Origin of the sequence: Thermonema sp. (assembly GCF_026003375.1) — a bacterium.
In the GTDB taxonomy this organism is placed as follows: Bacteria; Bacteroidota; Bacteroidia; order Cytophagales; family Thermonemataceae; genus Thermonema; species Thermonema rossianum.
In genome coordinates this window covers 344817-460159 of sequence record NZ_BPHD01000001.1, presented here as the reverse complement: position 1 = coordinate 460159, position 115343 = coordinate 344817, and the positions used below count along the sequence as shown (strand labels likewise).

95 protein-coding genes, 4 tRNA genes and 2 pseudogenes (2 of these 101 cut by a window edge) are annotated in these 115343 nt (G+C 46.3%); 56 read left to right on the top strand and 45 right to left on the bottom strand.

Going from position 1 to position 115343, the window contains the following annotated elements:
* The 8 genes from ftsH to QVE43_RS02025 form a co-directional block, all read left to right on the top strand.
* Nucleotides 1-544, top strand: the 3' portion of a protein-coding gene (ftsH, locus tag QVE43_RS02060; RefSeq protein WP_288004061.1) for an ATP-dependent zinc metalloprotease FtsH. The gene continues 1526 nt to the left of window position 1, outside the view; the window shows 544 of its 2070 coding nt (coding positions 1527-2070); its start codon lies beyond the left edge, outside the window; it ends in the stop codon at nt 542-544.
* Nucleotides 545-556: 12 nt separating this feature from the next.
* Nucleotides 557-1189, top strand: coding sequence for an LUD domain-containing protein (locus tag QVE43_RS02055; protein ID WP_288004060.1), 633 nt, complete (start codon nt 557-559; stop codon nt 1187-1189).
* Nucleotides 1186-1971 (top strand): UDP-2,3-diacylglucosamine diphosphatase, encoded by a 786-nt coding sequence (locus QVE43_RS02050; RefSeq protein ID WP_051633091.1) that lies wholly within the window; start codon nt 1186-1188, stop codon nt 1969-1971. Before QVE43_RS02055 ends, QVE43_RS02050 begins: the two co-directional genes overlap by 4 nt.
* Nucleotides 1949-2761 carry a hypothetical protein gene (locus tag QVE43_RS02045; protein WP_288004059.1) on the top strand — a complete coding sequence of 271 codons (813 nt, stop codon included), beginning with the start codon at nt 1949-1951 and terminating at the stop codon, nt 2759-2761. Before QVE43_RS02050 ends, QVE43_RS02045 begins: the two co-directional genes overlap by 23 nt.
* Nucleotides 2762-2816: 55 nt before the next feature.
* Nucleotides 2817-3215, top strand: coding sequence for a T9SS type A sorting domain-containing protein (locus QVE43_RS02040; RefSeq protein ID WP_038029410.1), 399 nt, complete (start codon nt 2817-2819; stop codon nt 3213-3215).
* 7 nt (nt 3216-3222) lie between these two features.
* Entirely contained in the window at nt 3223-3798 is a 576-nt protein-coding gene (locus QVE43_RS02035) for a sugar transferase (RefSeq protein ID WP_288004058.1), read from the top strand.
* Nucleotides 3785-4915 carry an aminotransferase class I/II-fold pyridoxal phosphate-dependent enzyme gene (locus QVE43_RS02030; protein WP_288004057.1) on the top strand — a complete coding sequence of 377 codons (1131 nt, stop codon included), beginning with the start codon at nt 3785-3787 and terminating at the stop codon, nt 4913-4915. Before QVE43_RS02035 ends, QVE43_RS02030 begins: the two co-directional genes overlap by 14 nt.
* Nucleotides 4916-4979: 64 nt before the next feature.
* Nucleotides 4980-5852 (top strand): nucleoside phosphorylase, encoded by an 873-nt coding sequence (locus QVE43_RS02025; RefSeq protein WP_288004056.1) that lies wholly within the window; start codon nt 4980-4982, stop codon nt 5850-5852.
* A 147-nt stretch (nt 5853-5999) separates the two neighbouring features.
* Here the strand turns inward: QVE43_RS02025 and QVE43_RS02020 are convergent, their stop codons facing one another.
* Nucleotides 6000-9305, bottom strand: coding sequence for a carboxypeptidase regulatory-like domain-containing protein (locus QVE43_RS02020; protein WP_288004055.1), 3306 nt, complete (start codon nt 9303-9305; stop codon nt 6000-6002).
* A gap of 214 nt (nt 9306-9519) precedes the next feature.
* Between QVE43_RS02020 and QVE43_RS02015 the strand changes: the two genes are divergently transcribed.
* The 10 genes from QVE43_RS02015 to QVE43_RS01970 all read left to right on the top strand — a co-directional run bounded on the left by QVE43_RS02015 (nt 9520) and on the right by QVE43_RS01970 (nt 27736).
* Nucleotides 9520-11298: an endonuclease gene (locus tag QVE43_RS02015; protein ID WP_288004054.1), complete on the top strand. Its 1779-nt coding sequence runs from the start codon at nt 9520-9522 to the stop codon at nt 11296-11298.
* A 20-nt stretch (nt 11299-11318) separates the two neighbouring features.
* Nucleotides 11319-14897 (top strand): T9SS-dependent choice-of-anchor J family protein, encoded by a 3579-nt coding sequence (locus QVE43_RS02010; RefSeq protein WP_288004053.1) that lies wholly within the window; start codon nt 11319-11321, stop codon nt 14895-14897.
* Between the two features lie 74 nt (nt 14898-14971).
* Entirely contained in the window at nt 14972-17287 is a 2316-nt protein-coding gene (locus QVE43_RS02005) for a phospholipase D-like domain-containing protein (RefSeq protein ID WP_288004052.1), read from the top strand.
* Nucleotides 17288-17304: 17 nt separating this feature from the next.
* Nucleotides 17305-17733, top strand: coding sequence for a hypothetical protein (locus QVE43_RS02000; protein ID WP_288004051.1), 429 nt, complete (start codon nt 17305-17307; stop codon nt 17731-17733).
* 90 nt (nt 17734-17823) lie between these two features.
* Nucleotides 17824-18234, top strand: coding sequence for a hypothetical protein (locus QVE43_RS01995; protein WP_288004050.1), 411 nt, complete (start codon nt 17824-17826; stop codon nt 18232-18234).
* A gap of 562 nt (nt 18235-18796) precedes the next feature.
* Nucleotides 18797-21370 carry a TonB-dependent receptor gene (locus QVE43_RS01990; RefSeq protein WP_288004049.1) on the top strand — a complete coding sequence of 858 codons (2574 nt, stop codon included), beginning with the start codon at nt 18797-18799 and terminating at the stop codon, nt 21368-21370.
* 93 nt (nt 21371-21463) lie between these two features.
* A complete protein-coding gene (locus QVE43_RS01985) occupies nt 21464-21895 on the top strand; it encodes a DUF2147 domain-containing protein (RefSeq protein WP_038029853.1) in 432 nt (143 codons plus the stop codon).
* Nucleotides 21896-22058: 163 nt separating this feature from the next.
* On the top strand, nt 22059-23018 hold the full coding sequence (locus QVE43_RS01980) for a tryptophan 2,3-dioxygenase family protein (RefSeq protein WP_288004048.1): 960 nt from the start codon (nt 22059-22061) through the stop codon (nt 23016-23018).
* Nucleotides 23019-23030: 12 nt separating this feature from the next.
* Entirely contained in the window at nt 23031-24323 is a 1293-nt protein-coding gene (locus tag QVE43_RS01975; RefSeq protein ID WP_288004047.1) for a methylmalonyl-CoA mutase family protein, read from the top strand.
* A gap of 599 nt (nt 24324-24922) precedes the next feature.
* On the top strand, nt 24923-27736 hold the full coding sequence (locus tag QVE43_RS01970) for a M43 family zinc metalloprotease (RefSeq protein ID WP_288004046.1): 2814 nt from the start codon (nt 24923-24925) through the stop codon (nt 27734-27736).
* Nucleotides 27737-27813: 77 nt separating this feature from the next.
* Here the strand turns inward: QVE43_RS01970 and QVE43_RS01965 are convergent, their stop codons facing one another.
* Complete coding sequence (locus tag QVE43_RS01965) at nt 27814-31143, bottom strand: AAA domain-containing protein (RefSeq protein ID WP_288004045.1); 3330 nt, start codon at nt 31141-31143, stop codon at nt 27814-27816.
* Between the two features lie 62 nt (nt 31144-31205).
* Between QVE43_RS01965 and QVE43_RS01960 the strand changes: the two genes are divergently transcribed.
* Complete coding sequence (locus QVE43_RS01960; RefSeq protein WP_288004044.1) at nt 31206-31409, top strand: hypothetical protein; 204 nt, start codon at nt 31206-31208, stop codon at nt 31407-31409.
* A gap of 45 nt (nt 31410-31454) precedes the next feature.
* Here QVE43_RS01960 and QVE43_RS01955 read toward each other — a convergent pair.
* Nucleotides 31455-31535, bottom strand: a pseudogene (locus QVE43_RS01955) (30S ribosomal protein THX); the annotation flags it as partial.
* Nucleotides 31536-31703: 168 nt separating this feature from the next.
* On the opposite strand from QVE43_RS01955, the gene QVE43_RS01950 reads away from it, so the two are divergent.
* From QVE43_RS01950 to QVE43_RS01935, 4 genes are all read left to right on the top strand, one after another.
* Nucleotides 31704-32549, top strand: a complete 846-nt coding sequence (locus QVE43_RS01950; protein ID WP_288004043.1) for a hydroxymethylglutaryl-CoA lyase — start codon at nt 31704-31706, stop codon at nt 32547-32549.
* Nucleotides 32550-32585: 36 nt separating this feature from the next.
* Nucleotides 32586-33329 carry a (Fe-S)-binding protein gene (locus tag QVE43_RS01945; RefSeq protein ID WP_288004042.1) on the top strand — a complete coding sequence of 248 codons (744 nt, stop codon included), beginning with the start codon at nt 32586-32588 and terminating at the stop codon, nt 33327-33329.
* A gap of 79 nt (nt 33330-33408) precedes the next feature.
* Nucleotides 33409-33990, top strand: a complete 582-nt coding sequence (locus QVE43_RS01940) for a SiaB family protein kinase (RefSeq protein WP_288004041.1) — start codon at nt 33409-33411, stop codon at nt 33988-33990.
* A 14-nt stretch (nt 33991-34004) separates the two neighbouring features.
* Nucleotides 34005-34394 (top strand): DUF1987 domain-containing protein, encoded by a 390-nt coding sequence (locus QVE43_RS01935; protein ID WP_038029838.1) that lies wholly within the window; start codon nt 34005-34007, stop codon nt 34392-34394.
* On the opposite strand, the gene QVE43_RS01930 is transcribed toward QVE43_RS01935, so the two are convergent.
* From QVE43_RS01930 to QVE43_RS01900, 7 genes are all read right to left on the bottom strand, one after another.
* Nucleotides 34391-35188 (bottom strand): DnaJ domain-containing protein, encoded by a 798-nt coding sequence (locus QVE43_RS01930; protein WP_288004040.1) that lies wholly within the window; start codon nt 35186-35188, stop codon nt 34391-34393. The genes QVE43_RS01935 and QVE43_RS01930 overlap by 4 nt on opposite strands.
* A gap of 98 nt (nt 35189-35286) precedes the next feature.
* The gene (locus QVE43_RS01925) at nt 35287-36348 is read right to left on the bottom strand and encodes an alkaline phosphatase (RefSeq protein WP_288004039.1); all 1062 of its coding nucleotides are present in this window, start codon (nt 36346-36348) and stop codon (nt 35287-35289) included.
* A 43-nt stretch (nt 36349-36391) separates the two neighbouring features.
* Entirely contained in the window at nt 36392-37537 is a 1146-nt protein-coding gene (dprA, locus tag QVE43_RS01920) for a DNA-processing protein DprA (protein ID WP_288004038.1), read from the bottom strand.
* Entirely contained in the window at nt 37524-37895 is a 372-nt protein-coding gene (locus QVE43_RS01915) for a MerR family transcriptional regulator (RefSeq protein ID WP_051633117.1), read from the bottom strand. The genes dprA and QVE43_RS01915 overlap by 14 nt, the downstream gene beginning before the upstream one ends.
* Nucleotides 37896-38040: 145 nt before the next feature.
* Nucleotides 38041-39210 carry a hypothetical protein gene (locus QVE43_RS01910; RefSeq protein ID WP_288004037.1) on the bottom strand — a complete coding sequence of 390 codons (1170 nt, stop codon included), beginning with the start codon at nt 39208-39210 and terminating at the stop codon, nt 38041-38043.
* Nucleotides 39207-40547, bottom strand: a complete 1341-nt coding sequence (locus QVE43_RS01905; RefSeq protein WP_288004036.1) for an APC family permease — start codon at nt 40545-40547, stop codon at nt 39207-39209. Before QVE43_RS01905 ends, QVE43_RS01910 begins: the two co-directional genes overlap by 4 nt.
* Before the next feature lie 11 nt (nt 40548-40558).
* Entirely contained in the window at nt 40559-41536 is a 978-nt protein-coding gene (locus QVE43_RS01900; protein WP_288004035.1) for a peptidoglycan DD-metalloendopeptidase family protein, read from the bottom strand.
* Nucleotides 41537-41738: 202 nt separating this feature from the next.
* Between QVE43_RS01900 and alaS the strand changes: the two genes are divergently transcribed.
* Genes alaS through QVE43_RS01885 form a run of 3 tightly spaced genes read left to right on the top strand, consistent with a single transcriptional unit; the run spans nt 41739 to nt 47044 of the window.
* Complete coding sequence (gene alaS / locus QVE43_RS01895) at nt 41739-44375, top strand: alanine--tRNA ligase (RefSeq protein WP_288004801.1); 2637 nt, start codon at nt 41739-41741, stop codon at nt 44373-44375.
* An 18-nt stretch (nt 44376-44393) separates the two neighbouring features.
* Nucleotides 44394-45860: an Asp-tRNA(Asn)/Glu-tRNA(Gln) amidotransferase subunit GatB gene (gatB, locus tag QVE43_RS01890; RefSeq protein ID WP_374758336.1), complete on the top strand. Its 1467-nt coding sequence runs from the start codon at nt 44394-44396 to the stop codon at nt 45858-45860.
* Nucleotides 45861-45880: 20 nt separating this feature from the next.
* Nucleotides 45881-47044, top strand: a complete 1164-nt coding sequence (locus QVE43_RS01885; protein WP_288004034.1) for a peroxiredoxin — start codon at nt 45881-45883, stop codon at nt 47042-47044.
* A 138-nt stretch (nt 47045-47182) separates the two neighbouring features.
* On the opposite strand, the gene QVE43_RS01880 is transcribed toward QVE43_RS01885, so the two are convergent.
* Genes QVE43_RS01880 through QVE43_RS01870 form a run of 3 tightly spaced genes read right to left on the bottom strand, consistent with a single transcriptional unit; the run spans nt 47183 to nt 48717 of the window.
* Entirely contained in the window at nt 47183-47509 is a 327-nt protein-coding gene (locus QVE43_RS01880) for a hypothetical protein (RefSeq protein WP_288004033.1), read from the bottom strand.
* Between the two features lies 1 nt (nt 47510).
* Nucleotides 47511-48050, bottom strand: coding sequence for an acyl-CoA thioesterase (locus QVE43_RS01875; protein WP_038029817.1), 540 nt, complete (start codon nt 48048-48050; stop codon nt 47511-47513).
* 7 nt (nt 48051-48057) lie between these two features.
* Complete coding sequence (locus tag QVE43_RS01870; RefSeq protein WP_288004032.1) at nt 48058-48717, bottom strand: protein-L-isoaspartate(D-aspartate) O-methyltransferase; 660 nt, start codon at nt 48715-48717, stop codon at nt 48058-48060.
* Nucleotides 48718-48804: 87 nt separating this feature from the next.
* Between QVE43_RS01870 and QVE43_RS01865 the strand changes: the two genes are divergently transcribed.
* Nucleotides 48805-49392: a riboflavin synthase gene (locus tag QVE43_RS01865; protein WP_288004031.1), complete on the top strand. Its 588-nt coding sequence runs from the start codon at nt 48805-48807 to the stop codon at nt 49390-49392.
* A 28-nt stretch (nt 49393-49420) separates the two neighbouring features.
* Here the strand turns inward: QVE43_RS01865 and hemF are convergent, their stop codons facing one another.
* Nucleotides 49421-50332, bottom strand: coding sequence for an oxygen-dependent coproporphyrinogen oxidase (gene hemF / locus QVE43_RS01860; protein ID WP_288004030.1), 912 nt, complete (start codon nt 50330-50332; stop codon nt 49421-49423).
* A 33-nt stretch (nt 50333-50365) separates the two neighbouring features.
* Nucleotides 50366-52855 carry a BamA/TamA family outer membrane protein gene (locus QVE43_RS01855; protein ID WP_288004029.1) on the bottom strand — a complete coding sequence of 830 codons (2490 nt, stop codon included), beginning with the start codon at nt 52853-52855 and terminating at the stop codon, nt 50366-50368.
* 30 nt (nt 52856-52885) lie between these two features.
* On the opposite strand from QVE43_RS01855, the gene QVE43_RS01850 reads away from it, so the two are divergent.
* A complete protein-coding gene (locus QVE43_RS01850; protein ID WP_288004028.1) occupies nt 52886-53656 on the top strand; it encodes an RNA methyltransferase in 771 nt (256 codons plus the stop codon).
* On the opposite strand, the gene QVE43_RS01845 is transcribed toward QVE43_RS01850, so the two are convergent.
* The 6 genes from QVE43_RS01845 to QVE43_RS01820 form a co-directional block, all read right to left on the bottom strand.
* The gene (locus QVE43_RS01845) at nt 53637-54425 is read right to left on the bottom strand and encodes a queuosine precursor transporter (RefSeq protein ID WP_038029804.1); all 789 of its coding nucleotides are present in this window, start codon (nt 54423-54425) and stop codon (nt 53637-53639) included. The genes QVE43_RS01850 and QVE43_RS01845 overlap by 20 nt on opposite strands.
* A complete protein-coding gene (locus QVE43_RS01840) occupies nt 54418-55359 on the bottom strand; it encodes a ribonuclease Z (RefSeq protein ID WP_288004027.1) in 942 nt (313 codons plus the stop codon). Before QVE43_RS01840 ends, QVE43_RS01845 begins: the two co-directional genes overlap by 8 nt.
* Nucleotides 55359-55751 carry an STAS domain-containing protein gene (locus tag QVE43_RS01835; protein WP_038029801.1) on the bottom strand — a complete coding sequence of 131 codons (393 nt, stop codon included), beginning with the start codon at nt 55749-55751 and terminating at the stop codon, nt 55359-55361. The genes QVE43_RS01840 and QVE43_RS01835 overlap by 1 nt, the downstream gene beginning before the upstream one ends.
* Before the next feature lie 14 nt (nt 55752-55765).
* On the bottom strand, nt 55766-56731 hold the full coding sequence (locus QVE43_RS01830; protein WP_288004026.1) for a phosphoribosylaminoimidazolesuccinocarboxamide synthase: 966 nt from the start codon (nt 56729-56731) through the stop codon (nt 55766-55768).
* 68 nt (nt 56732-56799) lie between these two features.
* Nucleotides 56800-58158, bottom strand: coding sequence for a toxin-antitoxin system YwqK family antitoxin (locus tag QVE43_RS01825; RefSeq protein ID WP_288004025.1), 1359 nt, complete (start codon nt 58156-58158; stop codon nt 56800-56802).
* Between the two features lie 37 nt (nt 58159-58195).
* Nucleotides 58196-58591 carry a helix-turn-helix domain-containing protein gene (locus QVE43_RS01820; RefSeq protein ID WP_288004024.1) on the bottom strand — a complete coding sequence of 132 codons (396 nt, stop codon included), beginning with the start codon at nt 58589-58591 and terminating at the stop codon, nt 58196-58198.
* Between the two features lie 204 nt (nt 58592-58795).
* On the opposite strand from QVE43_RS01820, the gene QVE43_RS01815 reads away from it, so the two are divergent.
* Nucleotides 58796-59683: a 3-hydroxybutyryl-CoA dehydrogenase gene (locus QVE43_RS01815; protein ID WP_038029927.1), complete on the top strand. Its 888-nt coding sequence runs from the start codon at nt 58796-58798 to the stop codon at nt 59681-59683.
* A 98-nt stretch (nt 59684-59781) separates the two neighbouring features.
* Here the strand turns inward: QVE43_RS01815 and QVE43_RS01810 are convergent, their stop codons facing one another.
* Both QVE43_RS01810 and QVE43_RS01805 read right to left on the bottom strand, forming a co-directional pair.
* The gene (locus QVE43_RS01810) at nt 59782-60873 is read right to left on the bottom strand and encodes a flagellar motor protein MotB (RefSeq protein ID WP_288004023.1); all 1092 of its coding nucleotides are present in this window, start codon (nt 60871-60873) and stop codon (nt 59782-59784) included.
* Nucleotides 60874-61059: 186 nt separating this feature from the next.
* Nucleotides 61060-61878, bottom strand: a complete 819-nt coding sequence (locus tag QVE43_RS01805) for a 2,3,4,5-tetrahydropyridine-2,6-dicarboxylate N-succinyltransferase (protein ID WP_288004022.1) — start codon at nt 61876-61878, stop codon at nt 61060-61062.
* A 470-nt stretch (nt 61879-62348) separates the two neighbouring features.
* On the opposite strand from QVE43_RS01805, the gene QVE43_RS01800 reads away from it, so the two are divergent.
* From QVE43_RS01800 to QVE43_RS01760, 9 genes are all read left to right on the top strand, one after another.
* On the top strand, nt 62349-63017 hold the full coding sequence (locus QVE43_RS01800) for a metal-dependent transcriptional regulator (RefSeq protein ID WP_288004021.1): 669 nt from the start codon (nt 62349-62351) through the stop codon (nt 63015-63017).
* The gene (locus tag QVE43_RS01795; protein WP_288004020.1) at nt 63001-63936 is read left to right on the top strand and encodes a metal ABC transporter solute-binding protein, Zn/Mn family; all 936 of its coding nucleotides are present in this window, start codon (nt 63001-63003) and stop codon (nt 63934-63936) included. Before QVE43_RS01800 ends, QVE43_RS01795 begins: the two co-directional genes overlap by 17 nt.
* Nucleotides 63937-63939: 3 nt before the next feature.
* Nucleotides 63940-64710 (top strand): metal ABC transporter ATP-binding protein, encoded by a 771-nt coding sequence (locus QVE43_RS01790; RefSeq protein ID WP_038029782.1) that lies wholly within the window; start codon nt 63940-63942, stop codon nt 64708-64710.
* The gene (locus tag QVE43_RS01785; RefSeq protein ID WP_288004019.1) at nt 64707-65963 is read left to right on the top strand and encodes a metal ABC transporter permease; all 1257 of its coding nucleotides are present in this window, start codon (nt 64707-64709) and stop codon (nt 65961-65963) included. Before QVE43_RS01790 ends, QVE43_RS01785 begins: the two co-directional genes overlap by 4 nt.
* Nucleotides 65960-66832 (top strand): metal ABC transporter permease, encoded by an 873-nt coding sequence (locus QVE43_RS01780; RefSeq protein WP_288004018.1) that lies wholly within the window; start codon nt 65960-65962, stop codon nt 66830-66832. The genes QVE43_RS01785 and QVE43_RS01780 overlap by 4 nt, the downstream gene beginning before the upstream one ends.
* On the top strand, nt 66816-68210 hold the full coding sequence (gene mnmE, locus QVE43_RS01775) for a tRNA uridine-5-carboxymethylaminomethyl(34) synthesis GTPase MnmE (protein WP_288004017.1): 1395 nt from the start codon (nt 66816-66818) through the stop codon (nt 68208-68210). The genes QVE43_RS01780 and mnmE overlap by 17 nt, the downstream gene beginning before the upstream one ends.
* Nucleotides 68211-68282: 72 nt before the next feature.
* Entirely contained in the window at nt 68283-68900 is a 618-nt protein-coding gene (locus tag QVE43_RS01770; protein ID WP_288004016.1) for a helix-turn-helix domain-containing protein, read from the top strand.
* Entirely contained in the window at nt 68882-69583 is a 702-nt protein-coding gene (locus QVE43_RS01765; RefSeq protein ID WP_288004015.1) for a DUF3307 domain-containing protein, read from the top strand. The genes QVE43_RS01770 and QVE43_RS01765 overlap by 19 nt, the downstream gene beginning before the upstream one ends.
* 147 nt (nt 69584-69730) lie before the next feature.
* Nucleotides 69731-71023, top strand: a complete 1293-nt coding sequence (locus QVE43_RS01760; RefSeq protein WP_038029773.1) for a citrate synthase — start codon at nt 69731-69733, stop codon at nt 71021-71023.
* Between the two features lie 118 nt (nt 71024-71141).
* On the opposite strand, the gene QVE43_RS01755 is transcribed toward QVE43_RS01760, so the two are convergent.
* The 3 genes from QVE43_RS01755 to QVE43_RS01745 form a co-directional block, all read right to left on the bottom strand.
* Nucleotides 71142-71215, bottom strand: a tRNA-Arg gene (locus tag QVE43_RS01755).
* A gap of 29 nt (nt 71216-71244) precedes the next feature.
* Nucleotides 71245-71319 (bottom strand) — tRNA-Pro (locus QVE43_RS01750).
* A gap of 9 nt (nt 71320-71328) precedes the next feature.
* Nucleotides 71329-71418, bottom strand: a tRNA-Ser gene (locus QVE43_RS01745).
* A gap of 178 nt (nt 71419-71596) precedes the next feature.
* Here QVE43_RS01745 and QVE43_RS01740 point away from each other — a divergent pair.
* The 3 genes from QVE43_RS01740 to QVE43_RS01730 are packed head-to-tail and all read left to right on the top strand — an operon-like array spanning nt 71597 to nt 74343.
* Nucleotides 71597-72568: a VWA domain-containing protein gene (locus QVE43_RS01740; protein ID WP_288004014.1), complete on the top strand. Its 972-nt coding sequence runs from the start codon at nt 71597-71599 to the stop codon at nt 72566-72568.
* A complete protein-coding gene (locus QVE43_RS01735; RefSeq protein ID WP_288004013.1) occupies nt 72565-73131 on the top strand; it encodes a hypothetical protein in 567 nt (188 codons plus the stop codon). The genes QVE43_RS01740 and QVE43_RS01735 overlap by 4 nt, the downstream gene beginning before the upstream one ends.
* 33 nt (nt 73132-73164) lie before the next feature.
* Nucleotides 73165-74343, top strand: coding sequence for an acetyl-CoA C-acyltransferase (locus QVE43_RS01730; protein ID WP_288004012.1), 1179 nt, complete (start codon nt 73165-73167; stop codon nt 74341-74343).
* Nucleotides 74344-74420: 77 nt separating this feature from the next.
* On the opposite strand, the gene QVE43_RS01725 is transcribed toward QVE43_RS01730, so the two are convergent.
* The 4 genes and pseudogenes from QVE43_RS01725 to QVE43_RS01710 all read right to left on the bottom strand — a co-directional run bounded on the left by QVE43_RS01725 (nt 74421) and on the right by QVE43_RS01710 (nt 79348).
* On the bottom strand, nt 74421-75476 hold the full coding sequence (locus QVE43_RS01725; protein WP_288004011.1) for a lipopolysaccharide assembly protein LapB: 1056 nt from the start codon (nt 75474-75476) through the stop codon (nt 74421-74423).
* Nucleotides 75477-75500: 24 nt separating this feature from the next.
* Nucleotides 75501-78006: pseudogene (gyrA, locus tag QVE43_RS01720) on the bottom strand (DNA gyrase subunit A).
* Nucleotides 78007-78114: 108 nt separating this feature from the next.
* The gene (locus tag QVE43_RS01715; protein ID WP_288004010.1) at nt 78115-78375 is read right to left on the bottom strand and encodes a hypothetical protein; all 261 of its coding nucleotides are present in this window, start codon (nt 78373-78375) and stop codon (nt 78115-78117) included.
* 148 nt (nt 78376-78523) lie between these two features.
* Nucleotides 78524-79348 (bottom strand): mechanosensitive ion channel family protein, encoded by an 825-nt coding sequence (locus tag QVE43_RS01710; RefSeq protein WP_288004009.1) that lies wholly within the window; start codon nt 79346-79348, stop codon nt 78524-78526.
* A gap of 89 nt (nt 79349-79437) precedes the next feature.
* Between QVE43_RS01710 and QVE43_RS01705 the strand changes: the two genes are divergently transcribed.
* Nucleotides 79438-80142: a hypothetical protein gene (locus QVE43_RS01705; RefSeq protein WP_288004008.1), complete on the top strand. Its 705-nt coding sequence runs from the start codon at nt 79438-79440 to the stop codon at nt 80140-80142.
* 72 nt (nt 80143-80214) lie between these two features.
* Here QVE43_RS01705 and QVE43_RS01700 read toward each other — a convergent pair whose 3' ends face one another.
* Nucleotides 80215-82101: a DUF349 domain-containing protein gene (locus QVE43_RS01700; protein ID WP_288004007.1), complete on the bottom strand. Its 1887-nt coding sequence runs from the start codon at nt 82099-82101 to the stop codon at nt 80215-80217.
* Between the two features lie 77 nt (nt 82102-82178).
* Between QVE43_RS01700 and pdxH the strand changes: the two genes are divergently transcribed.
* Together pdxH and QVE43_RS01690 are read left to right on the top strand one after the other, a co-directional pair.
* The gene (gene pdxH / locus QVE43_RS01695; protein WP_288004006.1) at nt 82179-82823 is read left to right on the top strand and encodes a pyridoxamine 5'-phosphate oxidase; all 645 of its coding nucleotides are present in this window, start codon (nt 82179-82181) and stop codon (nt 82821-82823) included.
* 91 nt (nt 82824-82914) lie between these two features.
* Nucleotides 82915-84114, top strand: a complete 1200-nt coding sequence (locus QVE43_RS01690; protein ID WP_288004005.1) for an aspartate aminotransferase family protein — start codon at nt 82915-82917, stop codon at nt 84112-84114.
* Between the two features lie 36 nt (nt 84115-84150).
* Here QVE43_RS01690 and QVE43_RS01685 read toward each other — a convergent pair whose 3' ends face one another.
* Nucleotides 84151-85170 carry a DDE-type integrase/transposase/recombinase gene (locus QVE43_RS01685; RefSeq protein WP_288004004.1) on the bottom strand — a complete coding sequence of 340 codons (1020 nt, stop codon included), beginning with the start codon at nt 85168-85170 and terminating at the stop codon, nt 84151-84153.
* A 199-nt stretch (nt 85171-85369) separates the two neighbouring features.
* Between QVE43_RS01685 and QVE43_RS01680 the strand changes: the two genes are divergently transcribed.
* A complete protein-coding gene (locus tag QVE43_RS01680) occupies nt 85370-86461 on the top strand; it encodes a calcium/sodium antiporter (protein WP_288004003.1) in 1092 nt (363 codons plus the stop codon).
* Between the two features lie 54 nt (nt 86462-86515).
* A tRNA-Arg gene (locus QVE43_RS01675) sits at nt 86516-86587 on the top strand.
* A gap of 83 nt (nt 86588-86670) precedes the next feature.
* Here the strand turns inward: QVE43_RS01675 and QVE43_RS01670 are convergent.
* The 7 genes from QVE43_RS01670 to QVE43_RS01640 all read right to left on the bottom strand — a co-directional run bounded on the left by QVE43_RS01670 (nt 86671) and on the right by QVE43_RS01640 (nt 93132).
* Nucleotides 86671-87342 carry a sulfite exporter TauE/SafE family protein gene (locus QVE43_RS01670; RefSeq protein ID WP_288004002.1) on the bottom strand — a complete coding sequence of 224 codons (672 nt, stop codon included), beginning with the start codon at nt 87340-87342 and terminating at the stop codon, nt 86671-86673.
* A 4-nt stretch (nt 87343-87346) separates the two neighbouring features.
* Nucleotides 87347-87784 carry a FixH family protein gene (locus QVE43_RS01665; protein ID WP_288004001.1) on the bottom strand — a complete coding sequence of 146 codons (438 nt, stop codon included), beginning with the start codon at nt 87782-87784 and terminating at the stop codon, nt 87347-87349.
* Between the two features lie 25 nt (nt 87785-87809).
* Nucleotides 87810-89234, bottom strand: a complete 1425-nt coding sequence (gene ccoG, locus QVE43_RS01660) for a cytochrome c oxidase accessory protein CcoG (RefSeq protein ID WP_288004000.1) — start codon at nt 89232-89234, stop codon at nt 87810-87812.
* A gap of 69 nt (nt 89235-89303) precedes the next feature.
* Nucleotides 89304-90074, bottom strand: a complete 771-nt coding sequence (locus QVE43_RS01655) for a cbb3-type cytochrome c oxidase N-terminal domain-containing protein (protein WP_288003999.1) — start codon at nt 90072-90074, stop codon at nt 89304-89306.
* A 37-nt stretch (nt 90075-90111) separates the two neighbouring features.
* The gene (locus QVE43_RS01650) at nt 90112-90282 is read right to left on the bottom strand and encodes a cytochrome C oxidase Cbb3 (protein WP_071837441.1); all 171 of its coding nucleotides are present in this window, start codon (nt 90280-90282) and stop codon (nt 90112-90114) included.
* 42 nt (nt 90283-90324) lie between these two features.
* Entirely contained in the window at nt 90325-92466 is a 2142-nt protein-coding gene (gene ccoN, locus QVE43_RS01645) for a cytochrome-c oxidase, cbb3-type subunit I (RefSeq protein ID WP_288003998.1), read from the bottom strand.
* A gap of 165 nt (nt 92467-92631) precedes the next feature.
* On the bottom strand, nt 92632-93132 hold the full coding sequence (locus QVE43_RS01640; RefSeq protein WP_288003997.1) for a hypothetical protein: 501 nt from the start codon (nt 93130-93132) through the stop codon (nt 92632-92634).
* A gap of 167 nt (nt 93133-93299) precedes the next feature.
* Between QVE43_RS01640 and QVE43_RS01635 the strand changes: the two genes are divergently transcribed.
* Nucleotides 93300-94202 carry a histone deacetylase gene (locus tag QVE43_RS01635; protein ID WP_038029738.1) on the top strand — a complete coding sequence of 301 codons (903 nt, stop codon included), beginning with the start codon at nt 93300-93302 and terminating at the stop codon, nt 94200-94202.
* Nucleotides 94203-94262: 60 nt separating this feature from the next.
* Here QVE43_RS01635 and QVE43_RS01630 read toward each other — a convergent pair whose 3' ends face one another.
* Both QVE43_RS01630 and QVE43_RS01625 read right to left on the bottom strand, forming a co-directional pair.
* Entirely contained in the window at nt 94263-95708 is a 1446-nt protein-coding gene (locus QVE43_RS01630) for an RtcB family protein (protein ID WP_288003996.1), read from the bottom strand.
* A 536-nt stretch (nt 95709-96244) separates the two neighbouring features.
* Nucleotides 96245-98680 (bottom strand): TonB-dependent receptor, encoded by a 2436-nt coding sequence (locus QVE43_RS01625; RefSeq protein WP_288003995.1) that lies wholly within the window; start codon nt 98678-98680, stop codon nt 96245-96247.
* Between the two features lie 133 nt (nt 98681-98813).
* Here QVE43_RS01625 and QVE43_RS01620 point away from each other — a divergent pair, with 133 nt between their 5' ends.
* Both QVE43_RS01620 and QVE43_RS01615 read left to right on the top strand, forming a co-directional pair.
* Nucleotides 98814-101519 carry a two-component regulator propeller domain-containing protein gene (locus QVE43_RS01620; protein ID WP_288003994.1) on the top strand — a complete coding sequence of 902 codons (2706 nt, stop codon included), beginning with the start codon at nt 98814-98816 and terminating at the stop codon, nt 101517-101519.
* A gap of 2 nt (nt 101520-101521) precedes the next feature.
* Nucleotides 101522-101953, top strand: coding sequence for a hypothetical protein (locus tag QVE43_RS01615; RefSeq protein WP_288003993.1), 432 nt, complete (start codon nt 101522-101524; stop codon nt 101951-101953).
* A gap of 206 nt (nt 101954-102159) precedes the next feature.
* On the opposite strand, the gene lipA is transcribed toward QVE43_RS01615, so the two are convergent.
* Complete coding sequence (gene lipA, locus QVE43_RS01610) at nt 102160-103032, bottom strand: lipoyl synthase (RefSeq protein WP_038029732.1); 873 nt, start codon at nt 103030-103032, stop codon at nt 102160-102162.
* 71 nt (nt 103033-103103) lie between these two features.
* Entirely contained in the window at nt 103104-103859 is a 756-nt protein-coding gene (locus QVE43_RS01605; RefSeq protein ID WP_051633109.1) for a hypothetical protein, read from the bottom strand.
* A 170-nt stretch (nt 103860-104029) separates the two neighbouring features.
* Between QVE43_RS01605 and thrC the strand changes: the two genes are divergently transcribed.
* The gene (gene thrC, locus QVE43_RS01600) at nt 104030-105157 is read left to right on the top strand and encodes a threonine synthase (RefSeq protein ID WP_288003992.1); all 1128 of its coding nucleotides are present in this window, start codon (nt 104030-104032) and stop codon (nt 105155-105157) included.
* Here thrC and QVE43_RS01595 read toward each other — a convergent pair.
* Nucleotides 105147-105986 carry an SDR family oxidoreductase gene (locus tag QVE43_RS01595; RefSeq protein ID WP_288003991.1) on the bottom strand — a complete coding sequence of 280 codons (840 nt, stop codon included), beginning with the start codon at nt 105984-105986 and terminating at the stop codon, nt 105147-105149. The genes thrC and QVE43_RS01595 overlap by 11 nt on opposite strands.
* 127 nt (nt 105987-106113) lie before the next feature.
* On the opposite strand from QVE43_RS01595, the gene QVE43_RS01590 reads away from it, so the two are divergent.
* From QVE43_RS01590 to QVE43_RS01565, 6 genes are all read left to right on the top strand, one after another.
* Nucleotides 106114-106803: an NUDIX hydrolase gene (locus QVE43_RS01590; RefSeq protein ID WP_288003990.1), complete on the top strand. Its 690-nt coding sequence runs from the start codon at nt 106114-106116 to the stop codon at nt 106801-106803.
* Between the two features lie 5 nt (nt 106804-106808).
* Nucleotides 106809-107126 carry a hypothetical protein gene (locus QVE43_RS01585; protein WP_288003989.1) on the top strand — a complete coding sequence of 106 codons (318 nt, stop codon included), beginning with the start codon at nt 106809-106811 and terminating at the stop codon, nt 107124-107126.
* A 151-nt stretch (nt 107127-107277) separates the two neighbouring features.
* Nucleotides 107278-108537: a Glu/Leu/Phe/Val dehydrogenase dimerization domain-containing protein gene (locus tag QVE43_RS01580; RefSeq protein ID WP_288003988.1), complete on the top strand. Its 1260-nt coding sequence runs from the start codon at nt 107278-107280 to the stop codon at nt 108535-108537.
* 203 nt (nt 108538-108740) lie between these two features.
* Nucleotides 108741-109340: a ClpP family protease gene (locus tag QVE43_RS01575; protein WP_038029722.1), complete on the top strand. Its 600-nt coding sequence runs from the start codon at nt 108741-108743 to the stop codon at nt 109338-109340.
* Nucleotides 109334-111559 (top strand): polyphosphate kinase 1, encoded by a 2226-nt coding sequence (ppk1, locus tag QVE43_RS01570; RefSeq protein WP_288003987.1) that lies wholly within the window; start codon nt 109334-109336, stop codon nt 111557-111559. Before QVE43_RS01575 ends, ppk1 begins: the two co-directional genes overlap by 7 nt.
* A 25-nt stretch (nt 111560-111584) precedes the next feature.
* Nucleotides 111585-112253 carry a hypothetical protein gene (locus QVE43_RS01565; protein ID WP_288003986.1) on the top strand — a complete coding sequence of 223 codons (669 nt, stop codon included), beginning with the start codon at nt 111585-111587 and terminating at the stop codon, nt 112251-112253.
* A 54-nt stretch (nt 112254-112307) separates the two neighbouring features.
* On the opposite strand, the gene QVE43_RS01560 is transcribed toward QVE43_RS01565, so the two are convergent.
* Nucleotides 112308-115343, bottom strand: the 3' portion of a protein-coding gene (locus tag QVE43_RS01560; RefSeq protein WP_288003985.1) for a gliding motility-associated C-terminal domain-containing protein. It continues 246 nt past the right edge of the window; 3036 of the gene's 3282 nt are visible here — the last part of the coding sequence; its start codon lies beyond the right edge, outside the window; the stop codon is at nt 112308-112310.

The window sequence follows — 115343 nt, the reverse complement described above, 5'->3', positions numbered from 1 at the left end:
GTGTATGGCTTTGGGGGGGCGTGCCGCCGAAGAAATAGTCTTTGGTAAGATATCGACCGGCGCTCTGAGCGACTTGGAGCGCGTGACCAAGATGGCTTATGGCATGGTGACCATCTACGGGATGAACCCCATCTTGGGACACATCTCTTATTACGACTCGAAGCCATCCGAGATTATGGCTACCAAGCCCTATTCGGAGGCCACGGCACAACTCATAGACCAAGAGGTGCAAAAGATAGTAAGAGAAGCTTACGAGCGGGTGAAAAACTTGCTGCAAGAGCGGAGAAAAGAACTGGAAACGGTAGCCAAGGAGTTGCTCAAGCGCGAGATATTGTTCCAGACCGACCTGGAAGAGCTGATAGGCAAGCGTCCTTTCAATAAACCGACGACTTATCAAAGCTATCTGGAACAAGGCAAGGAAAAAGAAGAGAGTGCCACGCCTGAGGCGCAACAAGATGCCCTCAACGGCAACCAAAAAGAAGATATAGCGACCACAGAGCACAGCTCTTCATCCATAGACAAAAAAGATGAATCATCTTCATAAGCGAAGCATGGCATGCGAGACAAAATCTTAGCGAAGATACGCCAAGCTTTAAAACAGCCCGCAGAGAAGTCCACACGCAAACCGGACTTCTCTGCGTCTGTTTATCATCCCGGCGAAGAAAACGACTTGGCGGTGCTGTTTGCACAAAATTTGGTAAAAGCAGGGGCTAAGTTCAGCTTTTGTATCGATGAAAAAGAGTTTATCAGGGAGTTAAGCCCCTTATTGGAAAAATACTTTGCGGGGGAAGTGTGTGTGGAAGACATACACCTGCAGGAAGTATTGAAGGTGGCAGACTTGCCCTTCAGTAGTGGGCGCCGTGCCCTCATGGATGCCAAAGTGGGCATCACTACCTGCGAGGCTTTGGTGGCCCGCACCGGCAGCGTGCTGGTGTCTTCCCGGCAAGCAGGCGGGCGGGCACTCTCTGTGTTCCCCGAGGTGCACATAGTGGTGGCTTTTACCTCGCAGCTGGTGTATGATTTGGAAGATGCCTTTGCACTCATGCGCAACCGTTACAATCAGCAGCTGCCTTCCATGCTTTCTTTGATTACCGGACCCAGCCGCACGGCCGACATAGAAAAAACCTTGGTGCTGGGGGCGCATGGTCCCATGGCTTTGTATGTCTTCTTGATTGAAAGTCCTGTATGAATACGCAACTGATGCTCGAGCCCGGGAAAAAAGCTTTTTTTGTTTCTGACTTTCATTTGGGAGCCCCTTCCTATGCCGAAAGCCGGAAACGGGAGCAGTGCATCGTGCAATGGCTCGATGAAGTAGTGGCACCCGAAGCACACTACCTTTTTTTGCTTGGCGACCTTTTCGATTTCTGGTTCGAGTACCGGCGGGCAGTGCCCAAAGGCTTTGTCCGTTTGTTGGGCAAACTGGCCGAGCTGAGTGACAGCGGCGTAGAGCTTTGGTTTTTTCCCGGCAATCACGATATGTGGGTAGATGATTATTTTCGCCTGGAATTGGGAATGCATATCCGCCGCCGCCCCCTTTCCTTGCAAATAGCCGGCAAACGTTTCTATATTGCCCATGGCGACGGCTTGGGACCCGGCGATAAAACCTACAAAAAGCTGAAAAAAATATTCGAAAGCCGTTGGGGGCGTTGGCTTTTCCGCCAAATACACCCGGACACGGGCATCGCGCTGGCTTACTATTTCTCTTCGCGTAGCCGGGCACGGCATGCAGCCGAAGACAAACGCTTTCTGGGAGAAGATGAGTGGTTGTGGCAATATGCGCAATCCATAGAGCAGCATACACACCACGACTATTACCTTTTTGGGCACCGCCACTTGCCCCTCGACCTGCCGGTAGGCAACCAAGGAGCGCGTTATGTAAACACAGGCGAGTGGTTGAGCGATTACACCTTTGCGGTTTTTGATGGCGATACTTTAAGTTTACAAACCTATGAGCCCGCGCCGGTTTTATAACTTGCTTTGGCTTTGTTGCCTGCTTGCCTGCCGGGCAGCTGCGCAAGATACCTTGGTGCGCACCGGCAAACTGCCTTTTGCTTCTTTGAGTGCATGGGGGGAAACACGCCCGGGGCAGTTGCTTCTGGTTGACGAACGAGCCAACTTATACCTGTATGACCTGCAGGGGCAGCGCTTGGATGAACAGAGCCTGCCGGTGCGTCTTGCCGTGAATGAGGTGCACAGCAGGGGAGGCGTGCAAACCTTGCTCTTTTCGCTCGATACCCAACAGTTGTTTTTTATCGACCGTTTTTTGCGCCTTACGCGCCAATTGCAAATTCCTTTTACCTTTGGCAACATCACTGCTTTGGCTTGGGCACCCGACGGAAGCGTGCGCCTGTGGGATAGCCAAAGCCGCCGGCTTTTGGCATGGGATATGAGCGCCCCGGAGCCGCAAGAGCTGTATCGTGCCCAAGAAGAGTTTCCGGCGGTGACACACATGCGTTTTGTGCAAAATTATCTCTTGCTTACCGACGAAAAAACATATGTCTTATTCTTTGATTTACTTGGAAATTATATAGACAAAATTTATTTTCGTGAATCAATAGACCGCGTGCTCTTGTGGCAGGAAGGATATTGTTTGCAAGAGGGAAATCGCTTGCGGGGGTGGCGGCTGCCCGACCGGCAGGCGGTCTTCGACGTGCGCTTCCATGAAAATGAAAAAGGCAGGATTGGAAAAATATTGTGCCTTTACCCTGCGTTCTTATCATGGAATGGAACCCACTTGCAATTTTGGCAGTTAAAAAAATAAATGTGGCAAGAAATTTGATATACTAAAAAAATAGAAAAGGAGGTAAACGTCGCTTATGGGAAAATTTTCTACATATCTTTTATTGGTGATTGGCTTGGCCGGCGTAGCACAGGGGGGAGCCATTGTGCGCAAGCATATCGAGCATTTACCTCCGACTTTAACCAACATATGGGTGGAAGAAAGCCCGGAAGAAGCCATCGACATATTCAACCCTATAGACTTCGAAGTACAGGCTATCGGCAACCGCCGTTTTATCGTGCGTTTTTATAACGACACGGACGGCGTGTTTTTGCGCGTGTATGATGTGATTGGCAACTTGGTGTATCAAGAGCGCGTAACCAAAAAAGGCAATTACGTCAAAGAGTTTGACATGTCGCATGCGCGTTCCGATGTGTATATTGTCGAGGTGGGCAATACCAAATACAGCACGACGAAGCGTGTGTTTTTGAAGTAACGCGCCTATGGGGCTTTATGCTCGTTGGGTCAAACCTTTCTTTGACTACACCGCAGCTTTGGCATTGGCAATTCTGCTGATGCCCTTATTTTTTTTGCTTACGTTGTGCCTGACCGTCTATTGGCGGGGCAACCCTTTCTTTTGCCAATTGCGGATAGGCAGGAATGAGCGCCCTTTTTATCTTCTCAAGTTCAAAACCATGCGCCCCGCACGAGCGGGTGAAGACCCCCACGATGAGAGCAGGGCAACGGCCGTAGGGCGCCTTTTGCGTGACAGCGGCTTGGATGAGCTGCCGCAGCTGTGGAATATTTTGCGGGGCGACATGTCTTTTGTAGGACCACGTCCCCTGTTGCCCGAGTATTTGCCTCGTTACAGCCCCGCCGAAAGGCAGCGCCATGCTGTCAAGCCCGGCATTACGGGCTGGGCGCAAATACAAGGCGGCAAAGCCCTGGCTTGGAATGAAAAGATGCACTACGACATAGAGTATGTGCAGCGCCAAAGCTTCTGCTTCGATTTGTATATTTTATGGCGGACGCCCTTCTTTGTGTTGCGCCAATGGATGAACCGTCATGAGCACATATGAAATTTATTTGTCGCCTCCGTTCCCTGCCCCCAATACCAAGCGCTATGTGCAAGAAGCCATAGACAGCGGATGGATGGCGCCTGCCGGTCCTTTTCTTAACCGCTTTGAGGCACTCTTGCGTGCTTATCACGGCGTGGCAGCGGTGGCGCTCAACACCGGCACGGCTGCCTTACATTTGGCGTTGAAGGCGGCAGGGGTGCGCGTCGGTGATGCGGTTATTCTGCCTGCTTTCACTTTCGTGGCTACCTACAATGCTGTTCGCTATTTGGGGGCAGAGCCCGTATTGGTCGATAGCGACGCCACCCATTGGCATATGAGCGTGCAGGCTACCGAGCGGGCTATCGTAAGCTTAAAAAAGCAGGGGCGGCGCATAGGGGCACTGTTGCCGGTACACCTTTATGGCGCCATGGCGCCGGTAGATGCTTTGTGTAACCTGGCACAAGCCTATGAGGTGCCGTTGGTAGAAGACGCCGCCGAAGCCTTGGGCGCAAGATGGGGACAACAGCCGGCGGGCACTTTCGGTGTCACGGCAGCCCTTTCTTTCAACGGCAATAAAATCATTACTACTTCGGGCGGCGGCGCTTTTTTGTCGGCAGATGAAGAAGTGGCAAAAAAAGTGCTTTATTGGGCTACACAGGCCAAACAGGCAACAAACGGCGACTGGTGCCACGAAGAAGTGGGCTACAATTACCGTATGAGCAACCTGTTGGCAGCAGTGGGGTGCGCCCAAATGGAATATTTGCCACATTTCATTGAACGCAAGCGCGAAATTGCCGGGCATTACCGCCGTCTGTTGAAGGAAAGCGAGCAAAAAGAGCATATTGTCTGGCAGCCGGTATTGCCCCAAGTGCAGCCTACTTATTGGCTCAACTGCCTGCTGTTTGCCAAGCCTGCCATGCGGGAAGCAGCCATGTGTCGTCTCCGGGAAGCGGGGGTGGAGTGCCGTCGCCTCTGGAATCCCTTACACCGGCAGCCCCTTGCCCGTCAATGTCTGTTTTTTACGGAAGATGACACCGCCACCCACCTCTATGCCCATGGCTTATGCCTGCCTTCGGGGCATGCCTTGACCGAAGCCCAACAAGCGCGCATAGCAGAGCTGATTCAACAAGCTTTATAGCTGCTGCCTGCTTTTGCTCATTGAATGAACTTCTTTTCTTGCGTATCTTGGCAGCAAAAAGCACATGAATATTTCCACTTATCCGGCTTCAGAACTGATAGTCAATCCCGATGGAAGCATTTATCACTTGGGGCTGCGCCCTGAGCAACTGGCCGATACCGTGATTGTGGTAGGCGACCCCGAGCGGGTGCCCATGATTTCCCGCCACTTTGAAAAAATAGAGTACCGCTTACACAAGCGCGAATTTGTGACACATACAGGCAGCTACCGGGGCGTTCGCATGACCGTGATTTCTTCGGGCATGGGCACCGACAATGTCGAGATTCTGATGACTGAACTGGATGCCCTGGCAAATATAGATTTGGAGAAACGGCTGCCTAAGTCAAACCCGCGGCGCCTGCGCATTGTGCGTGTGGGTACTTCGGGAAGCATACAAGCCGGGGTGCCGGTGGGCAGTTTGCTGGCATCGGCAGTGGGCGTGGGTATCGATACGCTCATGTGTTTTTACGACTACGACACCCCAAAAGAACAACAGCTAAAAGCAGCCATGCAGCAGTTGCAGCAACACTTGGCACTGCCTTTTGAGCCTTATGCCGCCCCTGCTTCGCCCGCTTTACTTGAACTTTTTTCCGGCTTGACACAGGGCGTTACGCTTACCTGTCCCGGTTTTTATGCGCCCCAAGGGCGGGAACTGCGTGCGCCGGCGCGCTTGAAAGACTGGGTGCAGCGCCTGCAATCTTTTGAATATGAAGGCTTGCGCCTGACCAACCTCGAAATGGAAACAGCCGGCTATTATGCCATGGCGCAACTGTTGGGGCACGACATGATTTCACTCAATGCCATCTTAGCAGACCGTACAAACGGCATATTCGCAGAAAAGCCCAAAGAAGTGGTGGAGGAGCTGATTGTTTATACGCTCGACAAGCTGGCGAGCTAAATTTTGCCCGGCAGCAGCAAGGCTGAAAGCCTTTTTGTTGAGGGCAATTTCCTGCCTGCCGGTACTCTGTTTATCGAGGCAACTCAAAAAAGAAAAGCGGCTGTCCTTTACGGAACAGCCGCTTGATATTTTTAGCAGAGAGGGGAGTTAGAAGGTGTAGCGAACCCCTACCTGCATACGCCACAGCGAGCTGAAGCTCGAAGTGCCGTATTTGTCAAATTCCAAACGCACTTTGGTTACATTGCCTTGGTCGTCGTATTCCACGGGTACGGCGCGGCTTTGGTTGAAGCGGTAGCGCACGTTGCCGGTGGTGGTGTTATACGAATCGGCAAGCAACACATTGCCACGCCCGAAGCGTATTTGTCCCCATGCCGGGTTCAACAGATTGAATACGTTGAAGATGTCAAGCGTCAGCTGCAGGCGGTGGTTGATGCCCCATGCCTCAGTGTTCAGGTTTTGGGTGATGCGCACATCCAAGCTGTGGTTCCACGGGGCATTGGCGCTGTTGCGCTCGGCAAACTGACCACGACGGTTCTTCAATGAAGGTTCATTTTCTATGAACGCATTGAATGCTTCCCATTGCTCGGCTGCGGTGACCGTATAGCTTACTTCCTGCCCGTTGGCATCGGTAACGGTGGTGGTGTAGTCGGTAAATTCTATTTCGTTGGCATTGCGCGGTATGTAAATCAGCTCGTTGCCAATGACACCGTCGGCGTTGATGTCTTGCAAGCCGCCACTGCCTACGGTGAAAGAGTAGGGGCGTCCCGATTGTGCCGAATAGAACAGGGCGATTTGGGTAGAGGCATGCTTGCTGTAGTTGAAGGTATAGCCGCCGGCAGCAATCAAGCGGTGTTTCAGGTTGTAGTCGCTAAAGCCCAAGGTGGGATTGTTGGGGTCGCCCGAAATGGGGGTGTTGGAGAAGTTCGATTGCGCACGCGAAGCGCCCCCACTGGCGATGGTTTTGGCAATAGAGTAGGTATAAGCCACGTTGGCGAAGTAGTTCTTGCCGTTTTTCTGCAGCTGACCGGTGAGGCTGTATTGATAGCCGCCATCGGTGTTTTCTAGCGAATACACGCCGGTGAATTGATTGGGCGCCACCAATACGGGACCTTGTCCGGGGATGCCGTAAACCGGACGCCCTTCATTGTTGAGTACGCCTTGCTTGCCTGCCAAATTCAGATTGCGCACATACAGGTCGTTCAGCGTTTTGGAGTAGATGAATTCGGCCGTAGCCACAATGCCATAAGGCAGCTCTTGGTCAACGGCGGCATTGAAGCGTGCCACTTGCGGCAGGCGCAAATCGGGGTTGCTGATGTTGATGAGTGAAGTGCCTTGGGTGCCGCCGGCATTGGGTGGCAAATAGTTGGGGTCGGAAATGATGGCATCGCGTTCTTGCGGGCTCAAGCCTTCGAAGATGGTGTTCAAGTCGGCTTGTGCCAGCTGTATGGCACCGAAAGTAACGCCTGTGTTGCTGTATTGGTTCGACAACCACACAAACGGCGGACGCCCGGTGAATATACCCACACCACCGCGCACTTGGGTTTTGCCTTTGCCGGCTACGTCCCAGTTCACGCCGAAGCGCGGCGACCACAAGACGCGGGTTTTAGGCTTTCTGTTGTTGGGAAAACCAAATACTTCTTCGAAGGTGGGGTTGTAGTCTATGTCGTTGACCATGAAGGGAATGTCGGCACGCAAGCCCAGCGTCAGGCGCAGGTTGGCAGTGGGTTCATAGGTGTCTTGAATATACACGGCCGGATTGATAGCCCCCCATTGTGCTCCTTGTTTGGGGTCGCCGGTGCGTGAGTATTCTTTTACGTAGAAAGTAGGAACGCCGGACTCGAGGCTGTAGTCAGGAGCCTGCGGGTCGGTGGGCGCAAATACGCTGTTGAAGCTCCACTCGCCGGTAAATGAAGGAATGAATTTGTTATCGAAGAAATAAATCTCTGTTTTGGTACCGGCAAGGAAGGTGTGTTTGCCACGCACATAGGTGAAGTTGTCGGTGATTTCAATGAGGTCTTGCTTGAGGCTGTTCAAGCCGGCAAAGCGGTCGGTGCCTATGATGACCGTGCCGATGCTGCTGTTGGGTACGCGCAATTGTGGGAACGGACGTGCTTTGTTGTCGCGTACGTCATAGATGTTGTTGTAGCCTATACGGAACTCATTGCTCATGCGGTTGTTGAAGCGGCTTTGCAACTCCAACACGGTGGTGTTGGTATAGTTGGTGATGTCATAGCCCGAGTTCGGGAAAGAGAAGTTGGTGCTGCTGCGGAAAATCTCCTGCGAATAGGCATGGATGAAGTTGTGGCGCAGCGTCAGGCGGTGTTTTTTGTTGAGGATATAATCGAAGCGGATAAACGCCTTGTTGTTGTTCTGTATGTTGTCGTAGGCTTGGGTAGGATCGCCGGGGTCATAGCCAAATTTATTGATTACCAACTGGCGCAATTGGTTCAGCTCGTCGGTGAGTTGCTGCAATTGAGCAGGGTCATTGTTTACGTAGCTGCCCAAGTCGAAGCTGTAGGGCTGGGTGCGGCGTCCTATCTCGCCATTTACGAAGAAAAACAGTTTGTTTTTGATGACCGGACCACCCACACGGAAGCCCATTTGGTTGTAGGTAAACTTGGTAACATCTACTTCATTGTCGCCCACTTTGCGCCCTACCATGTCGCTGTTTTGTCCGTAGAAATAGGCAGAGCCTTCCACTTTGTTGCTGCCGCTGCGGGTGATGGCATTCACACCGCCCCCTACGAAATTGCCTTGGCGCACGTCGAAAGGTGCAATCAACACCTGAATTTCCTGGATGGCATCCAGGCTGATGGGTTGCGAGCCGGTGCGCCCGCCGGGCGTGCCTTGGTCGTTCAAACCGAAGACGTCGTTGTTTACCGCACCGTCAATCATCACGTTGTTGTAGCGGTTGTTTTGCCCGGCAAACGAAAGACCGCCGTTGTCTTGCGGTGCAAACTGAGGCGTCAGGCGCACAAAGTCCTGCAAACCACGCGAAAGCGTAGGCATATTTTCCACCTGCTCGCGGGTGATGTTGGTAGAAGCACCGGTGCGGGAAGCATCGAATACCAGGTCGCGCTCGGCACTGATTTCCACGGCTTCCAGCTGCATGTCTTCGGGCACCAGCTTAATGTTCAACTTCAGGTCTTGCCCCAGCTTCAAATAAATATCTTCGAGGCGTTGTGTCCGGTAGCCGATAAAACTTACCTCCACGCGGTAGGGACCCCCTGCCGGCAGGTTTACCAAGCGAAAGGCACCGTTTTCTTCGGTGACGGCTCCGTATTCGGCGCCGGTGGGCAGGTGCATGGCCAACACCATGGCGCCCGGAAGTGGTTGTTGTTGGTCATCGACCACCACCCCGCTCATCGAAGCAGTGGTTACCTGTGCTTGTGCTGCAATGCCTGCCAGAAGCAAGAGGCACAGCGTGCATAAGTAAGTAAACGTTACTTTCATAAGTATTTGATTTTTAGTTATGGCAATTGAACGAATCTACCAAATAGCTTGCAAAGCTACAATATACTTGCCGTAATGCCAAGCTGCTTTATATTAAAAAACTGTTAAAGAAACGCTTAACACAAAGATAATATGGGCAATCGTTTCCCTTTTGCGGGAATGTCCTTATATTTGTAATCCTTTTCCGATGGTTTTATTACATGCGCATTACTTTATGAAGCACCTTTACCGTTCTTTGTTTCTTGTCATCGCAGCTTGCTTGTGCTCAGGCATCGTTTCTGTGGCACAACCTGCCAACTATTATAGCACGGCAGAAGGAAAAACAGGCTACGATTTGAAAACCGCCCTGCACAACATCATTAAAAACCACAACGTACAGAGCTACGGCTCGTTGTGGACCCACTTTCAAAGCACCGACAAAAAGCCCAATGGCAAAGTGTGGGATATGTACTCCGACGTACCCGGCGGCACGCCTGCCTATGAATACAGCTTCGGCGGCAGCAACCAATGCGGCAATTATTCCAATGAAGGCGACTGCTACAACCGCGAGCACTCTTTCCCCAAAAGCTGGTTCAACGAAGCCTCGCCCATGTACTCCGACCTCTTTCATCTGTACCCCACCGATGGCTATGTAAACAACAGGCGCGGCAATTATCCTTTTGGCGAAGTAGCCAATCCTACTTGGGTGTCCACCAATGGCTCCAAATTGGGTCCGTGCAGCTATCCCGGCTATTCGGGCACTGTGTTCGAACCCATCGATGAATACAAAGGCGACTTTGCCCGCACCTATTTTTATATGGCTACCCGCTATCAAGATGTTATCGCCTCATGGGAGCATTACTCAAGTGAAGGCGATGCCGTTTTGGATGGTTCTTCCGACAAAGTATTTGAAGACTGGGTATTGAACCTGCTGTACAGCTGGCATGTGCAAGACCCCGTTTCGCAGAAAGAAATAGACCGCAACAATGCCGTGTATGCCATACAAGGCAACCGCAACCCCTACATAGACCACCCCGAATGGGTGTCAGCCGTATGGGGGCTTACCCAGCCCACGCGTGTGTATTGGGCAGAAGCGGCAGCCATTGCCTACGAAGGGAGCGGCACGCCGGCTACCTACACCGTGGATGTCTTGCTCAACAACGACCTGGCAAACAGCTGCAGCGTGGACATTCAGACCGCAGGCACCGCCACCCTTGGCATCGATTATACCCTCAGCACCACACAACTCACTTTCTCGGGCAACCAAACAAGCCAAACGCTGACCATTACCCTGCTTGACGATGCCATTACCGAAGTCGATGAGACCATCGTCTTGACCCTGACCAACCCTACCAATGGACTGAACCTGAGCCAGCCGGCTACCTTCACCCTTACGCTCAAAGACGTGACGGCACGCCCCGCGCTTCAGTTTGCCAAAACCGCCGACAGCTTTAAGGAAGGTTTTGACTATCCTTTGCTGCTAAGCCTGAGCGCGCCCCTTACCGAGCCCCGTTCCGTTACGCTTAGCATTGAGGGCAGTGCTGTTTATGGCGAAGACTACGAAACGCTGCCCGCTGCCGATGGCAACAGCTTGACGCTGACCCTGCCCGCAGGGGTGCAGACCTATAGCCTTACCGTGCGGCTGAAAAAAGACAACCTGCCCGACGACGGCGAAACTGTCACTTTCCGCCTGGCGCAGCTGCCCGCTGCCTTGCAGGCCGGCACGCAGACCGCTTCGACGCTTACCATTATTGAAAACAGCGAATACATTACAGGAACCACTACCGGGGCTGCCGGGGTGCGCTTTTATCCCAACCCGGCCGGGCGCTACCTTTATGTAGAAGGGCTGCCCGAAGGCGCAGACCTGCAGCTGATCGATGCCCGCGGGCAGATAGTCGAAAGCTGGCAGCATCATGGCAGCCGCCCGCATGCCCTGAACCGTGCCAAAGGCTTGTATTTTATACGCTATATGCACGAGAGCCGCTTCTATACACAAAAAATCTTTGTTGAGTAATTCACCAAAAAAATGTTCTTATGAAACGACAACTTTTACACTCACTTTGGCTACTGCTCCTTGCCCTGCTGTGGGGAGGGCAAAGCCATGCGCAAAACTTTACCGAGAGTTTTGATAACTGCTCTGCCTTGAACACCTTCACGGTGTATGATGTATTGGGTGCACAGACGTGGCAGTGTACCCCCTTTGGACAAACCGGGGATGCTGCTCAGATGAGTGGTTTCTCGGGAGGCCCCCAAGACAATGAAGACTGGCTGATTTCACCTGCTTTGACTACCGCTAATACATCTACACTTTCATTTGCTTACAGAACGAAGTTTCCCGGACCCGATTTAGTAGTGAAGGTATCTACAAATTATAGTGGAGGGGATCCTTCGTTGGCGACCTGGACAGACTTGGTAACGCTTACATCTGACGAATCTGATACTTGGAAAACCCAAACACCCATTGACATAAGCGCCTACGCCGGCAGCAACACAGTTATTGCCTTTGTATATACCTCTTCTACTTCGGGAGGCTCAGCTCGCTGGACCATCGATGACTTTGTGGTAACAGACGCCAGTGCAACAGTCCCTACACTCACCACTTCGGTGAGCAGCTTGCCTGACTTCGGGCAGGTGCAGAACGGGCAGGTATCAGCATCGCAGAGCTATACGGTATCGGGCAGTGACCTGACAGGAGATGTAACCATTACGGCACCTGCCAACTTCGAGGTGTCTTTGGACAACACGAACTTCAGCAGCAGCATTACTTTGGCTGCCGGTACCGATTTTACTCTTCCCACCTTGAATGCCACCACCATCTACGTGCGCTTTGCGCCTTCGTCGGGCATCGACGGGGTAAAGACCGGCAACATCACGCACAGCAGTCCGGGTGCTGTCACGGTGAATGTGGCAGTGAGCGGCGAAGAGACGGGCAACGCTCCTTCTTTTGTGGAGGATTTCTCGAATTGTAATGCCTTGAACACCTTCACGGTGTATGATGTATTGGGTGCACAGACGTGGCAGTGTACCCCCTTTGGACAAACCGGGGATGCTGCTCAGATGAGTGGTTTCTCGGGAGGCCCCCAAGACAATGAAGACTGGCTGATTTCACCTGCTTTGACTACCGCTAATACATCTACACTTTCATTTGCTTACAGAACGAAGTTTCCCGGACCCGATTTAGTAGTGAAGGTATCTACAAATTATAGTGGAGGGGATCCTTCGTTGGCGACCTGGACAGACTTGGTAACGCTTACATCTGACGAATCTGATACTTGGAAAACCCAAACACCCATTGACATAAGCGCCTACGCCGGCAGCAACACAGTTATTGCCTTTGTATATACCTCTTCTACTTCGGGAGGCTCAGCTCGCTGGAGTATCGATGACTTTGTGGTAACCAACGCTTCTGTGACTCCCCCCACAGCAACCCTGACCACTTCGGTAAGCAGCCTGCCTGATTTTGGTCAGGTGGACAACGGGCAGGTGTCTGCATCGCAGAGCTATACGGTATCGGGCAGTGACCTGACAGGAGATGTAACCATTACGGCACCTGCCAACTTCGAGGTGTCTTTGGACAACACGAACTTCAGCAGCAGCGTTACTTTGGTTGCCGGCACCGATTTTACTCTTCCTATCTTGAATGCCACCACCATCTACGTGCGCTTTGCGCCTTCGTCGGGTACCGACGGGGTAAAGACCGGCAACATCACGCACAGCAGCCCGGGTGCTGCCACGGTGAATGTGGCAGTGAGCGGCGAAGAGACGGGCAACGGTCCTTCGGTGGTGCAGGTAGCCAACCTGGCGGAGCTGCGCAGCAAGCCTGCCGATGGCACTACGGTTTACCAAGTCACCGGCGAGGTGGTGCTGACTTATCAGCAGAGCTTCCGCAACCAAAAATATGTGCAAGACAACACCGCCGGTATTTTGATAGATGATCCGGGCTCACAGCCTAAAATCACCACCACTTACAATGTAGGCGACGGCATCACCGGCTTGACGGGTACATTGAGTGTATTTGGTAATATGCTTCAGTTTGTGCCCACCGCCGACCCCGGGGCGGCTACTTCCACGGGCAATGCCATCGTGCCGGTAGATATTACCATGGATGACTTTATCAATAATTTTGAACAATATGAGGCGCGTGTAGTGCGCATCAACGAAGAGGTAACCTTTACTACTTCGGGTACTTTTGCCAACGGTCAGGTGTATGACTTTACCAACGGCACACTGACCGGTCAGTTCCGTACTACTTTCTACGACATGGATTATATCGGTCAGCCGGTACCTTCCACACCTGTTATCATTACGGGTATTTTGAATGAGCGCAGCAGCGGCAAATACATTACTGCCCGCAACAGTGCCGATTTCGAAATTGTGGCACCTTATGTGTATTATGCAAGCACTGCCGGCACGGTCGTGGAAGGCAAGTCGAAGGTCGTGCGTATCGACTTTTCGGAGCCCGCAGCGAGTGCTTCCACTATCGAAATCACTTTGGGTGGTCCGGCAGCAGAAGGTACCGACTACAGCACTACGCCGGCAGCAGCTTCGGGCGTTGTCACACTTTCGGTCAATGCCGGCGACAGCTATGCCGAATTGACCGTGGATGCCCTCGATAATGCCAACAACGATGGCGATCGCAGTGCCACCTTTACCATCACCGCGGCAAGTGGCGGCTTGAAGCTCGACCCCGACCAATCGGTTGTTTATACCCTCACCATTGCCGACGACGAACTGCAAGTGCGCGAAATAGCCGAGGTGCAAACCCTCGACAACATGGGGGTATCTATCTTTGACGGCGCCACCGTGGAAGTGCGTGGTGTGGTGCATGGCATCAACATCAACCAAGTGTCGGGCACTTCTTTGCAGTTTGCCTTGATCGATACCGACCCCTTGGCCGGTTTGCAAGTATTGTACAACGGTACTGCCGATTTGGGGTATGCCGTAACCGAAGGTGATTCGGTACACGTGCAAGGAGTGGTTGATAATGTCGATGGAATGACCGTCGTGGTGCCTTCTTTCATTCAAAAGGTAGGTACCGGTGCCACTATGAACGCCATTGAGTTGGCGGCCGGCACTTTGCTTGAAGAAAAATATGAGTCGCAGCTGGTACGCTTGAACAAGCTGCAGGTAGTATCGGGTTGGGGTGAAGTAGCCAACGGCAAAGACTACTGGGCAGTGGTAGTAACCGACGGCAACCGCGACTACATCATGCGCATCGATAACGACAGTGACCTGTTCGGTACCGAAGCGCCGGCATATACTTTCTCTCTGACCGGCTTGGTGATGCAAGACGACGCCACCGCGCCTTATGATGAAGGCTATCAAATCATGCCGCGCACAGCTGCCGACCTCGAAGCCGACGCTACCACAGGCGTAGATGCCGCTTTCAGTGCGCAGGTGCGGGTGTATCCGAACCCGGCAGCCGGCAACTGGACCGTGGACAACCTGCGTGGGGCATGGGAGTGGACGCTCTACAACCTGCAAGGCGAGCGTGTGGCAGCAGGCAAAGCCGAAGGTGCTACCCGCATGCAAATGAACTTGCCTGCCGGGGCTTACTTCTTGCAAATACGCCAAAATGAGCGTGTGGCAGTGAAGAAATTATTGGTAGAATAGTCTTATTTTTGCTTACCGGCGGCGTGCGTGGGCGCAGCCGCCGGGTTTTTTACCTAAAACGAACAAAAACAACTATGAAACAAAGACTAACGCTTTCTGTTGCACTGCTGTTGTGGACCTGCCTCAGTTACGCTCAAACCGTAATGAGCATAGCTGATGCACGCCAGCAGTCACTGGGTACGGTCGTGACGGTGGAAGGCATCGTTACCAACGATGACACCTACGACAACCGCAACCGCAACCGTGCCATACAAGATGCTACCGGTGGCATTTGGATTTATGCCCCCGGCGATGCTACCCTGCAAGGACTAAAAGAAGGGGACAAAATACGGATTACCGGCGAACTCAGCGAGTTCCGCACCCTTTTGCAGATCGTGAACCCTACTTCCATAGAAGTGCTTTCATCGGGTGAGCCTGTGCCCGCCCCGGTGGTGCTTACCGTCGATGACCTGAACAATGCCGCCGTGGCTGAGCAGTACGAAGGCATGCTGGTGAAAGTGGAAGACGTTATTATTGATACCGGTGACGATGTGTTTGGCTCCGGCTCTTCGGGGCGCAGCTACGATATCGATGACCCCAACAATCCCGTAGCCGGCAACTGTTTCCCTGTTTCTTCCGATTGTGGTCCCGTTTATCGTATCAACCCGGGCAACAGCTTGGTAGGGGTGGAAATAGCCAGCGGCTTGGTGACCCTTTCCGGTCCCTTGGGTTCTTTCGACGGCGTCTATCAAATCGTACCGCGTGGTATCAAAGATTACGAAGTGGGACTGGCAGTAACCAATTTGCAGCAGACAGATGTGTTTACCACCCGCTTCACACTTACCTGGGAAACCAACATTTCCGCCAAGCATACAGTAAAGTGGGGACACCTGACGCTCAATTCTGTAGTAGGGGGTGAAGCTATTTACGACACTACCTTCATCGGTACCATAGAAGGGAACGATTTCGTAAAACAGCACAGCGTGGAGGTAACCGGCTTGTCACCGGCATCGTTCTATTTCTTCAGCATACTCAACGAAACAGAGGAAGGCAAAAAGGTAACTGTATATGATTTCTTTGCCACGGCTTCCGAGTCTGCCGGCACCATCCGCGTGGTATTCAACAATGCTGTAGATACCCAACTCAGCCGGGGCAGCGAGGCAGAAGTGAACACCAAGATAGATAACCTGATTGCCTCTTATATCGATATGGCGCAGGTGTCGGTAGATGTGGCCATGTACAACGCCAACACGGCCGGTGCTTCCAAAATTATTGACGCTTTGAACCGGGCATACCAGCGGGGTGTGCAGGTGCGTTATATCTATGACCACAGCCGTACCAACTCCGCTTTGAGCAACCTAAATGCCGGCATTCCCCGTTTGGGCGACAACAGCCGCACCGACGGCATCATGCACAACAAGTTTGTTGTGATTGATGCCGACAGCCGCACCAACAGCTACGTCATCACCGGTTCGGGCAACTGGACAGACAACAACCTCTTCGACGATCCCAACCATTTCCTCTTTATTCAAGACCAAACCTTGGCGCGTGTGTATCGTGCCGAGTTCGAAGAGATGTGGGGAAGCAATACCGCTACCCCCGATGCCACCAAGGCACGCTTTGGCTCTCAAAAAATCAAAAACACGCCTTCGCAGGTGATGGTGGGCGGTAAAAAGGTGGAGGTGTATTTTGCACCTACCGACAACACCAAGTCAGCCATTCAGAATGCCATTTACTCTTGCGATAACGACCTGCGCTTTGCCTTGTTGCTGATTACCGACAGCGACTTGGCAGCCGCCATCGACTCTATGCAAAATGTGGGTTGGGATGTAAAAGGTGTGGTGGACGACCGTGACGAAGATACCGGACAGCCGGTAACCGGCAGCCGGGTAAACTGGCTGACTGCCCACAATGTAAACGTACAGCGCTACAGTTTGCTCAATGGCGACCAGCTACACCATAAGTACCTGATTGTAGATGCGGCGCGTCCTTCTTCTGACCCCCTGGTGGTGGCAGGTTCTTATAACTGGAGCACATCGGCCAACACCATCAACGACGAAAACACCTTGATTATCCACGACGCAACCATTACCAACCACTTCTTGCAAGAGTTTGGCGAGCGTTACTTCGAAGTGGCCGGCATCCGTGATACCTACCTGACGCCCATCGAAGAACTGCAAAACCAAGCCGTGGAGGTGTATCCCAATCCGGCAAAGGATTATTTCATGATTCAGAACCTGCGCGCCGGCGCCCGTTTGATGCTTTACGACATGAAAGGGCGTGTGCTGTGGACTACTACCACAACGGCAAACAGCCTGCAGGTCGATGCCGCCTTGCAGGATGGCTTGTATCTGCTGCTCATAGAGCAAAATGGCAAGCAGCTGATTCAGAAAATCATGATTCAACGCTAAGCATAAAATAGAAAGCCATGATGAAAAAGATTTTGTACGTATTTTTGTTGGCAGCCATATCGCTGACTGCCTGCGACAAGCCCGATACCTTGCCTTCGCCCACGCCTAAAGACCTGATTCAAGGCACTTGGTTGCTCTCTTCTGTAAGCATTACCGAAAACGGCCTGCCCGTGGACGATGTGAGTGCTTACAATGGCTTTGTCTTGAAAATTGACGGTTTTAAATATTACGTAAGCAATGGCAATGAGGCCTTCCCCCAGCCGGAAGGTGAGTGGGGATTTGTAGATGAAACTTATAAGCAGGTTCGCCTCGATGATGGTACAATTATTGATATAACTACTTTGAATGCTGATACCTTTAGTTTTACTTTTGAGCGCAAAGGTAGCAGTGCGGCAAGAAACAATATTGTGCCAACCCGGGTGTTTACCTTTACGTTGAAGAAGTAATTAACAAAAAGGCAAACATCCTTTGCTTGGAAAAAAGAGTAAAATAAGTTTAATTGTAGGATAAATTTAAAGTACTAAACTCAATAAGTTATGAAAAAGAACCTTCTCAATCTCTTGGCTTTGACCCTGATTCTTTTCGTTGCTGTTTCTTGTAAAAAAGACAGTGGCGACAGTGGTCCTTCGTTTAAGGCTTATGTAAAGGTATCGGATGTGACTGTGCAGCAAGGTAGCTTGCCTGCTGAGTATGAAGCCATCAAAGGTAAGTCTGCCTCCTTCACCGATACTCAATTTACCATAGGCAATGTATCGGGTACTTATTCTTACACCCCGGGACAAAACAATAACGGAGGGACCGTAACTTTGAGCCCCGACATTTACAGCGGTGGTGACAGCCAATATACCGTTACTTTCAGCAATAACACCATGGTGTGGGTGAAAAACATTGCAGACGCCAGCAAAGGGATTACCAATAATGTAACCATCACCTTTACCACCCAGTGATTGTATTTGCATAGTAAAAACAAAAAGGGCGCTCCCGACCGGAGTGCCTTTTTTGTTTGTTTTTGTTGCATTTTTTCTGCCTGATTGAATAGAGCCGCCCGGTAAAGTGCCGCGGCGCTTGTTCTTTTTTTGCCTTATTTTTTTGCATGCCGAAAGAATCGCAAAAAACAGCATAGCTGGACCGGATAAACTTCGGTATGTCCGCCCAAAGTGCGTTGGTGTGTTTGAAATTGCCGACAGGGGAGTAGTTTTGCTTGTAATGCCTTGGCAGGCTGTTGATTATGTATTGTTTTTGTTTTTTATAACTGATGTGTCACATGTAAGTGAGGGTGTTCATAATGATACATCTTCTTATATGCTTGATTATTAGCCTTTATTTTATTGCCTTGTTATTTTATTTGTTTACTTTTTTTGTCTCCAAAGTCTATTTTGCTTCTTTTTAATACACAGTATTACATTTTTTCATATTGTTTTTGCTTGGTATTTATTATTGTGGTTTGTTTTTAAAGTTTAAATTTATTGGGACAAAAGAATTTTTGTTAACCTCTAAAAAAACAAACCTATGAAACACTTTTTTATCTATTGCATGTTGCTGCTCCTGTCATGGCAAGCTCATGCACAAGTAGAAGTCAAAGGGCGGGTGCTTGACGACGAAGGCAAGCCCCTGCCCGGAACCACAGTCTTGGAAGAAGGTACTTCCAATGGAACCGCCACCGATGCTGACGGGCAATTTACTATGAATGTAAGCAGTTCCCAAGCAGTGCTCTTGTTCGAGTTTGTAGGTTATGAGCCTTTGCGTTACCCTTTAAACGGACGTACGAGCATCGAGGTGCGCTTGAAGCCTTCGGCTCTGAGCCTGCAGGAAGTAGCTATTGTGGGTAGCCGCAGCCTGAACCGTTCGGTTACCGAAACCCCCGTAGCCGTGGATGTGCTCGATGTGCAGAAATTTACCAACGACTACGGACAAGTGGAAATCAATCAGCTGCTTCACTATGTGGCGCCTTCGTTTAATGCCAACCGCCAATCGGGTGCTGACGGCGCCGATCATATCATGCCGGCTACGCTGCGTGGCTTGGGACCCGACCAAACGTTGGTGCTTATTAACGGCAAGCGTCGTCATCAGTCTTCTTTAATCAATATTTTTGGCTCGCGCGGCCGGGGCAATACCGGCACCGACCTGAATGCTATTCCGGCGGCTGCCATTGAGCGTATCGAAATTTTGCGCGATGGCGCCAGTGCCCAGTATGGTTCCGATGCCATTGCCGGGGTGATTAACATCGTTTTGAAGTCGGATGTGGATAAAGGCTCGCTGAACGTAACTACGGGCATGTATAATGCACAACCGCCGGCGCAATATGATGTGAAGACAGATAAGCAGTTTGACGGAGAGACCGTGCAGGTGGCGGCCAACTATGGGGTTGCCTTGGGAGAAAAAGGTTTTATCAATACTACCATTGATTTCTTGAAACAAAATCACACCAACCGGCCGGCTGACCCTGCCAAGTTTGATATTTACCGTCGCCGGTTCGGTAGTGCGGCGGTAGACAACTTCCGTACTTTTGTTAATGCCGAGCTGCCTTTGAACAATACGGCAGCTGTGTATGCCTTCGGCGGGTATAGCCAGCGCTATACGGATGCTTATGCCTGGACACGTGAGGCCAACAGCGAACGTAATGTGCCACAGATTTATCCCAATGGCTTTGACCCTCGTATTACTTCCGACATTCGCGACATATCGTTCTCGGCCGGGGTGCGCAGCAAATTTAAGGGTTGGGATGTGGATTTCAATAATACCTATGGACGTAATTATTTCCACTACATTATCGATGGCACACTGAACGCCTCCTTGGGCGTGAAGTCACCCACCCGTTTCGATGCCGGCGGGCACGCTTTCAGTCAGAATATTACGGGACTGCATTTTACCCGTTATTATAAAAACATCATGCAAGGCTTTAACTTGGCATTTGGTACCGAATACCGCATCGACCGTTACCAAATATTTGCCGGGGAAGAAGCCTCTTGGAAAGATTACGACGACCCGAACGACCCCAACTCCAAACCCGGCGGCTCACAAGGATTTCCCGGCTTCCGCCCCGAAAACGAAGTGGATGAAAGTCGCTATAACCTGGCGTTTTACATAGACGGCGAATTGGATATTACACAAAAGTGGCTGGTGGCTGCCGCTGCCCGCTTCGAAAACTATAGCGACTTCGGCAGCACCTTCACAGCCAAATTGGCTTCGCGCTATGCTTTGAGTAAACAATTGGCTGTACGTGGGTCCGTGAGCACCGGTTTCCGTGCCCCTTCTTTGGCGCAAATATACTATAACACCACCTTTACCGATTTTGTATCGGGGCAGCCGGTAGACAAAATCATTGCCAAAAACAACAGTCCTATTACCCGCACACTCGGTATTCCACAGCTGAAACAAGAAGAATCGCTCAATGCCAGCTTGGGCTTCACCTTCTCTAATGATGTCTTCTCCGCGACAATAGACGGATACATGGTCGATGTGCGCGATCGCATAGTGCTGACCGGTGCTTTTGAAGACACCGACCCCGACATTGGTGCCGACTTGCAAGCTTTGGGGGTAGGCGCTGCGCAGTTCTTTACCAATGCCTTGGACACCCGTACCTTTGGCTTAGATGTTATCCTGGCTTATGTGTTGCGTATGAGTGAAGAGCATAGCTTTACCTTCAGCTTGGCCGGCAACTTCAATACGATGGAATTAGGTGCTGTAAAAACCAGCGCTAAGTTGCGCGGTAAAGAGGATATTTATTTTGGGGAACGTGAAAAACATTTCCTTTTAGCTTCGGCACCGCCCAGCAAAATCACCGCCAGCATAGATTATCAGCGCAACCGCTTCAATGCCAACATAAGAGCAGTACGCTTCGATAAAGTGGTGCTTATCGATTGGTTGGGCACCGAAGACGTTTACAACCCTGTGGTAGTGACCGATGTAACCTTGGGATATGACTTGTATAAAAACATATCCTTAAAGATAGGTGCCAGCAACCTGTTTAATGTGTATCCTACACAACAAGACACTGAAACAGAGACCGGTGGCTTGTGGGATGCCGTGCAACATGGCACCGATGGCGCCTTCTACTTTTCTAAACTGCTTGTTCGGTTCTGAGAAAAAATATTATGCATGCATTGCATTTTTCAGTAGAATGTTCTATTTTATACAAGCATTTATGTGCTAAGTACAAAACAAAAACTTAAAGTTATGCTGAAAAAAACACTCCTCTCACTGTTTGCCGTGCTGTTGACCAGCGGCTTGCTGTTTGCCCAGAAAGACATCACCGGGGTTTGGAAAACCATCGATGATGAAACCGGCAAGCCCAAGTCTCATGTACAGATTTACAAAACGAAAAGTGGCAAGTATGCCGGCAAAGTGGTAAAAATCCTTGACCCCAGCCGTCAAGATGCCGTTTGCGACAAATGTAGCGACTGGCGCAAAGACAAGCCCGTGATGGGCATGGTCATCGTGTTGAACATGGAAAAAGATGGCGATGAGTACACCGGCGGCGAAATCCTCGACCCTAAAAAAGGGAAGGTGTATCGCTGCAAAATGTGGCTGGAAGATGAAAATACGCTGAAAGTACGCGGCTATTTGGGACCGTTCTACCGCACACAAACCTGGTACAGGGTAGAATAGCCAAACGGCATACCACAAAGAAGGCACCTCTGCTGAGGTGCCTTTTGTTTTTTGCCCGTACATACCCATGCCCCGGTATTTTTAGCTTTACTTTATTCAAGCCGCTTTTGTACAATACTTATTTTTGCACTAAAATTGCCAGTATGAAAAACCATCTTTTACCATGACCTATCAAGATTTAGATGAAAAAGTAATGGAGCAGCTCCGTCAGCTGCAACAACGTTATGCTCAAACCGGACAAGACCTGGCTTCTAACCTCGAAGGCTTGCTTTACACAGACTACTTGAAATACTGGGACTACATTGCCCTGGATACTTTGATGACCTTACAGCGTCCGCGCACGACCTTCCCCGATGAAATGATTTTTGTAGTTTATCATCAAATCACCGAGCTTTTCTTTAAACTCATTCAGTGGGAAATAGACCAGCTGCTGGGCGCCACCGCTTCGCTTCCTTTCGCTACCTGGCACGATAAAATGCAACGCATCAACCGCTATATGGATATACTGGTGCGCTCGTCCGATATTATGAGCGATGGAATGGAGTTTGAACAGTTCCGTAAGTTTCGTATGGCTTTGTTGCCGGCAAGTGGCTTCCAGTCGGTACAATTCCGGGAAATAGAGTTGAAAGCTACTTCTTTATGGGTGCTGCTCGACAGAAACGAGCGGCAAGGCAGGGCAAGTACCGAACCGGTGGAAACGCTTTATCCGCTCATCTATTGGAAGCGCGGCGCCATAGAAACGGAAAGTGGCAAAAAAACCATTACTTTACAACACTTCGAAGAGAAATACGATGCGCATTTGATGCAGTTGGCACGCCGGCATGCCGGCAATAACCTGTACACCTTATTCAAGGAGAAAGGGCAGCACCTGACCGGAGAAGAGCGGCAGGCACTGCGTGAAGAATATCGCCGCTTCGATAATCGTTTCAACGTAGGTTGGCGTCTGGCTCATTTGCGGGCAGCAGCCAAGTACTTGATGAAGAAGAAAGGCGAAGCCGTGGCGGCAACCGGTGGCACTAACTGGACGAAATACCTGCCGCCCCGCTTTCAGAAAATCATATTTTTCCCCTCGCTTTGGACAGAGGAGGAAGTTGCCAAATGGGGCACACAACTCATAGATTAAAAAAGCCTGCTTATGAACATGGAAAAAGATATTCAATCGTTGTTGAGTGAGTTTCCCGCCTATAGCAAGAAGGACTGGGTTCAGCTGATTGAAAAAACGCTAAAAGGGGGAAGCTACGAGGATTTGGTAAGTCTTACGGAAGAAGGCATAGCTATAGAACCGGTTTATACACAGGAAGACCTGAATGATGCCACAGTGCAAAAGCGGCATGCTTTATTGCAGCGCCTGGCACCGAAAGGCTGGAAAAACCGGGTTGTGATCTATCCGTCGAAGCAAGCGCCTCAAGAGCCCCTGCATGAAGAAGCAGCGAATTGGGGGGCAGATGAATTCTATTGGGAACAACTGCCCGGTGCTGTCTTGCCGGCTGCCCCCGCTTATGTGATTGATTGGCAGCAAATAGAGCGACCGGCAACAGCTTGCCTCATAGATCCGCTGACCGAGAAAATCATTTCAGAAGGGGCACCCTTAAAGCGGGAAGAGTGGGACCGCTTGGCCGATTTCCTGAAACAACACCCACAGGCAGGCTTGGCGGTACAGGGGCGTAACTTTCAAGAAGCCGGCTTGCCTTTAACCCATACTTTAAGCTATACATTGGCGGCAGCCATTACCTATGGCATAGAGCTGCGGCAACGTGGCATAGATTCTTACGAACGTATGGAGTTGAGCTTCTCGATAGGAAGCCGCTATTTTATGGAGATAGCCAAGCTGCGCAGTGCGCGTTTGTTGTGGTTCCGCCTGGCGCAGCTTATCGAGGCACCCGGGCGGTTGCCGCTGCATGCACGCACGGCGCTCTACAACAAAACTGCCGCCGATGCTTACAATAATTTGTTGCGTGCTACAGTGGAAATGGCCGCAGCAGTGGTGGGGGGCGCCGATGTGCTTACAGCCGATCCTTACGATTATATCAGTGGGCAGCATAGCGCTTTTTCAAGGCGCATTAGCCGCAATATTCCCATCATGTTGAAGGATGAGAGCTACCTGGACAAGGTACAATTGCCGGCATCGGGCAGTTATTTTGTGGAAGCTGCTACCGAAGCTTTTTGTCAACAAGTATGGCAGCAATTGCAGCAGTTGGAAAGCATGGGCTGGTTGCGCGAGCCGGCAGCCGTAGAACAACTCATGCGCGATGCAGAAAAAGCAGTTGCACAACTTACCGGGCGTTTGCGTTCAGGAAAGCAGGTACTGCTGGGCGTGAACAAATACCCCAACCCCAATGACCAACCACTGCCGGTAGAAGCTGCTTTGTTTAAAGGAAAGGCGTTGCCTTTTATTCGATACGAAACCTTGGCAATGCCGGAGGCATGATTTTGTAAAGCTTTTTAAAGATTCGAAAAAGCAAAGGACATGCTCATGGCAGCGTGTCTTTTGCTTTTTTGCTTTCTCCTGCTTCCCAAGCAAAGTAGCCACGGCAAGTAAAAGCATTTTTCTATTTTTTTAAAAATTAAAATACTTTGAAAATCAAAGTTTGTTTATCCGGACTTTGATCCATGCTTTACTAATAGCAGCTGTGCTTAGGGCTTGAGGTGTCTTTGTCTGTTTCCTTTTGTCATTTCGAACGGAGCACAGAATTTCATTCTCATTGCCCCGTGCTTGCTTTTGTATTTTTTGCTACGTCGAGCGGGCACAAGTCATTTCATCAAAGCAAGCAGCGCAAGAGCGATTTCCCGTTTACCCTCGAAGTGGCAGGGAAAGGAGAGATGACAGGATAGAGGCTTTGCGGTGACAGAGGATGGAAAAGGGCTCAAAAGCTTGTTTTTTGCCATGATATGCTGCGCGATGCATCAAATAATCATGAGAGCCATATTGGTAGTATTGATTAAGGTATTTGATGCTTTTTAAAGCGTATTTTTTTGAAAAAATGCGTATCTTTGAAAGATTTTGTTGTGTTTCAAATACAAAATACCATGAAGTTTCAAAAAACTTGGATTTTCCTTGTGTTGTTAGGGCTTTTGTGGCATGGCAGCTACGCGCAAAAGACACCGAAGTCAAGAGAAGCTGCTTTGAAGCGCTGTGCTACCGTAGAGTACATGCAACAGCTGCGTGCGCGTTATCCTTCGTTTCCTTCCGATGAGGCATTTGAACAGTGGCTGGCGCCCCGCCTGCGCAGCTTGGAGGAAGCCAAGAAAAAGGGCGTTTACAAAAAAGCAACTTATACCATTCCGGTAGTAGTGCATGTTATTCATAATGGCGAAAATATAGGAAGTGGCACCAACCTGCCTTATGCCCAAATAGAATCTCAAATACGGGTGCTTAACGAAGACTTTAACCGCACCAATGCCGATGCAGTAAATACACCTGCCGACTTTCAGCCGGTAGCGGGCAGTATTAGTATAGAGTTTAAGTTGGCTACCCGTGACCCCGACGGCTTGCCCCTTGCCGAGCCGGGCGTGCATCGTGTGGACCGCAACGCGATGGGGTGGAGCACTCCGCCTTTTAGCGACTCTTATGTGGAGTCTGTCATTAAGCCGGCTACCATTTGGGACCCTAATTTGTATTTGAATATTTGGGTACTCGACCTCGCCGGTGGCTTGTTGGGGTATGCACAGTTTCCTGAAAGCACACTCGACGGTCTGCCCTCGAGTGGTGAATCGGCAAGCACCGATGGCGTGGTGATTTGGCATAAAGCCTTCGGCTCGAATTACGATGCTGCGGGAAACCCCGTAAATCCCGCTTATGATTTGTTGAGTGCCTACGACCGGGGACGTACCACCACGCATGAGGTAGGTCATTTCTTGGGCTTGCGCCACATTTGGGGCGATGGTGATTGTTCGAAAGATGACTTTGTAAGTGATACGCCGCTTGCAGACGGCGATAACGCAACTTCATCGCCTTGTACTTATCCGGGGCGTAACTCCTGCAACGAAGGGGCTAATGATTTGCCCGATATGTTTCAAAACTACATGGACTATTCCAATGACGTATGTATGAACCTCTTCACCCAGGGGCAGATGAGCCGTGTGGAGACGGTATTGCAAAACTCACCACGCCGAAAAGAGCTGTTGAGTTCGCCGGCTGCCGACCCGCTGCCTATTTATGCCAGCTTTCAGGTAGATAAACAAAGTGGCTGTGCGCCTTTGACTGTTGTTTTTACCGATCAGTCCGGGGTGGATAGTGGTGAACCGCCTATTTCTTCTTGGACTTGGAATTTCGACCTCACCGGTGTTGGTGGCACACTTTCGCCTGCAAGTAGCGCAACCGGCGCCGGACCGCACACCATCACTTTTGACCCTACTGCTTTGGGCCCCGGCTCTTATACCTATGAAGTGGAGTTGGTGGTTGACAATGGCAGCAAAACCGCTTCATTTAAAAGAAATATTACGGTTGTGGTACCGTCGGCGCCTCAGGCTTTACCTATCGTTGACAATTTCGAAAGCGGCACACTTACAGCCGGCAATGGCACTACCGAAGTATGGCAGGTGTCGAGCAACTCGCCTGATGGTGGCTGGGCCTTTACTTCTACGGCTTATGAAGGGAGTCAGGCGTTGTGGGTGAACAATTTTGATGCTGACTTCAGTGGGAAAAAAGTAGAGCTGGTTTTACCTTATTTTAGTTTGTCGGGTGCAAGCAAGCCCCAGTTGCGTTTTTATGTGGCCTATGCGCCTTATAGCTCTAATTTTTATGATGGCTTAGAAGTGGTACTGTTGAGCGATTGTGGGGCTACTGAAACGGTCCTTTATACTAAGGAAGGAACAAGCTTGGCTACTGCGCCGGCTACCACCTTGCTGTTTACACCTACCGCCGGTCAGTGGCGTGAAGAAATCGTTGATCTGTCGGCTTATGTGGGGCAGAGCGACTTGCGTCTTGCCATTCGTAACAAGGGGGGGTATGGTAATGCACTTTATTTGGATGCCGTGAAACTCTATGATGCACAAGTGAATGCTGACATTAGCTTGAGTGCTTCGCGTGGGAAGAGTCCTTTTACAGTGACCATTTCCGATGCTTCGAGAGTAGAAGCCGGCCAGCCTGCCATCAATAGTTGGAGCTGGGATTTCAATGCTACTTCAAAACAAAATGTAGGGATAAACCCTTACGATACAGCTAATACGGCAGGTCCTCATACGATTACTTATGAAGTGCAGAGTACCACGGCCGGTTTGCACACCGTGCAGGTGAAGCTGACGGTGAGCAATGGTAATTATAGTGACAGCAAGACGGTTCCTATAACCATAGAAGTGCCATTGAATGCACCACAAGATTTATCGGTATTAAGCGGGGGGGTACCCCGGGTGGTTGTCAGTTGGACCTACCCCAACGACAATGGTGCAGAAGGTTTCCGTGTGGAACGTTCCGAAGACGGACAAACATTTACGATGGTAGGCGCTACGGCTTTAGATGAACTGTCATATACCGACGAAACGGTCCTGTTGGGTAAGACCTACTACTACCGTGTGTATGCTTACAACGACACGAAGCAGATACAGTCGGATTATACAGCCGTGCAGGAGGTAAGCGTATCTGAGTTTGTAACGGGAACTGCCCCTCAACAGCAGGAAACGGTGCAGGTGTATCCTAACCCCGGCAAGGGGATCTTTACGGTAACTTTGCCACAAGCGCAGCAGGCGCGCTTGCGTGTGTTGAACCAATTGGGGCAAGAAGTGTGGTACGGCAGCATGCAAGGCAAGCATCAAGTGCTTGCACTGACACTGCCACGGGGCGTTTACTTTCTACAAATACAAACGAATGAGCGTCTTGAAACCATGCGTTTGGTTGTAGAATAGCCTTGCATTGTGAAATCGAAGTGAAAAAGACGGGTGCCCGGTGCCCGTCTTTTTTTGTATGAATGGAAGGAGGGCGGTTACGCCTTTTTGGTATTTGACAGCGACAGTGTTTCAGCAGGAATGCGTTGACAAAAGTTTTCAATAAGTTGTTTGTAAAAGACGGATTGACCAAGGACCTCTGCCACGCCCAGCAAAACAAACTGCTCTTGTGCCCTGCTGATAGCCACGTTGAGTTTCCTGTCCACGGTGCCGTGAATATCCGGGGCTTCAATGGCCTGTAGATGGCGCGGGTGGTTTACGGCTGCACTCATGATAATTAAACGTCGCTCGCTTCCTTGGAAGCGCTCTACGGTGTCAATGGTTATGCGGGCAGCCAGTTCCCGGGGCAGCTTGCTCTTGATATGCGCTATTTGTGCACGGAAGGGTGCAATGACACCAATCGCTTCTGCCGGACAATCCGGATGAAGGCGCAGGTAGTCTTCAATAAGCCGGACGACCAAGTCTGCTTCCTGCTCATGGACTTTCAACTGCTCTTCGGGGCGGGTGGTAATAAACACGAGACGCCCGGCATCGAAGACAGGGTGCCCGGTGGCAGGCAAAGGGGCTTTTTGGTGCTCAGTGGCTGCACGCAGTTCTTTATAAAACAACGCATTGAAAGCCTGCATGATGTCTTCATGACAACGAAAATGCTCTTTCAGCATGCCGTAGGCTTCCGTCCAGCCTTTATTTTGAGCATGATAAAGCAGGCGTTCAAAAAGCGACAAATGTAAAGGATAGAGTCCGTGCGTTTTTAGTAAATTTACATCTTCATATAAACTACTTTGGTTTTCAAAGTTTTTATTGCCTTCTACATCCTGCATGACAACAGCCGGCAATTGCCGTTCATCACCTATGAGAATGAATCGCTTGCATTGCGCCAGCAGTCCACATAAATGAGTTTCCAAGAGTTGAGAGGCTTCATCTACAATTAAAGTGTCTATATTGCCGCAAAGGGGTAGGTAGCGCGAAAAAGAGCTGACAGTAGAAACCCATACACGGCATTGGCGCAGGCGTGATTGCAAAGCCCGGGCATCTTCTTCTTTTTGTTGCAAGCGGTAGGGGAGCAGCTCTTGTTCGCCGGAGCCCATGCCCAAGCGCACAAAAGGAATGTGGGCTTGGTGTAGTTTTAGTGCGATTTCATCGGTAGCCCGGTTGGTAAAGGCTATGAGGGCTATGTTTTCTTGTGTATGATGATAGAGATACTCGGCCATCTTGCGCAGCAGGGCCGAAGTCTTTCCCGTGCCCGGCGGTCCTTGTAACAGGTAATAGTCTTGCGCAGACAGTGCCCGTTGCAGTTCTTTCTTTTGTGTGGGCGTGAGTCCGTCGAAGCGCTCATTTAAATGCGGCAGGGGACCAAAACGGGGGCGTTCCTGCCCATAAATCAAGGCTTTTTTGCGGGCATCGGCTTTTAAAAAAGTGCCAAGAGATTGAAAAAGAGGAGTAAAAGTGGTTTCTATCCAGTCGTTTTCCATGCACCACGAGCGGTGTTGTTTGAAAATAGCCGGGTCAACAAAGCGGTTGCGCAATTTGACAATAAAGTGCTCACCATCGACTTGGTCGAGCATTCCCCGCAGAATAGGGTGTCCGGTGGGGTTGTTTTTGTATTGTTCCGGGTAAAGCAAAACGATATCGCCTTCACGGAAAGCGACGGTGGTATGGTTGCCGGCAGGGCGTTTCAGGTACAGACGCGAGGAGGCCAAATCCCATTGGCTTACGGTAAGGTGCGTGGCAAGACCAAAGTCTTCTGCCTTGGATTCGGCAGGCTCGCGCCATAAAGCAGCAAAGCCTTTGTGTGTGCGATTGGACGCATAGCTGCCCATTTTTGCGGTACGCAGTTCTCGTCCGAGGAAAGCACTATGAGCTGCCACATAGGCCCGGTCCAGTTCGGAAGCTTCTTGCCACGCATGTGCAAAGGCGCGCACCGGGCTTTGTAAGAAGGGCGGCAGAGTGTTTTCGTTGAGCTGTTTCAAGATGCGGGTCATGGTGGTGGCAGTCATCCTGCACAAAAGTCGCTCATAGAAAACAATGTGATTGCGTATTTGCAGCAACAGTTGCTTCTCGTAAAGCAGGTTGCCACAGTCGCGGAGGCCATCTTGTGCCATTCGTGCATAGAAGACGGCGCTGTTCCCTCTTCGTTGGGGGGTGGCATCTTCGAGCAACAAATTATAGGCCGATACCTGCAGCAGGTGGTTGTCCCAGATATGATAGGCAGGAGGCTTGCCGCTTTTCAGCTCTACGATGTTTTGGTGGTGTGTGTGCGTCCGGTCAATAAGCAGGAGGTCTATGCGTCCCTGCAGGCCATAGAAAGGGGCATAAAAGTGCGGTTCCGTGAGGGTGTGCCACTGCCCGGAGGTGTAGTGGGGTAATATTGATTTTATATTTTTAAAATATCTTTGAAGTTCAAAGCTTATCCATTCTTCCGTTATTTTTTCCTGTGTTTGCATTTGCAAAAGGATGCGTTCGGTTTGCTTGCTGTCAATGACCTGACGTATGGCAGTTTTTTCGTCGATTTCCGGTTTGCTTATCATCAGGTCGAAGAGCTCGTTGGTCAGGTTGCCCAAGAATGCGGAAAAAGAAGCTTCTTGTGTGAGAAAACGGCTTATAAGCGCAAGTAATGGCAGCGGGCGATGGCGGTAGTAGCACTGCACAATGGAAGAAACATCGATGAGGTAGTCGGGATCTACTATTAGTAAAGTTTCGTCGGTAGTTTGCCAGCCCGTGGGTGTGTGTATGAGGTTCGTTAAGTGTACCACTTGGTTGGCTTGCAGGTACTTGACCGTTTCGGTGAGCTTGAATGTATAGTGCCGGCTTCCGTCGGGCGAAGAGTAGGGGATATCTTTTACCAAAATGCTGATTTCGCCGGCTTCAGGGCTAATACCTTCCAGCTTACAAAAGGTGTTGTTGTGAATTTCGGGGCGTTTGTTAAGCAACAAACGTAGTTTGTTTAAATGCTGGACTTGTGCACCGGGAAGGCGGGTAGAAAGTGTATGTCCCGCCAGCAGGTCTTGAAGCACAGAAGGCGGGGGCGTGTTGGAACAATGTTCTATGAGTTGCGTGACGATAAGCAGTGCATCCTTCCAGTCGTTTTCGTGGATGCTTTGTCCGCTTTCGGCTTTAAGAAAAAGATATTTCAGGCGATTGAAGTACTCATGCCAGTGGGCAGGCAATTGACAGGCTTCGAGAATAAAGTTGAGGCGGTCGTAGAAGTGATAAAAGAAGCGTTGTTTCTCGATGTTCCGGCAAATGGTTACTGCCAGCTCTTCATTGATGGTTTTGCAATGCCATAGTTTTTGCAAAGCAGAATGGGTGCTCTGTATGCCTTCGTGGCAGCTGTTGTAAAAATATTGAGCGTCTATAGGGCTAATCATAGAATGATTTGTGCTTGAATGGCGTTTTTTAACAAAAGAAATAAAATAAAAAAACTTTGATTATGTGTGGTATTCACTTTAGAGTTGACCGTTTTGAAAATCGATGTGAGCGTTGTGGTAAGCTTTTAATGGGGGAAGATACCTATTTTGATGAAGAGCGTTTGTGTGAAAACTGTCTTGCGCAACAGGAAAACAGGGGGGAGGAGGCTGTAAAGGTGGTGGCAAGCGAAGAGGAGGCAGAAGAAAAAACAAAGCCGGAAGAATAAACTTCCGGCTTATTCAGCTTTCTTTTCAGAGGCGTTTTTCTTCTGTTTGTTTTTGCGAGGACGGCTTACGCCATAAGTTCCACGCCAGAGTTTACCTCTTTTGGTTCTTCTATCGCCTTTTCCCATAGTTGTGAAATTTGGTTTTAGAAGTGAAAGCTTGTGCAATTATACGCTTTTTTTGTTGTCTTGTCAATTTTTTTATTTTAAACAACTTTGACTTTCAATGTCAAAAAACAACAAAAACAAACAAACAAACCGCACAGATTTCTTAATATTGCACAAAAACAAAAGCATATGCTGCAGATTGTAGAATGCCCACGCGATGCCATGCAGGGGATACAAACTTTTATCCCTACAGAAAAAAAAGTCCACTATTTAAATCTGTTATTGAAAGTGGGGTTTCATACGCTGGATTTTGGCAGTTTTGTGTCGCCAAAAGCCATTCCCCAAATGCGGGATACGCATGAGGTCGTCAAGCAGCTACACAGCAGTACGGCAACCAAGCTGCTGGCTATCGTGGCAAATGAGAGGGGGGCGGTCGAGGCTTGCCAATACAAGCAAATCCGGTACCTGGGCTTCCCTTTGTCGGTATCTGAAACCTTTCAACAGCGCAATACCAACAAATCTATAGAAGATGCTTTGTTGGTTGTAGAACGTATTCAGCAGCTATGCATAGAGAAAGGGAAGGAGCTGGTCGTTTACATATCCATGGGCTTTGGTAACCCTTATGGCGATCCTTATAGTCCTGAGCTTGTATGCCGGCTGATTGAAAAGCTACAAGGGATGCAGATAGGTATCGTGTCGCTGGCAGATACGATAGGGAGTGCTTCTGTACACGATATAGAAGCGCTTTACTCATTGGCTTCGCGTTTATTTCCCGGTATGACCTTGGGAGTTCATTTGCATGCCCGGCGGGAGGAGGTGAAAGAAAAAGTACAAGCTGCTTATGCGGCGGGCTGCCGCCGTTTTGATGGTGCGCTTCGCGGCTTCGGAGGTTGCCCTATGGCAAAAGATGAATTGGTAGGTAACTTGGATACAGAGTTATTGCTGGCTGCGTTGCGCGAGATAAAAGCGCCCGTTCCCCCTTTAAATGAGGAAGCTTTGGAAGAAGCCAAACGTTATTCATTAGAAATTTTTTAACTATTTTATTCTAATATATTTTGAACATTAAATATTATGCGGGTAAGTGTAGACTTATTTATTCCTTGTTTTGTGGATCAGATAGCCCCGGAAATTGGTTTCAGCATGATTAAGATACTGGAAAAGCTGGGGTGTTCCGTTTCCTATAATCCCAATCAGACTTGCTGCGGGCAACCGGCTTTTAATGCCGGCTTTTTTGATGAGGCCTGCAAGGTAGCTCAAAAGTTTGTAAGCGACTTCCGGCAGGCTCTGGAAAGTGAGCAGCATTATATTGTAGCACCGTCTGCTTCTTGTGTGGGAATGGTACGCAATCAATATGAGCGTTTGTTAGGCGATGCTCTAAGTAAAGAGCATTTGTTTGCAATTGAGCACAAAGTATTTGAGTTGTGTGAGTTCATAGTAGATGTTTTGGAAGTAGATAAGATTCCCGGCGCCTATTATAAAGCAAAGGCGGTTTATCATGATAGCTGCAGCGCCTTGCGGGAGTGTATGATTTACGATGCACCCCGTAAGTTGCTTGCAGGCGTAGAGGGCTTGGAGTTGCATGAGCCGGCACATCCGAATGAATGTTGCGGATTTGGCGGTACTTTTTCTGCAAAGTTTCCTGCCATCGCAGCCGGCATGGCTATGCAAAAGGTAGAAGATGCCCTTGCGCAAGGGGCTGAACTGATCATTTCTTCTGACTTCTCTTGCTTGCTTCACTTGGATGGTTACATCAAAAAGCATCAAAAAGCAGTGGATACGGCTCACATTGCCGATATTTTGGCATCAGGATGGTAGAAAAGCTTGTGTAATAAGGATAAAATTATGTATCTTCAAAGAAGACAAAGACAGTCCGTGACTTTAATACTCGTATGTGATGCCTAAGACACCCACACTTCCTTTTTTGGCAGACATGAAAATGGAGCAAATTATTCTCTGTTTTCATGGCAAGTTGAATAATGAAATGATTCAATATTTCATTAAAATCATGGATTTGAACTTGATACAGTGTGAGGTGCGTAAAGTCCAAAGAAGGCGCATCATATCGGTCATGATTGAAAGTCTGCAAAATGTAATTCACTATAATGCACGGCTTCAAGAGGAAGCAAACGAAGTGGAGCAACATACTTATTTCATATTTTACCATAGTAGTACGGGCCAAGAAGCGCCGGTTTACCGGTTGTTGGTATCCAATCCGGTAAAAGAAGCACACATACAAAACCTTAAAGCACGATTGGAAACCATTAAAAAGCAAGCGGTGGACAGCTTGCATGAGGAGCAATTAAAAATACTTGAGCATAAAAGTGTAAAGGCAGATGAAAACCAGCACCATGGGGCAGGCATCGGTTTGATAGATATGGCCCGAAGATGTTATGGAAATTTTGATTATAACTTTTATGATTTTAACAATAATTTTAAGTATTTTACCATACAATTTGTATTTAACGGACAGGTATAAAAAACAATAGTTTTATGGAAGACTTATACTTTGAAGCTACAAATAAGACACCTAAAGTGAGTTTCCGCGCTGCCGACGGAAAGCTTGAAATTATAGGACGTTCTATCCCGGAAAACTCTTATAAGTTCTATGAGCCGGTGCTTCAGTGGTTGGATGAATATATCGATTCGCCGGCCGAGAAAACAGAACTTACTTTTAAGCTGGACTATTTTAATACCAGCTCTTCTATGTACATCCTCGGAATTTTAAAGAAGCTCGAATTTTTACATGAAAAAGGGCATGCAGTACAGGTGAAATGGTATTATGACGTAGAGGATGAAGATATGATGCAAACGGGGGAAGACTTAAAGCAGATAGTGAAGCTCCCCATTGAGATATTGGAAATAGACCAAGAAGAGGCTTAGTACTTGTAAAGCCTGTCCATCCCGCGAGCAAAAGGTGACCACGGATTGGGGTAATAGCGCCAAGCGTGAGGGGAGTTTTGTTGCTTTAAGTAAGTGTTCATGATTTCTTGTGCCAAAGTATAGTGTCCTTTTTCATAGGCAATAATAGCTAAATAGAGATATTTATGAGGATTCTTTATGATAAGCTTATACTCTTTGGGTAAGCTGTTTTTTATGGATGTGGTATCGTTTTTATACAGGGTTTCTATATCAGCAATATCAAAACTATCGATGCTGACAGGGTAGCCATCAGGAAAATCAGGTGTGAGGACACGAACAGTATTGGATGTACTTATAAAAAATAAACGGCCATCCGCAAAGCTGTTTTGAAGCTCTCGCCATCTTTCTTGTTTGCTTTGTTTATCAATAAGATAAATAAAGGGGGCTGCGATGATGAGATTCAAGATGATTATAAAAGCGGCCAATGACCCCATTTCGAAACCCCGGTTGTATTTTTTTTCTTCTTCTTTTTGTATTTCATCAAAGAAGACGCGCCATACAGCTTCTTTTCGCTTGCGCTCTTGCTCCATTAAGTGTGTCCACTGCGTATAGAGAAATGTTTGGTAGTGGTCGTATTGGTAACGTAGTTCTTGGTTTGATAAAACTCTATATGCTTCGTTGATTTTTTTAAAATGCTCGGTACCATGGGGATTCACATCCGGATGATACTGCTTTGCCAATTTCCGGTATGCCCATTTGATTTCTTCTCGTGTGGCAGTGCGTGATACGCCCAGTATTTTATAATAGTCATCCATGATGTCTTTTTTATAAAAGATAAGCAACAAATAAGAAACAAAAAAGGAGATAAGCCCAAGGCTATCTCCTTCATGTTACCACACAAAGCAAAAGGTGCTTAGTGCTGCTGAAGCAACAGTTTTTTTATCTTATGATAGATTTCGGTATTGTGATAAATACCTTGAAACTCCTCAGCGCCGGGACCAAAGGCAAAAACCGGTACGGGAACTGCCGTATGATGGGTTGTGATAAATTTCCCATCGACACTTTTTTCTTTCAATGAGCCGCCGACCAAGGCAAAGCCACCGGTTTCATGGTCTGCGGTAATAATTACCAAAGTATTGCCGTCTTTTTCGGCAAAATCGAGAACGGCTTCAATTGTGTTGTCAAAATCAACCATTTCTTCGATGATATACTGCGCATCATTGTTGTGGCCGCCCCAATCTATTTGCGAGCCTTCTATCATCAAAAAGAAGCCATCCGGATTATTGTTGAGTATTTCAATAGCTTTTAAAGCCGCTTTTTTTAGCAGTTCGCCACGCCCTTGGCTGTATCGAGGCAATCCATTATCGGCTAACAGAGCGGCCAGGGGTTGTGGAGCACGATGTTTGTCCAAATCCTGTACAGACAAAGCAACAAAGTAACCTTTTGCTTTCAGCGAATCGATAAGGTTGCGCCCGTCTTTACGCTTCATGAAAAATTTTTGTCCGCCACCTATGAAAACATCGATAGGCGTATTTAAAAAATCAAGCGCAATTTCTTCTTCCATTTTGCGCGATTTCTGATGCGCAATAAAGGAGGCGGGCGTGGCGTGGGTGATGCTGGAGGTGGCTACCAAGCCGGTTGCCAGCCCCTTGGCTTCGGCTTCTTCGAGAATGGTTGTTACCGGCTTGCCGGTACTGTCCACACCAATGGCGCCATTATATGTCTTTTGCCCTATAGACAAAGCCGTGGCGCCGGCTGCCGAGTCAGTTACATAGTTGTCGGATGAGTTTGTACGGGACAAGCCAATTACTTTACAGCGCTCCAGAGCAAGGTGCCCACCTTTGGCCGTCATCCCCGCATATATTTGAGCGAGTCCCATGCCATCACCAATCATAAGAATTACTTTGCGGGGTTTGTGTTGCGTATAAGCATTGAATGTCGCGAAAAGGAGCAAGGATACCAGTAATCGTTTCATAAGGTTTAGCTTTTGATTGAAGGTGCAATTTTAATAAATAAAGCTAAGAATCTGTAAAATGCTGTTTAAGAACAGGCAACCATTGATGTATGATTTGATAAGAATTGCCGGCTTGTGCCTGCAAAATACCTTTGACTTCCAATTGTAAAAGGGATGCATAGAGTTCGGGAAAGAGCTGTTCACTATGCAAGCTTAGTGCTTCTGTGCTCATACGGTAGTCGGGCGCTTTCAAAAGCAGCTTGATGATTTGCAGTTCGGTGGGCGATAGTACGGGTAATTTTTTTTCTTCATGAGAGGCAGGCGACAAATCCCATCCCATAAGACGTACCAAGTCTTCGGCTTGTTCAAGCAAGTGCGCCTGCTGCGTTTTTATCAAAAGATGGCAACCTTGCGAGGTGTCGTGAAAAACAGAACCGGGTACTGCCATGACCTCCCGGTTATAATCATTGGCTAAGCGTGCAGTAATGAGCGCACCACCTTTTTTTCGCGCTTCTACTACCACTACCACATCCGACAGCCCGGCGATGATCCGGTTGCGGGCAGGGAATAAAGCCGGATGTGTTTGTGTATAAGGTGGCGACTCGGTAAGTAATAAGCCACTATTTTTTAAAATTATTTTGGCTATTTTGATATGATCGGGAGGGTATATTTGATTTAAACCGCCTGCCAAAACGGCTACCGTCGGAATTCCGCTATCTATGGACTTTTGGTGTGCGTAAACGTCTATTCCGTAAGCAAGACCACTCAGTGTTATTAAAGAATATTGTTTTAAATCGTTAAAAAAACTATCTAAAAAATAATATCCATAACTGGATGGTTTACGGGTGCCGACTATTGCCACGGCCGGCCGGTTTAGTATTTCAAGATTGCCTGTGTAATACAATACCAAAGGAGCATCCGGTATTTCCTTTAGGCGATAAGGGTAATCAAAGCTTGTGATGGTGGTTATTTGAATGCCTAATTTCCGGCATTGCTCAATGATATTGTGTGCTTTGCGTAGCCATTGTTCTTTATGGTGCAGCTCATCTGATATGCGTTTCCCTATCCCCGGGACACTTCTTAGTTTTCCCGGTGGGGTAGAAAATACTTTTTCCGCGCTTCCGAAGGCTTGTATCAGCTGCCGCCCTAAGATGCTGCCTATTTTCGGAATAAGGGTAAGGGCTACCTCGTACAGTTTAGGGGAGTTCATTGCGAAGCATTTGAAGGAAAGATTTTACTTTCTTCAACGACTCGATGGCTTCTGCTTTTTTCTTTAGCTCGTTCTTGTGCTCGCTCAAATATTTATTGGCTCCCTCAATGGTGAACCCTTTATGTTTGAGCAGGTAGTAAATAAGCTGTAAGTCTTTAATGTCCGACTCTGTAAAACGCCGGTCACCATTGCTGTTTCGTTTGATTTGCAATGAGGGAAACTCCGATTCCCAGTAACGGATCACAGATGGCTCCACACCTAAGAAGGCAGCCACCTCGCCGATAGAGTAATAATGTTTCTTCGGCAAAGAAGAAGTGCTCTTGAACAAGTGTTCGTCAGTATATAGGGGGGAAGACATGACGGAGTTTTTTGAAAACTTTTTAATAAAGTCTTAAACAAATCTAATAAAAACTTGATGTAATAACAAGTTTTTGAGCGATAAAATTTTAAGGGGAAGGAATCACCTCCCCCTATTATACGTGAGCTTTGCAATACAAGTTTTGTTATTTTTTCTTCTTCATAAGCATGAGTGTCGATTCGCCCTTTCGGTATTTGTATCCAATACCAAAAGGCAAAGGTTTTATGTTTTCATGCCGGTATAAATCGTAAAGATCTTTTTGATACCAATCTTTAAACAACGCAATGGGACGGGTGTAATTTCCGTAGAGTTGAATATGCCAGTTGCCATCATTGAAGAAGCGGAGCGGTATGCCTGAATCATCTTGAAGCACAAAGCGCGACTTATTTAAAATGAAGCTGCGTATGTGTGAAAAGTAGTTTTTATGCATCAGGTATGAAGCCGACTTAATAAAAGTAGTCGAGATAGGTTGGTTCTGCAACCATTGATAAAGATGATTTTGTTCATCGAAGTGGGCGTCTGAAAGATCGGCTGAGAAATAATAGAGTTCTTTCGCAGACTCTGGGTTTTCGTGAGGTGAAAACACAATGCGCACGGCCTGTTTGCTCAATGTGTCAACAGGCACAAGCTTACCGCTGACATCAAAAGCCATCGGTTGTATGTCTATAATTTTATAGTCGAGTTGTTTTAGAAAGACCAACAGCAGGTGAATGGTGCCGTTGAGTTCTTCGGCTCGCTTACCCGTTAAATCCACTTTCATGCTAAGCGTCCGGAAGAAGCTGAGGTTTAAAATGTGATACATTGATTTTTCTAAGGATGCAAAATACTCATTGAGTTCCTCTTCGGACATTTGCAAAAGGGGAGGTAAGGAGCCCACCGGTTCAAGACCTATCAGATAATAGCTTTTAAAATCAGGGAAAAAGAGTGCCGTATGAAGAATATCAGCACCGGCAAAAGGATAAAAACACCCACCATCTATCTTGTTGGGCTCTGCGAGCTCCTGTAATGCCCATGCTTTTAAAATATCAAATTTGCTGCTTTTATTTTGCCATGTTTTTTGAATATTTTGGCTGTAGCTCTGCCATGCTTTTGATTGGACAAGCGTTGAAAACGTATCGGTGGCGGGGGGCGTGCCGGCCATGACAGAAGCCAAATCGTCGTAATAAGTGTTTTCTACCGTTTCTGCTTCTTGCAACTCTTTTTTCAAAGAGTCCGTACGGCTGCCTTTTTTCTTTTCTTCATTCTCTTGCGGCTCACTGCATGAAAGCAGTGTTCCCACTAACAAAAATAAAAGATAGGTATATTTTTTAATCATAATTTTTTGTTTTTACTAAACCAATAAACAACATAACCAATCAATAGCCACAATAATGAAGCCATAGACTCATAAGTGCGGCTCATAAGTAAAAAATACATTGTCCATGCCGTTCCGGCAAGAAATACGACAGGAACGAGCGGATAGCTCCATGTTTTGTATGTCGGCGGTTGTTCATAAATATTTTTCCTTCTGGCAACGAATAAGCCCAGCACTGTCAGGAAAGTAAAGGTATCTAAAATAAAGGCTATAGCATAGAGGATGGATTCGAAGGAAGTAGAAAGAATCAATATCAAAGCGATAGTAGATTGAAAAAGAATAGCATAAACAGGTACGCCTCCCTTGTTCTTTTTCGCAAAGAAGCGGAACAGCTTTAAATCCTCGCCAATGACTTGTGAAACTCTTGGACCTGCCCATGTCATGGCGCTGATAGATGAAATTAAAAGAACGGCTATCATAAAAGCCATGACTTTACTTGCTGTTTCACCCAAAAAAGCTTTTGCCGACAGATAGCCTACATCTACGGGCTGCGCACTGGCCGCTTGTATGCTTGCCAATTCTTCTAAGTCAAGTGTTGTCAAGAAAACGATATGCAGCAATAGATACAGTGTGGCCACCAGGCCGGCGCCTATGAATAAAGAGCGTGATACGTTGATTTGCGGCTTGTCTATTTCATTGGCTATATAAGCACTGGCATTCCAGCCTGAATAGGCAAAAGAAACGAAAGCAAGGGATATGGCGAATCCACCACTAAAAATCAAATCCCAGTCGCCTGCTTTTACTTTTAGCGTATGGGTGACCGGTGCAGGAGCCAGCCACAGGCCGGCTATTATGAAAAACAACAGAAATGCCACCTTGATGGCAGTAGAGTATTTTTGAAAGATGCCGCTCATTCGCACGCTTTGTAAATGCACAAGCGTAACAAGTACAAGTATCGTTACCGCATAGGATTGAATGCTTGCCCAAGGGAAAACACTGAAAAAGTAACTGCCAAAAGCCATGGCACTCAAGGCAACCGGTGCGGCAAAGCCTACAGTCATGGAGACCCAGCCGGATAAAAAACCCACTACGGGATGATAAATACGGGAAAGATAATGATACTCACCACCGGAACGCGGAAAGCGGCTTGCCAATTCGCCGTAAGAAAGCGCACCACACAAAGCAATGACACCTCCTGTTAACCATAGCATTAAAATAGGGAACGCCGATGGTGTCTGTTGGGCCTGGTATCCCAAGCTGGTAAAAACACCGGTGCCAATCATGTTGGCAACCACTACTGCTGTGGCCGCCTGTAAGCTAACTTTCCGGTTGCGGGCAGAAGATGTTGTGTTTTGCATATAGAACTTGCTTATTCCAAAGATTGATTTTCTATGGATGCAAGTTCTAAAATTTTATTGTATTCTTCGTCACTTAGCTCGCTAAAGAAATAGTAAACCGGGTTTACACGCTCCCCTTTATAGTGCACCTCATAGTGCAGATGGGGCGCCGTGGACAGGCCCGTGCTTCCTACATATCCGATACACTGTCCTCGTTTTACTTTTTGTCCCGGCTTTACATTGAAGCGCGACATGTGTGCGTAAAGAGTGACATAACCATAACCATGATCTATACGCACCTCTTTGCCATACCCCCCGTATGAGCTTCTTACCACGGATACAACGCCGTCAGCTGTAGCATAAATAGGCGTACCGGTAGGTGCAGCAAAGTCAATGCCGCCATGGAACTGGCGAACTCTATAAATAGGATGGTAACGATAACCAAAGCCGGAGCTCAGGCGCGTCAGCTGTTTGTTCGATAAGGGTTGTATGGCCGGTATATGAGCCAACATTTTGTCTTTCTCTTTGGCCAGCTTCACCAGCTCATCATAAGATTTGCTTTGTATGTACACCATCCTTTTAAGCCGATCTACCTTCTTGCGCAGTTCTACCACTGTTTCGGTGGTGGAGGACTGGCGGCTAAAAAGTGCTTTATAGCGATCGGTACCTCCGAAGCCTGCTTGCCGCACGGTAGAGGGGATCGGGTCCGCCGCAAAAATTACGCGATATATTTTATTATCCCGCTCTTCGAGGCTCGCCAGTACTTTGTGCAATTGTTCCACTTCCTTCTGTAACACTTCGAACTGCACACGCAGCTCTTCGTTTTCTTGCTCCAGGCGGGCTTCCCGACTGGTTTTGTAGTACTTGCTATAGAAAATGGATATTACAATACCAAATACAAAAGCAAGGGCTAAAAATCCCAAAGCATTCAGAATATAGTCAATTGGTCTTGTTCTTACACGTTCATACTTGCAGGTGCGGGTGTCATAATAATATTTAATCTTTGCCATAAAGCCATTTTCTGTTAATCTACACTATCGCAAATGTAACAAAATATTACACTGAGACCAAGGATAGCAGCCATTATTAAATACGCAACCGCGAGCAGACGGTTGGGGATGGGTGCTTTATTCGCTAATTTTACATAAAAATTGTGCTTTCGTTGAAAGCTGCTAAATTTGCATATTCAACTTTTAATTGAGTGAAACAATGATGAATGCCAACGAAATCAGAGATAAGTTTTTGAAATTTTTTGAGTCGAAAGGTCATTTGATTGTGCCCTCTGCGCCCATTGTCATGAAAGATGACCCCACCTTGATGTTTATGAACTCGGGCATGGCACAATTTAAAGACTACTTTTTAGGTAATAAGAAACCGCCGGCACCCCGTATTGCCGACACTCAAAAATGCTTACGTGTTACGGGTAAGCATAATGACCTTGAAGATGTGGGGCATGACACTTACCACCACACTTTTTTTGAAATGCTTGGCAACTGGTCTTTTGGCGATTATTTCAAGAAAGAAGCCATTGAGTGGGCATGGGAGCTGCTTACCGAGGTTTACGGCTTGCCTAAAGAACGCTTATACGTAACTGTTTTTGGAGGTGATGCAGAGGAAGGGTTGGAAGCAGACGAAGAAGCCAAGGCTTTGTGGCTTCGCATTGTGCCCGAAGACCGCATTTTGTACGGCTCTAAAAAAGATAACTTTTGGGAAATGGGCGATACCGGTCCTTGTGGTCCTTGTTCCGAAATACATATAGACTTGCGCGATGAAGCGGAAATTGCACAATTGCCGGGCCGGGAGTTAGTCAACAAAGACCATCCGTTGGTGATAGAGATATGGAACCTGGTATTCATGCAATACGAGCGCATGAGCGATGGCAGCCTGCGCCCCTTGCCGGCCAAACATATCGATACGGGCATGGGTTTCGAACGCCTGTGTATGGTGGTGCAAGGCAAAAAGTCGAACTACGACACAGACCTGTTTCAACCCATCATCAAAGCTGTAGCACAAAAAGCCGGGGTGCATTATGGCGATAACAGCAAAACAGATGTAGCACTGCGTGTGATTGCTGACCATGTGCGCGCCATTACATTCACCATTGCCGATGGGCAGCTGCCCGGCAGCACAGGCGCCGGTTATGTGATACGTCGCATCTTGCGACGCGCCGTACGCTACGGCTATACCTTCCTTGGTTTCCAAGAGCCGTTCCTCTTCGAGCTGGTCGATATCCTTGCCAACATGTTTGAAGATGTGTTCTCCGAAGTGAAACAGCAAAAAGACTTTGTAAGTAATGTCATCAGGGAGGAGGAGCGCTCTTTCCTTCGCACTTTGGATACAGGGCTTAAACGACTGGAGCAATACTTTGAAGCACATGCCGAAAAACAAGTAATAGACAGAAAAACAGCTTTTGAATTATACGATACCTTTGGCTTCCCCATTGACCTTACCGCCCTGATTGCTCGCGAACGCGGCTTCCGGGTAGATATGGAAGGGTTTGAAAGTGAAATGCAGAAGCAAAAAGAACGTTCAAGAAGTGCTACCGCGCTGGAAACCGGCGACTGGGTTGTGCTTCATTCAGATAATGAAGTGGAGTTTGTGGGATATGACACGCTTTCTTGCGAAGCCAAATTGCTAAAATACAGAAAGGTAAAAGAAGGCAAAAAAACATTTTATCAGCTTGTATTTAATAGAACGCCCTTTTACCCTGAAGGAGGAGGACAGGTCGGTGACCGTGGTGTAGTACGCATACTGGGAAGCGATGTGCAAATTCCCATCGTAGATACTAAGAAGGAGAATGACCTCATTGTGCATTTTACCACCGATGAGCGTTGGCTCTTGGTAGATGGGCTTGCCGATAAAATATTTTTGTTAGAGGTGAATAAAGAAAAACGCCTGGCTGCACAACGCAACCACTCAGCCACCCACTTGTTGCATGCGGCGCTTAAAAAGGTGCTGGGCGACCATGTGGCTCAACGGGGCTCTTTGGTTTCGGACGAGGTCTTGCGTTTCGACTTTTCCCATTTCTCGGCACTTACGCAAGAAGAAATTATAACTATTGAAAAAATAGTAAATGAAAAAATAAGAGAAAACATTGCACTTGATGAACGCAGAAGCGTGCCTATCCAAGAAGCGCTGGAAATGGGCGCCACGGCTCTGTTTGGGGAAAAATACGGAGAGTATGTACGCGTGATTACTTTCGATGAAAACTACTCAAGGGAACTGTGCGGCGGAACTCATGTGCGTGCCACCGGCGAAATTGGTTATTTCGTCATAGCTTCGGAAAGCTCGGTAGCTGCCGGTGTACGACGCATTGAGGCTTATACCGGCGCAAAAGCTGTGGAGTATGCACGCCGGCATATTGACCTGGTGCAAGAAAGCAAGCACATGCTCAAAGCTAAAGACCTGAAAAAATCTATCGAGCAATTGATTTCAGAAAAGCAAAGCTTGAGCAAGGAAATTGAGCGACTCAAGGCAGAGAAAGTAAGCGCTATCAAGAAAACGCTTTTAGAGAAAAAGCGAGAAGTTGATGGTGTCCACTATATAGTGGATAAAGTAGCACTTCCCGATGGAAACGCTTTGAAACAACTGGCATTTGAGCTGCGCAACCAAGTGCAAAACTTGGTGCTGATATTGGGAGCAGAAGTAGGCGAGAAAGCTCAATTGGCCATCATGCTTTCCGACTCTTTGGTGAAAGAAAAAGGATGGCATGCCGGAAATGTAGTAAAAGAAGCAGCCAAAGAGATTAATGGCGGTGGTGGTGGGCAACCTTTCTTTGCTACCGCCGGCGGTTCGAAAAAAGAAGGCTTGGACCGCGCCATTCAAAAAGCTAAAGATTTATTGAAGTAGATAAAAATATTGTTTGAAATGATGAAATTAGAGGAAGTACTAAAAAAATATGAACCGGTCATAGGGCTTGAGGTGCACGCCCAGCTCAAAACACGCAGCAAAGCCTTTGCACCGGAAGAAGCTGTTTACGGCGCATTGCCCAACACAAGTGTTAGTGTAGTTACATTGGCGCATCCGGGCGTGCTTCCAAAAGTAAACAAACGCACTTTCGATTTCGCAATCAAAATGGGGCTGGCTTGTGGTAGCCAAATCACTGAATATAACTTCTTCGATAGAAAAAACTATTTCTACCCCGATTTGCCTAAGGGCTATCAAATATCACAAGACAAAACCCCTATCTGCCGGGGAGGTGCCATTCATATCAAGCTGCCGGACGGAACAACCAAAGCTATTGGCATTACGCGTATTCATATAGAGGAAGACGCCGGAAAATCGATGCACATAGAAGGGGAGGAGGAGAGCTTTGTGGATTTCAACCGTGCCGGTGTTCCTCTGATTGAAATCGTGAGTGAGCCTGATATACGTAGTGCCGATGAAGCCTATGCCTACTTGGTGGAAATAAGAAAATTGGTTCGCTATCTGGACATATGCGATGGCAATATGGAGGAAGGTTCACTTCGCTGCGATGTAAACGTATCTATCCGCCCCCGGGGAAGTGAGCGCTTCGGTACACGTGTAGAAGTGAAAAACCTAAACTCTTTTGGCAACGTAAAAAGAGCCATAGAGTTTGAGATTGTAAGACAGGCAGAACTTATAGAGCGTGGCGAGTCCTTTGTGCAGGAAACACGCATGTTCAATGCCGAGACAGGACAAACGTACAGCCTGCGTACAAAAGAATCGCTGAATGATTACCGCTACTTCCCCGAGCCCGACCTGACCCCCGTATATGTCACACAGGAGTGGATAGAACGCATACAGGCAGAGATGCCCCCACTGCCTTGGGAGCTGTTCGATAAGTTTACCAAGGAATACGGCTTGTCGGAGTACGATGCCGAAGTGTTGACCTCAGAGCGGGACATTGCACTCTATTATGACGAAGCTTGTCAATACACCAAAGAGTACAAGGCAGTAGCCAACTGGATAAGTGTGCAGGTCAAGGCATATCTCAACGAACTGGCTTATACCATTGATGAATTTCCTTTGAAGCCAAAGGCCATTGCCGATTTGGTCAACCTGATTGCCGAAGGGAAAATTACACACAACATTGCATCCAAGCAGTTGTATCCGCTGATGCTTGAAAATCCGGACATTGAGCCCGAAGCTTTGGCGCAACAACATCAGTTAATTGTAAATACCAATACAGACGAACTGCTGGGGATTGTAAAAGAGGTGATTGCCCGCTTCCCCGATAAGGTGGAAGAGTATAAAAATGGCAAAAAGGGACTCTTGGGCATGTTTATGGGGCAGGTGATGCGTGCTACCCAAGGTAAGGCAGACCCCAAGTTGGCCACACGTTTATTGCAAGAAGAGTTGGAACGTTTATAGAATTCTAAATAAAAAATATTATGTTAAGTAAAGTAAAAAACATAGCCATTTACGCCTTATTGGGTGGGCTTGTAGCTTGTTCTTCCCAAGAAGGAAAGCAAAACCAAATTCAAATAAAAGGTGAGGTGTTCACAGGCTCATCACAAGACACACTACACCAGGTATTTCTGGATGTGGTTAAGGAAAATGAATACAAGACGATAGATACTGCACAAATCAATGAAAAAGGGCAGTTCTCGTTCGAGGTGGAACCGGCCAATGAATTTGGAAGAATTCGCTTCGAAAACAACAACAGTATTCCTATTTATGTTGACAGCTCTTTGCACCTGCAAAAAATAGATATCTATTCGCCCATTGCCAAATATGATTTGGTAGAGGGCTCGAAGGTCAACCGGGAGATTGCTCAGTTTCTTGCTATCCTGCGGGATTTTAATATGGTAAACGATTCTTTGCAAAGAGAATACATTCAAGCAGAACAAGCGGGAGATGAAGAACGAAAAGCAGCTTTGGAAGAAGTTTTCCGGAAGTCCTATTATACATCGGTTGAAAAAACCAAAGCGCTTATCAATACCCTTATACCTTCTGTGTCAGTAATTTATGCTGCCAGCTTGCTTAATATGGTGGATGATGGCACTTTTTTAAAGGAGTTGGCAGAAAAAATGCAGAAAGCATATCAGGGCAAACCCATGCCTTCGGCAGTGAAGCGTTTTATAGACTACATGTCCCAAGTGAGCCTGTCTGAAGATGTGCAGAGTGCAGGACCGGAGGAAGGAAGCATGGCTCCTGATTTCTCCTTGCCTCAAGCCGACGGCACTCCTTTTAGTTTGTCGAAACTACGCGGCAAATATGTGCTCGTTGACTTTTGGGCAAGCTGGTGCGGACCATGCAGGAAGGAAAATCCTCAGGTGGTTGCTTTATACAATAAGTACAAAGATAAGGGATTTGAGATATTGGGCGTATCTCTTGATGAGGACAAAGAAGCATGGTTGAAGGCTATAGAAAAGGACCGGCTTACATGGATTCATGTTTCGGACCTTAAAGGATGGCAAAATGAAGCGGCACGCCTTTACAATGTGAACGCCATACCGATGACTTATCTTATAGACCCGGATGGCGTCATTATTGCCAAAGGACTACGGGGACCAGCTCTCGAAGCTAAACTCCAAGAATTGCTTGGTAAGTAAATTTATTTCAGCAATTCCTTAAGCGCCTTCCAAAAAAGGCGCTTTTTTGTTTCATCGTCTCGTATGTCGGTCAGCGTATCTGCCCATAAAAAGGCAACAGAGTCTTTTTGTATTTTATACTTTGAAGGTGCAGATAAATTAGAAAAAAGCTGTTGGGGGAGCAATTCCGAAAAATATACTCCAGCGGTTGTGCAGGTCGTAGATGCTTTCTTCCGGAAGGTCTTCCATATATAAAAAAGTCACTTCATTTTGCCCTAAGCCATGGGGAAGCAGTTGCCCCATGGCTTGTATGACTTTTGTAATAAAAAGACTGCCTTTGTCAGTGATTGACAGATCTTCGCGCTTGCCTATCAATATCAAAGGTTTTTCAAAAGAGACGATACTACTTAACTGCACTCTGTTTTTAATTAAGTAGAGTGGGGCATCGTCGAATATGAATTGCAGCCAGGCTTTTTCTTCTGCCATTTTACTCTGTGGTAGGATACAGGTTTTTCGAAAGCAGCTCCTTTAGCTCGGTAGCATCTTGTATTTGCATTCTGCCACTGAGTATCAGACGAAGTTCACGGCGGTGTATGGCACTTTCATACAAGCGCTTTTCTTCCTCTGTTTCAGGAATCACCTCGGGAACATCTATCGGGCGCCCCGTTTGGTCCACTGCAACAAAAGTATAGAAGGCCTCATTGGTCTTGTGTTTTGTTTGAGCAGGTATGTCTTCTGCCCATACCTCTAAATGAACTTCCATGGATGAGTTGAATGCGCGCGTTACTTGTGCCTTGATAGTAACAACGTTTCCAAGTTTAATGGGGTGTCTAAAAGAGACATTATCAACAGAGGCAGTTACTACTATACGGTTTGAATGCTTTTGCGCAGCTATAGCAGCAGCAATATCCATGAAATACATTAAACGCCCTCCCATAAGGTTGCCCAAAGTGTTGGTATCGTTGGGCAGTACCATTTCTGTCATGGTAGTAAGGGACTCTTTTGCCGGTTTTGCTTTTCTTGCCATTGAATGTTTATTTTTTCCATCCATATTTTCCTAACAGAGGTACAAATTTAAAGAAATCCCCTACGATTTCCTCGAATGTATCCTCACTTTTGCGTACAATACAGTGCATGCGTTGTGTACGTTGGTCGCCTACAGGTGCCACCAAGCGTCCCCCAATAGCCAATTGATTCTTTAGCTCCTTTGGAATACCGGGAGCTGCAGCAGTGATAAGTATTCTGTCGAAAGGTGCACATTGGGGCAAGCCTTTGCTTCCATCTCCGCAAAACGCTTGAATATGTTTTTCAAGCCCCATCAGCGTAAACATTTGCTTGGCTTTTTTGAATAGTTTGTCGTGATACTCTATGGTGAACACTTTAGCGCCCATGGCTGCCAAGATACAAGCCTGATAGCCGGAACCGGTTCCTATTTCCAGTACTCGCATGCCCGGTGTTACTTGTAGCAGCTCGGTTTGATAAGCCACGGTATAAGGCTGTGAAATGGTTTGCCCTTCATCTATGGGAAACGCTTTGTCTTGATAGGCATGCTCAAGAAAAGCTGAATCTAAAAACCAATGCCGGGGGATGAGCTCAATAGCTTGCAGGACGCGTTCATCCTTGATACCTTTTTGCCGTAGCTTATTTACCAGCTGCCGGCGCATGCCTTTATGTCTATATTCGTCTTTATACATAAGCAAATATAAGGTGATGCCTCGCTTTTTTTAATAGAACAAAAATACTACTTTGTGACCTTAAATCACCAAAATATATCTTTGAGTATGTTTACAGGCATTGTAGAAGCAATCGGCAAAGTTACATCAGTAGATACAAGAGAAAATAACCGCATATTTACAATAGAAGCCCCTTTTGCAAAAGAGTTGAAAATAGACCAAAGCGTTGCGCATGATGGAGTTTGTTTAACCGTTATAGAAGTTGATAATAATACCTATAAGGTAGAGGCAATTAAAGAAACACTTGATAAAACCACATTGAGCCGCTGGAAGGTGGGGTATAATGTTAATTTGGAACGTTGTTTGCCTGTTCATGGACGCTTCGATGGTCATATAGTTCAAGGGCATGTAGATACTACAGCTACCTGCATAGAAAAAATAAAAGAGCAGGGGAGTTGGCGCTTTTTCTTTAAATATCCGCCCGAAAAAGGAATTACAGTACCTAAGGGCTCGATTACCGTAAATGGTGTCAGCTTGACAGTTGTTGATTCAGAAGATGGTATATTTTCCGTAGCTATTATTCCATATACATACGAGCACACAAACTTTTGTTTCCTTTCCGAAGGTGACCAGGTCAATATAGAGTTTGATATTATAGGAAAATATGTGCAGCGCCTTGTAAAAGGATACCAATAAAGCATGGGGAAGTCCCCATGCTTTGGTTTTAAGATGCAAACGATATCCAGTCTATCCCTTTCTTCAAGAGCGATAATGTTTCTGCTTCCGGGGAACCGGGCGCCGGCTGGTAATTGTATTTCCACGCAGCCAGCGGAGGCATGCTCATAAGAATGGATTCTATGCGCCCTTGAGTTTCAAGCCCAAATTTTGTACCTGCATCATATACAAGATTGAATTCAGCATACCGGCTTCTGCGAACAAGCTGCCATTCTTTTTGTTTTTCATTAAAGGGTTTGTCTTTTTTACTTGATATAAGCAACTTGTAGGCAGGGATAAAACTAAGCCCTACATCTTTTACAAAGTTGAATATATCATCTTTTTGCATACTGTTATCTTCAGTCAAGCGGTCGAAAAATATACCCCCAATTCCGCGTGTTTCTTGCCTGTGAGGTATAAAGAAATAGTTATCTGCCCACTCTTTAAACTTAACATAATAATTGTTATTGTGTTTATCGCAGCAATCTTTAAGAAGTTTATGAAAAGCAGCTGCGTCGGTTTTGTCAATGTAATGGGGGGTAGCATCTATACCTCCACCAAACCAATATTGTCCATTGCTTGCCTCAAAATAGCGCACATTCATGTGAATAATAGGGACCCATGGGTTGAATGGGTGCAATACAATCGATACGCCTGTGGCAAAGAATTCGCCTTCGGGTAAGACGCCTTTCTGCACGAGAGGAGCGGGCGTAGCGCCATATACCTCCGAGAAATTAACGCCGCCTTTTTCTATCAGCTTGCCGTTCTGTATCACTCTTGTTCTGCCGCCACCCCCGCCGGGACGCTCCCAAAGCTCTTCCATAAATTTTTCTTTTCCATCCAGGGCTTCCAGCTCCTGACATATGTGGTCTTGCAAATCTTTGAACCATTCAGCAATTGACTCTTTGGTTAGCTTAATCATAAAAGTTGATATTTTTTACCTCTTTATAAAAATTTAAAATGGATATCCAATACCTATGTTTAGCAAGGCTGCATTACTACCGCTAAAAGGTTTATTGATTGATATGTTATTGAGTACCCACCTGCTACCCTGTGGCTGCGCAGGATCCACCGCCTTGATTCCCAAATCCAAGCGAAGTAACAGAAAAGTAAAATCGAAACGCAACCCAAAGCCGGTACCAACGGCTACTTCCCGCCAAAATTTGTTGGTAAATTGCCCTCCCGGCCGGTCTGTATCTTTGCTTAGTGTCCATACATTGCCCATATCAACAAACAAGGCGCCGTTGATAATCCACCAGATTTTGAACCTATATTCAACACTTCCTTCCAATATGATATTGCCGGGTTGTTCGAATCTATATGATACGTTGCCACTATCATCTATATGGTCGTAACTTCCGGGACCTAAACGCCGGGGTGGCCATGCCCGGATACTATTGCTGCCACCTGCAAAAAAGAACTTCTCATAAGGAATAGTTGAGGAGTTGCCATAGGGCCATGCAGCACCGCCCAAAAACTTCATAGCAAGTGTTGATTCTTTAGATAGTGGATAATGATAACGAAGGTCTGTGTAAAACTTCAAATATTTAAAATAGTTTAAACCGAAAAGCGTGTTGTCTGCATTCAGTATTTTTTCATTAAAAAAGTTTAAAACAGCGCCGCCCGATTCGCCATAAAAGCGCACAAAGCGTGAAATGACATTATTAGTTGATATATCGTTGTACGTCCAGCTGCCATAAGAGCTGGTAATGAAAGCATTTTGAAAGCTCTGCTGTATTGTTGGCGATGACAACTGCTCCAAGAAGGCGTCAAGTGCAGCGGTGCGGTCTGTATTTACAATGTTTATATCGAGAGGCGAAAATTCATAGCGGTAATGGGGAAGCTTTCGCCATTGGTATTTGATATAGAAGTTGGAATTACGCCGGGTATACTCCGGCCGGTTGGTGAAGTTAAAAGACAAGCCAAGTATTGTCTTTGGTTGCTTGTGCAGGAATTTATATTGCCACTTCTTGGGCAAGATAAAGTGGGGAATGGTGAGTGAGCTACTGTAGTTTACCTCGGTAGTAGAATATATTTGTGACTGGTCGGTAAGGCTGGTTTGGCCGTCGATGGCAAAACGGAAACTATTCTCAAATATTTCCATTCCCCCAAACGGATTCCTGTTTTTTAGGCTAAAATTCACGAAAGGTCCCGGCAGCCCTTGTACCACGTTTAAACCTGTTTCACTGGTGAAGGAAAACTTCTCCATAGGGGCAGCACTGATAACGGGCGTCAGCTTGGTAGAACGGTTGTCCTTTAAGTTAATATTGATGAATTTAAACATGTCAAGCGTTGAAAGTGACTGCTGCGTTTTTCTTATGCTTGACTCCTGAAACCAGTCCCCCTCATGGAAATGAATTTGCTGTGCTAAAATATCAGGATTGAAATTCCTGTCTGCCAAGTAAACACGAATGTGCTTGCCATCATATGTTTGAAATTGCCGGGCTTGTGATGTGTCAATGCGGTTTGTGCCTCCATTCGATGGAATAACCAAAAAATAGGGGGCTGTTAGCTGATAGCGCAAATGCTTCCCTTGTAAATTATCAGGCGCAATTTGGTCTATTTCTTTACCCAAGCTTTGAACATTCACTTTATTGGTATCGATTCTGCTGGGGGCATTTACCACAAAACGGATATCTGCCTTCTTTTGCATTTGAGAAGTATCCACTTCAATACTTACATATTCGCGCGTAAAGCGGAAATAGCCTTTCTCACGCATATAGGTTTCTATGTCTGCCCGTATTTTATCCAAATAGTCGCGATCGTAGTGGACCATTTGCCTCGACTGACGCCTAATAAAAGGCGGCAGGAGACTATCAAGGTCAGTTTGTGCGGTGATAACGGCAACACTGTCTATCCGGTAGGGGACGTGCTCATGGATAATGTAGGTAGCCTTGGCTAATCGTCCTTGTTTGGAAATAGTATCTATTTTAAGCGCTACTTCCGCATCAAAAAAGCCCTTGGTATGCAAAAACTCCCGCAGGTTGCGTATCGACTCATAACTCTTGCTTTGGTTTAAAATCACCGGTGGCTCACCCACCACACGCATAAGGAAATTACCTTCTTTGAGTTTGGTTTCCAGCTTCTTTATTTTTTTATCTCTCTTGTAAATCAGCTTGTTTACCTTGGCATTATTGCCTACGTATTTTTCTATTTTTTGCTGATACTTCTGTTTGGTTTCATCTATTTGTTTTTCGATGCGTCCGGGCTTGAAAAACTGCTTTCCTAAATAGTAGATTTCCACATAGGGCATGAAGCCAAAGACTTTCCGGTTGGGACGTTGCATCAAGTATGGCTCCAACAAGTCACTATCTAAAGAATCCGTTTTTATTTCTTGGGCATACAGTATGTACTCGTTTTCTTTGAGGGAAAGAATGCTGAAACACCCCGATAGTAAAACTATCGAGAGGAGGCTGAAAAATGCTACTTTTGCCTTTGAGTGCATCCGTCTTGTTGGTTGAAAAAACTATGTGCAATGATAACGAATAAATGGAAAAAGACCTTGCGGCAACTGCAACAAAAGAAGTACAGAAAACAATTGGGGCTTTTTGTAGTAGAAGGACGTAAAATGGTAGAAGAATGTTTGCGCTTTGCGGCTGAACGGATAGAGCAGGTTTTTGCAATAGAACACTTATGTTCGGCATGGCAGCAGGCTTTTCCGGAGGTGCATATAGAAGCGGCTTCCGGAAGCGACATACAAGCGTGCAGTGCTTTGCAAAACAATCAAGAAGCCTTGGCAGTGCTTCGTATCGACTCATCCGGCAATGATTTGCCACAGCAGTGGTCCCAGTCTTTGTTCGTGTATTTAGATCACATACAGGACCCGGGAAATATGGGCACCATCATGCGTATTTGTGACTGGTATGGGCTTCCGTCTCTTTTGGTATCAGAAGATACGGTGGATGTTTGGAATACTAAAACGATACAGGCAAGCAAGGGGAGTTTTTTGCGTGTCAAAGTGTATTACTGCTCAATGGAAAGGTTGTTAGAGACAATGCCCCCAAAAACCGTCATTTGGGGGGCTGAACTTCAAGGCAAGGACATTCATACCATAAAACCAAGAGAGCACAACAACACAGCCCCCTTGATATTGGTAATGGGCAACGAAGCCAACGGCATACGCGATACCACCCGTAAATTTATTGATGAATATATAACAATTCCCCGCTACGGTGCAGCCGAGTCACTCAATGTGGCCATGGCCACGGCCATTCTTGTGGATAATCTTAAAAGAGTGGGCTATTAAGCGCTTCTTTTTTAAGCCTTTGTGCAATATCATCGCCTAAATACCACTCTACGAGGTAATGAATCAGATAAAGCACGGGCGTAGTGATGACGGCTATAATGAACTTGTAAGAATAGTTGATTATACCAACCGAAATAATTTCAGACAAAGACCAAGGTCCAAAAATGTAAAAGGCTATGTAAATAACCACAAAGCTATCTATAAACTGAGACACGATGGTTGAACCGGTAGCCCGGAGCCATATGTATTTTTCGCCTGTTCTTTTTTTGAACAATGAAAAAACAGTAGCATCAATCAACTGTCCAAGAAGGAAGGCGGTTATTGACCCTATAATAATACCCAAACCTTGACGATATACCGTATTGTAGGCATAATTGATATCGATAGGAGGGGTTACTTTTTCTTTGTATATCGTAACCCAAAAATCAGCAGCCGGCAGGTGGGTGGTAACACTAATTCCTAAAAAGGCATAAGCTATAAGGGCTGCCGTAAGGATAGACAGATAACGCACACCGCCTTTTCCAAAATATTCATTCACAATGTCCGATATAATAAATACCACGGGCCATATCACTACACCGGCAGACAGGTTAAAATCCAAGCGGTATCCCATGATGGGGATTTGCGCAGGTGGAATTCCCAGCATCTTTTCCAAAGAAAAGATCTTTACACCAATCATTTCGGCCAGTAGAGCATTGCTTATGAAAATACCACTAAGAACAAGCAGCAGGTGGGTCCTTTTACGGTAATATTCTTGCTCTTTATGCATGTGTCTTACTGTAATTTAACTGGTTGAGATTAAGCTTCATCCCTTCTTTTGCTGTGTAAACGGAAGGAAAAATACTGCGTGCTTCTTCTTCGAAAACGCGCCGGTCAGGATGTCGGTAAGAGAAATGCCCAAGCAATAAATGCTTGGCTTGACATTGATGGGCAATGAGAGCTGCTTCTTTTGCCGTAGCATGCAATGTTTTTTCTGCAAGTTCTTTTTCCGAATGCAAGAATGTAGATTCGTGATAGAGTAGTGTGACTTCACGGCAGTATTCAATAACGCTTTCATCATAGGCAGTGTCGCTGCAGTAGGCAAAAGACAAAGCAGGCAGCGGCTCGGTGTAATCTTCACTTTTATACAAGAGCGTCCCATCTTCGGCAAGTATATCTTCGCCTTCTTTCATCCGGCGGATGTATTCATAGGGGATGCCGTCCCCTTTTTCTGTAAGAAACCGCCGTTCTGCTTGTACTTGGCTGATGCGAAATCCTACGGTAGGGATACGGTGTTTTAGCGGAAAAGCCAATACTTCCCATTTTTTATCTTGATATATCACCCGGGCAGCATTGGTTGGAATGCTTTGGTAGTCAATATTGTATTTCAGCTGTGTATCGGAAGCCCGTAGAACAGCGGTCAATATGTCTGCCAATCCGTGAGGGGCATAGATGGTAAGCGGCGTGGTACGCCCATGCATGTGCATGCTCATGATAAGCCCTACCAAACCTATGTAATGGTCTGCATGCAGGTGGGAGATAAATATACGGCGAAGCTTATTGTAGTTGCCACCATAGCGAAAAAAAGGCACTTGTATGCCCTCGCCACAGTCTATCAACCACTGCTCATCATTCAAATAGCTCAATAGTAAACCGGAAGTATAATGCTCAAAAGAGGGCACAGCAGCAGCCGTGCCCAATACGGTTAGCCATACGGGATTCATCAGTCTTGCTCTTCTTCGTCGGAGTCGTTTAGTTCACGTTCTATTTCATCCATAAAAATAGCTTCCACGGCTTCGTGCCGGGTAGGTAAAATATTAATGATGCGGTCGAGTTGGGAAATAGCAAGGACTTTGGCTACATGCTCGCTCACTGCACAGACCACAAAAGAGCCATTGCGCTCATTGCTTAGTTTATTACCTACCAATATGGCGCTCAAGCCGGATGAGTCAATATATTTTACATTCGACAGGTCTAAAACAAAATTTTTATACTCTTCTTTTTCTGCTAAATCATGAAATATGCTTTTCAATTCAGCAGTATTGACAGCATCCAGCTTATGTGTTTGTGGGATAATGATGGCTGCTTTTTCTTCTTTTTCTATTTGAAAACTCATAGTTGATGCTTGTTTTATGCCAATAAGCGTTCTTTTTCTAAATAAGCTTTAATGTTATGCTCGATACGTTTGAGCACCTCCTCTGTGGTGAGAGATGCGCCGATATGGATGGTTTTTCCCGTCATGGTGGAATATAGTTCCATATAACGCTGCATAATGCGCTCTACTACTTCATCTGTCATCGGCGGCACTTCTTGCCCTTCCTTGCCCTGAAAACCATTTTCTATCAGCCATTGACGTACAAACTCCTTGGATAGTTGTTTTTGGGGTTTGCCTTCTTTTTGGAGTTCCTCGTAGGTGTCTAAATAGAAATAACGCGAAGAGTCCGGCGTATGAACTTCATCTATAAGATGGAGCTCGTTCTCATACAAGCCAAACTCATATTTCGTATCTACCAAAATCAAATTTCGCTCTTTGGCCATTTGAGTGCCCCGTTCAAACAACCGAAGGGCTGTCTGCTCTATTTGTTCGTAGAGTTCGGCAGAAACTATGCCCCGCTGAATGATTTCCTCTTTGCTAATATCTTCATCGTGCCCGCTCTGTGCTTTGGTAGTTGGGGTGATGATAGGGGTAGGGAGGCGATCGTTTTCTTTAAGTCCATCCGGCAGAGCTACGCCGCACAATGTACGGTGCCCGGCTTTGTATTGGCGCCATGCATGCCCTGCAAGGTAAGCCCGTACTACTATTTCCACCGGAATGGGCTTGCATATCTTCCCTATAGTCACGTTGGGGTCCGGCGATGCCATTACCCAGTTTGGTACAATATCGGTGGTGTGTTCTAAAAAATGCAGTGCAATTTGATTCAATATTTGCCCCTTGTAGGGGATAGCACGTGGCAAAACAACATCAAAGGCTGAGATGCGGTCGGTGGCGACCATAATGAGGCGATCTTTAAGAAAGTACAGATCCCTTACTTTGCCGCGTTGCTTGTTTTTTAATCCGGGAAAGTCAAAATCAGTGTATTGAATAGCTGCTAACATAAACGTAGAAACCGGGTTTGATTTGGGCAAGCAAGTTACGAATTTTAGTTGTCATACAATGGCTTTTATCAAGGTTGCAGAGGCTCTTCTTTCATAATTACACCATGTTGGTAAAGTACTCTTTTTTTCCCGTTTTCCGATGTTATTATCCATTCGCCATGGGGCAGGTCGTTGGCAAATTGCCCTCTTTGTTTTTCCGTGCCTTCGGCTGTGTACTCTACGTACGCACCGTGTTTGCGTCCATATTTGTATGTCACCTTTTTATGAACCTTACCGTTGGGGTAGTAGTAAATAGCTTCACCTTCCATTCGCCCTGCCTTGTAAGGCTCTTCTTTTTGCAAATGACCTTGTTCATCATAGGTTTTCACCCAGCCGTCCAATAATCCGTCTTTATACTGTCTTTTCTCTTTTATCGCACCGCCGGGATAATACTCTATCCATTTTCCATGTGGTTTGTGTTTGTAGAGTTGATACTCGCGAAGTTTATTTCCGGATGTGTCGAACTCCACAATGGATTGTTGTATTTCCCGGTCTTTATAATCGATCACTTTGGCAACTTGCCCGTTTTCGTGGTAATGAAGTGCTTGCCCTATGCGTGTTCCTAAATCATAAACTATTTTGCGACGTATTTGCCCGCTTGGATAATACTCTTTGTATTCGCCATGAGGGAGGTTTTGTCTGAAAAAACCTTCTTCTAAAAGATGCCTTTGCGGATCATATCTTTTAAAGATTCCATCTCGCACCCCTCTTTTTACTTGCATTTCTATTGCCGGTGCGCCTTTAGTGGTGCCGTTTGTGTCAAAATAGGTGCGAATCCATCCGTCTTGAAAACTATTGACATAGTCTTCTTCGGCTTTTAGTGCCCCTGACGAGTAGTAAAGGTACGCTTTTCCATGTTGCTTGCCTTCTTCATAGTAAATCTTGCTCTTCAATATACCTGTAGGATAATATTCAAGCACTTCGCCATGTAGCTTTCCATTTTTGAAGCGGCTGATATTGCGCAATACATTGCCCTGATAAAAAGACTTGGAAAGTAGCATGGTATCGTTCCGGTATAGGGTGTATTGAAGTGTGTCGCCATTTGGGTAAAAAACAATATAGTCACCATCCAGCTTGCCGGCTTGATTGTAGTGGGCAATGGCTTCGATAGGGGAGCCGGTACTATCGTAGTATTGATAAAACACCCCGACCCGTAATCCTTTTTCATATACACCTTCTACAGCTTTTCTGCCACTCTTGAAATAAGTGTAGTACTTTCCGTGCAGAAGTGTATCGTCAGGAAATAAAAGCACTCCAAACTTTGCTTTTACTGCATTTGTGTCCGAATAATTAACCACAAAAATATCTTGTATTTGAGCCGCCAAATAAAAGTTGAATGCAACAACCATAAAGGCGGTGAGAAGGATTTCTTTTTTCCTACTTAACATAATGTAACTTATTTTACATTTAATACAGTACCTGTTTCTACTTTGAAGAAGCGTCATTAAGTGATGCATGAAAGAGCTCAAAGGTTTGATCTGAATAAAAGATAATGATTTTATCGATGCGCTTGCCTGTAATCTTTTCATAATCACTAACAGGAAACGATGGCAGCAACTGATTGGTTTCAGAACGTTGGTTTGCGTTGGTGTTTTCGAAAATGGGCAGCTCTCCAAACAACAACCAATTTACATTGATGTGCGGATATGTCTCATGGAGCTTACTTATGAAATCGAGACTTGGCTTATTTCTTCCGGCCAATAAATGCGAAATGGTAGCCCTGGGTACGCCCATAGTATCTGCAAATTGAGAAGGTGTTGTGTTTAAAATTTTTAACAATTGCTTGAAGCGTTCGTTAACTAAATTAACTTTTGTACTCATGTCTACAAATGTTTACAGGTTTTGACTTGATTTTGTGTATAAAATTAACAATTAACTTTTGTTAAGCAATGGTTTTACTACTATAATTTACATATGTTATTAACATGTGATAAAAAATGTAACATTGATTTTACTTCTACTTTTCTATACCTTTGGAAGGTCTTTCAATCTTCAATACTCACAAAAACATAAACAACTATGGAAATTAAAAATGCAGTAGTTATAGGTGCCGGTACAATGGGAAATGGCATCTGTCATGTATTTGCACAACACGGCTATCAAGTAACGATGGTAGACATTCGCCGGGAAGCCCTCGACAAGGCTCTGTCCACCATTTCGGCCAATATGGACAGGCAGATAAAGAAAGGGATATTGACCGAGGCAGACAAAGAAGCAGCCCTTGCCCGCATCGCTACTTCTACCGAGTTAACGTCCGCTGTCAAGCAGGCCGACATTGTAATAGAAGCGGCTACTGAGCGTATAGACATCAAAAAGGATTTGTTCCGTCAGATAGATGCACATGCACCGGCACATGCTATCTTGGCAAGCAACACCTCCTCTATTTCTATCACAACCTTAGGCGCTGTTACTCAACGTCCGGAAAAAGTTATCGGCATGCACTTCATGAACCCGGTGCCGGTTATGAAGTTGGTTGAAGTAATAAGGGGCTACCTTACTGATAATGAGACTACTAAAACCGTGATGGATTTATCCGTTGCTTTAAACAAGGTGCCGGTAGAAGTAAATGATTACCCGGGATTCGTATCCAACCGTATTTTAATGCCCATGATAAACGAAGCCATTGAAACCTTATTTCAAGGGGTTGCCGGTGTGGAAGAAATCGATCAGGTAATGAAGTTAGGAATGGCACACCCTATGGGGCCTTTGCAATTGGCTGACTTTATTGGCTTGGACGTATGCTTATTTATATTGAAAGTGCTTTATGAAGGCTTCGGAAAGGACAAATACGCACCTTGTCCCCTACTGGTCAATATGGTGGAAGCCGGCGAGCTGGGTGCCAAAAGCGGACGTGGTTTTTATGACTGGAGTAATCCTAAGGAGCTAAAACCATCACCTCGTTTCCAAAAGTAATGATTGTCCAAAAGCCCCTCAAGCACAAAAGGCAGCTTTAAAGCTGCCTTTTGTGCTATTCATCAATATGATTCTATCTTCCGTTCCTTTTTTAAGGCTTAAATAATCAAAAGAGCATTACAATTTGCTTCCGGCTGAAAGAGTACGTAACAAACAACGGCAGCCTTCCATAAAGGCGAAAAAGCGAGATAGCTCTCTATCCCGCTTAAATATGGCTGCATATTTTTCCATACTTGATTGAATGAAAATGTATTGCCATTGTTTGTTTTTGAACTTATTTGATGATTAGTAAGGTGTTTTTCTTGTTGTGCATTGCTTTCATTCTTGCGTAGCTTGCCAACAGGTGTGCCATATATGACTTCACTGTTTTCTTCTATGTTGTTTTTCTCCCCTGTTTTTTCATTCAGCGAAGCTGAGTTTTTTTTTTCTTCGCCTTCGTTTATAAACTGCCGGACAGGCATAACGATGGTGTTTTGGGTATTTCCTTCTTCCAGGCCATCAAAAACCATGTTCAATATTTCGGTTTGTTCCGGCATAACGATAATATCCGTTCGCCTATTGAGGCGCCGCCCTTCGGGAGTAGAGTTGTCGGCAAGCGGATACAAATCACCTTTCCCGGAAATTGATACCTTGTCTTGGGGGAAATTAAAGCGAACCATGTAACGCCCAACCTCGGAAGCACGCGCTAAGCTCAGCTCCCAATTGTTTTTATAAACAGGATGATTCCGGAGAGGAACGTTGTCTGTGTGCCCTTCTATAATGATGGTGATACCGGCAATTTCGCCAAGGGTTTCACTTAGGTATTTAATGGCATTCTGGCCTTCACTGTTAATACGAGCGCTACCGGGCGGGAAGAGAAGCTCATCCAAAATGGTGATACGCACGCCTCTCTTTTCCTTCACTACCTGGATATTGTCTATTTCATGAGTAAGTAATGTATGAACTATCTGTCTGCGTATGTATTCCAGCTGCTCTTGATAAACGGATGCTTTGTCAAGCAACTGAGCATATTGGTACAGTTTCTGTGCATTGCGCCGCTCTTTGAGCTGCGACTCCCCCAGCATACGCACCAGCTCATCTGCCTGACGGGCAAGCTCCATTGAATCTTCTTTAAGCTGCAGCAACTTGGTTTGATACTCTTTCAACAGTTGTTCTTGCCGGGCTATTGCTCCCTTTTTGCCCCCTTTCATTGCTTGCTTGTAAGGAGAGCATGCAGCAAAAGGCAATGAGAGCAGAATAAGTCTCATTGCCCAATAACGCGAAAATGTCCATAGCCTGCACATAGTATTAGTACTTTTCGTATTTTAAAGTTATTACGGTCACTACCTTTGTTAAATATCAGCAATATACGAAAAGTAACTAAAAAATGTTACATCTTACACCGTTACTTCAAACTCTCTGAGTGCCTGGTTCAGCGAAGTTTTAAGGTCTGTACTCTCTTTTCTTTTTCCGATAACAAGGGCACACGGCACGTGAAACTCCTGATTGCCAAATTTTTTCGGATAAGAGCCCGGAATTACCACGGAACGAGGCGGAACGTATCCTTTTAACTCCTTCACGTCATCGGGATTCGATACGTCAAAAATCTTTGTACTCATTGTGAGCGTTACATTGGCGCCCAACACAGCTTCCTTTCCTATACGCACCCCTTCCACTATAATGCAACGGGAACCAATAAAAGCACCATCTTCTACAATAACAGGCGCGGCCTGAGGCGGCTCTAACACACCACCAATTCCCACACCCCCACTAATGTGCACATTTTTCCCTATTTGGGCGCAGCTACCCACAGTTGCCCATGTGTCTATCATGGTACCACTGTCAACATAGGCGCCTATATTGACATAAGAAGGCATCAAGATGACTCCTTCATTGACGAAAGCGCCGTAACGGGCTACAGCATGCGGCACTACGCGCACCTTCTTTTCTTCATACTTCGACTTCAGCGGTATTTTGTCATAGAATTCAAAAGGTCCAATCTTGATGGTTTCCATGGGTTGAATCTGAAAATACATGATAACAGCCTTTTTTACCCATTCATTAACCATCCATTCCCCTTCCCCGGTAGGGTAGGCTACTCGTATTTGCCCCTTGTCCAATAAGTCGATGGTTTGTCGAATGGCATTCTGTGTGGCTGCATCTTGCAGGAGACTACGATCGGCCCAAGCCTTGAGTATTAAGTTTTCCAATTCCATAGTTTTAAGTTTTACTTTAAATAACTAATTGTTTTTTTCTGATTAACAATGAGTTATAAATGTTATCAAAATTTTATTCTGCATGAAACCATGCATTAAACACCTGTCTGGGCATGAAGATAGAATAATATACCTGCAATGACAAGCCCGGTGCAATAGATTTCATCGATACAGGATTGCCCTGTTTTAATACAGCTACCCTCTCAGGAAGTATAGCGCTCCATAACCAAATAGCCACCTTGCCAGAGTATGACGCATAAAGCGTATTGCGCACCAATCAGATACCCTATAAGTTTTTAGATTTTCACTGGCTGCACACCGGAAAAAGCATCAATATATCGCACACAACTTATTGATTAACAGCGTATTGTTAAGTTTATTAACAATACATTTAGATTTATCTAAATTTTGTTTTTTATAAAACTTAGATATATATTCGCTATATGATAACTTAATAACAGCTATCAGACATGCTTAAGCTTTCGCTCTCGGAAGAGAATTATTTGAAAACCATTTATGCTTTGGAGGAGAAAGGCGAGCCAGCGCACAATCAAACCATTGCACAGACCCTCCGGAACACACCTGCCTCGGTAAGTGATATGTTAAAAAAATTAACAAAAAAAGGACTTATTCATTATGAACCTTACAAACCAATACGCCTGACATCGAAAGGAAGAGAACTGGCATTAAGCATAGTAAGGAAACACCGTTTGTGGGAAACTTTTTTGGTAAAGTGTCTGGGCTTTACCTGGGAAGAGATTCATCCTGTCGCTGAGCAACTGGAACATATAGAAAGTGAATTGCTTATTAGCCGGTTGGATGAATACTTGGGATATCCCAAGTATGATCCTCATGGGGATCCTATCCCCTCCCCTGACGGGAAACTTCAGCCAATAGAAGGTTTTCCGCTTTCTCACGCTCCCATTGGTGTAGAATTAGTGGTCGTTGCAGTAAAAAATGACGAAAAAGACTTTTTAAGCTATTTGAATAAAATAAACCTATCAATAGGTTTGAGTATTATCATTATCGACAAAATACCTTTTGATTTAAGCATAGAAGTTGATATAAACAACCGAATAGTAAATTTATCTCACTTAGTAGCCTCCCAAATCATTGTAAACCATGAAAGCAACCATTAAATCACTGTTGTTTAACATAATATTTATTACTGCATGTGCCATTTATTTGTGCGCCTGCTCTTCCGGTAAGCATGAGAATGCCACACAACAGCGGCCGCTCATAGTGGTCACCACAAACATAATGGCCGATGTTATTCGACACATTGCGGGCGATTCGATGGAAGTCATCAGCATAATGAGCGCGGGTGTCGATCCCCATCTGTACAAAGCAACGCAAAGGGATTTTGTTCTTTTCAAAAAAGCTGACATTATTTTCTACAATGGCTTACACTTAGAAGGGAAGCTAAGCGAAGCGCTTAATAGCTTGGCACGCCAAAAACCCTGTTATGCTTTGGGGGATGCATTACCCAAAGAGCAACTAATACAGGTGGGTGCTTCTACCTATGATCCGCATATTTGGTTCGACCCTTTCCTTATGAAATTGGTTACCGATGAAGCCCTTAATAAATTGGTGACCCACTACCCTTCTATGAAATCATATCTTAACAAGAATGCAAGCTTGTACAAGCAGGCAATAGACAGTGTTCACACAAATATAGTAGCCATGTTTGAAGCGGTACCGGAGCAACGCAGGATATTAATTACTGCCCACGATGCCTTTGAGTATTATGGCCGCCGGTACAAATTACGAGTAAAAGGTTTGCAGGGAATTTCCACTATGTCAGAAGCGGGTTTATATGATGTTACGGAGTTAGTGAATTACATAATAGAAAACGAAGTAAAGGCCATATTTGCGGAGACAACTGTGTCGCCCAAAGCCTTGCAAAGTGTAGTGGAAGGTTGTAAGTCTAAAGGGCATATAGTGAAGCTTGTACCCGGTTTGTATTCAGATTCCCTGGGCGATGATAACTCTCCTGCAAATACTTATTTAAAGATGATTTTATTCAACACACGATTAATAGTTGATAATATTAAGTAAACCATGATACAACAAGTTGAAAAGGCAATACTGGAAGTACACGACCTGAGCGTGCGCTACAATAACAAAACAGCACTTTGGAATATAGACTTCACTCTTCCATCCGGCGTATTGGCCGGTGTAATTGGGCCTAATGGTGCAGGAAAGTCCACATTGATTAAGGCTATTATGGGCTTAGTACCTGTTCATAGTGGATATGTAAAGTTATTCGGTGAGTCATTGAGTAAAGTAAAACAGCGAGTAGCTTATGTGCCACAAAAAGAAGAAGTGAATTGGGATTTTCCTATAACCGTACAAGAAGTGGTAGAGATGGGACGCTTCCCCTATTTAGGGTTACTAAAGAAACTTACGCCACAGGATAAAGCAATCGTAAGCAGCGCGATGGAGCGCGTAGGAATTGCCCCTTTGGCAAAGCGACAGGTCTCTGAATTATCAGGTGGACAACAACAACGGGTTTTTTTGGCAAGAGCTATCGCGCAGGATGCCGACATTTATTTCATGGATGAGCCATTTACCGGCATCGACATCGCTACTGAGCATGCTATTGTTGCCTTGCTGAAGGAAATGAAAGAACAAGGAAAAACCATTATAGTTGTTCACCATGATTTGTACTCTGCCTACGAATACTTTGACTGGGTTGTTCTGCTTAACGGATATTTGGTTGCCTCTGCCCCTACTGAACAGGCTTTTACTCCGGATTTATTACAAAAAACTTATGGAGGAAAGTTGACAACTTTAACAAAAATCGCTCATATTATAAAACAAAGTTTATGATGGAGCTATTGCCTTCTACCTGGTATATACTCATTAGTGCCTTGTTTTTAAGCGTTTCATCTTCCGTTTTGGGAAGCATACTGTTCCATAAAAAACAGGCACTCATAGGCGACGTAATTACACATGCCGTATTGCCGGGTGTGTGTATAGCCTTTTTAGTGTTTCGTGAAAAAAATATGTTTTGGTTTTTGGTGGGTGGGAGCAGCACAGCTATGCTTGCAACCTATATTGTGCAGTATTTGCACAGAAAAAAAGTATTATCGGAAGATATCTTATTGGCGAGTACCTTGTCTATCTTTTTTGGCATAGGTGTTTTGTTTTTGTCTTACATACAGCAATTACCATGGGGAAACCAAAGCGGTATAGACAGGTTCATATTTGGTCAAGCCTCTACCCTATCGCTCCTTGATGCACAGGTTATTGCTATCATCAGCGCGGCAATTCTTACCCTTTTTATTTTGGGGTTTCGTGCTGTTAAGATCTGGGTATTTGATATTCAGTTTGCCGGCACACTGAACTTTCCGTTTAAAATAGTGGAAGCTTTATTTATTGTCTTTTTATGCCTGCTGGTAATGACCGGGCTCCAAAGTGTCGGTATCGTTCTTATGTCTGCAATGTTTGTACTTCCTCCCTCAATAGCACATTTCTGGAAACGCTCCTTTACAGGCGGAATCATTGTTGCCGGTTTGGTCTCTTTTGTAGCAAGTGCTTTTGGTATTATGCTTTCATTACTGGTCCCCCACATCCCCACAGGTCCGGCAATAGTTTTAAGCCTTTTTGGCGTGTTAATAGTCAGTTTGCTGCTCGGTAAATACAATAGTTTGTATAGTAAACTAAAAGCCAAAAAAAGACATCAAGACAAGATAGATGAGGAGCATGTACTAAAATCTCTTTACAAGTTGATAGAGTCAATTAAAACAGAAACAGTAGATATCTTTGCTTTACACAAGGCAACCAGAATGTCTTTTAGCAGAATAGAAAAGATTTGCAAAAAACTCGAAAAAAGAAAGTTGATAAAGTTTTCTAATAACAAAATACAACTCACTCCCGCGGGAAAAGCGGCATCCAAACGCATTGTCCGCCTTCACCGCTTGTGGGAGTTATACCTGAGTGAATATTTGCAACTTCCGGAAGATCATTTGCATGAAAGTGCCGAAGATATAGAGCACTACATCACACCGGAAGTAGAAGCGCACCTGCTTACGATTATGAATTTTCCCAAAAAGGATCCTCATCAAAAAGATATACCATGATTAGCGATTGGTGGATTATAGTAAACTCTGCTTTAACAGCTGCTTGCTGTGGCATATTAGGTAGTTTCATTATACTGCGACGAATGAGCATGCTGGTAGATGCCATATCTCATGCGGTATTGCCCGGAATAGTTATCGCCTATTTATTCACGGAGTCTCTCCAGTCTATATGGCTACTTATAGGTGCCGGGCTGTCCGGCTTTGCTACGGTATGGTTGATAGAGTCTATTGCCAAGCGTTACAACCTTCATGAGGATGCTTCTATAGGTAGCATTTACACTTCTATGTTTGCCTTAGGTATCATACTCATATCTTCTCTTGCCTTTCGTGTGGACTTAGACCAAGAGTGTGTACTTTATGGCGAAGTGTCGCATACGCTCTTCGATGTTTTGATTATAAACGGAAAAGTGGCAGGGCCTAAAGCGTTTTATTTGCTTTTAGGTATTTTCATTATAAACCTGACTTTTGTATTGCTAAACTATAAGCAGCTCAAAGTGATGAGCTTCGATGGTGTTTTTGCTTCCACTATAGGCATTTCCACAAGCATTTTACATTATACCTTAATGGGATTGGTCTCGTTTACAACCGTGGCTTCCTTCGAAATGGTCGGCTCTATCTTGGTTATAGCTTACTTCACGGCATTACCTGCTATTGCCTATCTGTTTAGTTATAGTTTGTCTGCTATGCTCCGGCTTTGTATTCTTACGGGCATTTTGTGTGCTGTATCCGGTTATTTCATTGCCTTGTGGTGGGGCGTCTCTGTAAGTGGCGCAACTGTCCTCAGCATGGGCATATGTTTATTAGTGGCTATCTTTGTATCTCCCAAAAAGGGACTTTTAAAACCTTGGTTATATGCAAAATCAAAATAGTTGGGATACGATCGTAGCTCCTGCAACCCCTCCCGGGCAGTCAGCCGTGGCGGTAATCAGAATTTCGGGAAAGGAGGCCTTCCGGATAGTGAAAAAAATATGGAAGGGAAAAGATATAGACCAAATTGAAACACACACTTTACACCTTGGTAAAATAGTTGATTTTAACAACGAAGTAGTAGATGAAGTCCTTTTGGCAGCCTTTAGAGCGCCGCGCTCCTTTACTATGGAGGACAGCATAGAAATTTCGACACACGGTTCTCCTTATATTGTACAAAGAGTATTGAGCTTGTTGCTGGAAGCAGGAGCCCGCATGGCCGAACCAGGCGAATTTACCAAGCGAGCCTACTTAAACGGGCGCTTTGACCTGGTGCAAGCAGAAGCCGTGGCTGACCTGATAGCCTCGCAATCATCGGCAGCGCATAAAGTTGCCATGCAACAAATGCGTGGACATTTTTCTTCTAAGATAAAAAAACTAAGAGAACAGTTGATTCATTTTGCCTCCTTACTGGAGCTGGAGTTGGACTTCTCGGAAGAAGATGTGGAGTTTGCCGACCGGACACAACTACTCAACCTGCTTAGAGAAATACAGCAGGTCGTACATCATTTGAAAGAATCGTACCGCTATGGCAATGTGCTCAAGCGAGGTGTACCGGTAGCCATTGTGGGGAAACCCAACGCAGGGAAGTCCACACTTTTAAATGCGCTTCTTCAGGAAGAAAGGGCTATTGTGTCGGACATAGCGGGCACCACCCGTGATGTGATAGAGGATGAAATTACTATTGAAGGCATCACCTTCCGTTTTATAGATACAGCCGGCATAAGAGAAACAAGCGATGCAATAGAGGCAATAGGTGTAGAGCGTGCCCGGCAAAAAATGAAAGAGGCGTCCATTGTCCTTTATTTGTTTGATGTAAATACTGCTACCACCGAAGAGATAGAAGCAGCCATCCGGGAATTGGAAACCTACAAGCTTTCCTATATTTTATTGGGCAACAAAATAGATATGCTTACCGGCGAGTCACATAAGATATCTATGCTACAGAAAGCACTCGAAAACTACCCGCTTATATTCATATCAGCCAAAAATGAGAAAGATGTAGAAAGCCTCAAGAAAGAACTTCTTCGCAGAGTGCAGCAATGGGAAGCATCTCTTCAAACAGACATCATTGTTACCAACGCCCGTCATTACGAGTTTCTGGAAAAAGCAGAGCAGGCACTATCGCAGGCAGAACATGGTTTGCTTTCGCAGTTACCAAGTGACTTGGTGGCCATGGATGTACGGGCAGCACTACACTTTTTAGGTGAAATCACCGGAGAGATCACTACAGAAGATCTGCTGGGAAATATTTTCTCAAAGTTTTGCATTGGGAAATAGTAACCTTGATGAATCATATATCGTTTAAAAAGACAATATACATAACATATAGCCTTAAAAACCGATAATATATTGATTCTTGCAGTCCTAACAGGTGATATAATAGCCTCCCGTTCATCACCCACTGCTCAATGGCTTCCCATTTTACAAGAGGCGCTTGCTTACTGGGGAAGCACACCATCAGATTGGATACTTTACCGGGGGGACAGCTTTCAGTTAAAGGTGCAGGCACCACAGGCACTCCTTGCTTGCTTTTTATTGAAAAGTGCCTTGCGTAGCGTACGACTGGACGTGCGTATAGGTATTGGCATAGGCAAAGAGACTTACAGCGGACGCAGCCTGGCGGAATCTAACGGGGAAGCGTATATCCTTTCCGGACAAGCTTTCGATAGCTTATCGCAATACAACATGGCGCTCAAGTCTTGTTTTGGACAAAAATATGATGAATATTGGAACTTGGTCTTGCACCTGGCGCTTACTTTTGCCGACAAATGGACAGTGGCAGAGTCCCGTGTGTTGTATGCCCTGCTGCAAAATCCTAACCTCACGCAAATACAATTGGCAGAACAGTTAGGGAAAGCACAAAGCACCATCAGTGAAGCACTAAAAAGAGCTCATTACGTAGAACTAAAGGAAATGATAAATATTTTCAAAGACCAAACTGAATATAAATGCAGCTGTTCTTTTTAAAATTATTGGCTGCTCATATTGCTGCCGATTTCTTGCTCCAAAACAAGTACATTGTAGCACACAAGGCTCGAAAGCGGATACAGTCCATATGGTTGTATGCGCACGCCTTGTTGCATGCTATACTCACGGCTTTACTTCTACAAGAAATATCCAGAATGTATATTTACATATATATTTTGATATTTACTTCACATCTGCTGATAGACATTGTAAAGATTTACTATCTATCCGGATTTAGGGGCTTCCTTATAGACCAATCCCTGCATGTGAGTGTCATTGCCGTTTTGACCCTGCTTCTGTTTCCAAAAGAAGCCATACATTTGAAAGAGAGTTTAGATACTCATACACTATTAAGTCTGTTCGTCTCCCTGTCTTTAAACACCTATGTGGCATGTATTGCCATTGGGATATTTATGCAACGATGGCGTTTGGGCGCCCTGAATCACAGCTCTCTCCCACAAGCCGGCGCATATATAGGCATTTTGGAACGACTATTAATTTTTTTGTTTATCAATTTGAACTTTTATGCAGCCATAGGTTTTTTATTGGCAGCAAAGTCAGTCTTTCGTTTTGGTGACCTGTCAAAGTCTAAAGATAGAAAGCTGACGGAATACATTTTAGTTGGTACGTTGGTGAGTTTTGTGTGGGGAATTTTGTCGGCACTTTTGCTGAAATGTTTATAAAAAATATTATGTTAAACAGGTGGTGAAGTAAGCATTCGAATCTTGATTTTATACATTAAATAAACCGCCATTCTTTCCCTTTTACTTAAAATTTTCTAATTTAGCTGAGGTTTTTTTGAGAGGTAAAAACATAAACAAATAGTTCCTATGTCAGAATACGCTGAACTTCATTACAACGGTCAGGTGTACCAGCTTCCGGTTCTTACCGGTACAGAAGGCGAAAAAGCCTTGGATATCAGCAAGCTTCGCTCAGAGACCGGCGGATTGATCACTTTAGATTTGGGCTTCAAAAACACAGGCTCAACCAAAAGCGCCATCACCTTTCTGGATGGCGAAAAAGGGATATTACGTTACCGTGGATACCCCATTGAGCAGCTGGCAGAAAAATCTACCTTTTTAGAGGTAGCTTACTTGCTTATTTATGGCGAGTTGCCTTCGAAGAGCGAATACGAAACCTTTGTAAACAAGGTTACTCGCCACACAATGGTAAATGAAAATATACGGAAAATATTTGACGGCTTCCCTGCCAATGCACACCCCATGGGCGTGCTTTCGGCATTGGTGTCTTCTCTTTCTGCTTTCTATCCGCGTCCCGAAGAAGCTGCACTAAGTTTTGAAGAGCAAACCGATTTAAACATCATCCGCTTGCTTGCTAAAGTACCTACTTTGGCAGCCTGGTCTTATAAGAACTCGCAGGGGCACCCGGTCAACTACCCCAAGAACAGCTTGAACTACTGTGAGAACTTTTTGCACATGATGTTCGCTCTTCCGGTGGAGGACTACGAGGTTGACCCTGTGGTAGCCCGTGCCCTGGATGTCCTTTTGATTTTGCATGCCGACCATGAACAAAACTGCTCGACATCTACTGTACGTATTGTAGGTTCTTCGCATGCAAGCCTCTATGCCGCTATTTCAGCAGGTATTAGCGCTTTGTGGGGACCGCTGCACGGTGGCGCCAACCAGAAAGTGATAGAAATGCTTGAGATGATCAAAGCAGACGGCGGCAACGTGAAGAAATACGTTGAAATGGCAAAAGACAAAAACTCTGATTTCCGTTTGATGGGCTTTGGGCACCGTGTATATAAAAACTTCGATCCGCGGGCACGTATCATCAAACAACAAGCAGATAACGTATTGAATAAGCTGGGAATCAAAGACCCCTTGTTGGATATTGCAAAAGAGCTGGAGCACGCCGCTTTGAATGACGATTACTTTAAAGAAAGAAAGCTGTATCCGAACGTTGACTTCTATTCCGGCATTATTTACAAAGCCATGGGCATACCGGTCAACATGTTTACCGTTATGTTCACCTTAGGACGCTTGCCGGGCTGGATTGCTCAATGGAAAGAGATGCGCGAAAACGGCGATCCTATTGGCCGTCCTCGTCAGCTTTATGTGGGTGCCAATGAAAGAGATTACGTACCCATGGACAAGAGATAAAAGACGCGCCCTTGTTATAAGTAGTTGGGGAAGGTATGAGTTTACACCTTCCCCATTTTTTTAGATAAAAAAAAACGGCTTATTCTTTGAGATAAGAACAAGCCATTCAGTACCTAAGCGATCCCGGCAGGACTCGAACCTGCAACCGACTGCTTAGAAGGCAGTTGCTCTATCCGGTTGAGCTACGGGACCTTGTATGTTCATGTATTGAGAAAGAAAAGTCGGGGCGGCAGGATTCGAACCTGCGACCCCCTGCTCCCAAAGCAGGTGCGCTAACCGGGCTGCGCCACGCCCCGAACTGTTAGAGGAGAGGACGGGATTCGAACCCGCGGTACCGCTTTGGGCGGTACGGCAGTTTAGCAAACTGCTGCCTTCGACCACTCGGCCACCTCTCCTTTTTCGTTGAATTGCAATGCAAATATAGAGCACTATTCCATATTGTCCAAACAAATTAACTACTTTTTTTAAAAAGAAAATTTAAAATATTGAAGATTAAGCCATTAAAGTTGTATTTTTTTCAATTAAAATACCATTGTCTTATGTAACTTTGCACAGGACATCAAGCGGTTTGGTATGCACTTTTTACTCCCCCCCTCCTTGTTTGAACTTGGTATATTCAGCGTATTTGCGCTGTTTTTATTGCTTAACTGGCGAAAGGTATATGTCATAGAAAAACGCTATCCTTTTCTCCATTACAACAGAAGAGCATTCCTATTCAAGAGTGCACTTCGCTTACTGACCATTAGCTGCGTGATTGTGGCACTGTTGGCGCCGTTTAAAAAAATAGTGCGAGAAGAAGTGAGTGCAGACAACCACCACTTGTATTTACTTGTAGATTTATCAAACAGCATGCGTGTTCAAGACACTCCACCCGGGCGTTTCGAACGCACAAAATATACCTTATCTCAAATCATACAGCAAACAAACGGTAGCTATTGCATCATATTATTTGCCAATGAAGCACTCATTTACTGTCCACTTACTCATGATAAAGAGGCTATTTTAGACTTATATATTCCTCCTATGACCTTTGGGCTTACTTCAGGTGGTGGCTCTAATATCAGCCAAGCTTATGCGCTTGCTATGGAAAATGTCAAAAAAAATCATAAAGAAGGCATAAAAAACTCTATTATATGTTTCAGCGATTGGGAGAGTAATGAGCTACCCGGTACTTCTTTGTTCCGGGAGGCAACCTTATACAATCTTTCCTTTTATCAAGTGGTGGTAGGAAGTGTCACCGGTGAGTATATTCCGTGGCAAGGTGGCGTGCTCAAAAAAGATGGACGGGCTGTAATTAGTAAAGCCATGCCTGAAAACGCGAATAAACTATGCAGCAAACTTACCGATTGCAGAGTGTATCAAATTGCGCCGGAAGTGGACGACACGGCTACATTGATTAGAAACATTAACGAAAACAGCATGACGATCACCAATAGGCAACATATAGCCACTGACAATATTTATCACATGCCTTTGCTGCTTGCTATCTTGTTTTTAATTTTAGATTTGTCTTTTCCCCTACACTTAATCCACTTCAAACGATGATATTAGGTTTCACATGGCTGCAGTTATTATACATTTACTTTGTGGCACCCTTGTATAATTATCATATAGAAGAAGCAAAAACAGCTTATGCAGAAAAACAGTATAAACAAGCTGCCGGGGCTTCATGGGAGGCATACTCATTGGTAAATAACCCGGACACCTACATTTTCACTTTGCTTTGCCATTATCAAGCAAAAGCATGGGAAACCATCATACAACTCCCGCTTCCTGCCATGAATCAGTGCAGCCCCAAACAGCGGGCTTACATTCATCTTATAAAAGGTGTAGCTTCCTTTGAGGCAGGGCATTCCGCCCAAGCTATCCGGCATTTCAAAAACTCGTTGATAGCCTACCCCCTCCCCGATGCCGCATATAACTTGGAATTACTATTACACAGGCAAAAAGAACGCGCTCCTATACCAAGCCCGTCGGAAAATCAAAACAAGCCTAATCCAAAGATAAGCAACATACAACAGATACTGCAATCTATTCAAAATAACGAAAGATACCATCTTCAGCGAAAAAAAGGGCGTCAACAAAGTAGAGAAAATATAGAATGGTAATGTATATTTGTACTAATCAAAAAAAATATTGTTATGAATAAAGAAGTTTATATCGTTTCAGCCGTACGCACTCCCTTGGGAAGCTTTGGGGGCGCTTTATCCACTCTGTCAGCCACTGAATTAGGTGCTGTGGCTATCAAAGGCGCGGTAGAAAAAGCCGGAATTGCCTTTGATGCCGTTGAGGAAGTGTTTATGGGGAACGTAGTAAGCGCTAACTTAGGACAAGCCCCGGCACGTCAAGCCGCCATTTATGCCGGTCTTTCCAAATCAACCCCTTGCACTACCGTAAATAAAGTATGTGCTTCCGGTGCAAAAGCCATCGTTTTTGCTGCTCAGAGCATCTTAACCGGCAATGCCGACATCGTTGTTGCCGGCGGCATGGAGAGCATGAGCAACGTCCCCTATTACGTACCAAAGGCTCGTTTTGGCTATAAATATGGACATGCCGAACTGATAGACGGTTTGGCAAAAGACGGCTTGGAGGATGCCTACGACAAAGGCGCCATGGGGTGCTATGGCGATGCCACTGCCAAGAAATACAATATCAGCCGGGAAGAGCAAGATGAATATGCCATTCGCTCTTACAAATTAGCTGCCGAAGCAACAGAAAAGGGATGGTTTAAAAATGAAATTGTACCCGTAGAAGTAAAAGGACGTAAAGGAAGTGTCATTGTGGATGAAGATGAAGAATACAAAAAAGTGATTTTTGAGAAGATACCTGCTTTACGCCCTGCATTCACACCCGACGGCACGGTAACCGCTGCCAATGCCTCTACCATCAATGATGGTGCCGCTGCTTTGGTATTGATGAGCAAAGAAAAAGCAGAGGAGTTGGGCGTAAAGCCGATTGCCAAAATTGTCGCTTACGCCGACGCGGCACAAGAACCTCAATGGTTTACTACTGCACCGGTAGCAGCTGCCAATAAAGCATTGCAAAGAGCCGGTTTGTCAAAAGATGACATTGACTATTTTGAAGTGAATGAAGCCTTTGCCGTCGTGGCACTTGCTTTCAGCAAGTTAATGGAAGTTCCCGTAGATAAAATGAATGTGTTTGGTGGCGCCGTTTCAATAGGACACCCCTTAGGTTGCTCCGGCGCCCGCATCATGACAACCCTTCTGAACGTATTGCAACAAAAGAATGCAAAATGTGGTCAAATAGCCATCTGTAATGGTGGTGGTGGCGCTACTTCTATCATCGTAGAGCGAGTATAAAACCACGGACAATGGCACAATACAGAGGGGGCTCATTGAGCCCCCTTATGCATTTATAACTTTCACCTTGATTCCTTTTAGTTGCCTAATGCCTTTAATTTGGCATCCATTGCTTTCCCCTTGTCTTCCATTTTTAAACGGTAGTAAATCTTAGCCAAAAGGGAAATCACGTCTCTATTGTCCGGCTTGGCTTGGTGGGCACGCTCTAAATAAGGCAAAGCAGTTTTCAAAAGCTCATCCATCTGTTTTAGCTTGGCTTCTACTTCTGACTTTTTCAAGCTGCTGTCCATGTTCTCTATCTCTTCTGCTACTTCCACCGCCTTGTTATAATAAGCAAAGCCGGTATTGGCATTCAGCACAAAATTATCAGGGAACAACTCTGCCCCTTTCGTGTAATATTCCAGAGCTTTGTCTGTTTCCCCTTGTTCATCATAGATGGCTGCTATCAGCTCATAAAGACGTGCATCTTTCGGATTTTCTTTCAAGCCCATTTCAGCTATGGCAATAGCTTCTTCGGGTTTCTTCATTTCACCGTAGAGCACCAAAATCAAGTTATAGTAATGCTCCGCTTTTTTTTCATAAGGAACATCGTCCAATTCCAAAAAGCGCTTGGTGTAAGTAACGTATTTATCTTTTTGATCAGCCTCATATGCCATGGCGGCAGAGTAAATAAGCGCCGTGGTATCTTTAGGTTGAATGCTTAATGAAAGCTCAAGGTTTTTCAGCGCATTCTCAATGTCTTGTTCTTGATAGAAAGAGACAGCGCGATTCAAGGCGATGGCATATAATTGCTCCATCTCTGCCTTGGCATCATCATAATAACCTTTTTTCTCCGGCTCCAGCTCCATGGCTTTTTTAAAGCCTTCATAGGCTTTGAAAGTAGCATCTTTGTCTAAGTTCACGAACAAGCCGGTAGGGTCAGAAGCTATGCCCGCATATATTTTACCATAGTAGTACCAAGTTTTAGACTTGGTACTTGCCTTGGGATGCTTGATAGCCTCATCTATAGCCGCCTTGGCTTGGTCTAACTTGCCGGCTTCATATGCCATGATGGCATTGCCCAGGCCGCCTTGTGCGTATGCAGCCAAAATCCCTGCAATAAGGAAAAAGATAGATAAAACGGTTCTTTTCATGGTTGTTTGACTTTTATTTGAAATTTATTCTACTGAATCCTCTGTATTAACGTCATTATTTGCCACTTCAGATGCATTTTCTTCATCTTCGTTATCTTTGTCAACTTTTGCAATAGATGATATTGCATCTTTTTTGGTCAACTTGATAAGTCGAACGCCCTGAGTGGCGCGCCCCATTACACGAATATCGCTCACACGCATTCGTATGGTAATGCCTGATTTATTGATAATCATAATTTCATCATCATCTTCTACGGCTTTTATTCCTACCAGTTTGCCGGTTTTTTCAGTAATATTCATAGTACGCACGCCTTTACCGCCGCGCCGGGTAATCCGGTAGTCACTTACTTTTGATCGTTTGCCATATCCTTTTTCCGAAACCACCAGCAGGTCTTCGTCTTCGCTTGCCACACAGACCATACCTATCACCGTATCTCCATCTGCAAGCGAGATACCTCGAACACCGGTGGCGGTGCGTCCCATGGGGCGCACTTCCGATTCATGGAAATGGATGGCTTGCCCCTCGCGCGTAGCAATAATGATATGGGCATCCCCATCGGTAATTTCCACATCCAAGAGGCGGTCGCCTTCTATGATGTTAATAGCATTAATACCGGTTTGGCGTGGACGGGAATAAGCCTCCAGCACAGTTTTCTTTATAGTGCCCTGTTCCGTACACATCACTACATAATGATTATTTATGTAATCTTCGTCTTCGAGACTGGGCACATTCAAAATAGCCCGGATTTTATCTTCCGGTTCAATTTGAATCAGATTCTGGATGGCACGTCCTTTCGATGTTTTACTTCCTTCCGGTATTTGATACACCTTTAACCAATAGACCTTACCAAATTCAGTAAAGATAAGCAGGTAGTTATGGTTGGAGGCTACAAAAAGATGTTCTGTAAAGTCATCGTCTTTGGTGGATACACCTTTTGCGCCCACGCCGCCACGGCTTTGCGTTCTGTACTCGGTAAGGGGGGTTCGTTTAATATATCCCTGATGCGAAACGGTAATCACCATTGCTTCATCGGGGATCATGTCCTCTATAGATATGTCACCTGCGGCGTGCACGATGCCGGTACGACGCTCATCACCATACTTTTGCTGAATTTCAAGCAACTCTTCTTTGATGATGGCCATGCGCTTGCTTTTATCCTCCAGGATGGCTTTCAGCTCTTCTATTTGTGCGGCTACTTTGTTATGCTCCTCTACAATTTTATTACGTTCCAGTCCGGTCAGGCGCTGCAAACGCATGTCCAATATGGCTTTTGCTTGAACATCCGACAAGCCAAAACGCTCCATTAGCTGCTGCTTGGCTGTTTCAGGGTCTATAGCCTCTCGAATCAGCTGAATAACTTCATCCAGGTGGTCAAGTGCTATTAAATAGCCTTTTAAAATATGAATGCGCTTTTCCGCTTCATTCAAGTCGTAACGTGTACGGCGCACAACCACCTCATGGCGGTGCTCTACGAAGTGATAAATCAAGTCCTTCAGATTAAGCACAACCGGACGTCCCTTCACCAAAGCCACATTGTTAATGCTAAATGAAGACTGCAGTTGGGTGTGCTTAAACAGGTTGTTCAGCACTACTTGCGGAATAGCCCCTTGCTTAAGTTCATATACAATACGCAACCCTTGACGGTCCGACTCGTCGCGCAGATCCGAAATCCCATCAATCACTTTATCATTAATAAGCTGCGCCGTTTTTTCAATCATCGACGCTTTGTTTACCATATAGGGGATTTCGGTAACCACAATCTGTTGTTTTCCGGATTTGGTTTCTTCTATTTCGGCACGTGCACGGATGACTACACGTCCTTTGCCGGTCTTGTAAGCAGACTTTCACACCTTTGTAACCGTAAATAACGCCTCCGGTAGGGAAGTCCGGCGCAGGTATGTATTTGATTAGCTCATCAATGGTAATATCCGGATTGTCTATATAAGCCAAAATACCGTTTACCAGCTCAGTCAAGTTATGAGGGGCCATATTGGTAGCCATGCCCACGGCAATGCCGGAAGCGCCGTTCATCAACAGGTTGGGTATTTTGGCAGGCAATACGGTGGGTTCCTGCAGGGAATCGTCAAAGTTAGGCTGAAAATCAACGGTATCTTTGTTGATGTCTGCCAATAACTCTTCCGCAATTCGCTTGAGACGGGCTTCGGTATAACGCATGGCGGCGGGCGAATCCCCGTCTATTGAACCGAAGTTGCCTTGTCCGTCAACCAGCGGGTAACGCAACGACCAATCTTGCGCCATACGCACCATAGTATCATAAACGGAGGCGTCACCGTGAGGGTGATATTTTCCCAACACCTCACCGACGATACGCGCCGATTTTTTATAGGGCTTATTATGATACAAGCCCAGCTCTGCCATACCGTACAACACACGACGATGCACCGGTTTAAGCCCGTCACGTACATCCGGCAAGGCGCGCGACACAATCACCGACATAGAGTAGTCGATGTAAGCGGTGCGCATTTCGTCTTCTATATTAATTGGAATAATATTGGGTTGCTCATTCATAGAAACATTCTTTTAAAACTCTGCTTAAAACGGTCAAAACTGGGGCAAGATACGAAAAAAGGGCTGTTTTTCCTATCAAAACAGCCCTTCTATTCTGTAAGGCGGGGCTTATTTGTCAAAGCCGCCTTTTTGTTTTTTTAAAGATATTTTGTTGATATGCTTTTTGTCTAAACCGGTATATTTTTCTTTATCAAAGACTTTATAGCGCTTGCCTTCATCGGTGCGGTAAGTTTTTTTAAACAACCTGCGCCACCAAACGGTGCCGCTATATACCTTTAAGTCCTTGCTTTCAACATTGGAACGGTCAATCAGGCTGCCGTCTTGCGTATTTTCCGCACCGAAGAAATGCGTATGGTCATCAACAATCATGCATCCACTGACTTGACACCGCTTGGCACAGCCCCCATTCAATAACAAGACGCAAACAAGTAGTATCCCCGCGATTGGTTTTACATATCCTCTCATATTTTTGAACTTCCGTCTTTATAAACGTATAAAAGAATACAAAAGTTATACCTTATTTGCTTACTTGATACAAATGCACGTCTCTTTGAGGGTAAGGGATACTGATACCTTCCCGGTCGAAGCGTTCTTTTACTGCTTCATGAATCTGCGAATACACGGTCCAGTAGTCTTCCGTTTTACACCACGGGCGCACCGCAAAGTGCAGTGCGCTGTCGCCCAATTGCAGTAGAAATACGTTTGGTTCCGGGTCCTTTAAAACCAAAGGGTGATTCTCTACAATTTCTTGAAGCAATTGCTTGGCTTTTTTAAAGTCATCATCATAACCGCAGGTAAAGGTCATATCTACCCGGCGAATGGGTTCACGGGAATAATTGATGATATTACCGTTCGACAAGTTGGCATTGGGCAAGATAACCACCTTGTTGTCAAAGGTCTTTATGTAGGTATTGAATATTTGAATTTCTTGTACAACACCTAAAACCCCTTGTGCCTCGATGGTGTCCCCCACTTTGAAAGGACGGATAATAAGTATCAATATACCACCTGCCAAATTGGAAAGGCTTCCTTGCAGTGCCAGGCCTACCGCCACGCCTGCCGCCCCCAGCATGGTAAGTATAGAAGTGGTGGCAACCCCCAGCATAGAAACCACACTTACCAAAAGCAACACTTTCAGTGTAATGATGATGACTGTCTCCAGGAAAGGTTTAACGGTGGGGTCTATCTTGCTCGATTCGAGGTACTTTTTTATGTAACGTCGTCCGATTCTGATAAGCTGCCAACCGATAATTAATACGACAAGTGCGCCCAAGAAACGGGGGGCAAACTCTTTGGCAGCCGTAGTAAGGGTGCGTAAAATTTCTTCAATGTTCAAATTCATACAAATTCTCGTTTTTAGTTTTGAATAATTCAACTATTCTTTTCACTACATCGTATATGTACTGTATTGATAACAAAAAAAGTAAAAACATGCAAAAAAACGGCTTTTTAATTATTCTTTGTGTGTTTTTGTCTTGTAGCATGGCAAAAGCACAGAACAGGCAAGAGGTAAATATCTTGCAATGGTCAGTGACAGATGAAGGCGAATATATCAAAATATTGGGGGAAGTGAAAAACACCTTCGCCTCTTACTTGGGCGAGGTAAAAATCACGATAGAGTATTTCGATAAGAATGGCAAGCCTCTGGGGGTGGACAGGTTCACAGCGCGTGATGCGGGCACCTTGGCGACCGACGAAACTTATGCGGCCTTGGATGTGATTGCACCCAATGAAACGGCGCCGTTTGAAAGAACAAGAGACAAGAAAAAACTAAATGGTACTTTTGGATATTGCAAACTTAAAGCTACCGGTCGTTTGTATGACAAACAACCGCCCATGGCAGCCGAAATAGAGGACCTGCATATTGAGCGCACCGGCAATGACTTTCAAATTACGGGGACATATAAAGCCACCGGCACAGTAGCCTGTCAGTATCCGGCAGTGGTCATCGTCGGATACAACGATTCCGGACAGGTAGTCAGAGTAAAAAATATCTCTTTTTCATACCCGGACGATAGATATAAGGTAATTAAAAGCCTTCATCCCGGGGATATGTACCGGTTTAAAGCCAAATTATACAACTTGGCAGATGGTAGTATAAAAACGGTAAAGGTCTTTCCTTATTTTGACATGTAAAACACAAAAAAAAGAGAGAGACCGGGCGAATGCCGGTCTCTCTCTTTAAAAAGCCTGCCTGAAAGCCGGTGCTTATATACTGTCTATCAGATCCAGTTTCTTTTCAAGCACATGCAGCTGCTCTTGAGCTTTGGCTATGCGTTCTTCATAAGCTTCGCGCATCTTAGCAGCCTCTGAAGATTCACCAAAAAATTCGATATTATTGCGCAAAGTATCAATTTCCTCGCGTATGCTGCGTATTTTATGCATGATTTGATTACGTTTTTGACGCAGCTTGCGTTCTCCGCCTGCCTTGTGCTTGGCAAGACGGATGGTAATAGACAAGTCGAGCTCTTCGCGACTTTCTTCATCTAAGCCGGGGAAGCGCTGCACCAGCTCATGCATAGCCTTAATAAAGGCATTCTGGATACGTGATATGTCTTTCCGGGGCACATGTCCAATGGCTACCCACGCTTCTATCCACTGCTCTACTTCGTCTTCAGGTTCCACATTTGCCAGTACCTCTTCAGTGCGTGCATTGATTTGCTCTATGAGCGCTTCTTTCTTTTTCAAGTTTTCAACAAAAGCCTCTTCTTTTTTGCTATGAATGGCTCTGCGCTTATCGAAAAAGTCATTCATCAGCTTACGGAAGCCCTCTTCTATTTTCTTACGGGCTTTTTCGGGCACACTGCCTATCTTTCGCCACTCGTCTTGCAGCTTTTTGAGTTGCTTGGCTGCTTCTTCTATAGTTTCTTCCGTACTTTCTTCTATGATGGCTTTTGCTTTTTCAAAAAGCTCTTGCTTCTTCAACAAGTGTTGCTGGCGCTCTTCGTCGAGTTTGTGGAAGAACTCGCCTTTGCGCTTAAAGAACTGCTTGAACTTGCTCCAGAATGACTTCGACACCTCCTTGCCCTCTTCGCGCGGCACCGGACCTATTTCCTCCCATTCTTTTTGAATGGCTTTAATCTCCTCGGTTTTGGCATTCCATTCTTTAATCCGGTCCGACTCGAACTCGGCAAAAGGTGTCAGCTTTTCTACCAGTGCTTTTTTCTTGGCAAGATTTTCTTGAAGTTGTTGTTTGAACAGCTCGTCCTCACGGCGGCGCTTTTCATAAATAGCATTGACAGCTTTCTTGTAGCGCTCCCATATGTTATCTTTTTCTTCTTGTGGCACCGGTCCTATGTGGCGGTACTCCTGCTGCAACACCTTCAATTGGCGGAAAGCCTCCCGGGCCGGCAATTCAACCAGCGCCTCTATTTTAGCACATATTTCCTCTTTGGCTTCCAGGTTTTTCTTCCTGTCCAGTTCTTTCAACTCATGGAACAAAGACAGGTTGTTGTAGAACATATCGATGAGTGCATTGTAGCGTGCCCACAGGTCGCGGGCGAAGCGTTTGGGAACGGGTCCCGTTTTGCGCCATTCTGCCTGCAGGTGCTTTACCTGCCGGATGGTCTCTTCCGTCTCTATGCTTTCCACCGCATGACGCAACTCGTCCAATATCTCTTGTTTGCGTTTCAGGTTATTGCGCAAAGCCTCCTGCAGTTCCTGGCGGATGGACTGGCGGCGCTGACGGAGTGCCTTGGCTATTTCGAAAAAGTGCTTGGCTTTTTCATCCAAGCGATATTCAAAACCATCGGCTTCGCCCCCATCGGCAAGGTATTTCTCGAGGGCCTGCTCGCGCTCGTCCTGAATGATGGCTTTGAAAAAAGGTTCTATTTTAGTAAGCAGACGATAGTACTGCTCTACTTCTTCTTTTGATAATTTATTGACCGGGTGAGCTGCACGCAATGTTTCGTAGAGCTCATCTTTAGAGTAGGTGGAATAATCTTCTTCCGGCAACTCTTCTTCATGTTCCACATCTTCTTCCATTTCTTCTTCCACCTCTTGGTTTTCAGCTGCATTAGTCAATATATCCTCTTGACTCTGAGGGGCTTCATGAGCCGATTGCTCCATTTTCGGGCTTTTCTCTTCGTAATTCATACGCTTCGTTTTTTAAATGACGAAATCTCTTTTATATGCTTGCTAAATTTAGCAATTTTAACACAAAATTAATAATTATGGATAAAATAGCTTCTATCAGAAGAGAATACAGCAGTCGCTCCTTGTCTGAGCATGAAGTAAACAAAGACCCTGTCAAGCAGTTCATGCAGTGGTTTGAGGAAGCCTTGCATGCCGAAGCACTTGAACCCAATGCCATGCACCTCAGCACTATTGGATTGGACGGGCGCCCCAAGGGGCGCATTGTGCTGTTGAAAGGTGTAGAAGAAGGGCGTTTTGTTTTCTTCACAAACTATCTGAGTCATAAAGGAAAAGAAATAGAAAAAACGCCTTGGGTGTCGCTTACTTTCTTTTGGGCAGAACTGGAGCGGCAAGTGCGTATCGAAGGCAGGGTGTCGAAACTGCCCGGGGCAGCTTCCGATGAGTATTTCCATAGCCGTCCGCGTGGCTCTCAAATAGGGGCTTGGGTGTCTATGCAGAGCGAAGAGATTCCGGGACGTGATTTCCTTGAAAAACGCTTAGCAGAAGTAGAAAAACAATATGAAGGGGTCGAGATTATTCCACGCCCCCCTTATTGGGGCGGTTACATGGTAGAGCCCGGCTACTTTGAATTTTGGCAGGGGCGCCCCAATCGTTTGCATGACCGCATATGTTATCGCCTTGAAGACAATGGGTTATGGCGCATAGCACGCCTGTCGCCTTGATGGTCTTCTTTTATAAAGGCAATCGCTTAGCCCTCTCAGATGAGGGCTTTTTCTTTACTTTGCAAGTAAAGAGTAGTTAAAAACTATAGCAATGAAACACTTACCCAATTACCGCGCTTTATTTTTACAACATCTTGCACAAACCAGCCCGGCTCCTCTCCTGCTTGAGATAGAACGTGCAGAAGGCGTCTATCTCTATGATACACAAGGCAAACGATATATAGACCTCATTTCGGGCATTGCAGTGAGTAATGTAGGGCACAGTCACCCTGCCATAGTGCAAGCCATTTGCGAACAAGCCCGGAAGCACTTGCACACAATGGTATATGGTGAATATGTGCAAGCCCCCCAGGTTGCCTTTGCGCAAGCACTCGTAAACACCCTCCCCCCTTCTTTAAATACCGTTTATTTTACCAATTCCGGTGCCGAAGCGGTAGAAGGCGCCATGAAGTTAGCCAAGCGTTACACCGGCCGTTTTGAAATAATAGCAGCAAGAAATGCCTATCATGGCTCCACCCAGGGCGCTTTGTCTTTGCAAAGCCAGGAAACTTATAAACGTGCGTTTCGTCCGCTGTTGCCTTTTGTGAATCATATTAACATTGAAAGTCAAAGTGATTTAGAAAAAATTACTTCTAAAACTGCTGCTGTTATCATTGAGCCCATTCGCGCAGAGTGCGGCGTTCAAATACCCGGGCAAGAATGGATGAAACAATTACGTAAGCGCTGCACAGAAACCGGCGCACTGCTTATCTTTGATGAAATACAAACCGGCATGGGACGCACCGGCACCTGGTGGGCGCTGGCGCATTACCACACCACCCCCGATATATTGCTCTCAGCCAAAAGCTTAGGTGGCGGTCTCCCCCTCGGTGCTTTTATAGCACCCCAAGAAATCATGCGCGCCCTTTCTCACGACCCTATCTTGGGGCATATCACCACCTTCGGCGGGCATCCTCTGAGCTGTGCGGCAGGCTTGGCAGCTCTTCACATTATTAAAGACGTATTGCCGGAAGTAGAACCAAAAGGGCAGCTGCTGGAAAAGCTATTGAGCCACAATCCACACATTAAAGAAATCCGGCGTAAAGGACTCATGATGGCTGTTGACGTAGGCTCATGGGAAATGCTGCAAGAAGTCATCCGCCATGCCTTGCATAACGGTGTTATTATCGATTGGTTTTTATTCAACAACCATTCCATACGCATTGCTCCCCCACTCACCATCACCGAAGCAGAAATAGAAATGGCCGCTCAAATTCTTAACGAATCAATTAATCGTGCGTTTAATGATTAGCATATGATGTAGCAACATAAATTTTTTATATATTTGTCAAGTTTCACCAGGTTGTTGATGAAAACTTGGCTTAAAGTTCTGCTGCAAAGTTAGTATTTTATACTTAAATTGACAAGGATTTTCTCTAAAAATTTCAGGTCTTAATTCAAACCATTTTTCTACTGCTCCAAATGGTGTCCTTACTCCTAACTCTCGCCTTAAACTGCCGTGTTTTCTATAAAGCAAGTAAAAGACAAGAAATTTGAACAAATTTATTGTCATTTCTTGTTTAGATGAATATGTTTCTTTGAGAATAGTATTGGATTTAATAATTCCATTGACCCTTTCAACCATCCCATTGGTTTTCGGAGTATTGGGTTTTGTAAGACGATGTTCAATGTTTTCTTTTTTACAGAGTTCGTCTACTTTGGAAGGTTTTGTGCAAACTTCTCCCTTTTTGGACATTAACAGGGCATTGGTAAATTCTAATCCATTATCTGTAAGTATGTGTGTGATTTTGAAGGGGAAAAATGCCTTGCATTTATTGATGAAATCTACAGCATTATCAGCGGTTTTGGCAGGATAAATATCATAAAATAATACTCGTGTTGCCCTATCAATAGCCACAAACAAATACCATTTTTTACCATCCAATTGGGGCAGATAGGTAACATCTATATGTAAATAACCAGGTTCGTATGCTTTGAACTTTTTGGCTTTTTCTTTTTCCTTTTCAGGAATTTTATTGATGCCTTCTCTAACAAAGGTTCTGTAAACAGAACTTTTTGATATACTTGGACGGATGGACTGCATAATATCACAAACTTCATCTAATGACCACCAGGTAGAGGTTCTAATAGATTTAATCAGCGTTTGCTCCAAAGAAGTAAGAGCATAATGAATGGTATGGGGTCTTGAACTTTTGTCTTGAAAACAAGTACGATGACGCCATTTACTCACTGTTGTTGTTGAAATGTTGTAAATGTCTGCCAGTTCTCTGTTTGTCTGATGGCTTTGGTGTATTTGAGAACGAATGCGTATATTTGTGGTCGCATTAGTATGATATACTTGCTTCATATTTGTATGAATTTTATGTTTCATCAAAATGCAAATATAAGCAAGTTATGGGGGATTAGTTCTCCTGTATAGAGTTAATTATATTTTCTCTTGTGCAGGAGAACTATCTCTTAATTGAGGTATCCCCCATCAACAACCTGGTGAAACTTGACATATATTCATTCATGCATATTCTGTTCATTGCCTAAAACGCACACTTATGGAAATCGTGATAGATGTAGCAATTATTCTTTTTTCCTTTTATCTCATGTCCGAGATAGTAGATGCGCTTTTTATCAAAAGCTTGGACAACATTGCAGCTCAACTGAAGCTATCGGAAAGCGTATCGGGGGCTACTCTTCTGGCTTTTGGTACCAGTGCACCGGAAATAGCCACCGCACTTTTTGCCTTATTCCTGACCGGTGCCCACCCGGCAACCGGCGTAGGCACCATTGTAGGTTCTGCCATCTTCCAAATACTTGTAGTGATAGGCTTTGCTTGCATTGCCAACAGAAGCAAGCTTAATTGGAAGCCTATTTTGCGCGATAGCAGCTTCTACGCTTTCTCTGTTGTTCTTTTGCTTCTTTTTGTGCAAGACAACAAACTAACCCTCTTGGAAGGTGGCATATTGGTAGGATGTTACGTCTTTTATCTGCTATTCTTAAACCTGTGGATGAAATATATTGACAATGAAGCCAAACAAGCGGAAGAGATAAAAGAAGAGTATGCCATAGAAGATGTGCTCCCTCAAAAAAGCATCTTACGCAAAGTGCTGGATATCATCACCACCCCGGTTCGCTTGCTGATACGCCTCGTTCCCAACCCGGAAAAACGCCCCGCCTGGACTTATCCTGTTTTTACTCTGTGTCTTGGCGTCATTGCACTGGCTTCCTATTGGATGGTGATGGCAGCCGAGCGCCTGGCATTACTAATAGGCATCCCCACCGAGATTATAGCCCTTACTATCCTTGCAGGTGGCACCTCCATGCCTGAAATTATCTCTTCCTACATTGTTTCCAAGCAAGGGCGCGGCGATATGGCCATTGCCAATGCCATTGGTAGCAACATCTTCGATATACTTATGAGTTTGGGGCTCCCCGTGCTTATTTATACTTCCCTGCACGGCGATATCAGCGACATTGGCAGCGCCAACATCATTTCTTCGGTGGTCTTGCTTTTTGTTTCTTTGCTTTTGGTTATCTTGGCTTTTATTTTCTCGCGTTTTTATGCCACCCGCTTGCTCGGCTACTCGCTCATAGCCATCTACATAGCCTACGTATGGGGGGCTTATGCCGGTTGGTTGGAAATATAAAAAGCTTACAAAAGTTGTGCATATAGGCAAAAAGCTTTATTTTTGCCAGCGAATGGCTGCGTAGTACAATGGATAGTACGTGGGTCTCCGGAACCCAAGATTCAGGTTCGATTCCTGACGCAGCCACTCCTCGATAGAACCAAAGGGACAGCAGCTCATTTTAACAAAAGCCGCTGTCCCTTTCTTTATATAAACCGGCTAAAACCAACTTACCTACACTCTACAACCGGGCGCTCACCTGCTGTCATTTTTACAGCCGGGCTCCACCAGGCGCCTTGTCCAAGTCCTCTTATTATCAGAAAAGCGGCCAAAAGAACCATCACCAGGCGCTGGAGCGCCACACCACTGAATATCGACTTCAAATACGACAACAACCGGCGCCACACCCACCGGACACCTACCAACAGCACGGTGGTTATTATCCCAAACAGAAGCATATTACTCCACACGCGCAATATATTTCCTTCTGCCGCCGATAGAAAAGCTGCCCCATAAACCAAGCCACAAGGCAACAAACCATTGGCCATCCCCAGGAAGAACCCGCCCCCTTGTTTGCCATAGTGTTGTGCCAGCTCCCTCAATCTGTTCGACAGACGGTAAGCTGCTTTGTTTTTTCCCAACCATTCCATCAGTACATAAAACAGCAGCAGCAGACCGGACAGTACAGACAGCTGTTGTTGCGTAAGAAAAAATGCCATGCCGGCACTAAGCATACCCGCGAAGCTTCCCAGCAACAAGTACGAAAAAATACGCCCGGCATGATACTGCACCTGCCATGTCAACGGACGCCCGGCATGCAAAGTCGCAATCAGTGGGGCACACATGCCCACACAATGAAAAGCGCCACTCAGCGCCAACAATACAACTCCTGTCTTTATCATAAAGTTACAAGTACAACTTTTTCTCCATGTAATAGCGTTGCCCATCCATCATCCAGTGGACTTTCACCTCCCAATAACCGGGCAGCAAGGTAGAAGCATCCAGCAGGTACTCCGTTTGTCCTCGTTGAATGGCTATGCGCTTATCAAGTCGTGCATCCGACGGACGGTAAAACAGCACCTCCCCCTGCTCAATAGCAGCATAAGGCAAGAGCACCTTTATTTTTTTCTCTTCCTTCTGATACTCAACAAGGGGCTGCTGTGCCAAAGCATGCGTGCGTGCTATGGCATCTATACGCTCTTGATATGCCAACTCCTCTTTGTAGTAGTTCTTATCTACCAAATGTATATCATCCTGTGCCACACAAATAGACACCAGGTAGCTCATGAAGGCAACGAAGCCTCCAAGCAGTATCACGACCTTATACCCCCAACTAATTTTCATGGCTCCAGTGTTTTTTAAAGTTTTGTCAATAGTTTGAAAAGAAACTTGCTTTAACGGTCTCAAGCGTTTCACCGGAATCTGCATCCTTAACTTTGAACTTCAAAGATGTTTTTCTTCCTTTAATACTATTTTTATCCAGGTAAACAAAAAAGACCATTTCTCTTTTTTCGGCAGGTTTGAGTACTATCGTTGTGCTTTTTTCACCAACAAACTCAACACGTCCGCGCGGCTCCGCTGCTTCCAGTTGCACCCGCAAGGTGTCGAAAGACTTATTGACAATCGATGCATTGAACAAGTTGCTGACGGTGCCATCTTCATGCAGCTGAGCCAGCTGCCCCGGCGTGCGCAGCACTATGGTTTCGGTAATGCTTCTGCCAAATACCAGCGCCCCAATGATACCAAGCAACACCAGCAACACAGCCGAATAGGCCCACGCTCTTTTGGTCAAATGAAAGGGAACGCCTTCTTCTATACTCCGGATTGAAGCATAGCGTATCAACCCCTTTGGCTTGCCTACCTTTTCCATCACGGCATCGCAAGCGTCGATACAAGCCGTACACCCCACACACTCCATTTGCGTGCCATTGCGAATATCAATGCCGGTAGGGCACACCTGTACACAGAGCGTACAATCCACACAGTCGCCTTGCGCCCCATTCTGTTTGCCTTTTTTAAGTTTTCCACGCGGTTCGCCCCGCTTGTAATCATACGCCACTGTCATGGTGTCGTTATCGACCAGCACGCCCTGCAGCCTGCCATAAGGGCAAATCAAAATACAAGCTTGCTCACGTATATAGCTGAACACAAAGTAAAAGAGTCCGCTAAACCCCACTACCCCCAAGAAGCCGACCCAGTGTTCAGTAGGCGGCTGCGTTACTATTTTTATAGTTTCTTTTAACCCAATGAGATAAGCCATAAAAGTATGCCCAATCAGCAGGGCTATCAGCATAAATATGCCATGCTTGGCTACTTTCTTCAATATCTTTTCTTTATTCCACGGCTGTTTTTCAAGCTTCAATTGCTGATTGCGATCGCCTTCTATCCAGTATTCTATTTTACGGAAAACCATCTCCATAAAAACGGTCTGCGGGCACACCCATCCGCACCAGATACGCCCGTAAATCACCGTAAAGAGAATAACAAACACAAAGAAGGCAAGCATTGTCAAACCGAAAATGATAAAGTCTTGCGGGAAGAACACCTGACCGAAAATGATAAAAGTGCGTTCAAACACATTGAACATCATGAAAGGATGCCCATCGACATAAATAAAGGGCATGGAAAAAAACACAGCCAGCAAGAACCAACTTACCCATGTGCGGTACTTATAAAAGCGTCCTTTAGGCTTTTTGGGATGTATCCAGACCCGCTTCCCTTCTTTATCAACAAAAGAAACGTGGTCTCTGTACAGCTCTTCGTATTCTATATCGGTGAGGATTTTATTACTCATGGCTATTCTTTTTTGGCTCATTCACCGGAAAAAGGCGGAAGGGCTCTTCTCCCCTCCACCTTATGATTGTTACTTACAAGGCTCGCCTTGTGGCTCTTTGGGATTGGGCGGATTGGTTCCACGCAGGCTCAGTACATAAGAAGCTACTTGCTGAATTTCTTGTGGCTTCAACTTGTTTTGCCAGGGCACCATCCCCTTTTGCGGCACACCATATTTTACCACTTTGAACACATCTTTGATGTCGCAGCCGTGCAACCAGCTGTCATCCGTAAGGTTGGGACCAACGCCTCCTTGCCCTTCATTACCATGACAAGCCGCACAGTTCTGTACGAAAATGGACTTTCCGGCTTCCAGAGCAGCGGCATCGGTTAGCGCTTCTACATTGCTTTCATCTATCAAATTGGCCTGTGTTTTCCGGTACTCTTCAATGGCAATAGCCGCCTGCTGCATTTCTATTTGAAACTCTTCTTCTTGCAAGGGTGCCCACTCAAACACATGGTACACCAGCAGGTATCCGACCGAAAAGACAACCGTAGCGAAGTAAAGGAATTTCAGCCATGGGGGCATGTGGTTGTCCAACTCGCGAATGCCATCGTAATTGTGCTCCAGCATCAATTCTTGCTCTTGCACTTCTACCGGTTGTTCGGTGCCCCCTATTTTCTTAAGCCAGCGGCTCCATAACGATTCATACTCTTCCTCGCCGCTTTGCTGCTTGAGAATGATACGCAGCACAGAAGCCACATAAATACCGGTCAGCAACACCAGGATGGCTATGATGCCTATCAATACCAGGATGGCAAGCAGCATCCAATCGGTTTGGGTCATATTAGCAAAGTCCATACTTTATTGTTTTTTATAGTTGGTTTTTACACTTCTACTAAACATCCTTGGAATCTTCCAAAGGGATGCGGCGTATTTCTTCTACCACTTCCTTCTTCATGCTAAATACCCGTATGCCCAAGGCAATGAAGAAGACAAAGAAGACAATCAAAGAGAAGATGGGATAAGTAGCTACGCCATCAATCAGTTCGAAATAATGCTTAAACATAGTTTTACCGGTTTTAGAGTGGGGGGCGAGCCCCCCTGTGAATTACTTGGTATCTGCTTGCGTTTGTGCCTCAGCATCTACTTTTTGGATATCTGTACCCAGACGCTGCAAGTAAGCTATCAAAGCAACTATTTCGTCATCGGGTGCCACATTCTGGATGCCGTCTTTGTTGAGGCTGGCAACAATACGTTGGGCTTGCTTGTCTATATCTTTCAGTGCCATTTCTTGCTCGTATCCCTCCGGATAGGGCACGCCCAAAGTGCGCATGGCGGCTATTTTACCTTTTACTTCCTCCTTGTCATACTTCTGTTCGAACAACCAAGGGTAAGGTGGCATGATAGAACCGGGCGACATGCTGGTGGGGTCATACATGTGGTTGTAGTGCCAGCTGTCGGGATATTTCCCACCTAAGCGCATCAAGTCCGGTCCGGTGCGTTTGGAGCCCCACAAGAAAGGATGCTCGTAAACATATTCGCCGGCTTTGGAATACTCGCCATAGCGCACCACCTCCGAACGGAAGGGACGCACCAACTGAGAGTGGCAGTTATTGCAGCCTTCGCGAATGTAAATATCACGTCCAATCAGCTCCAAGGGCGTATAGGGCTTCACTGCCGCAATGGTAGGAATGTTCGATTCCACCAGGAAGGTAGGTATCATTTGCGCAATACCACCTATCAGAATGGCAACCAAGCTCAAGACGGTAAAGAGCACGGGCTTACGTTCCAAGATAGCATGCCAATATTCATTCTTGGCATGTACAGGCTTCAGGGCAGGTGCTTCGGCTGCTTCCTCCGCTACAAAGCTTCCTTGTGCAGCCGTCTTCCAGAGGTTATACACCATCACAAAGAAACCTGTCAAGTACAGTGCCCCACCAATAGAACGCAGTACATACATGGGAACAATTTGGGTAACCGTAGTCAGGAAGTTAGGATATTGCAACATGCCGTCCGGAGTAAACTCCTTCCACATCAGGCTTTGTGTGATACCTGCCCAATACATAGGCAGTGCATAGAAGATAATACCCAAAGTACCCAACCAAAAGTGTGTGTTAGCTAATCGCTTCGAGTAAAGCTCCGTATTCCACATCTTGGGCACCAGCCAGTAGAGCATACCAAAGGTCATAAAACCATTCCATCCCAAACCACCAATGTGCACGTGCGCTATGGTCCAGTCGGTAAAGTGAGAGATGGCATTGACGTTTTTAAGCGAAAGCATGGGGCCTTCGAAGGTAGCCATACCATAGGCGGTTACAGCCACCACCATGAATTTCAAAATGGGGTTTTCGCGCACACGGTCCCAAGCGCCACGCAAGGTCAACAAACCATTGAGCATCCCACCCCACGAAGGCGCAATCAGCATGACAGAAAACACGGTGCCTAAGCTTTGCGCCCAGTCGGGCAAGGTGCTGTATAGCAAGTGGTGCGGACCAGCCCAGATATAAATAAATATCAGCGACCAGAAGTGTACGATAGACAGACGGTAAGAATAAACCGGACGGTTCGCTGCCTTGGGCAGGTAGTAATACATCAAACCAAGGAAGGGCGTTGTCAGGAAGAATGCCACGGCATTGTGCCCATACCACCACTGCACCAATGCATCTTGCACACCGGCATACCAAGAGTAGCTTTTAAGGAAGCTTACGGGCAGCTCGAAAGAGTTAACCACATGCAAGACAGCCACCGTAATGAAAGTGGCGATATAGAACCAGATGGCCACGTACATGTGGCGTTCGCGCCGGCGCAAAATGGTGCCCAGCATATTCCAGCCAAACACCACCCAGATGATGGTAATGGCGATGTCGATGGGCCACTCCAGCTCGGCATACTCTTTAGAGGTAGTGTACCCCAATGGCAGCGTAATAGCCGCTGACAAGATAATCAACTGCCAGCCCCAGAAATGAATCCAGCTAAGTGTTTTGCTAAACATAGGGGTTTTCAGCAGGCGGGGCATAGAGTAATACACCCCCGCAAAGATGGCATTTCCCACAAATGCAAAAATCACTGCATTTGTGTGTAGCGGACGGATACGCCCGAAGGTGGTGTAAGGCAGCCCCAAATTCAGCGCCGGATAATAAAGCTGAATGGCTACAATCAAACCCACCAGCATACCTATCGCCCCAAAAACAACGGTAGCGATAAGGAACGCTCGCACAATCTTGTTGTCGTAATAAAACTTTTCAGTCATAATTCCGTTTGGTTTTAGCCTTTTTCTATGCATAAAAGTAGGGGATTAGGCTTCCACCCGGAATGACTAAAGTTGCCGGCGCCGATGATTCTTGTCATTGACACAAAAAAAGCAGACACCGTTGGTTTCAGTGCCTGCTTGAAAGCGCTTCATGTTTTGAAAAAGTTACGCAGTCATTGCCGACATTTTGTGGGGCATGAACTTATGCAGCAGCATACTGATTCCTGCATAGAGAAACGGATGTCCAATAAAAAACAAAACAAACAGATAAGGAATGCTTGCCGCTCCACCATAACTCGCCAACAAACTGGTAATCAACCCCAACACATCGTTCATGCTCACAAGGACCCGGATACCGTACGCAAAAAAGGCAAACAAGCCAACCGCTACAAGCTCCACGAGCACCCCCACTACAAAAGAGCGAAGAAACAAACGCCACCGCGTATGATACTTGGCACGTATGACCGCCACCATCCAGGCACACACGATACACAACAAAAACCATCCGCCCACAATCACCCACTCGGTATTCAACAACAAAAAGATGAACACCTCGTTGTTTTCTAAAAAAAGCATCACCTTTACTACAGCCAAAGCAAACATGGAAAGCAAAAAAAGTACAAGGCTGTACAGATAAGCTTCTCGAACTGTTCCAATAAAGTTCATAATTCCTTTTTTTGACAACAAAGCGTTTTCGCTAGTTAAAAGATACGAATTTGATTTCATAAAACCGGCAAGTTAAGTTATTGAAAATATGAAAACCTTTAATTCCCTAAGCTGTTTTTTTATCTTAGCGCAAAGATTACGCCCTTTTTATTCTCACAAGATACAACATGTTAAAAGTAGCTTGGTCACCTTTGTATTGCCACCCCTTGCCTGACGGGCATAGATTTCCTATGGAAAAATACAACTTATTGCCCGAACAGCTCCTTTATGAAGGAACTCTTACAAATGAAAGTTTCTTCACCCCTACTCTTCTCAATGAAGAGCACATTTTGCGTGTGCATACAGCTGAATATTGGAACAAGCTGCAAAATCTCACTTTGACTCCCAAAGAAATTCGAGCAACAGGATTCCCGCTATCCCGGCAGCTCATTGAAAGAGAGCGCGTCATTGCGCAAGGCACCATTCAATGCGCCGAGTATGCCTTGCAGTATGGCATTGCCATGAATATTGCCGGGGGCACTCACCATGCCTTTACCAACCGGGGCGAAGGTTTTTGCTTGTTAAACGACATTGCCTTGGCTGCCCGCTACTTGCTTGACCGGCAGAAGGCACGACGCATCCTTATTATTGATTTGGATGTGCACCAAGGCAATGGGACCGCCGAAATATTCCGTCATGAGTCCGCCGTATTCACCTTCAGTATGCATGGCGCCAACAACTACCCGCGTTTGAAAGAGACCTCGGACTGTGACGTGCACCTTCCCGACGGCACCGGCGATCGTTTTTACCTTTATGAGCTCGAAAAAAACTTAGATAGCTTGTTCAGCCGCTTTCAACCGGACTTTGTTTTCTTCCAAGCAGGTGTGGACGTGCTGGCTACCGACAAGCTGGGACGCTTGTCACTCAGCATCGATGGGTGCCGCCGTCGCGATGAGCTGGTCTTTCAATACTGCCGCCAAGGGCAAGTACCTGTGGTGGTAAGTATGGGGGGCGGTTATTCGCCCCGCCTTGCCGATATTATCGAAGCTCATGCCAATACCTACCGTACTGCCCAATTTTTATTCTTTTAAAAATGCTTTTTTCAAAATTCAATATCGCATGTATTTTATTTTTCAAAAAAATACAAAAAATCAATCTTCCCGTGCCCATGGACGTCTATCGGGCTCTGCCATGCGCACTATCTTAGGATAAAAAGCTGCCAAAGGCTTTACAATGTTCGTTTGTACCTTCATCACCTCCTTCAGGTCTTTGTACACCATGGGCGCTTCGTCCAAGTCGCCTCCTATCAACTCAATGCCATGCTCCTGCAGTATCCGGCGCACCTGCTCTTGCGATATTTGCCGGAAAGCAGCCCTCCGCGACATCAGTCGCCCGGCACCATGCGAAGCGGAATTCAATGAAGCGGCATTTCCCAATCCCTTTACCACATAACCGGCTTGGGTCATGGAACCGGGAATAACCCCCAATGCGCCGGTGTGCGCCGGTGTGGCACCTTTGCGGTGCACAATAGCCGTGCGCCCGTCGGGCAGCTGCTCTTTCCACGCAAAATTGTGATGGTTTTCTACCATCTTCACCGGCTGCAAACCCAATGCTTTCGCTATCCGGCGATGTATTTGATGATGGTTGGCCGAAGCATAATCGCCGGCCAAATGCATGGCTATCCAATACTCCTGCCCTTCTTCTGTATCGAGCGAAAGCCACGCCAAGTGGGCCAGCTCTTTGGGCAGGTGCGAACGCTCTCTTGCCAACTTGGAATAATAATTGGCAATGGCAGCCCCAAAGCCGCGCGAGCCCGAATGGCTCAATAAAGCCAAATATTGCCCTTTGGGCAGCCCCAAGTCCTTATCTTCTTCCATGACTTCCAAAACACCCCACTCTACAAAATGATTGCCCGTACCACTCGTTCCAATTTGCCGCTCTGCCTTCTTGCGCAACGAACGGATGACTTTCGTGGCTCTCCATTCAGGTTTATCCCATATATCATCGGGCAGCGGGGAAGGATTCGACACGTCGATACCAAAGAAAGTATGCTCGCCCAAAAGATTTTTCAGTGTGTCTTTTTTCTTTTCTATGTAAGCTGCCTCTATATCCCACACAGAAAGACACATACGGCAGGCAATATCTACCCCTACGGCATAAGGAATAACCGCATTTTGACGAGTAGCCAGCACTCCACCAATAGGGATTCCATATCCCACATGTGCATCAGGCATGAGCGCCCCGGCTTCAGCCACCGGTAAGCGCATGGCATTATTCATCTGCTGTATCGACTCTGCATCGATGTAGTCCGCACCAAAAACGGAATAAGGCAAAGGTTGCGCACGCAGGGGCTCGGACTCCGTTTGTTCACACTCGCCATTGCCCACCTCCGGAGCATCCAAAAGGAAAGCAGCCACGCGCCCCCAATCTTCATGGTTTACATACAGATGGGGATGTGCTTGTATCTCCTGCAGCATTTGCTGTATCGCTTCCTCAGTTACACCCTTTTTTCGCAACCGCTTGATTATTCTATATGCCTGCTTGGCTATGTTTTTGTCACCCAGCAAAACGGTAAGTGTATTTACATCCGGCTTCATATCGTCTTTTTTTTTACGTGGCTTACTATTTAACAAATTGCTCTTTAAAAAAGTCAAGCCTTTTGTCTTTATTTGAGCAAAAACCAAAGACGCGATGCGCCTGTTCCAAGAACAGACAGCTCATCCTCAAACAAAATTGTGATTGGCATAAAGCACTTGCGACCTAAGTCCAATCAAACTGCCTGTCTGTATATGGCAAAGAGTAGAAAAACCTTGTCGCTTTGTAGTTCAAAGTATTTTGTTTTTATAGAATAGCCATTTACTTTTCCAAAAGTGGCTGAATTTTAGTACTCTCTCCTTAGCGCTTCGAGCAAAAGCAAGCACTCTCCTTTTACCTCTTTCCGCCGGCTTGACAAGATGGCTCAAGAATGGCAAATAAACACGCTTCGAGCAAGCGAGATTTCTCACTCCACCACGCTCCGTTCGAAATGACAAAAGAAAAAATGTCCGTTCATAAGGCAGCACTGCCCTGCCTCCGTGATTGAATAAAGACAGGCAAGCAAGTATAGACTTTGAAAAGCAAAGTTGTTTTAAAGCTACAAAGAGATACCCAAGGTAAGGAAAAAGCTACGCGGGTCGGCGGGGATGATACCCGGCCCGGGATAGCTTACTGCCCGGTTGGTAAAATACTTTTGGTTCAATAGATTATTTACACTACCTTCTACTGTCCAGCGCTCGCGTTTATAAGAAATACTCAGGTCAGTTACATGATATGCCGGAATGATACCCACCACCGCCGACGCCACACGCCCCGAAGTGTTGTCGGCATCGCTAAACTGTTCTGACACGTAGTTGTGTTGTAAGCTCAATCGCCAGGGACCACGCTCGGCAAACAGGCCGGCACGCCAGATAATACGCGGTGCAAACTCTACCCGGTTGCCTTCTATCCTGCTCCAAGTATCGTTGTTGGCACTCAGATAATAGGCTTCGGCATAAGTAAAGCTACTAAACAGGCGCCATTGCCAAGTGGTATTTTGCTTCCACAAGGAAGCGAGGTTGTATTCGCCATACAGCTCCAAACCATAATGTTGCGAATCACCTACATTTGTTTTGAAACGGTACTCATTATAAATTCGCTCATCTAAGAGTGTCACAAAGCCAATGCGGTTATTGTAGCGCATATAAAACAAGCTGACATCCCACTGAAAACGGCCGGGCAACTGTCCCCGGAAGCCTATCTCGGTGCTGTAGCCCCGCTCATCGCGTATATTGGGGTCCAGACGGAAGTTGGGATTATCTATGCGCAAGTCGCTAAAAGTCACTGCCCGGTAGTTTTGGCTGGCGTTGGCATACAGCTCCCGGTTATCTGCAGGACGGAAAGTAATGCCGATACCTCCTAACCAGAAAGCCCGCTTCAGGTCAAAAGACTCATCGACCCGCTCTTCGGCAATCAGGTTGCCCGCCGCGTCATAAGCGCGCAACTTGTAATAGCCATCTGCCAAAGTATTGATATATTCATAACGTATACCCGGAGTGATGCTCCATCGCTTGTTTAAGAAAAATATATTTTCAGCAAAAACCGCCACGTTGCGCCCGGGGAATTGATAGTCCGACTTTTCCAAATCATGGGGGTTTAAGTACTCAAAGCGTGGTTGGTCACTGGCATCTGCCTCGCCTTGTTGCTTGTAGGTAAGCCCATGATAATAGCGCACTCCTGCCAAAAAATGATGGCTGCGCCCTTTTAGTTTGTAATCGTGCAGCAAACGCCCCTCTACGCCCCAGTTGCGGTAAAGATCGCGAATCAAGGTGCGGTTTTGCGTGGGGTCGTCTGCTTTGTAAGCCGGCAACAATACGCCCAAAGCCTGCCGGGACGACAGATTGGCAAATGCCCGCAAGTTCAAAGTGGTGTGGTCTGATGCCCGGTAGTCAAGCATCAAGGCCGGTAAGTTCCAACGGACGGCAAACCAATTGCGATTGCGAAACGAAACGGAAGGGTCCTGCTCAAAGGTGGCATCCATCAAGCCGCCGGGCTGTTTGGCCAAGTACTGCATGTGGGTATATTCTGCACGCAAGTGTAAGCGCTTGCTCAGGTCAAAATGCCACTGAGTGTGGGCAGTGTGACTATGAAACTGTGAATTGGGGCGCCAACCATTGCCCTGCTTGTATTGATAAAAAGTAAAATATTCAACTTTGGTTCCCAAAGTACCATCTACTCCGGTGTAGCTATTCCAAAAGCCCCACGAACCAATGGTTTGGCGGGTGTCTATGTGAAAGGGTTTATCAGTGCGCGGGCTTTTCATTACAAAATTGAGCATGCCGCCAAACTGTGTGCCGTACTGCAGCGAAGCAGCCCCCTTAACCAACTCGATGCGCTCAAGCGCTTCGGCAGGCGGCACATAATAACTTTCGGGGTAGCCCAACGCATCGGCACTCATATCATAGCCATTTTGGCGGGTGTTGAAATTGGCCGTACGCTTGGGGCTCAATCCACGCGTGCCAATGCCCAATTGCAAGCCGGCCATATCGCTTTCCCATATATTAATGCCCTGGATGCGGCCAAATATTTGCCGCGAGTTATTAGTGGCTAAATTGGCAACAATATCTTGCAGCTCTACCACTTCGGTCTTCTTCCCTTCATAAATGGCCACTCCTTCCACACTATACAAGCTGCGTACTCCGAAAGTCTGCTCACGGGCAGCTGTCACTTCCACCTCTGCAAGCACTTCTTCTTTGGCTTTCATACGCAGCTGCAGGGGGGCTTGCCAATGCCCGGGACGAAGGGGCACTGTAAGCACTTCCATGCCAACAAACTCAACTTTCAGCACCAGCCCTTCTTGATAAGGCACTTCCAAGACGAAGTGTCCTTGCCCGTCGGCCACTGCGAAGCGTTCAACGGGGCTTACTTCTATGGTTGCGCCCGGCAAAGGATTGCCTTGCTCATCGGTCACCACTCCTTGCAACAACTGCTGGGCAGATGCCGGCAAAATACAGACAAAGCACAAAAGAAAGTAAAGGACGGCTCGAGGTTTCATAAATCGCTGCGGTTTTGTGCATAAGCAACCGATGCAAATTTATTTAGATTTAATCTAAACAAAAAATTTAGATGATTTTTTTTATCAATCTGTGCGTCTTAGATTTGCTTGTTGTAGCATTAGCACTATTCTTATGAAGAAAGTCGTTTTTTTTGCTGCCTCATTTCTTTTATGTTGCATAAGCAGCTTGATTTATGCGCAGCGTGGCAACCTTTTTATTCAAAACTATGACTTTGGCGCCCATGCCTATGACATTGAGTCTTTTGATAATGATATACTGTGTTTTTCCACGCCGGAGGGGATTGTGACTTATGATGGTCAGCAGCAGCATGTACACAAAATACCCGTCACACTTTACAGCTTGTCCTACGACTCTCAAAGGCGTTGTATTTGGGCAGGTGGCAAAGGGCAGGTAGGATATCTGCAATTTGACAGCAAAGGCAAGGTTGTTTTTTCTTCTGTCTTTACTACTGAAGGCAACGTGCGCAAAATCATGCTTCAAGGCGACACATTATGGGCACAAACCCCCAACATCACTTATGCTTATTCTATTACCCGGTGTCGCCTGCTTTATCGTTATCATGCTCCACGAAACAGTTCCTTCAATGGCTTTTTTTTGCACCGGGGCGAAGCTTATGCCTCTGCTCCCGGGAAGGGAATTTATCATTTGGATGGCAAGCAAATGCACCTTAGCGGCCGCCCGGGCAACAACTTAAAAACAACAGGCATAACCCAATACATTCCTTTCGACAAGCAAAGAGGCTTGTGCAGCAGCCCCGACAATCGCCTGTGGTTGTTCGACGGACTTCATTTTATGCCCTATCGAAGCCCCGCCACGCGCTATGTCGAAACGTTTTTACTAAATGAAATGCTCCCGCTAAATGATGGGCAGCGCTTTGTGTTTTCCACTTTATCCGGTGGTTGCATTGTAGTGGATAAAAGCAGTGGCATTGTCACTGACATTATCAATTACGAAACAGGCTTGAAAGACGATGAAACCACGGCTATTTATGAAGACAAGCAAGGTGGTTTGTGGATTAGCCACGCGCAAGGATGCAGCCGGGTAGCCTTGCAGTCTCCCTTACGTGTTTTTTCTACCTATCCCGGCTTGGAAGGCTCTATCAGTAGCCTTATACGCTTGGGCCCGGAGCTGTACGTAGGCACTACGGCCGGTCTGTTTGTGCTCGACAAGATCCGGGGCGAGCAGGTCGTAAGCCGGAAAGTATATGCCAATGAGCGCAAACGTCTGTTTGCCCGGCAGCAACAAACCGTTGTTGTAGAAAAAGAGCGCAACCCCTATGAAGACGCTCTCAAAGCTTACATTATGCAGTCTGTGCCCTATTATTTTAAGAAAATCAAAAACATAGACGCCAAGTGTAAGCAGCTGCTCAACTATAAAGGCAAATTATTGGTAGCTTCCAGCACGGGGCTTTATGAAGTCACCCGGCATACCGGCTACCCCATTATGCGTAACCTGCATGTGTATGCCATTTATGGGGCACCTAAGCGCAATATGTTATATGTTGCCACAGAAAAAGGACTTATAGCCATCAGGGAGTACCGTGGATATTGGAAAGTGGTAGATCGCATAGCTGCTATTCCTGATGATGTCACCAACCTGATGTTGGCCGGCAACAAGCTTTACCTGGGACTTTTTAATGGTTGCCTCATCGTGCATTTACGCACCGATGGCACCTTCGCCCGTCACTACCGCATGGAGCTGCACACACAAGCAATACAGCCACTCTGGGTGGGAAAACAAGGCGAAAATGTCTTTTTCTTATCAAAAGAGGGGGCGCTACTCCACAAAGAAATTTTAGGTGGCATGCTATTGCCCTATCAGGCGCTGAACCGTTATTACCCTTTGTCCTTCCTCTACGACAGCCAACAAGAGGCTTTCTTCTTGCTCAAAAACAGGCAGTGGCTGCTCCTGCAAAATAAATCTTTAAAGCCTCTTACCAACCGGCTGGTGAATTATTTCGACGAGCTGCAGGTACTTGCTGTAGATTACGAAGGCAACTACTGGATAGTAGCCTCCAATAACATATTTTTTATTCCGAAAGAAACAACTTCCTCCCCCGCCATACCCTCGCACCCCATCATACGCTTCATTGAAACAGATGAAGACACTTACCTACCCTTTCTTAGCGAAGACGGGCGGGAAATCAAAGGCGTGGAAGTGCCCCCCCAAAGCAGCCACTTGGTGTTTCACATAGCCTACCCCTATTACCTTGCCGGTGAGGACACTCAATTTCAATATAAAATAGAAGGTGAGGGTGAGTCGGAATGGTCGGCATGGCGAAGCACGCCCTATATTGAATTTGCTTACTTGCCCACCGGTATGCATCGCTTGCTTGTGCGTGCACGCACTCCGGAAGGACTCATCTCACAAACCCAAAGTATTAAGCTATATGTGCGCTCTCCCTTCTACGAGACCTGGTGGTTTTACATTTTAGAAATCCTGTTTTTGCTTTCTTTGCTGCTGCTTTCCATTTATCTGAACAGACGCAAGAAAGACGCCCGCGCCACCAGCATACTTACTATCGTCAGCATTATTACTACGGTTGAGTTTATAATCATCATGGTGGAGCCTTATGTCGATAATTTCAGCGGTGGCGTTCCGGTATTTAAGCTGGTGATGAACGTAATACTGGCTTACTACTTGTTGCCGCTTGAACGGCGGGTACGAAAAATCATAGAAAAGCCGGAGGGCGTCATCAGTGTAGAGTTGCGCCGGACAGAACCCATGGAAGTCACTTCTGATGGTACCGGCTTTCAAGCCGGCGATAAAAAAAGGGAAATAAAAGAAACACCACCCAACAACGATAATAAGCATTAAGCATGAAGAGTAAATACAAAACCGCCCGATGGCTCTTGTTATGCCTTGTGTTTCTTAGTGCTTGCAGCGCTTCGCCTCATGAGCAGCTACGGGGTGAGTGGCTGCTGGATTTTGACCAAAGCCAATGGCAAGACGAGCTTTCTGTCGATTCATTAACCACAGAGCTGCAAAGCAACAAAAGCACGCCCCAAACCCATGACATAAGAGAAAAGTTGGGCAGCTATCGCCTTTCTTTCGACGGCGGAAAACATTTTCAATTTCAACGTAATTTGCTGAAAACCCAAGGGTTTTACACCCTTCTCCCAAAAGAAGAACTGCTCATCTTTACTTATGGCAACAGGCAAGACACTTTTCATGTAAAGAAACTCAAAAAAGAAAAACTCATTCTTGAAAAAGGAAGCCTGCAACTTCACTTTGAAAAACAAGCACCCTAAAAAACGTCGTCGCTTCTCCTACTTATGTAAGAGAAGCGACGTTTGGCTGAGCCCGCTTAGTAGGCTCCTATCAGCGTTTGGTTGATAGACTCGCGCTACTTGCGTAGCACACGTCTAATTGAAGGATGATAATGTATGTATGTCATTAACATGAATATACAAATTCAAAAGATAACATCCAAATTTTTTCCGGATTTTTTTCAAAATCACACATTTACGTGCCGTTCGGCATGGTAAGAAGAACGCACCAATGGACCTGACTCCACGTATTTAAAACCTTTCTTCAGCCCTACTTCCTCATACATTTTAAATTTCTCGGGGTGCACATATTCTACTACTTCAAGATGCATTTTGGTAGGCTGCAAATACTGCCCGATGGTAAGAATATCTACTCCGCATTCCAAGAGGTCATCCATAATTTCAAATACTTCTTCATCGGTTTCACCCAAGCCTACCATGATGCCGGTTTTGGTGCGCTTGCCGTATTCTTTGATGCGGCGCAGCTGCTCCAAGCTGCGCTCATACTTGGCCTGCGGGCGCACTCTGCGATAAAGGCGCTTGACCGTTTCCATATTGTGAGACACCACTTCCTGCCCTGCTTCTATCATGCGGTACAGGGCATCCCATGAGCCTCTTACATCGGGGATAAGCGTTTCTATGGTTGTCTCGGGTGACACCTCCTTGATAGCACGCACGGTGCGGTACCATATTTCAGCCCCGCGGTCTTTGAGCTCGTCACGATTGACCGAAGTAATGACAGCATGCTTCACGCCCATAAGCTTGACAGCTTCTGCCACCCGGCGCGGCTCGTCTTCATCATATTCATTTGGACGCCCGGTTGCCACAGCACAAAAAGTGCAGCTGCGTGTACATACATTACCCAAAATCATGAAGGTAGCCGTGCCTGCTCCCCAGCACTCGCCCATATTGGGGCAATTGCCGCTTTCGCAGATAGTATGCAATTTGTATTTATCAACCAACTGACGAACATGCAGGTAGTTCTTCCCCGTAGGTAATTTAACACGCAACCAAGAGGGTTTTTTTCTTCGCTCGGAAGGTACAACAGGTAATTCTATCATAGCCTTAAATCTTATCGTTTGGAAGTGCAAGTTTACAAATAAACAAGCAGAAGCCAAGAATGGTTTAGGCTTTATTTACGCCCGCCAAAGAAAAAACTCAGATAAGCAGCATTATATACCGAGCTATTCTCCACACTGCCATTGCTGTCTTGCAAGATGGTAATGGTGCGGTCGAAGGCTTCGAGCAAAAAGCCTGCTTCGATGCCTGTAAGGTTCGACTGAAAAGCGCCCACTTCAAAACTCATGGCCAAGCGCAAATGCAGCCCCAAAGCTATATCGCTTTGCCCAAAACCACTAAAGAAACTTCCTCTTCCGGCAATGCGATTGGGATTGGTATGTATATTCGGGTCGTAGCGTTCTTCTCTAATTTGCGGTATGATGCCATCCGGCGAATAATCGTATAGTATCATGTAGGGCTTAATGACGGCAATGGAAGGACCGGCAGCCAGCACTACATCTACCTGCACGCCTTCGTTGGGTGCCTTACGAAACAGAATCAAGTCTTTGCCATACTCCGGGCGTATGCTAAAGAGATAATTTACCTTGCCATATACGAAAGCATTGCCCTGACCAAAGGGGTTTTGCACTTTGCGCTCTTTGGGGTGCTTAATACCGGCTATTTCCAGCCCCCATATATTGTTTACACGCGCTGTTTTCACCTTGCCGTAACGGAAATAAACGCCGGAAGGGAAGCCGCCGTTTGAGGCTATATTCAATCCAAAGGCATATTCACGCGTGTAAGCATCTTCAAAAACGCTTTGTGCTTGTGTTGTTTGCAAAGCAACACAAAAGGCAAAACAAAGAAAAGGAAAAAAGACGAAGCGCATCGTAAAATATTGTTTTACAGTGTGGTAAACAAATACCCGGTGTACTGTACAAATCTAACAAAAAATAGCGCGAAAACAATTCAAAACACTGAATACTTTACTGCTTTTCCAAGTATTAGGTATTATACTTTTTTTTAAATAGCTTGGGTTTGTGTTTTCATAGCCGAGCAATGAAAGAAGCCAAACTTATTTGCTTGCAAAGCGGGAAAGAATACCCCGCCGACATGCCTCTATGGTGCAGCGAAGAGGGCAGCGTTCTTGACCTGCATTTTTCGCCCCGCTTCCCATTGGAGCGCATCGGCAAGCGGCCCAAAACGCTCTGGCGCTATTGGGAAGCGCTGCCTATTGAACATCCTTCATCGGTGGTAAGCCTTTCGGAAGGTGCCACTCCCATGCACGACATAGAGCTGGAAGGCAAAGCGCTGAAAGTAAAAATAGAATACATGAACCCCACCGGCTCATTCAAAGACCGGGGCACAGCCGTATTGGTAAGCAAACTGAAAGAGTGGGGCGTGCGTCGTGTGGTAGAAGACTCATCAGGCAATGCGGGGGCTTCGCTGGCTGCCTACTGCGCCAAAGCCGGTATTGCCTGCGACATATTCGTGCCGGCCGATACCTCGCCGGCTAAAATCACGCAAATCAAACTGTATGGTGCCAAAGTGCATTTGGTGAAAGGCACACGCGACGAGGTAGCACAAGCCGCCTACTCCTTTGCTCAACAGTACCATTATGCCAGTCACGTATGGCACCCTTTCTTTTTTCAAGGCACAAAAACCTTTGCTTACGAAGTATGCGAACAACTGCATTGGCAAGCCCCTGACACAGTAGTTGTGCCGGCAGGCAACGGCTCTCTGCTTATCGGTTGTTATTTGGGATTCAGAGAGCTTAAACAAGCAGGCATTATCAGCAAGATGCCTAAACTCATTGGCGTGCAAGCTAAAAATTGCGCCCCTCTTTACGAAGCCTTTGTTCGCGGCGAAGCCTTCATACAGCCCCGCCCCGCAAAGAAGACCCTTGCCGAAGGCATGTCCGTAAACAACCCGCTGCGTGGCACCCAGATGCTGCAGTATGTAGAACTAAGCAAAGGCAAATTTATTGCCGTTGAAGAAACGGAAATAGTAGAGATGGTGAAGATACTTGCCCGGAAAGGCTATTTTGTGGAGCCCACCTGCGCAGCGGTAATTGCCGGTGCCCGGCGCTATCTGCTGCAAGAGGCACAAGAAGGCGAAACGGTAATCAGTGTACTCACTTCTACCGGCTTAAAAGCTGTTGATGCCATTCAAAAGATTATTCACTAACAGATACATGCAAGCCTGTCATCTGCTCACTGACTGCCCACAAGCGCTTGGCAAGCTCTATGTTTTGTGATTGGCGTGATGATATGGCCTCCTTTTTGTCTTTAAAATACTTGCCGGTAATGCCTTCCACTTCGGGGCTCAACGCCAAGTAAACGATGGTCTCTGCCCCTTTTTCCGGCGACTTGGCCATGATTTTTATCATCAAACGGGCAAAAAAGTTTAAATCCTGGAATATGTTGGTAGCTATAAAGCCGGGCATTAAAGCATTGGCTGTGATGCCTTCGTCCTGCAGACGGCGTGCCAGCTCTTTGGTGAAAAGAATATTTGCCAATTTAGACTGGCGGTAAGCTGCTATTCCATTATATTCCTTTTTCCGGAACTCTATATCATCGAAATCGATGCTTCCCTGGTGCAGGTCAGAGCTAACATTCACCACGCGCGCCCGCTCTGCCTTACGAAGCAAATCCAAAAGCAAGTTGGTCAGCAAGAAAGGCGCCAAATGATTGACTGCAAAAGTCAGCTCAATTCCATCTTTGCTTTCACGAAAACGTTGATTCCACACGCCTGCATTATTGATCAACACATCTATGTGCGGGTAAGTATTTTTCACATAAGCGGCAAATGCCCGGATAGACTCAAAGGAAGCAAGATCGCAAAACTGTAAATCGAAGCGTTCCGGTGCAATAGCCTCCAATTCTTTTTTTAAAGCAGTGGCTTTCTCTTCATTGCGATAGGGCAAAATCAAAAAATGCCCTTCTTGTAGTAACTTTTTGGCAGCAGCTTTGCCAATACCGGAAGTGGCACCGGTCAAAAGTATATTTTTTATCATAACTTTACACTCGTTAGTGAACAACTACCTTAGTTTTAGGGTACGACTTTTTTGGAAAAAAGTTAAAAAAGACTTTTAACAATGTAATTTTTTAATTAAAATTGCAAATTGATAAGATGCAATGTGCATGAATTTATTTCTCAATGACATTCCGGTATTTATTCGAGACCACAATACCGACCCTGACACCTCCGCTTTCGACCTAACCTTGCGCAATGCTTCAGCAGAAGAGACCCTTGCCCACAGGGGGCGTATATGTCTCATAGAGCCGTCTGTGGAAACTATTTTACAAATCATAGAACAGCTTGCAAAGGAATACAACCCCTTCATTTATTTTTTAGAAATACGCACGTCGAAGGCTGAAAAAGTACTTAAAACTTTAAAAAAGTATTTCCTTTATTTGAAAGCTGCCGGGGGTGTAGTCTATGCCCCCTCTTGTGCCTCTTTTTTGGTTATTAAGCGCTTGGGCAAGTGGGATATTCCCAAAGGAAAAATGGAAGAGGGCGAAAAGCCCGAAGAGGCAGCCCGCCGCGAGGTAGAAGAAGAGTCCGGCATACAGGCAGAAATAGAGGCATTCATATGCGATACTTACCATACCTATAAAATGGGCAGTCAAATCGTACTCAAACGAACTTACTGGTATCTTTTGAAAGCCGGCGAATGTTCACCACCTAAGCCACAAACGGAAGAGAGCATAGAAGAAGCCCTGTGGGTGCCCTATGAAGAAATTTCCAATTTTTTTCAACCTACTTATACTTCCATACGTTTCGTATGGGAGTGTGTAATAAAGCAAAAATTCAATCATATCAAATTATAATGCTTATGGAAGAGTTATACTCCCCCACGCTTATGCCGGTAAAAGAAAGTAGCTTGTCAGAAGAAGAGTTTCAAGCGTATCATGCCGCCGGGCGTTATGAAGAACTTGCCGCACTTATTATCGAAGACACCTTGGAAATGCTCAATGCCGGACCGGTAAACCCCTACCTGCGCCAGCAGGCCATTGAAGCGTGTGCCGAGGTATTGCGCCAACACCGCCACACAAGCTTTGAATCTTTTATGCGTGGTGTGCGCTCGGCTATAGGTGTTATTTTACTTTCCGACCACACCGACTTGCCCAATCGAATGCAAGTTGCTGTCTGATATAAACCCTTACTCCCAAAAGCAAGCAAGCGGTACTTTCCCCATGGACCGCTTGCTTTTTTCTTAGCTTCATAAAAATGTGGTATCTTTGAACACCAAAATGCACTTTATAAAGACAGCATTGAATAATTCAAAGAAAAATATCAATCCTATGACAACCAAAACCGTGTCGAAAGAGGTAGTAAAAGACTTATTGAAAAAATTTGAAGAAAAAGCACCGGAAATCGTTTTCGAATGGCACGATGCAGAAACCGGAGCTGAAGGATGGGTGGTTATCAATTCATTGCGAGGAGGCGCTGCCGGCGGTGGCACCCGCATGCGCAAAGGGCTAAATAAAAGGGAAGTGGAGTCACTGGCCAAGACCATGGAAGTAAAATTTACTGTTTCCGGACCACCTATCGGGGGCGCCAAGTCAGGCATCAACTTTGACCCCGCTGACCCCCGCAAGGAAGAAGTGCTGCGACGCTGGTATAAAGCCGTGTTTCCTTTGTTAAAAAACTACTATGGCACAGGGGGCGACTTGAACGTGGACGAAATTCATGAGGTAATTCCCATCACCGAATCCTATGGCTTGTGGCACCCGCAAGAAGGGATAGTCAATGGGCATTTTCAACCTACCAAGCCGGTAAAAATCAAAAAGATAGGCAATCTTCGCCAAGGCGTTTCCAAAGTGATTGAAGATCCGCGCTTCACGCCTTCTACCGGGAAGAAGTACACAGTAGCCGATATGATTACCGGCTATGGTGTTGCCGAAGCCGTCCGCCACTTCTACGACCTTTGGGGCGGCGAAATACAAGGCAAACGTGCCATTATTCAGGGCTGGGGCAATGTAGGTGCTGCCGCTGCCTTGTATCTTGCCGAAATGGGGGTTCGTATCGTGGGCATCATAGACAAGGACAACGGCTTGCTGGCACCCGACGGTTTGAGCCCTGAAAGGGTCAAAGAACTGTTTGTTCAGCGCAAGGGCAACGCTTTGGTTGCTGCCGACATGATACCCTTTGCCGAAGCCAATGCACACATTTGGGACATAGGCGCAGAAGTTTTTGTACCGGCCGCGGCTTCGCGCTTGGTACAAAAAGAGCACCTCGATCGTATGATTGCCGCCGGGGTGGAGGTTATTTCTTGTGGCGCAAACGTGCCTTTTGCTGATGAAGAAATATTTTACGGTCCTATTGCCCAATATGCCGATGAGCGTGTGTCGGTGATTCCTGACTTCATCGCCAACTGCGGCATGGCGCGTGTGTTTGCTTATTTGATGACCTATGAGGATGAAGTGCTCACCGATGAAGCTATTTTTGCAGACACCTCACAAACCATACGCCAAGCACTTGAACGCATCCGGGAACAGCAGGACAAACCCACAGAGCTTTCGGCAAAAGCTTTTGAAATAGCACTGCAAAAACTGTTATAACTTTTTTCGTATCAGAAACTTTGACAGCATGGCTGGCAATTTGTCAGCCATCTTTTTTTGTTAACTACCTATGAGCAAACCAGTTGCAAAATCACCTCCGAGAATAAAGAACTATAGGCACTGCTTTTGCTTTTTCTTTATGTAAAAAAGCTTTATTTTCGGTATAAAATCATCAATTGAATAGTTTAAAAACAACAATAACTATGACAACATCAAACAACAAGGAGCTTCGGGAATTATTCGAAGAGTTAGCAGCAGGTAATAAATTTGAAAATAAATTCTTAGAAGAGCGCAAAGTCTTTTTGTGGGGTCCTGTTACCGACCAATCGGCCAAGTATGTGGTGGAGCGCCTGTTGTACCTCGACAGCATGGAGCCGGGCAAAGAAATCACCCTGCTTATCAACAGCCCCGGCGGGGTTGTTACCTCCGGCATGATTATTTACGACACTATGCAAATGATACAATCGCCGGTAGCCACCGTTTGTATGGGCTTGGCTGCTTCCATGGGTTCCATTCTGCTATCGGGGGGCACCAAAGGGCGACGCTTCATTTTCCCTCACGGGCGCGTGATGATACACCAGCCCAGCATAGGCGGCGTGGTGCAAGGACAAGCCAGCGACATTGCCATTACGGCTAAGGAAATCTTAAAAACCAAAGAATTAGGTGCCAAAATATTGGCTGAAAACTGTGGGCACAGCGTGGAAAAAATCATGAAGGATTTTGACCGCGACTATTGGATGAATGCCGAGGAATCGGTAGCTTATGGTATTGTGGACAAAATCATAGATAAGTTTGAATGGTAAAAGTGAAAGAAAGCACATCCGAAAAAGAAAGACGCCGGGAGTCCGGGCTTGACCCTAAAGCAAGCCCGGAACGGGGCGTTTTTAGTGCCAATACCCACCAAGCGTCGTATCCGGACAAGCGCCTGAGCACCATCATTGACCAAAGCCGGTATATCAGCCGGGATTTGAGCTGGCTCAAATTCAATGAGCGGGTGTTGGACCAGTGCCGCAGCAGCCGCCGCAATCTGTTCGAAAAACTCAAGTTTTTAGCCATCACGGCTTCCAACTTAGACGAGTTCTTCACCATACGCGTCGGAAGCCTTTATAACTACCTGGATTACGACAAAGAGCGCCTGGATTATTCAGGCTTGCGGGAACGCCCCTTCCGTGCCACTTTGCTTAGCAAGGCGCAAGAGTTTGTCAAAGAGCAATACAAGGTATTTACAGACCTCAAGCAACAATTTAAGCGCAATGGTTTTTGTATTGTCAACAACCTTGACAGCCTGAAAGCAGAAGAGCAGGAAGAAATACGCAACTATTTCGAGCGGACGCTCTATCCCATGCTCACCCCCATGGTCTTCGACAGCTTTCACGCCTTCCCTATTCTTCGTCCGCAGTCGCTTATTTTTGGCGTGGTCACCATCAACCCTCAATCGGAAAAGCGCGCCAGAAAAGCTTCTTTCATTCAGGTGCCCCAAAACCTGCCCCGCTTCTATACCATAGAAAGAGGCAACGAGCTTCTTTTTATACCCATAGAGGAAATCATTCGCAAACATATTCATGTACTTTACCGGAATGTAGAGATTCTGTCGGCCAACACTTTTCGCATTACCCGCAATGGTGACTTCACACTCGATGAAAGCGATGACATGGAAGCCGATTTCATCGAGGAGGTAAGGCAAAAGCTCAAAACCCGCCGTACCGGGCGCGTGGTACGCCTGGAAATACAACCCGGATTTTCCGAGTGGTTGTTAAACATACTCACCAACCGTTGGGACATAGACCATTACAATATTTTTGAAATCAGTGAGCTCATCGACCTTACGGCACTTTGGGAAATCATCAAACACCCCGATTTCAAAACCAAATTACCGGCTTTCCCTGCGCCGGTATTGCCGCTGGGCATTCATCAAAACGAACGCGAGGCTGATATTTTTGAACTTATTCGCCAAAAAGACATCTTGCTGCACCACCCCTATAACTCCTTTGAATGGGTGTTGCGCTTGCTTGAAGATGCAGCCGAAGACCCGAACGTGCTCTCCATTAAAATGACCATTTACCGGCTCTCGCGGCACTCGCGGGTCACAGAAGCTTTATTGAAGGCTGCTGAAAATGGAAAACACGTTTCAGCATTGTTCGAGCTGAAGGCGCGCTTTGACGAGGAAAACAACATACGCGAAGCGCAGCGCTTGCAAAAGGCCGGCTGTTATATTGTGTATGGCATCGGGGGGTATAAAACACACACCAAGTTGTTGCAGATTGTACGCAAAGAAGGCAATGAGGTGCGGCGCTATGTACATGTGGCAAGTGGGAATTACAATGAAGACACGGCACGCCTTTATACCGACATAGGCCTGCTGAGTGCCAACGAAACCTATGCGCAAGACGTATCGGAGTTTTTCAATGCTATTACGGGGCACTCTATTCCGGATGCCTACCAATATCTGATCACATCGCCGCGCGATATGCGCCAGGCGCTCATTCAGCTCATCAGGCAAGAAGCAGACAACGCCAAGCAAGGCAAGCCAAGTGGTATTTGCATTAAAATAAACTCGCTGGAAGACCGAATTGTTATCGATGAGTTGTATGCTGCTTCACAGGCAGGCGTACCCATTAAGTTGATTGTGCGGGGCATTTGCTGCTTACGTCCCCAACGTGCCGGTTTGAGTGATAACATAGAGGTGCGCTCCATCGTGGGCGATTACCTGGAGCACTCCCGCCTCTACTATTTCCATAATGCAGGCGATCCACTTATTTACGGCGGCAGTGCCGACGTCATGGTGCGCAGCTTTGAACGGCGCATAGAGTCGCTCTTTTTAATTGTGGACCCTCTGGCCAAGCAGCAAGCCATTCATATATTGGCTTCTTGTTGGCGCGACAACGTCAATGCTTACGAAATGCAGGAAGACGGTACCTACACCAAGATAATGCCGAAGCAAGGCGAGCGCCTGTTCAATGTACACAAAGAGTTTTACCGTGTTAGCGAAAAAGCTGTTGCGCAAGCCCGTTTGTTCGACTGATGTTTCACCCTAAATGCCATAAACCATGCGCTATCATCATGCAGTTTTATTTTCCTTGCTTCTCAGCATAGGGCTGGTTGCCTGCGACCAAAAGGAGTCGTCCGAAGAGGCCGGTAACGGCTTAAAGCAAGAAGAAGTAAGCACACAGGGCACCGCCATTCCCAAACAAAGCCCGGTAGAACAAGTGGCGGTTCAGGATGCAGAGGGGAATACGGTCTTTGAAATAAAATTCGACCAAAACGGCGGCTTTACGCTAAAAGTGGACAACAACCGTACGATTGAAGCCCGTGCCAAAAGCCGGGAAAAGCGCATCTACAGCACCGACGGGTATGATTTCATTGAGGTAAAAGCCTATGAAGACGGCAAATTCAAGCTAAAAACCACCAATGGTCAACTGCTATGGAAAGTAAAACTTTATGATGATAAAGTAAAAATAAGTGACAATGAAGAAAACGAAAACCCTTACGAAATCAAACGAAAAGAAAGCGGTAAAATAAAGGTATATCATCAAGGTAAGGAAATTTGCGAAGCGGTTCAAAAAGGCGAGCAGGTGGTTGTCAAAGCCGGTGACAAAGAGGTATTGCGTATTCCTGCCAAACAAAACTCCATGGGCTATGCCATTCTGGGCGTTCAACAAATTCCTTTTGATGAACGCTATGTGCTTATGGCTGAGCTCTTAACAAGGGGGCTATAATAGCCCTGCGATTTTCACATTTAGAAGAGGCATCCGCGCGGATGCCTCTTCTATTTAGCGCAACAGGTGCAACCATCCCCGGCACTCTTTGCCATTGGGTGCTAAGGTATAAAAGAAGTACACGCCTGCCGGCAGGTCGCTGCCGCCCCAGTCGTTTTGGTAATTGGCACTTTCATACACCACTTTTCCCCAACGATTCACCACCTGTAGCCTCGCCCCCGCTTCGGGCAATACAAACACATCATTGATACCATCACCATTGGGCGTAATGACATTGGGCGGCACCGGCTTTTCTTCCAACTGAATAGACTGTTTTAGCTTTGCGACACAATCACCGGTATCGACCAGCAGAAGAATGTCATAAGTGCCACCTTGAGTATAGAAATACACATCAGGGGCAGCCCCTTCGAGTATGCTGCCATCGCCCATTTGCCAGCGGTAAGTATAGGAATCCAAGCCGCCCACCGCTCTCAAGCGAATGCCGTCAGTCATGGCACATGAAGGAACCCTTTCAACTTCTATGCTTACCGGCTCAAAAGGCAATATTTCCACCCGGACGCTGTCGCGGTACTCACAACCTGCTTTGTCACGCATCAGCACGTAATAAGTAGTTGACTGCAAGGGAAAAGCCAAAGGGTTGGCTATCGTAGGGTCTGAAAGTCCCTCGGCGGGTGACCATTCATAGGTGTCGGCACCGGCAGCCAGCAGTTGCACCGTATCGCCATAGCAAATGCTAACATCATCACTGACAGTAAAAGGGGGGAAAACTATTTCGACGGTCTGCGAAGCACGTGCCACCTTGGCACAGGACGAAAAGTTAATCACCGTCAGATTGACGGTGTACACCCCTTCTTCGGTAAATTCATAAAAGAAGTCGGCTTCGCCGCTTTGTGTGTATATTTTGTTTCCAAGTGCGTCGTAAATATCCCAGACAAAGGTTTCTGCCCCTATGGCTTGGTAATCGAAGAACAGGCGGCGCGCGCATACCTTATCGCCGCTGTTCACCACGCTAAAACCTAAAGCCGGGTTTTGTATTTCGAAAGTAGCTTCGAGGTCCAATGTGAATTTAAACACGGCATTGTTGCAGTTGTAAGAATTATTGTTGGCAGACCATGCCCCTTCGGTCACCGGGAAGCCATTGGTGCCGCCACAAGAAGCACAAACGGCATGGTAAATGGTACCGCTTTTGCTAAATCGACTGGTGCCGCCATCTACATGATCGCCGCGCTCGTTGGGGCTGTCTTCGCCAAAGAAGGTAGCGTATAACAAGCTTTTGGCATCTTTTTCCAGTACTGCAATATAAAAATCATTGCCATTGACCGTGGTTCGACGGTAGGCATCGAAAGTAGTGGGCAAATTTTCGGTACTGCTCGATGCATTATTGTTGATGCCTCCATTGACAGCCCGGTTGATGGCACCGCCCCAGCCGGCGAAGTAAATATTTCCACAGTCATTTTCCGTTACCACCGAAAAAGCCGTTGGCGAAATATCGGGCGCACCATCGCCCGAGCCCACGGTCGTACTCCAAACAGAAGAGCGCAGGTCGGCAGCCAGCTTATGCACAAACTGCCCGCTGCCGGGCACCGCATACACCCCTGCCGATACAGGATAATTACCATAAGTTTGCCCGAAAGCATATACCTGCCCTTGTGCGTCGGTATCTACAAAGAAAACCATGTCGGCGGCAGCGGTGCCCAAATAAGTAGTCTGCAGCCAAGTGCCATCGGGCAAGAAGCGCGCCACAAAACCGTCATCGCTGCCTTGCGCAGCAGAAAGATAGGCATTGGCGGTATTGGGCAGGTCGGCGCTGGTAGTTCCTCCGCCAACATACAAATCGCCGTTGGGGGCTTCCCGCACCGAAAGCGCCATATCTACCCCACTGCCTCCTACGTAATGCCCCCAAATCAACTGAAGGTTACTGTCCAACTTCAAGAACAAACCATCCTGGGCACCGTTCAGGCTGCCGGTGACTCCGGCAATGGTCGCCGAGCGTGTGGTTGAAGCAATATACAAGTTGTTGTTGGCATCTGCGTAAATATCGCCGCGGAACTCGTCGCCGTAGTTATGAATATAAGTGCCTGCGCTGTAAAGTTTGATGCCATCATTGTTGCTTCCGCCTATCAAAGTAGATACCTTTAAGTTCCCGTCAAAGCCCAGTTTCATTACAAAAATATCACTGCCGTTGGCGTAACTGTTGCCCAAAACGCTACTGACAGGTACCCCGCCATGAAAAGTAGAACCGTCGGTCGTGGGAAAGTTGGTAGAGCTGGTAGTGCCCAAAATTACCAAATCGCGGTTATGATCGACCACCAAGCTGTGGGGCACCTCCGAGCTGCTGCCACCTATGAGCGCAATGTATTCGAGCTGTGTGCCGGTAGGATTGTACTTGAAAATCACCACGTCGGTCACCAGAGGAAAGTTGGCGGAAGTGCCGCCCGGTCCTATGGTAAAGATACCCGGGGGATTGGGAAAGTTGCTGCCGTAGGCAGTGCCACCCGAGTATAAGAACCCTTCTTCATCGTAGGTAGCCGTGTTCCCCCAGTTGTCAGAAGCAGCCCCCGAATAGGTAGAAAACACCAATTCAGGGTCTATCACTACCGTTGCAGAGGGGTCGTAGTCTTCGAGGATGAACTTAAGCGTATTTTTCTTCAAGGCATAACGCGCCTTTAGAGGCTTCTTTTGCCCGTCTTTGAGTTGATACACCACGGGTGCCAGCTCCAAAGCCTCTCCAAAGATGGTTTTAATAGCCAGATGCCCTTCTTTTGTAATGCGCAAGCCCTGTGTATAAGCATATTCTAAACGAATATCAGCCGGTTTTGCCCCCGGATGAAGCCAAAGCTCGTATTTTATATGCCCTTCGGGGGTGGTCAGCAGGCGCAGGTCTATACGGTCATACACATTAGCAAAACGAAGTCCGGAACAAGCGCTGCTTTCTATGCGCCGCACCTGAGACGCCGCCCCTTGCTCTTCGCCCGGCAGAAAGTATTTTACAGGAAGTTGCCGGCTGCTTTCATCACAAGAAGGCAGCACCTTGTTTGCACCTTTAAAACGAATTACATAACTATGCACCTGCAAAGCCTGCTGCGGTGC

Bases quoted from the DNA above. Each gene is read 5' to 3' on its own strand.
- QVE43_RS02055 (WP_288004060.1), top strand. From the start codon at position 557: ATGCGAGACAAAATCTTAGCGAAGATACGCCAAGCTTTAAAACAGCCC.
- QVE43_RS02050 (WP_051633091.1), top strand. From the start codon at position 1,186: ATGAATACGCAACTGATGCTCGAGCCCGGGAAAAAAGCTTTTTTTGTT.
- QVE43_RS02045 (WP_288004059.1), top strand. From the start codon at position 1,949: ATGAGCCCGCGCCGGTTTTATAACTTGCTTTGGCTTTGTTGCCTGCTT.
- QVE43_RS02040 (WP_038029410.1), top strand. From the start codon at position 2,817: ATGGGAAAATTTTCTACATATCTTTTATTGGTGATTGGCTTGGCCGGC.
- QVE43_RS02035 (WP_288004058.1), top strand. From the start codon at position 3,223: ATGGGGCTTTATGCTCGTTGGGTCAAACCTTTCTTTGACTACACCGCA.
- QVE43_RS02030 (WP_288004057.1), top strand. From the start codon at position 3,785: ATGAGCACATATGAAATTTATTTGTCGCCTCCGTTCCCTGCCCCCAAT.
- QVE43_RS02025 (WP_288004056.1), top strand. From the start codon at position 4,980: ATGAATATTTCCACTTATCCGGCTTCAGAACTGATAGTCAATCCCGAT.
- QVE43_RS02020 (WP_288004055.1), bottom strand. From the start codon at position 9,305: ATGAAAGTAACGTTTACTTACTTATGCACGCTGTGCCTCTTGCTTCTG.
- QVE43_RS02015 (WP_288004054.1), top strand. From the start codon at position 9,520: ATGAAGCACCTTTACCGTTCTTTGTTTCTTGTCATCGCAGCTTGCTTG.
- QVE43_RS02010 (WP_288004053.1), top strand. From the start codon at position 11,319: ATGAAACGACAACTTTTACACTCACTTTGGCTACTGCTCCTTGCCCTG.
- QVE43_RS02005 (WP_288004052.1), top strand. From the start codon at position 14,972: ATGAAACAAAGACTAACGCTTTCTGTTGCACTGCTGTTGTGGACCTGC.
- QVE43_RS02000 (WP_288004051.1), top strand. From the start codon at position 17,305: ATGATGAAAAAGATTTTGTACGTATTTTTGTTGGCAGCCATATCGCTG.
- QVE43_RS01995 (WP_288004050.1), top strand. From the start codon at position 17,824: ATGAAAAAGAACCTTCTCAATCTCTTGGCTTTGACCCTGATTCTTTTC.
- QVE43_RS01990 (WP_288004049.1), top strand. From the start codon at position 18,797: ATGAAACACTTTTTTATCTATTGCATGTTGCTGCTCCTGTCATGGCAA.
- QVE43_RS01985 (WP_038029853.1), top strand. From the start codon at position 21,464: ATGCTGAAAAAAACACTCCTCTCACTGTTTGCCGTGCTGTTGACCAGC.
- QVE43_RS01980 (WP_288004048.1), top strand. From the start codon at position 22,059: ATGACCTATCAAGATTTAGATGAAAAAGTAATGGAGCAGCTCCGTCAG.
- QVE43_RS01975 (WP_288004047.1), top strand. From the start codon at position 23,031: ATGAACATGGAAAAAGATATTCAATCGTTGTTGAGTGAGTTTCCCGCC.
- QVE43_RS01970 (WP_288004046.1), top strand. From the start codon at position 24,923: ATGAAGTTTCAAAAAACTTGGATTTTCCTTGTGTTGTTAGGGCTTTTG.
- QVE43_RS01965 (WP_288004045.1), bottom strand. From the start codon at position 31,143: ATGATTAGCCCTATAGACGCTCAATATTTTTACAACAGCTGCCACGAA.
- QVE43_RS01960 (WP_288004044.1), top strand. From the start codon at position 31,206: ATGTGTGGTATTCACTTTAGAGTTGACCGTTTTGAAAATCGATGTGAG.
- QVE43_RS01950 (WP_288004043.1), top strand. From the start codon at position 31,704: ATGCTGCAGATTGTAGAATGCCCACGCGATGCCATGCAGGGGATACAA.
- QVE43_RS01945 (WP_288004042.1), top strand. From the start codon at position 32,586: ATGCGGGTAAGTGTAGACTTATTTATTCCTTGTTTTGTGGATCAGATA.
- QVE43_RS01940 (WP_288004041.1), top strand. From the start codon at position 33,409: ATGCCTAAGACACCCACACTTCCTTTTTTGGCAGACATGAAAATGGAG.
- QVE43_RS01935 (WP_038029838.1), top strand. From the start codon at position 34,005: ATGGAAGACTTATACTTTGAAGCTACAAATAAGACACCTAAAGTGAGT.
- QVE43_RS01930 (WP_288004040.1), bottom strand. From the start codon at position 35,188: ATGGATGACTATTATAAAATACTGGGCGTATCACGCACTGCCACACGA.
- QVE43_RS01925 (WP_288004039.1), bottom strand. From the start codon at position 36,348: ATGAAACGATTACTGGTATCCTTGCTCCTTTTCGCGACATTCAATGCT.
- dprA (WP_288004038.1), bottom strand. From the start codon at position 37,537: ATGAACTCCCCTAAACTGTACGAGGTAGCCCTTACCCTTATTCCGAAA.
- QVE43_RS01915 (WP_051633117.1), bottom strand. From the start codon at position 37,895: ATGTCTTCCCCCCTATATACTGACGAACACTTGTTCAAGAGCACTTCT.
- QVE43_RS01910 (WP_288004037.1), bottom strand. From the start codon at position 39,210: ATGATTAAAAAATATACCTATCTTTTATTTTTGTTAGTGGGAACACTG.
- QVE43_RS01905 (WP_288004036.1), bottom strand. From the start codon at position 40,547: ATGCAAAACACAACATCTTCTGCCCGCAACCGGAAAGTTAGCTTACAG.
- QVE43_RS01900 (WP_288004035.1), bottom strand. From the start codon at position 41,536: ATGGCAAAGATTAAATATTATTATGACACCCGCACCTGCAAGTATGAA.
- alaS (WP_288004801.1), top strand. From the start codon at position 41,739: ATGAATGCCAACGAAATCAGAGATAAGTTTTTGAAATTTTTTGAGTCG.
- gatB (WP_374758336.1), top strand. From the start codon at position 44,394: ATGATGAAATTAGAGGAAGTACTAAAAAAATATGAACCGGTCATAGGG.
- QVE43_RS01885 (WP_288004034.1), top strand. From the start codon at position 45,881: ATGTTAAGTAAAGTAAAAAACATAGCCATTTACGCCTTATTGGGTGGG.
- QVE43_RS01880 (WP_288004033.1), bottom strand. From the start codon at position 47,509: ATGGCAGAAGAAAAAGCCTGGCTGCAATTCATATTCGACGATGCCCCA.
- QVE43_RS01875 (WP_038029817.1), bottom strand. From the start codon at position 48,050: ATGGCAAGAAAAGCAAAACCGGCAAAAGAGTCCCTTACTACCATGACA.
- QVE43_RS01870 (WP_288004032.1), bottom strand. From the start codon at position 48,717: ATGTATAAAGACGAATATAGACATAAAGGCATGCGCCGGCAGCTGGTA.
- QVE43_RS01865 (WP_288004031.1), top strand. From the start codon at position 48,805: ATGTTTACAGGCATTGTAGAAGCAATCGGCAAAGTTACATCAGTAGAT.
- hemF (WP_288004030.1), bottom strand. From the start codon at position 50,332: ATGATTAAGCTAACCAAAGAGTCAATTGCTGAATGGTTCAAAGATTTG.
- QVE43_RS01855 (WP_288004029.1), bottom strand. From the start codon at position 52,855: ATGCACTCAAAGGCAAAAGTAGCATTTTTCAGCCTCCTCTCGATAGTT.
- QVE43_RS01850 (WP_288004028.1), top strand. From the start codon at position 52,886: ATGATAACGAATAAATGGAAAAAGACCTTGCGGCAACTGCAACAAAAG.
- QVE43_RS01845 (WP_038029804.1), bottom strand. From the start codon at position 54,425: ATGCATAAAGAGCAAGAATATTACCGTAAAAGGACCCACCTGCTGCTT.
- QVE43_RS01840 (WP_288004027.1), bottom strand. From the start codon at position 55,359: ATGAATCCCGTATGGCTAACCGTATTGGGCACGGCTGCTGCTGTGCCC.
- QVE43_RS01835 (WP_038029801.1), bottom strand. From the start codon at position 55,751: ATGAGTTTTCAAATAGAAAAAGAAGAAAAAGCAGCCATCATTATCCCA.
- QVE43_RS01830 (WP_288004026.1), bottom strand. From the start codon at position 56,731: ATGTTAGCAGCTATTCAATACACTGATTTTGACTTTCCCGGATTAAAA.
- QVE43_RS01825 (WP_288004025.1), bottom strand. From the start codon at position 58,158: ATGTTAAGTAGGAAAAAAGAAATCCTTCTCACCGCCTTTATGGTTGTT.
- QVE43_RS01820 (WP_288004024.1), bottom strand. From the start codon at position 58,591: ATGAGTACAAAAGTTAATTTAGTTAACGAACGCTTCAAGCAATTGTTA.
- QVE43_RS01810 (WP_288004023.1), bottom strand. From the start codon at position 60,873: ATGAAAGGGGGCAAAAAGGGAGCAATAGCCCGGCAAGAACAACTGTTG.
- QVE43_RS01805 (WP_288004022.1), bottom strand. From the start codon at position 61,878: ATGGAATTGGAAAACTTAATACTCAAGGCTTGGGCCGATCGTAGTCTC.
- QVE43_RS01800 (WP_288004021.1), top strand. From the start codon at position 62,349: ATGCTTAAGCTTTCGCTCTCGGAAGAGAATTATTTGAAAACCATTTAT.
- QVE43_RS01795 (WP_288004020.1), top strand. From the start codon at position 63,001: ATGAAAGCAACCATTAAATCACTGTTGTTTAACATAATATTTATTACT.
- QVE43_RS01790 (WP_038029782.1), top strand. From the start codon at position 63,940: ATGATACAACAAGTTGAAAAGGCAATACTGGAAGTACACGACCTGAGC.
- QVE43_RS01785 (WP_288004019.1), top strand. From the start codon at position 64,707: ATGATGGAGCTATTGCCTTCTACCTGGTATATACTCATTAGTGCCTTG.
- QVE43_RS01780 (WP_288004018.1), top strand. From the start codon at position 65,960: ATGATTAGCGATTGGTGGATTATAGTAAACTCTGCTTTAACAGCTGCT.
- mnmE (WP_288004017.1), top strand. From the start codon at position 66,816: ATGCAAAATCAAAATAGTTGGGATACGATCGTAGCTCCTGCAACCCCT.
- QVE43_RS01765 (WP_288004015.1), top strand. From the start codon at position 68,882: ATGCAGCTGTTCTTTTTAAAATTATTGGCTGCTCATATTGCTGCCGAT.
- QVE43_RS01760 (WP_038029773.1), top strand. From the start codon at position 69,731: ATGTCAGAATACGCTGAACTTCATTACAACGGTCAGGTGTACCAGCTT.
- QVE43_RS01740 (WP_288004014.1), top strand. From the start codon at position 71,597: ATGCACTTTTTACTCCCCCCCTCCTTGTTTGAACTTGGTATATTCAGC.
- QVE43_RS01735 (WP_288004013.1), top strand. From the start codon at position 72,565: ATGATATTAGGTTTCACATGGCTGCAGTTATTATACATTTACTTTGTG.
- QVE43_RS01730 (WP_288004012.1), top strand. From the start codon at position 73,165: ATGAATAAAGAAGTTTATATCGTTTCAGCCGTACGCACTCCCTTGGGA.
- QVE43_RS01725 (WP_288004011.1), bottom strand. From the start codon at position 75,476: ATGAAAAGAACCGTTTTATCTATCTTTTTCCTTATTGCAGGGATTTTG.
- QVE43_RS01715 (WP_288004010.1), bottom strand. From the start codon at position 78,375: ATGATTGTTGATGACCATACGCATTTCTTCGGTGCGGAAAATACGCAA.
- QVE43_RS01710 (WP_288004009.1), bottom strand. From the start codon at position 79,348: ATGAATTTGAACATTGAAGAAATTTTACGCACCCTTACTACGGCTGCC.
- QVE43_RS01705 (WP_288004008.1), top strand. From the start codon at position 79,438: ATGCAAAAAAACGGCTTTTTAATTATTCTTTGTGTGTTTTTGTCTTGT.
- QVE43_RS01700 (WP_288004007.1), bottom strand. From the start codon at position 82,101: ATGAATTACGAAGAGAAAAGCCCGAAAATGGAGCAATCGGCTCATGAA.
- pdxH (WP_288004006.1), top strand. From the start codon at position 82,179: ATGGATAAAATAGCTTCTATCAGAAGAGAATACAGCAGTCGCTCCTTG.
- QVE43_RS01690 (WP_288004005.1), top strand. From the start codon at position 82,915: ATGAAACACTTACCCAATTACCGCGCTTTATTTTTACAACATCTTGCA.
- QVE43_RS01685 (WP_288004004.1), bottom strand. From the start codon at position 85,170: ATGAAGCAAGTATATCATACTAATGCGACCACAAATATACGCATTCGT.
- QVE43_RS01680 (WP_288004003.1), top strand. From the start codon at position 85,370: ATGGAAATCGTGATAGATGTAGCAATTATTCTTTTTTCCTTTTATCTC.
- QVE43_RS01670 (WP_288004002.1), bottom strand. From the start codon at position 87,342: ATGATAAAGACAGGAGTTGTATTGTTGGCGCTGAGTGGCGCTTTTCAT.
- QVE43_RS01665 (WP_288004001.1), bottom strand. From the start codon at position 87,784: ATGAAAATTAGTTGGGGGTATAAGGTCGTGATACTGCTTGGAGGCTTC.
- ccoG (WP_288004000.1), bottom strand. From the start codon at position 89,234: ATGAGTAATAAAATCCTCACCGATATAGAATACGAAGAGCTGTACAGA.
- QVE43_RS01655 (WP_288003999.1), bottom strand. From the start codon at position 90,074: ATGGACTTTGCTAATATGACCCAAACCGATTGGATGCTGCTTGCCATC.
- QVE43_RS01650 (WP_071837441.1), bottom strand. From the start codon at position 90,282: ATGTTTAAGCATTATTTCGAACTGATTGATGGCGTAGCTACTTATCCC.
- ccoN (WP_288003998.1), bottom strand. From the start codon at position 92,466: ATGACTGAAAAGTTTTATTACGACAACAAGATTGTGCGAGCGTTCCTT.
- QVE43_RS01640 (WP_288003997.1), bottom strand. From the start codon at position 93,132: ATGAACTTTATTGGAACAGTTCGAGAAGCTTATCTGTACAGCCTTGTA.
- QVE43_RS01635 (WP_038029738.1), top strand. From the start codon at position 93,300: ATGTTAAAAGTAGCTTGGTCACCTTTGTATTGCCACCCCTTGCCTGAC.
- QVE43_RS01630 (WP_288003996.1), bottom strand. From the start codon at position 95,708: ATGAAGCCGGATGTAAATACACTTACCGTTTTGCTGGGTGACAAAAAC.
- QVE43_RS01625 (WP_288003995.1), bottom strand. From the start codon at position 98,680: ATGAAACCTCGAGCCGTCCTTTACTTTCTTTTGTGCTTTGTCTGTATT.
- QVE43_RS01620 (WP_288003994.1), top strand. From the start codon at position 98,814: ATGAAGAAAGTCGTTTTTTTTGCTGCCTCATTTCTTTTATGTTGCATA.
- QVE43_RS01615 (WP_288003993.1), top strand. From the start codon at position 101,522: ATGAAGAGTAAATACAAAACCGCCCGATGGCTCTTGTTATGCCTTGTG.
- lipA (WP_038029732.1), bottom strand. From the start codon at position 103,032: ATGATAGAATTACCTGTTGTACCTTCCGAGCGAAGAAAAAAACCCTCT.
- QVE43_RS01605 (WP_051633109.1), bottom strand. From the start codon at position 103,859: ATGCGCTTCGTCTTTTTTCCTTTTCTTTGTTTTGCCTTTTGTGTTGCT.
- thrC (WP_288003992.1), top strand. From the start codon at position 104,030: ATGAAAGAAGCCAAACTTATTTGCTTGCAAAGCGGGAAAGAATACCCC.
- QVE43_RS01595 (WP_288003991.1), bottom strand. From the start codon at position 105,986: ATGATAAAAAATATACTTTTGACCGGTGCCACTTCCGGTATTGGCAAA.
- QVE43_RS01590 (WP_288003990.1), top strand. From the start codon at position 106,114: ATGAATTTATTTCTCAATGACATTCCGGTATTTATTCGAGACCACAAT.
- QVE43_RS01585 (WP_288003989.1), top strand. From the start codon at position 106,809: ATGGAAGAGTTATACTCCCCCACGCTTATGCCGGTAAAAGAAAGTAGC.
- QVE43_RS01580 (WP_288003988.1), top strand. From the start codon at position 107,278: ATGACAACCAAAACCGTGTCGAAAGAGGTAGTAAAAGACTTATTGAAA.
- QVE43_RS01575 (WP_038029722.1), top strand. From the start codon at position 108,741: ATGACAACATCAAACAACAAGGAGCTTCGGGAATTATTCGAAGAGTTA.
- ppk1 (WP_288003987.1), top strand. From the start codon at position 109,334: ATGGTAAAAGTGAAAGAAAGCACATCCGAAAAAGAAAGACGCCGGGAG.
- QVE43_RS01565 (WP_288003986.1), top strand. From the start codon at position 111,585: ATGCGCTATCATCATGCAGTTTTATTTTCCTTGCTTCTCAGCATAGGG.